Raw genomic sequence first — 115,343 nt, forward strand, 5'->3', positions numbered from 1 at the left:
GGGTGGGCGGCCTTGGCGCCGGTTTCCTTGGCGATTTGCGGCGTCCAGTCCTTGCCTTGCCAGTCGATCAGGTGCGCCGGCAATGCCTTGCCGGGGGCGTCCTGCTCCATGCCTTCCCACCAGACGTCACCGTCGTCTGTCAGGCCGACGTTGGTGAAGATCACGTTTTTGTCCAGGCTGCGCAGGCAGTTGGGGTTGGTCAGCATGTTGGTGCCCGGCGCCACGCCGAAGTAGCCGGCTTCCGGGTTGATGGCGTAAAGGCGGCCGTCCGCACCCGGCTTGATCCACGCGATGTCGTCGCCGATGGTGGTGACCTTCCAGCCTTCAAAGCCTGCCGGCGGCACCAGCATCGAAAAATTGGTCTTGCCGCAGGCCGAGGGGAAGGCCGCCGCGACGTGGTATTTCTTGCCTTCAGGTGAGGTCACGCCCAGGATCAGCATGTGCTCGGCCAGCCAGCCCGGGTTGCCGGAGCCGTCTTGCGAAGCGGCGCGGCCCATGTTGGAAGCGATGCGCAGCGCAAAACACTTCTTGCCCAGCAAGGCGTTGCCGCCATAGCCGGAGCCGTAAGACCAGATCTCGCGCGTCTCGGGGTAATGGACGATGTACTTGGTTTTGTTGCAAGGCCACTTCACATCTTGCTGGCCTTCGGCCAGCGGTGCGCCCACGGTGTGCACGCAGGGGACAAACTCGCCGTCGAGGCCGAGTACGTCAAACACGGCCTTGCCCATGCGCGTCATGATCTTCATGTTGACGGCCACGTAAGGGCTGTCGGACAGTTCAATGCCGATGTGCGCGATGGGCGAGCCGAGCGGGCCCATGCTGAAAGGCACCACGTACATGGTGCGGCCCTTCATGCAGCCGTTAAACAGGGGCTGCAGTGTGGTGCGCATTTCGGCGGGCGCCATCCAGTTGTTGGTCGGGCCGGCGTCTTCCTTTTTGGCTGAGCAGATGAAGGTGCGGTCTTCCACGCGCGCTACGTCAGTCGGGTCGGAGCAGGCCAGGAAGCTGTTTGGGCGCTTGGCTTCGTTGAGTTTTTTGAAGGTGCCGGCGTCGACCAGTTGCTGGCACAGGCGCTGGTATTCGGCGTCGCTGCCGTCGCACCAGTAAATGTTGTCGGGCTTGCACAAGGCCACCATGTCGGCAACCCATGCAATCAGTTTGGCATTCTTGACGTAGGGGGGCGTGTTGAGGTTAAGCCCTTGCATCGCGGGGTGGTTCATCGAAAAAACTCCAAAGTTAAAAAGCGTTATTTCGGGAAACGTCGCGCGGCAACCTCGACGGTTGCGCTGCTCAGACGTCTGCCGGAATAAGGCTTGGAAGCTTCCCTTTGCACAACAAACAGGTCCCGGTCGGCGGGCGGTGCGCAAGCTTCAAAAGTGCTGCGGCGCAATGACAAAAAGCGGCAGCGTGAGGCTGCTTTTCATCTTCCACGGATCGGCCAGTCAATTCATTTTAAGAAGATCGGCGCGAGTTACCTGTAAGTTACAGGCAAAAGTTATGCATAACCGGCATGAGGTTATGCATAGACTGCACCGGGGTTCCTGCAGTCATGACATCGGGGTGAAGAATGGCTGGACGGCCGTTTCGGCCCGCAGTTTCAGGCCGGTTCCTCGGTGAACAGGCTGAGGGGGCCGGGAAGTGGGCCGGGAAGAGAGTGGAGAAGAGGGCGCGGAGCCCCGGAAACAAAAAAGTCCGCAAGATGCGGACTTTCGGGGTGAGAGCGGGGGCTTTCAGGCCATGTAGATGGCGATAAACGCCAGCAGGAACATCAGCACGCCGCCCACCACGGGCAGAACAATGGGGATCAACGGAACGATCGCGTCGACGGCGTCCTGCTCCTGGGCGGGAGTGGCGCTGTCGTGGGCTGCATTGGTGGTGTGGCTGGCTGGACTGGACATGGGGGTGATTCCTGAAATGCTTGAGACTCTTCGCAGATTTTACCCGCATGAAGATGGTTACACGAAGATGCGGGCGACAAAGATGCCCGGCGCCTGGCTTGCGGTAACCTTTGCCATGCTTATTTGTGGAAGGAATGCATGAAATCCCCAGCCCATTTCGCGCCTCAGCGGCGGTTCCGTTTTTTTCCGGCCGGCGCTGCCTTGTCTGCCCTGGCCTTGCTGTCGGCGTGTGCTTCCAGCGGTCCCAACAGCGCCTCGGCAAAGCCCGTGCTCTATCCCAACGCCACCCTCAACCGGGTGGGCGACGCGCAAGGCCAGGCCGAGGCCAGCGCCTGCATGTCACGGGCCTCGGCCGCGGGGCTCAGCCCGTCGCAAAGCACCAACGAAGTCGGCCGGCGCGCCGGTGAAGGCGCAGCCGTCGGGGGTGTAGCTTCGGCGGTGGGGGCGCTGATCACCGGGCGCGGCGGCGAAGGCGTACTGCGTTCCGGCGCCGCGGGCGCCGCCGTGGGCGGCTCTGCGGGTGCGGTGTCGGGCGCGTTTCACAACGACAAACCCAACAGCACCTACCGCAGCTTTGTGCAGCGCTGCCTGAGTGAAAAGGGCTTTGAGGTGATTGGCTGGAATTAGGGCCTTAGCTTAGTGCTGCTCTGACGCCTCGAAGCCGGCCGCATTCAGCGCCGCCAGTACTTGCTGGATGTGGTCGCGCCCGCGGGTCTGGATCACCAGCTCGATCTCCACGTTCTGGGCCGACAGCATGGTGAAGGCGCGCTGGTGATGCACCTCATCGATATTGGCCCCCGCGTCGGCCACGGTGGCGGTGATCTTGGCTAAGGAGCCGGGAATGTCGCGCACGCTGACCTTGATGCGGGCCAGGCGCCCGGCGCGCACCATGCCGCGCTCAATGATGGCTGCCAGCAGCAGCGGGTCGATGTTGCCGCCGCACAGCACCAGGCCGATCTTTTTACCCGCAAAACGCTCCGGGTACTTCAGCAGCGCCGCCAGCCCGGCTGCTCCCGCGCCTTCCACCAGGGTTTTCTCAATTTCGAGCAGCATGACCATGGCTTGCTCGATATCTCCTTCTTCTACCAGCACCAGGTCGTCGACCAGTTTCGCGATGATGGCTTGTGGAATGACGCCCGGCGTTCCCACCGCAATGCCTTCGGCAATGGTGCTGGTGCCTTGCGGGTGTTGGGTGCCCTTGATGGCATTGACCATGCCGGGAAATCGTGAGGTCTGCACGCCGATGACTTCAATGCCGGGTTTGAGGGCTTTGGCCGCTGTGGCCATGCCGGCAATCAGGCCGCCGCCCCCTACGGCGATCACCAGCGTTTCCAGGTCGGGTACCGCGTGCAGCATCTCCAGCCCCACCGTGCCCTGGCCTGCGACGATGGCTTCGTCGTCGTAAGGGTGCACGAAGACCAGGCCCTCCCGCTCGGCCAGCGTCAGCGCGTGGGTACGGGATTCGTCCAGCGTGTCGCCGTGCAGCACTACTTCGGCGCCAAACCCCCGGGTGCGTTCGATCTTGACGCCCGGCGTGAAGCGCGGCATCACGATCACCGCCCGTATGCCCAGGCGCTGTGCGTGGTACGCGACGCCCTGGGCGTGGTTACCAGCGCTCATCGCGATCACGCCGCGGCGCCGTTCGTCGGCTGAGAGCTGGGCCAACTTGTTACAGGCGCCGCGCTCCTTGAAGGACGCCGTGTACTGCAGGTTTTCGAACTTCAGGTAGATCTGCGCGCCCGTCAGCTGCGAAAGCGTCTTGGACTCCACGCAGGGCGTATCGAGCAGGTGGCCCTGCAGGCGCTGGGCGGCTGTTTCTATATCTTTGAGACTGAGCATGGGAATTCCTCTGCGGGGCAATGCTGGGATTGTGCGGGATCATCTTTGCGCATCTTCGCAGGAGTTTCTGTGGTGCATTTCACACGTGGGGGTACAAGTAGCGTCTTCCATGATGCTTCAAGCTGCGTTATGGTGGAGTCTCATTGAACCAGGTCGCATCTGCGGTGCTCATAGCCAATGAGGCGACGGTCTCGAAGCAGGGTATCTCACAGGCATGTCTACCAACCGTGTAGTTGCAAAGGGAGGTTTGTCCATGAGCAAGCGTTCCGTTAGCGAGCAGCAGTGGCTGCTGTCCCCCGGGCTGAAAGAAGCGCCGGTGCTGGACCTGATGTGCTCGCATTTCGTGCTGACGCTGGCGGCAAGGCAAGGAGCCAAGTTCAATGTGCGCCGCGACCTCAACAGCCTGCTCTCGCTTTCGGGCCGGCATCTCGTGTGGCCGCTTCCGGCGGTGCAGCGGTTGCGCGAGTTTCTCGGCCGCCGCTGCAAGGACAACGAGTTCTGGCGCGGCCATGAAAGCCTGACCGACGCCGAGTTCATGGCGCGCCACGGCGCCTGGCGGGGCCCCTATGAAGAAGGCACGCTGTTCTTCTACCTCGACGAGCATGCGAAGGACCAACCAAAGGACTTGCTCTCCGTGCTGGCCGCCACCGGCGAATGGCTGACCCAGGCGCTCAAGAAACAATCCACGCTGGTCGAGAAAAACATCGATGCATTGGCAAACCTGCTGCAGCTCAACCGGGCCGAGCGTGCGCTGCTGCTCTACGGCACCCTGGCACGCTACCAGCGCGACCTGCGCTCCCTGCTGGTGGAGTTCAAGGTTAACAATGCGCCCGAGGCCTACGCCGCCATTGCCGACGTGGCGGGGGTGAAGGCGCCCGAGGTTGCCGAAGCCCTGCGCGCCGGCTCGCGGCTGGAACGCATCGGCATGGTCGAGAACCTGATTTCCGAGCACAACATCACCGACCTTGCGGACCTGATGAAGGTGAGTGAAAAACTGCCGCCGGTGCTGATGCGCGAATACCGCGACCAGAACGAGTTGATGGCGGTCTTCACACGGCCGGCCGCGCACAGCAGCCTGGGCCTGGCGGACTTCGCTTTTGTGCACGACGATGCCCAGGTGCTGGTGTCGCTGTTGCGCAATGCGGTGGCCGGCAAGGAGCAGGGCGTGAATGTGCTGCTTTACGGCCCGCCCGGCACCGGCAAGACAGAGCTGGCCAAGGTGGTGGCACAGGCCGCCGGCCTGGACCTGTTCGAAGTCGAATATGCCGACCGTGACGGCAACTCGCTCAGTGGCCGCGACCGCTACCGTTCGCTGCAAATCGCCCAGGTCTTCCTGAAGGGCAGCACGCACTCCGCCTTGCTGTTTGACGAAGTCGAAGATGTGTTTCCGCCGATTTCCAGCGAAGCCGCGCAGCTGATGGCGCGCTCCGAACAATTGCCCGTACCTGCCAGCGGATCGGTCAGCGGCAAGGCCTGGGTCAACCAGATCCTGGAATCCAACACCGTGCCCACCCTGTGGGTCACCAACCGCATCGAGCAGATCGACCCTGCTTTTCGCCGGCGCTTTGCCTACCACCTGGAACTCAGGTCGCCGCCGCCGGGTGCCCGTGAAGGCCTGGTACGCAAGACACTGGAAGGTGTTCAGGTCAGTGATGCCTTTGTGGCCAAGCTGACGGCCCGCAAGGGCCTGACGCCCGCGCAAATACGCACGGCTGTCCGGTTTGCGCGGCTGGCCAGCGCGCCTGAAGACGCGGTGGATGTGCAGGTGGACGCAGAAGGCATGCAGGCCATCCTGTCCGGCGGGCGGCCGCTGTTGATGGAGTCGCTGATCGAGCGCCAGCTCAAGAATGCCGATGTCGCGTTGGGCAACCGGGCGGAAACTTCCGGCCGGCGCAATGCGACCACCTACGACCTTTCCATGCTCAATGTCGAATCCCGGTTCGAGGTGCCGCGTATCGTCGAGGCACTGAAAAGCCGAAGCCACGGCAGCCTGTGCTTTTACGGCCCGCCGGGCACGGGAAAGACGGCATTGGCCGAACACATCGCCAAAGCACTGGATTTGCCGCTCATCATCAAGCAGGCCAGCGACCTGATGAGCAAGTATGTTGGTGAAACCGAGCAGAACATGGCAGCGATGTTCCGCGAAGCCGAAGCAGAAAAAGCCGTACTACTGCTGGATGAAGCGGACAGTTTCCTGCAGGACAGGCGCGGCGCCCAGCGCACCTACGAAGTGACCGAGGTCAACGAAATGCTGCAGGGCATGGAGCGCCATGCGGGCATCTTCATCTGCACCACCAACCTGCTCGAAAGCCTGGACCAGGCAGCGCTGCGGCGTTTCACCTTCAAGATCAGGTTCATGCCGCTGACCCATGCGCAGCGTGAGCAGATGTTTGTCACCGAAGCACTTGGAGGCGATGCCGACCGGCTTGCGGCCCCGCTGCGGGAGAGGCTCGGCAAACTGGTGCAGCTGTGCCCGGGTGATTTCGCGGCCGTGAAGCGGCAGGTGGATATTCTTGCGGCAGAGTTTTCCAGCGAGGAGTTTTTGGCCCAGCTGGAGGCAGAGCACCGCATCAAGCCCGAGGTACGCGAAGGGCGGGCCATGGGGTTCATGCAATAGGAACAGGCGCTGTTACAGACGCTCCGTCAGTGCCGGATTGCTATCAAAAGAATAGCTGCTTGCGCCCGTCAGTATTGGTCTGAGGCCTCATTTCTATACGCAAGCCAGGTTGGCTTCGTTTTTACGCCGCACATCCTCGCTGACCTTCAGCTGCGCCTGCCGCACGATACGGCCGCCCTCAATCCACAGCAATTGCCCGGGCTGCAGCTGCTGCCAGTTTTCATTGAGCGTCAGCGGTTGGGTAGCGACGACACACAACCGGTCTTCCTGGGCATTGGTCTGGGCAAAGTCGATGCTCAGGTCGGCGTCAACGAGCTTGGCGTGTGAAAACGGCCATTCCCGCACCAGGTAATACAGCCGCGTGGAGCAGTGCGCGAACAGCGCCTGGCCGTTGGAGAGCAGGTAGTTGAATACGCCGTATTCGCCCGTGCCTTCGCTCATGTTGCACAGGGTGTCAAACACGGTGTCCAGCGAGCAGGGCTCACGCGGGCTGATGGCCTTGAGTTTTTCCATCAGGGCGCAAAAGGCGCGTTCGCTGTCGGTGGTGCCGACGGACTGGTAGTTGCCGCCCAGGGCCGGAAAGTAGTTGATCAGGTCGCCGTTGTGGGCAAACAGCCAGTGGCGGCCCCAGAGCTCACGGGTGAACGGATGGCAGTTTTCCAGGCGCTGCGGATCGCCCTGCGTCGCCTTGCGGATATGGGACACGACATTGCAGGACTTGATGGCATAGCTCTTGAGCAGCTCGGCCACGGGTGAAGTGGCGGCAGGCTGGCTGTCCATAAAAATGCGGCAGGCCTTGTCTTCAAAAAAGCCGATGCCGAAGCCGTCGCCATGATGGTCCGTCAAGCCGCCGCGTGCGGCAAAACCCGTGAATGAAAAACGAAGGTCCGCGGGTTTGGCAGCATTCATTCCGAGGAGTTGGCACATCCTTCTAGTGTCCCAGAATCTTGGAGAGGAAATCCTTCGCCCGGTCGGTCTGCGGGTGGTTGAAGAAGTCCGTAGGCGTGTTCTGTTCAACAATCTGGCCCTGGTCCATGAAGATCACGCGGTCGGCTGCCGCCTTGGCAAAGCCCATTTCATGCGTCACGCAGAGCATGGTCATTCCCTGCTCGGCCAGCGAGATCATCACGTCCAGCACTTCCTTGATCATTTCAGGATCGAGCGCGGATGTCGGCTCGTCAAACAGCATGATTTTCGGCGTGAGGCACAGCGCACGCGCAATGGCTACCCGCTGCTGCTGGCCGCCCGACAGCTGCAGGGGATACTTTTGTGCCTGCTCCGCGATGCGCACGCGTTCGAGCTGATGCATGGCCCGCTCGGTCGCTTCCTTTTTGGACAGGCCCGCCACCCAGGTGGGCGACAGGGTCAGGTTTTCAAGCACGGTCAGGTGCGGGAACAGGTTGAACTGCTGGAACACCATGCCGACCTGCCGGCGCACGGCATCAATGGCCTTGATGTCGTCGCCGAGGACGGAGCCGGCCACGGTGAGCTTGCCTTCCTGGTAGTCCTCCAGGGCATTGATGCAGCGGATCATCGTGGATTTGCCCGAGCCGGACGGCCCGCAAATCACCAGGCGCTCGCCCTGCTGCACGTCCAGCTGCAAGTCGCGCAGCACATGGAAATTGTTGCCATACCATTTGTTGACTTTGTCAAAGCAGATGATGGGATCACTCATGTTGGTCCTTGTTTTTGTCAGCGGGCCTTGCCCACAGCCAGCCGCCGCTCTATCCAGAGGCTGTAGCGGGACATGGCGAAGCAGCAGGTAAAGTAAATCGCGGCGATAAAGATGTAAGCCTCAATCTTGAACGGCCGCCAGTTCGGATCGGAGCCGACCGCCAGCGACAGGGCCCCGGTGAGTTCATACAGCGACACGATGGTCACGAGGGAGGTGTCCTTGAACAGCGAAATGAAGTTGTTCATGATGCTGGGCACCACAGCGCCGAGGGCTTGCGGCAAAACGATCTTGATCTGCGTCTGCCAATAGCCCAGGCCCAGGCTGGCGGCTGCTTCGGTCTGGCCTTTCGAGAGGGACTGCAAACCACCCCGGACAATCTCCGCCATATAGGCCGCGGCAAACAGCGTGATGCCGACGATCACCCGGATCAGCACGTCGGGCGATTTGCCGATGGGCATGAACAGCGGAAACATGAAGCTGGCCATGAACAGCACGGAGATCAGCGGTACGCCACGAATCAGCTCGACGTAAATGACGCACAGGGTCTTGATGGCGGGCATGTTGGAGCGCCGCCCCAGCGCTACCGCCACCGCAATCGGGAAGGCAATCGTCATGGAGATCACCGTCAGCATCACGGTCAGCGGCAGGCCGCCCCACTGGTCGGTGGACACTTTGGATAGCCCGAACATGCCGCCGCTCATGAGCGTGAAGAACGCCGTCAGGACCACGACCCAGATCAATCCCAGCCAGGGTTTCCAGAACCAGCGGCTGCAGCTTGCGACCACCAGGCCCAGCAGCAAAAAGGTTGCCAGCTCCGGCCGCCAGTGCTCCGTCAGGGGGTAGCGGCCCAACAGGATGATGCGGGCTTTTTCGTTGATCACGCCCCAGCATGCGCCTATGCCGCGTGCGGCCTGGCAGGCATCCGCGTCGGCGGCGGTGACGGCGTTGAACACCGCCCAGCGAAGGGCCGACGATGTGGCCCACAGCAACAGGGCGATGACCCCGACCGACACCAGCGCATTGCCGACGCTGGAAAACAGGTTGTTGCGCAGCCAGGGGCCCGGGCCCTCCATCTTGATGGGGGCCGGGCGGGGCGCGACGGGAACAAAGGTCTGGTTCATGTCAGCGCTCCTTGATGGCGGCCCGGCTGTTGAACCAGTTCATCAGCGCCGAGGTGGCCAGCGATGTGGTGAGGTAGATCAGCATGATGATGGCAATGCACTCGACGGCGCGGCCGGTCTGGTTGAGCGAGGTGTTGGCAATCGACACAAGGTCGGGGTAGCCCACGGCAACGGCCAGCGACGAATTTTTGGTGAGATTCAGGTACTGGTTGGTCAGCGGCGGGATGATGACCCTCAGTGCCTGAGGCAACACCACCAGGCGCATGGAGTGGCCGCGCGAGAGCCCCAGCGATGCGCTGGCCTCGTGCTGGCCCAGTGAGACCGAGGCAATGCCGGCGCGGACCACCTCCGCCACAAAGGCCGAGGTGTAAAGCACCAGCCCGAGCAGCACCGCCAGGTATTCAGGCGACAGCGCGCCACCGCCCTCCACCTGGGTTTCCGTCAGTTTCGGCAGGTTCCATTCGGAAGGCGCACCACCGGCCAGCCAGCCCAGGAGCGCACCGGCCGCGACCAGCCCCAGCACCACCCACAACACGGGACGCGCATGGCCGGTCTGGTCAAAGTGGCGGCGTGCCCGGCGCGCGTAAACAAACCCCGCCACACCACCGGCCGCCATGCCGACGAGGGCCAGCGTCTGCCCGAGATGCCACACCGGAAAGGGGTAAGACAGGCCGTTCTTGCTGATATACACCAGGCTGCCGATATGCAGGGCCTGGTCAATGGCCGGCAGGTATTCCGTGAACAGCAGGTACCACATCAGCAACTGCAGCAGCACCGGGATATTGCGGAACATCTCGATATAGCCGTAGCACAGGCCGCGGATCAGGGCGTTTCGCGAAAAGCGCCCCACGCCCAGCAGGGTTCCCAGCACGGACGTGAGCACAATGCCCACCACGGCCACGCGCAGCGTGTTCACCAGCCCCACGAGAAAGGCTTTCCAGTAGGGGTCGATCGAGTCGTAATTCAGCCAGCCTTCCCCGATGTCAAAGCCGGCGGGCTGAAACAGAAAATCAAAGCCGCTCTGGATGCCGCGCGTCTTCATGTTGCTCATGGTGTTGCTCACGAGCAGCCACACGAGGAAGACGATCAGGCTGACGGCCAGGATCTGGTAGACAACGGCACGCGCCTGCTTGCTGCGCCAGGAAAAAACTCTGCGCCGCAGCGCCGGCGCCGGCCGCGCGGGAATCAGGGAATGCTCGGACATAAGGCGGTTACCCAAGTAAAACGGGCCGCTCGTCAACGGATGGTTGCGAGCGGCCCGTTGCGTTCAGCGCATCGGAAGGAGTCGTTCAGCGCACCGGCATGGCGTACATCTGGCCGCCCTTGTTCCATTGGTTGTTTTGGCCGCGTGGCAGTGCCAGGGGCGTTTTGGGGCCGACGTTGCGCTCGAAGATTTCGCCATAGTTGCCGACGGCCTTGACAGCGCGAACCAGCCATTCCTTGTCCAGGCCCAGCAGCTTGCCGGTGTCCTCGCCGCTACCGGTCAGGCGCATGACCACCGGGTCCTTGCTTTCCTTGGTCATGGCATCGACATTGGCCTGGGTCACGCCATATTCTTCCGCTTCGATCATGCCGTAGATCACCCATTTGACAATGGCGAACCATTCGTCGTCACCGCGGCGCACCATGGGGCCCAGTGGCTCCTTGGAGATCAGCTCCGGCAGGATCAGGTGGTCGGCCGGTACTTTGGCCTCCTTGTTGCGCACCGAGGCCAGGCCGGATGCATCCGTGGTGTAGGCCTGGCAACGGCCGGAGAAGTAGGCGGCGTTGACGGCTTCCTGCTTTTCAAACACGACAGGTTTCATGTTGAGGTTGTTGGCCTTGGAGAAGTCTGTCAGGTTTTTTTCCGTGGTGGTTCCGGACTGCACGCAGACGGTGGCGTTTTTCAGCTGCTTGGCGCTTTTGATCTTGCTTTTCACCGGGACCATGAAGCCCTGGCCGTCGTAGTAGGTGACGGCGGTCATGTGCAGGCCCAGAGAGGCGTCGCGCGTCAGCGAGAACGTGGTGTTGCGCGACAGGACATCAACCTCGCCGGACTGCAGGGCGGTAAAGCGCTGCTGGGCGTTCAGGGGAACCCACTTGATCTTGCTGGCGTCGCCCAGCACGCTGGCGGCGACGGCTTTGCAGACGTCCACGTCGAGCCCGGTCCAGGCGCCGTTGCTGTCGGCAGAGGAAAACCCCGCCAGCCCGACGTTCACGCCGCAGATGACCTGACCCCGTGCCTTGATGGCGTCCAGTGTCTTGCCGGCATGGGCAGGTGCCATGGCCGCAACAGTGAGGCCGGCCGCTGCAAGGGCGACAAGTCCATGTTTCTTTACGAGTTTGATCACAGGGATTCTCCAGTCAATAAGTAGGCGAACATCAGCACAAACCATGCCAATGGCGGATGCTAGCGTAAGTATTGCGGGCCTCTCTCAGGGCAAGCCCTTAGGGGGTCAGGACAGACCACAGCGAAAGACGCATAGCCTTATGCGGGAATTCGGCTGACAGGGAAACCCAATCATCCCCGGCACAATGGCCTTCTGACAGCTTGCCTGCACCGGTGATACCGCAGCCAGGCAAGTTCCGGGTGAGTCCATTGGTACGAATCTTGCGCCGCATTTCCGCAAGGCTGAATTTTTCTGCTCTGGCTTTTGTCGGGTTCTGATGGACTTTGCCGCGGACTTCTTCCCCCAATTCCGAGCGGCCTCCGTTGGAGTCTGCGGCCGGGCGAGGGGTTTCACGTCTTGATGCATGTTACGAAAGCTTAATAAACAATGGCTTTTCTTGAAGACTTGCGTGTGGCGCAGGAAGGCGCCTTGTCCCTGGGCTTCTGGGCGCTGCAGGTATACCGGCTGGGGCACCTGCGCTACCGCTTTCAGTCCAGGCTGGTGCGTTATCCGCTAGGCGCTGTGCACCTGGTGCTGGCCAAGCTGGCTGAAATGTTCTGCGGCGTCACGATCGGCGTCTCGGCCCAGATCGGGAGGCGCCTCGTCATAGAACATTCCGGCGCGATTGTGGTGCACGGCAAGGCCGTGATCGGGGACGACTGCATCATCCGCCAGGGCGTCACCATCGGCAACCAGCGTATCGACAGGCCGCTGGAGGCGCCGCACATCGGCAACCGCGTCAATATCGGCGCCGGCGCGAAGATCCTGGGGGCTGTACGGATCGGGGACGACGTCGACATTGGCGCCAACGCTGTGGTGATCACGGACGTTCCCGCCGGAGCCCTTGCCGTGGGTGTGCCGGCCCGCATTATTTTGAGGAGCCGTGACGATGCTTCCTGAAGCCAGCGAAACGCCTTGTACGGTCAGCATCGTCATCAAGGCCCTGAATGAAGAAAAGCGCATCGTGGCTGCGGTAGAAAGTGCGCTGGCGGCCGTCCAGATGGTCGGTGGCGAGGTGGTGTTGGCCGATTCCTGTTCCAGCGACCGCACCGTGGCGCTGGCGTCTGCCTATCCCATCCGTATCGTGCAGCTGGCACGTGCCGATGAACGCTGCTGCGGCATCGGCCCGCAGCTGGGGTACCAGCATTCACAGGGCGAATTTGTGTACATCCTGGACGGCGATATGGAAATGCTGCCAGCGTTTTTGCCGCAGGCGCTGGCCTTCATGCAGGCGCACCCCGACGTGGCCGGCGTGGGCGGGCAGGTCGTTGAAATGAATACCAGCAGCCTGGAATATGTCGCCCGGGTGGAGCGGGGTCTGGGCCACATGCAGGCGGGCATGGTGGACCGGCTGGACATGGGTGGCCTGTACCGCAGGGCTGCGGTGGAGCAGGCCGGGTATTTTTCAGACCGCAACCTGCACAGCTATGAAGAGTTTGACCTGGCGATGCGCCTGCATGCCCGGGGCTGGAAACTGTGGCGCCTGGGCACCGATTCCGTGCGACACCATGGCCACGATGCGCCTCCCTATCAGTTGCTGGTGCGGCGCTGGCGCAGCCGCTACATCTGCGGCCTGGGTGAAGTGCTGCGCGCGGCCTGGGGCGAGTCGCACCTGGGGCTGGTGCTGACGCGGGTGCGCGAATTGCGGCTGTATGTCGCCGTGCTGGCGTGGTGGGCAGTGTTGCTCGCCGTTCTGGTGGTTCCCATGCCGTGGACAGCGCGCATCGGGGCTTTCTCCTGTATTGCGGCGGTACCCGTCCTGCTGATGACATGGCGAAAGCGCAGCGCCACCAAGGCCGTGTTTTCGGTCGTGTCGTGGTGCTTTAACGCCGCCGGCCTGGTACGCGGGCTGTTGACACCGCAGCGCCCTGCGCGGGCCGCCATAGACAGCGTCGAAATCCGCGATACGTCTGGCGCAACTTAAGCGGCCAGGCGGACGGCACCGCACGGGAATCGGCCATCGGCTTGCGAGGGCCTAATCCGCCCCGGCGCAGACGCGCAGCACCTCGGCCCCGTAGGCCTCGAGTTTTTTGACGCCGATACCGCTGATGCCTTCGAGATCGGCAATGCCTTGCGGCGCGCGTTCCGCAATGGCTCGCAAGGTTGCGTCATGAAAGATCACGAAGGCCGGCAGGTTGTGTTCGCGGGCGACTTCGGCGCGCCAGGCTTTCAGGCGGGCCAGGCGCTCCAGCGCACCTGCGTTGAGCGATGCTTCGGCCATGCCTTTGGCGGAAGTCTTGGTACCTTTTTTGGCGCTGCCTTTGCGCCGCTCGCCAGTCCCGGCCGACTGCTCGCGCAGCATCACGCTGACTTCGCCTTTGAGCACCTGGCGTGCATCAGGCAACAGCTGCAGCGTGTTGAACGCATCGGGGTCGACCCGCACCATGCCCTTGGCGATCAATTGGCGTAACACGCCACGCCACTGCACTTCGGACAGGTCGGCGCCAATGCCGAAGGTGCTGAGCTTGTCGTGGCCGTACTGCAGCACTTTTTCAGTGGCTTTGCCGCGCAGGATGTCCATCAGGTGGCCGGCGCCGAAGCTGATGCCGCTGGCCTGCTGCACGCGGTAAATGCAGCTGAGCATCTTGCGTGCGGCTTCTGTCGCGTCCCATACCACCGGCGGCTGCAGGCAGTTGTCACAGTTACCGCAAGGCTGGCTGTCTTCGCCGAAGTAATGCAGCAGGCTGACACGCCGACAACGCGTGTCTTCAGCCAGCGTCAACAAGGCATCGAGCTTGCCGCGCATGACCTGCTTGAACTCTTCGCTGGCGGCTTCGCTGGTGTCTATCATGCGGCGCTGGTTCACCACATCCTGCAGGCCGTAAGTCATCCAGGCGTTGGCGGGCAAGCCGTCGCGGCCGGCGCGCCCTGTTTCCTGGTAATAGCCTTCGATGTTTTTCGGCATGTCCAGGTGGGCTACAAAACGCACGTCAGGTTTGTCGATGCCCATGCCGAAGGCAATCGTCGCGACCATCACCGTGCCTTCCTCGCGCAGGAAGCGGTCTTGCCGCTGCTGGCGCAGGGCACTGTCCAGGCCCGCGTGGTAGGCCATGGCCTTGAGGCCGGCGTCCTGCAAGGCCTCGGCAATTTCCTCCACGCGTTTGCGCGACTGGCAATACACAATGCCGGCTTCTCCGGCGTGTTCACTTTCAATGAAACGCAATAGCTGGCGCGTGGCGTCGGTTTTTTCGACGATGGTGTAGCGGATGTTCGGCCGGTCAAAGCTGCTGACGAATGCCCGCGCGTCTTCCAGCTTGAGCCGCTCAATCATGTCCTGCCGCGTCAGTGCATCCGCGGTTGCCGTCAGTGCAATACGCGGCACGTTCGGGAAGGTTTCGTGCAGCAGGCTCAAGGATCGGTATTCGGGCCGGAAGTCATGACCCCACTGGCTCACGCAATGCGCTTCGTCAATCGCAAACAGGCTGAGCAGGCCGCGTTCATGCAGCGAGCCGAGCAGTCCCTTCATGCGCGGCGTGTTGATGCGCTCGGGCGCGGCATAAAGCAGCGTCAGTTCATTGCGCAGCAATTGCTTTTCAAGCTGGCTGCTTTCTTCAAAGCTTTGTGTCGAGTTTAAAAATGCAGCGGACACCCCGGCCTCATGCAGGGCGCCCACCTGGTCATGCATCAGCGCAATCAGCGGCGAGATCACCACCGTGACCCCGTGACCGGCGTTTTGCCGCACGATGGCCGGGATCTGGTAGCACAGTGATTTGCCTCCGCCAGTGGGCATCAGCACCAGGGCATCGCCGCCGCGAACCACATGGTCCACGATGGCCTCCTGCGGCCCGCGGAAGCTGTCATAGCCAAAAACCCGGCTGAGCACGTCCAGTGGTGTCGATGAGGGCTGGGAAATGGGCAGTGAAGACAAGGTGTTAAGCCGGAAAGTCGAAACGATGAAGAGAAAATGCTATAAAAATAGTAGCTGCTTGCGCCGGTGAAATAAGGGCTGCAGGCCTGTTTAGTGCATGAATGATGGACAAAAAAACTACATCTGCTCCCAGGGCAAGCCATCAAACCGCCAACCGGAGAGCGTGGAACGTTGGAACTGTTCGTCGAGCTCACCTTCAAAGCCGTGCACCACATGCTGCACATCGGAAAAGCCGGCCGCTTCCAGTGCCTTGCCGGCGTCCAGCGTGCGCTTGCCGGATCGGCAAATCAGCAGCACCGGCTGCGCCTTGCCGGCAGCTTCGCGCGCCACCGCATCGGCAAACTTTTGCGGGTCCGGCTGCAGGTCGGGGTATTCGTACCACGGTACGTTGACCACGCCTGGCGGGCGGCCGACGTACAGCGACTCGATCTCCATGCGCACGTCCACAAACAGCGCGTCAGGGTGTGCCTGCAACCAGGTCCAGGCTTCTTTGGGTTGAAAGTTTTTCATAGTCGGGGCTGATAGTCTAAGCCCCCACGGTCGCTCACTTCGTGTAGCTCCCGAGGCCTTGCAGGCCGCGGCTCGCGAGACGCTTCGCCTCTGTCGCCCGTCCAAGCCTGCGCAGGCAGGCTTGGAGACGCGGGCTCCAGCCCCCTCGGGGGCCGCCCGCCTGTGGCCCGGCAAAGCCGGTTCCACGGCTTATGCTGGCTTGGAGCCTTATCCGACGCAGAATGCCCGGCTGAAAACAGGGGCGCTATCCGCGGGTCCGCTGGAAATGACGCAGCGCCTTAAAATCGGGGCATGAAGCCAATCATCTACACCCGCGGGCAGCAACTGCCGGCCATCCTGGAACAACGCATCGCCATTCTTGACGGTGCGATGGGCACCATGATCCAGCGCTTCAAGCTCAACGAGGCCCAGTACCGCGGCGAACGCTTCAAGGACTTCCACAAAGACGTGAAGGGCAACAACGAGTTGTTGAGCCTGACACGCCCCGACGTGATCCAGGACATCCATGAGGGCTACCTGGCTGCGGGCGCCGACATGATTGAAACCAATACCTTCGGCGCGACGACCGTGGCGCAGGCCGACTACGACATGGCCGGCCTGGCCGTCGAGATGAATTACGAGTCGGCCCGCATCGCCCGTGCCGCTTGCGACAAGTTTTCAACGCCCGACAAGCCGCGTTTTGTCGTCGGCGCCCTTGGACCTACGCCAAAGACGGCCAGCATCAGCCCCGACGTGAACGACCCGGGCGCGCGCAACACCAGTTTCGAGGAGTTGCGCAAGGCCTATTACGAACAGACGGAGGCACTGGTCAAGGGCGGCAGCGACGTGCTGCTGGTCGAAACCATCTTCGACACGCTCAACGCCAAGGCGGCGCTGTTTGCCATCGATGAGTACTTTGACAACTCCGGCGAGCGCCTGCCCCTGATCATCAGCGGCACCGTGACCGACGCTTCGGGCCGCATCCTGAGCGGGCAGACCGTGACGGCCTTCTGGCACAGCGTGCGCCATGCCGCACCACTGGCGGTCGGCCTCAACTGCGCACTGGGCGCCACCCTGATGCGCCCTTACATCCAGGAGCTGGCTCGCGTGGCGGGCGATACCTTCATCAGCTGCTACCCCAATGCCGGCCTGCCCAACCCCATGAGCGATACCGGCTTTGACGAAACGCCCGACGTGACGTCTCGCCTGCTGCGCGAGTTTGCCGAAGAAGGCCTTGTCAACATCGTGGGCGGTTGCTGCGGCACCACGCCGGATCACATAGGTGCCATCGCCCACGCGGTTGCGCCGGTTGCCAGCCGCTCCTTGCAGCGCGGCGCCTTCTACAAAGAGGCCGCCTGAGGGCAGCGCTGCCCCGCATCATTTCCGGGTGATGCCGGTCGGGTGGCTGAAAAAAGCCGCTTTCCCGACCCCAACGTATGTGTAATTAATAAGTATGCATACGAGATGGCGTGTCCGGTCATATCCCGAAAAGTCATATTTCGCGGCTATAGTCAGGCCCCTTTGCCGAACCCTGTTTTCATTCTCCGGCGCTGCGCCTTGCAGCGTTGATGGTTCGGCAAAACAACGCAACACAACACAACCAAGGAAATCATGAAGGTGGGTTTATTCATCAAGGCCGCAGCGGCATTCATATTGGCGATGACGGCTTTCGCAGGCCATGCGCAACTGTCGCCCCAAAAACCGGTGACGATCGTCGTGCCCTATCCAGCCGGCGGCCCGCTGGACAACGCTGCGCGCATCCTGGCCGAGAAGCTGCGTCCCCTGCTCAAAACCGAAGTCACGGTTGACAACCGGCCGGGGTCCGGCGGAAACGTGGGTGCGGCCCTCGTCGCCAAGGCGCCTGCAGACGGCCATACGCTGGTGATGGGGGCGGTGGCCACCCATGCCATCAACCCATGGCTCTACCCGAACATGCCCTACGACGCATTGAAGGACTTCACGCCCATCACGTTGGTGGCGCGGGTGCCGAACGTGCTGGTCATGAATGCCGAAACGGCCAGGCGGCTGAAAATCAAGGACACCAAGGACCTGATTGCCTACGCACGCAAGAATCCCGGCCGGCTGAACTATGCCTCCGGCGGCAATGGAAGCGCCGGCCACCTCGCGGGCGAGCTGTTTAAAAGCCTGGCCAAGATCAGCGTGGTGCACCTGCCTTCCAGCGGCTCGGCCCAGGCGCAGGCTGGCCTGCTGTCCGGCCAGACCGACCTGATGTTCGACAACCTGGCCTCTGCCAGCGCCAACATCAAGTCGGGCAAGCTGGTCGCTTTTGGCGTGACCACCATCAACCGCTCCAGCAGCTTCACGGAAATTCCGACCATCAATGACGTGTTGCCCGGCTTTCACATCAGCACCTGGTTCGGCATCTTTGGCCCGGCCAACCTTCCCAAAGCCACGGCAGACCAGCTTCAGCGGGCATTCGCCGACGCGCTCAACACGCCCGATACCGCGGAAAAGTTTGCACGCATGAGCGCTACCCCCAGCCCCATGAGCTCTGCCGACTTTGCCTACATGGTGATGAAAGAGCACGCCGACTATGGACGCCTGATCAAGGTCGCCAAAATCAAGCTCGACTAAATCGAAAGGGCGGCCAGCCTGCCGCCATCCCCGCTTTTCTGCCAGACGGAAATCAGCCCGGCATCAGCCGGTCGATTTCCTGCTGCATGGCTTGTACCAGCTGGCTGTACATCTTGAGTTTTTCGCTGGTGTCGCGCAGCCGTTCGGCGATGCGCAGCGAAACGGCAAACATCAGTTTGGCCGCAGTCACCGGTTGCTCTTCCCCCATTTTTTCAAGCGCTGCGCGCGACAGCACGGCGCAGCTCACGTCGCTGCTGGCAGTGCATGATGCCAGCCGCGCCTGGCCGTCGACCAGGCCCATTTCGCCGATCAGGCTGCCGGGGCCCAGCACCGTGATGGTGACCGGCGTGCGGCGGCTGACCACAATGCTTTCGACGGTGACTTCGCCTTCGAGCAGCAGCACCATATAACCGGTATCGCTCTTGTCGCCTTCGCGGATGAAGGTCGTTCCCTCGGAAATCCTGCGCGGCGTCATGTAGCTGACGACAGTGAAAGCCTCTTCGGGCGTGAGCTGCATCAGGGCGGTTGGTGCAATCAGCAGCCTGGCGGCAAGCTCGGCCGTGCTGGAGCCCTCAATGGCCCGCATGCGGTCTTTGGGACGCATGGACTCGGGCGCATCGGGCGTTCCCTTCTGTTTTCTGCCGAACAGGTTTTCAAACATGGTGGCTCCGGCTATCCCCTGGACTTTTGTTGGTATCTCTTGCCATTGGCGCAAGGATATGGCGCGGGCGGCGTTCAGCCCTTAAAATGATGGTAACCCAAGGAGCGTTGCAGCGAACACAAGCGTTCGTCAGGCTTGGGTTACAGGCGGCGGCTTCCGGCGGCCCCTGCGGCAACGACGCTCACCTTTGCCTCAAGGTGAGTCCGTGTCTGAAACTGAATCTTTACCCAATGTTCCCCCCATGAAGCTGTCCGGCCTGGAGCCGGTCGCCATCGGTGCGGGCACGCTGTTTGTCAATATTGGCGAGCGCACCAACGTCACCGGCTCCAAGGCCTTCGCCCGCATGATCCTCAACGGTGAATACGAGCAGGCGCTGGCCGTGGCCCGTCAGCAGGTCGAAAACGGCGCCCAGATCATCGATATCAACATGGACGAGGCCATGCTGGACAGCCAGGCCGCCATGGTGCGCTTCCTGAACCTGATCGCCAGCGAGCCCGACATCGCCCGCGTGCCCATCATGATCGACAGCTCCAAGTGGAGCGTCATCGAAGCCGGCCTGCGCTGCATCCAGGGCAAGGGCATCGTCAACTCGATCTCGATGAAAGAGGGCCTGGAGCCCTTCAGGCAGCAGGCCAAACTGCTCAAGCGCTATGGCGCGGCGGCGGTGGTGATGGCTTTTGATGAAAAAGGCCAGGCCGACACCTATGAGCGCAAAGTCGAAATCTGCGAGCGCGCCTACCGCGTGCTGGTCGATGAGCTGGACTTTCCGCCCGAAGACATCATCTTCGATCCGAACATTTTTGCGATCGCCACCGGCATCGAAGAGCACAACAACTACGCGGTCGATTTCATCAACGCCACGCGTTGGATCAAGCAGAACCTCCCGGGCGCCAAGGTTTCTGGCGGCGTGTCCAACGTGTCCTTCAGCTTTCGCGGCAACGACCCGGTGCGTGAAGCCATCCACACCGTGTTCCTGTACCACGCGATCCAGGCCGGCATGGACATGGGCATCGTTAACGCCGGCATGGTCGGCGTGTATGACGACCTCGATCCGGTGCTGCGCGAGCGCGTCGAAGACGTGGTGCTCAACCGCACACCGGTCTATAAGCCAGGCGAGCCCGAACTCACTCCCAGTGAACGCCTGATCGAAGTGGCGGAAACCGCCAAAAGCGGCGCCAAGGACGACAGCAAGAAAAACGAGTGGCGTGCCCTGCCGGTGCGCCAGCGCCTGTCGCACGCGCTGGTCCACGGCATGAACGAGCACATCGTGACCGACACCGAAGAGGTCTACCAGGAGATCCTTGCAGAGGGCGGCCGGCCGCTGCATGTGATTGAAGGACCGTTGATGGACGGCATGAACATCGTCGGTGACCTGTTCGGTCAGGGCAAGATGTTTTTACCCCAGGTCGTCAAAAGCGCCCGTGTGATGAAGCAGGCCGTGGCGCATTTGCTGCCCTACATCGAAGCCGAAAAGCTGCTGCTCGAAGCCGCCGGCGGTGACGTCAAGACCAAAGGCAAGATCATCATCGCCACGGTCAAGGGTGATGTGCACGACATTGGCAAGAACATCGTGACGGTGGTCTTGCAGTGCAACAACTTCGAGGTCGTCAACATGGGCGTGATGGTGCCCTGCCATGAGATCCTCGCGCGCGCCAAGGTCGAGGGCGCCGACATCGTCGGCCTGTCGGGCCTCATCACGCCCAGCCTGGAAGAAATGCAATATGTGGCGGCCGAGATGCAGAAGGACGACCATTTCCGCATCAAAAAGATCCCGCTGCTTATTGGCGGCGCCACCACCAGCCGCGTGCACACGGCCGTCAAGATCTCCCCGCATTACGAAGGCCCGGTGGTGTATGTGCCTGATGCGTCCCGAAGCGTGAGCGTGGCGCAAAGCCTGCTCTCCGACCAGGCTGCTAAATACATCGAAGAGCTCTACACCGACTACGACAAGGTGCGCACCCAGCACGCCAACAAAAAGCAGGTGCCGATGTGGCCGCTGGCCAAAGCACGCGCCAATGCCACGTCGATGGACTGGGCCAACTACACACCGCCCGTGCCCAAGTTCATTGGCCGTCGCGTGTTCAAGAACTTCGACCTGTCGGAGCTGGCCCAGTACATCGACTGGGGACCTTTCTTCCAGACCTGGGATCTGGCGGGTGCGTTTCCGGCCATTTTGAAAGACGAGGTGGTAGGCACCGAGGCTGTGCGCGTGTACGCCGATGCGCAGCGCATGCTCAAGCGCCTGATCGAAGGCCGCTGGCTCACCGCCAACGGCGTGATGGCGCTGTACCCCGCCAACAGCGTGGGCGACGACATCGAGATCTACACCGACGAGTCGCGCAGCGAAGTGGCCATGACTTGGTACGGCCTGCGCCAGCAGACCGAGAAAACCGCGATTGACGGTGTGATGCGCCCCAGCCGTTGCCTGGCTGACTTTGTTGCACCCAAGGTACCTGCTACTGAATTGATAGCTGCTCGCGCCGGATATTCGGGCGCTGCGGGCCAAAATACCTCAGAAATTCCGGACTACATCGGTCTTTTTGCCGTCACGGCAGGCATAGGTGCCGAGAAAAAGGAAAAGTACTTCCTCGACGACCATGACGACTACTCATCCATCATGCTCAAGGCGCTGGCCGACCGACTGGCCGAGGCGTTTGCCGAATGCCTGCACCAAAGAGTGCGCAAGGATTTGTGGGGCTATGCGCCCGCCGAGTCCCTGGACAGCGGGGCGCTGATCGCCGAAAAATACCAGGGCATACGTCCCGCACCCGGCTACCCGGCTTGTCCGGACCACAGCGTCAAGAAAGAGATGTTCGAGTTGCTCAAAGCCGAAGAAATCGGCATGGCCCTGACTGAAAGCCTGGCCATGACGCCGGCCGCCAGCGTCAGCGGCTTTTACCTGAGCAACCCTGAGAGCACCTATTTCAATGTGGGCAAGATCGGCGACGACCAGCTGCAGGACTTGGCCAAGCGGCGCGGCCTCAAGGCCGAAGCGTTGCAGCGCCTGCTGGCGCCCAATCTCTGAAAGCCGGTTTATGGCCGGGCGCAGGCCGTGAACGGTTCAGGGCCACCGTTGCAATTCGCGTTTACGGTGACTTTGCCGGAAAATAACCTGCGTTTACATAAATACACAGCCGCCTGCCAAAGCGTGTTTACCTTTGCGGCATGGGAAACGTTGAACAACGACAGATGGAACCCCGTTGCGGGGACCGATTGATTTCACAGAGGGAATTGCCATGAACACATCCACCGAAACACTCCAGCCGGGCCAGCAGGCTTCGTCAGCCAGCAAGCCCTTGTGGGCCGCTGTCGGCATACTGGGAGTGGCCGTCCTGGCCATGGGCGGCACCATGATTTACCAGATGCGCAACCCGGTTACAGCGACCCCGGTGGCACTCGCAGTACCGCAAGCCGTGCCTCAGGTGGCGCCGCCCATGGCTGCGGCCAGCAATGCGGCGGACGACATGGCTGAAAAGCCGGTTGCCGCACCCGCCAAGCCCGCCCCCGTGCCGGCCAAAAAGGTGGTCAAGCCGACACCAAAACCGGCACCCGCCCCGAGTTACGCGGGCATTTCACCCGCGCCGGCCCCTTACCCTGCACCGGTCGCCGTGGCGCCGGCGCCTGTGTGCCATGTGTGCGGTGCGGTGGAATCGGTGACGCCGGTTGAGCGCTCCACCAAGCCGGCCGGTCCTGGCGTAGGTGCTGTGGCGGGTGGCGTGCTGGGCGCCGTGCTGGGTAACCAGGTCGGCCATGGCGGTGGGCGTACGGCAGCCACCATCCTGGGCGCGGTGGGTGGCGGTTTCGCCGGCAACGCCATTGAAGGGCATGTTCGCAAGGAAACGGTTTACCAGGTCGGCGTGCGCATGGAAGACGGTTCGCAACGCATGGTAGAAGTAGCCCGCGCTCCCAGCGTTGGCAGCCGCGTGACAGTGGAAGGGTCGACCTTGCGGACCCAGGATGGCGCCAGTTACGGTCCCAAGCCGCCGCCGGCCCCTGTGGTCACGCAGCAGCAGTCTCCCGACTACAGCAACCGCTGATCTAGTCAAAGACCGGAAGGCGCGCAGGCTTCAGCGCGCCTGCTGGTGTGGGCTTTGGTGAGGCTTACCCTATGCCGCGCGAAGGGATCCTTCCGCGCGGCCCGTTCCCTTTTATGCTTCGACGGTGCGATGCTTGGCGCTATGATGGCCCCGCCATCACAAGGAGGATCGCATGCGTCGTTTTTTCGTGGCAGTGCTGGTACTTGCCGGAAGTCTGCACGCCTTTGCGGCAGGACCCAAACCCGGATTGAACAATCTGGAATTTGCCGGTGCGCACGACCAGAACACGCCCGTACTGCTGAGCGCCGCCTCGCGCCCCGTGCCTTTTCGCGGCGCTGATGGGCGTGTGCACATCGACTACGAGCTGCAGGTTACCAATGCGCGGGCCGTGCCGGTCAAGCTGGTATCGCTGGAGGTATTGGATGCTGCTTCCGGCAAGGTGCTGACCACCGTCGCCGGGGCGGATGTTGCCGGCACTTTTTCGTTGCTGGACGGCGCGGGTGGTGACAGCATCGGCGCAGCACAGGCCGGTTTATTCTGGATTGACGTGGTGCTGGAGGCCGGCCAGGCCATTCCGAAAGTCCTGTCGCACCGCGTGGTCACCGCCGGGCCCGAAATCAAACTCACGGCAGCCGTCAAAACTGCCGGTGAGAGCAGCGTTCAGACCACGCAGACCGGTGGCAATGTTTCCGTCAGCACCCGGCCGGCTCCGCTGATCGGCCCGCCGCTTGAGGGGACCGGCTGGGTTGCATTCAACGGCTGCTGCAGGGAGGCCCCGCACCGGCGTGCCGGCATCCCGGTGAACGGCGTTCTCTACGTCAGCCAGCGGTTTGCAATCGACTGGATCAAGATTGACGCGAACTCTCAGCAAAGCAACGGCGACAGCAACAAGAACGAAAACTGGCCGACCTATGGGCAAAAAGCGATTGCCGTGGCGGATGCCAAAGTGGTTTCCGTGCTCGACGGGCTGCCTGAGCGGGTGCCCAACGCCTTGCCGCCCGACACGACGATGCAAAACGTGACGGGCAACCATGTGATCCTGGACCTGGGACGTGGCTACTACGCGTTTTATGCACATCTGCAGCCGGGCTCGCTGAAGGTGAGTGTCGGCGACCGCGTCAAGCGCGGCCAGGTGCTGGCGCTGCTGGGCAACTCCGGCAACACCACGGCACCGCACCTGCATTTCCATGTGTCGGACGGCATCGGCCCCTTGTCATCGCAAGGGATGCCCTACGTGATCGACGCGTTTACGGCCAGGGGTGTTGCTACGGACGTGACCGATCAGGGCAAAGTGGTGTGGACGGCGTTGCCGCAGCAGCAGGCCATTCAGCGCGCCACCCTGCCCATGAATGGCTACGTGGTTGATTTCCCCTCTTTGAAGTGAAGCTTGGTCGCTGCGAGCTACGCGCTCCCCTGACGCGTGGCACTGCCCCGGCGGCCACCGTACCAACATGTTCAGACTTGCACTAACCCTTTTTGGCGGCGATGCGCTCGTGAAGCGCTGGAAGATCTTTCTGGTGGCGGGCCTGCTCGCGGTGTTGCTGGGTGTCGTGGTGCTGATAGACCTGGTTGACGGTGTGACCGACATGGCGGGCTGGGTGTTCGGCGCCGTGTTGCTGTTGCAAGGCCTGGCGGAACTGGTGATAGGCACCACACACACGCGTGCGCGGCGGCGCTTTGAAATGTTGCGCGGCGCGGCCATGGTGGTGTTTGCCTGTCTGCTGCTGGATTTCCCCTGGGACAATTCGATTGCTGCAGGCGTTCTTTTCGCCGCCGCATTTACCTTCAATGGACTGGTCCGCATTGCGTCAAGTCTTTTGATCCGGTATCCGAACTGGCGCATCTCCAACATCATCGGTTGGGGTTATCTGGTCATGGCGATATTGCTGGTGACCGACTGGCCCCTGCCTTCCGCGATGAACGTGTCTTTTTGCACCGGCCTTGCACTGATGGCGGGCGGCTACGTTGTGATGCGCGGCGCCTGGCGCCTGCAACGCTTGCCGCCGGGATCGCGGCTTGCAGCCATTGAGCTCTATAAAAGAAAAAGGGAGATGGGCACCAGTACACCGCCGTCCGTCTCGCCCTCGGGTGCCAGCACGCTCGGCGAACAGATGGTGGTTCACATCTGGACCGCCGTGGATCAAAGCGAAGAGCGCATCCGGCTTCCGCTGGTAGACCGGTACATCGCGGCCCTCTCCCGCAAAGGCAGCGTGACTACCGGCCATGTTGCGCTGGAGTGCGGGCCTCAGCTGTATATCAGCCACCATCCACGTGTGCGCCTGACCATCACGCAGCGCAATCTTGTCGACCAGGTGCGCGCCACACAAAGCAACGACCATCCGGGGATGTGGCTTCCTTCTTATGAGCAGGAAGCCGGTGCGACGCGCCCTTCAACCTTTCGCATCCGCTTTCGCCTGTTTAACCGCAGCCACCTGCAGTCGTTCTGGGAAGCGTACCGTCAGGACGACACCTATAACCTGACGCATCGCAACTGCTCGGTGGTCGTGACCGAGGCTATCGACGCCGCGATGGAAGGTGTATTTGCCGACAAACCTTTCTGGCGAACCCTGCTGCGCCTGGCCTTTCACCCCGACATGTGGCTGGCCGGAAGCGTTCGGGTGCGTGCCGAATCGATCGCATGGACACCCGGGTTGGCGCTGGATTATGCCGGCGCGATCCGGCGCATCACCCACCCGCATCAGGACTTGAGGGTGCACCTTGCGCGCTGGTGGAAGACGCGCCGGCCCCAACGTCAGCGCGCAAAAAAAATCCCTTGAAAGCTCAGCGAGAAGGTTGACCTGCGCTGTGTGAAGGTCGGACTCCAGAAGTCCGGATTTAGTGGCCGTTCCAGGGTCTGGCGGCCCCCATCCAAAAGGAAAAAAGCATCAGGGCTGACGAACCTCAAAGGCGCAGCCCTGCCGCAGGCAACCTGTCTGCGTTCGACAGCCGGTGCATGTACGGCGCGTGTCGCACGGGTGTGATTGGCCATTCCCGCTTGCGGGAGCTGCATGGGCCGTAGATGCCGCCCCTCTGTCCGTTGTGAGGGATTCCGTTCACAAAAGACGCAGTCATGCCTGGCTCAACAGCGATTTCTTCGGGTATTTCCGCCTGCTGCCAAAAATGTCCACTTGGTTTGCATCGGCACAACGAAAAATTACATAAGGAAACATATACAGCTAATAGGGTTGTTAAAAAGTTCCAATTTTGTCCCTTCAAACTAACAAAGTAGTAAATTTAGTACTAGAAAAACTGCAACATAGTTAATCTTCGCACTGTTTGTTACCAGTATGTTGTCTGACATGAGACATGCCGAGTGAACCCTGTGCGTCCTCTGCCAGCGTTGACTCGGGTGCTCCTGCGGACTGCTTGCCGGCACGGTTCCCAAGCATTCAAAGAGTCGAACTGCCTATGTTGTCCTCGAAATTTCTGGCGAAAGCCGTTGCCGGCTCCTTGCTTCGTGCTTCGGCTCTCGGATTGGCGATCGGATTGATGCCCGTTGCGGCCCAAGCCTTGACGGCTTCGGTGACCGCGATCATTCCGGCACAGGGGATGTATCCCGGCGAGACGGCAACCTTGCGAATTACCCTGTCCAACAGCGATCCGGTGCCCATCACCAACGTGGACTTCAGCAACAGCTTGCCGGGCCTTCTGCCGAATGGCCTCAGCGTTGCGTCTGCGGCCACAAATGGTTGCGGCGGCGCCTTTACCGCCACCCCCGGAACGCAGGCACTTGCCCTGGCTGGCGGCACCATACCCGCTGCCGTCGGCGGGATTGACGGCCAGTGCGTCATCGACATTCCGGTCACGGTCGGCACCTCGACGGGTAACGCAACCTCCTACGCGTATCAAATCCTCAACGGTGCGGTGACCAGCAGCGGCGGCAGCAATGTAGGAGATGTCTCCCAGACCTTCGTGGTCAGGGCATTGCAGCAGCCGCAAATTTCAAAGGCATTCACCAGCTCGACGCTGGTACTGGGAGGCGCTTCGACACCTCTGACCATCACGCTGGTCAACCCGAACCCGGTGGCAATTTCCGGGTTCAGCATCACCGATAACTTTCCCCAGCTCGGTGGCAGCGCCCTCATGAAGGTCGCGGCAGCGCCCGGCGCGAATGCAACGTGCACCAGCGGTCCGGTACCGGCCTTCAATCCCGCACCGGCAGCGGGCGCAACCAGTGTGACCGGCACCGGAGATCTGCCGGCAAACGGGAGTTGCACCTTCGTTGTGAATGTGGAGGCGAACCAGACCAACGGCCAGTTCTCGACCGGTGCCCAGAACAACATCATCAACCGGAGCACCGACTTCACCAATGTGCTTGGGCTGCCCGCCCAGGCCAATGCGCAGGCCAGCGTGACGGTCCGGTCTCCGCTCGGTATGTCCAAGGGCTTTACGCCCAGCACCTCCCTTTCAAGCGGTGCCTCGGGATTTCTCACCCTCACCTTGAGCAATAGCGGCAATACGCCACTGACTGTCACCACCTTTGATGACACGCCGATCGACGGGATTGGTGGCGTCGACCCGACAAAAGGGTTGAACGTCACATCGGCGGTGACCAGCTGTGCGGGTGGCGCCGCTGCCGCGATCAACAGCAACAAAGGCGTCAGGCTGACCGGCGGGACCATTCCCGCCAATGGCAGCTGCACGGTGACAGTGAATTTCACCGCGGCTGTTCAGGCGAACGGCGTGCCGGTGACTTACACCAACAGCATTCCCCAAGGCGCCGTGGATGTGGGCGACCCCGCCATCAAGAGCCAGGCGGTATCGGCCACCATCCTGGTTGCCGACGACCTCCGTGTTCTCAAATCGGTACAACCCACGACACCCGTGGCGCCGGGCAACCCGATCCAGTACCAGATCACCGTGCAAAACTTCGGCGCTGGCGCGATCAACACCGTATCGGTGACGGACAACTTCACCAACGGCCAGACATTCCTCACCGGCACGATCAACGGCTTCAACTACACGCCGACTGTCAGCGCGGGCTGCGGCAACGTCAACTCTGCGAGCCCACTGGGCAGCAATGCGCCGGTCTTTACCATCGACACCGTCCCGGCTCGCACCAGTGTCAGCGTACCGGGTGCCTGCACCATCACCATGTGGGCAATGGCGTCCACTGTTGCGGTGGCCACCTCGAACAACGTCATCGCTGCTGGCGGCGTCTGTTACAACGGCGGCGCCACTTGCAACGGGGGTGCTTCCAATTCCACCAGCGTAGGCACCAACCCGCCCGTGCTCGCAGCAACGAAGGCGTTTGCCCAGTCCTCTCCCGGCGCCAGCACGTTTGCCGAGGGAACCATTGTCCGCATGACCATCACGCTGACGAACAAGTCGGCGAACCCACTGACCAACGTTGCGGTTTCGGATACTCTGCAATTGGCAACCAGCGGTGGGGGGCAGCTTCGCATCGCCAGTCCGGCCAACGCGGCAAGCACCTGCGGCGCCCCTGCCATCACGGCGGTTGCCGGCTCCACTTCGATCGGCATCACTGGCGGCACCGTTCCGGCTCGCGCCAACAACGGCATGGGTGCGGACGGCAGCTGTACCTTGCAGGTGGATGTCGTAGGGCCGGCCGGCGTCTATAACAACACCGCGACGGTCGACGGCACCGAAACCTACGGGAACGGCACGACACACACACTGGGTACGGTATCAACCAATACCCCCCAGCTGACTTACACCTCCGCGCTGACCGCGAACAAGAGCTTCAATCCATCCGGCGTGTCCTCCGGCGGCAAATCAACGGTCACGGTTCAGCTCCTGAATTCGAGCGCGCTCGCGCTGACAAACGTCAGTGTGACCGATCCGCTCCCGGCGGGCATGGTGCTGGCCACCCCGCCCAATGCGCAGACGACCTGCGCGGGAAGCACGTCCATCACGGCTGTTGCAGGAGCAGGCAGCGCAACGTTGACCGGTGCCAATGTGGCGGGCGGCGGGAATTGCGCTTTCCTGTTTGATGTGGTGGCAACAGGTGCCGCGAACTGGGTCAACAGCATCCCTCCCAACGGCATCCTCGCGGACGGCGGCGTGCGTAATGTCACCGCCGTTGTCGGCACGCTGCTTTTCAATGCCCCCACCGGCCTGGCCATCAGCAAAACGACTTCCATCAGTTCCCTGGCCTTCCCCGGCCAGGTGAGCCGGCTGACGATCAACATATCCAACGGGTCCCAGGCGGTTACCAATCTGGATATCACCGACTACTTCACGGTCGGCGGTGTTGCAGGCGGTACCAACAATGGGTGGGTGGTGACACCTACCCCGGCAACCGCAACGACGTGCCCGGGCGGGGTTGTGACCGCTGCGGCGGGCGCGCGATCGGTCCGTCTGTCAGGGGCAAACCTGGCTGCAAATGCGACCTGCCAGGTATCGGTCAACGTGACGTCTGCCGTGACCGGTGGCAACACGAACACCATTCCGCCCGGCGCCATCATCACCGACCAGAACCTGACCAATGCCAACCCGGCAACGACCAGCCTGGCGATCAGCACGAACATTGGCATCGTCAAGCAGTTCACGCCTAACGTGGTGGCGCCGGGTACCCGGTCCCGCTTGCGCATCACTTTCTATAACCCGCTTTCACAGCCTGTCAGCGACCTGGCGGTCACCGACACCTTGCCGGCCGGCGTGACTGTTCCCAGTGGCGCGAATCCGACGACGACATGTCAGGGTGCGACGGTCTCTTCGACGGCCAACACGGTGCAGCTTTCGGGCGGCATCATCGTCGCCGCGGCCGGAAATGTGCCAGCAACCTGCCAGGTGGAAATCGACGTCTTTGTGGCGGCGCAAGGCGACTATGTCAACACCATTCCAGCCAACGCGCTGACCGCCACCGCTGGCGGTAACGCCCTGGCGAACACCCAGCCTACGAGCGACACGTTGCGTGCACGGTCACCGATCGTGGTGCATAAGGCCTTCAGCGCCCGTACCCTGGACGCGGGCAGTCCTGTTGGGTTCACGACCGGGTCCGACACCAAGGCGCCTGGCGCGGTATCGGTGATGACGATTCGTTTCGACAATCCCAACAACACACAGCTCAACGGCATGACCGTGACGGACGCATTGCCCGCCGGACTTGTCGTCGCGCCTACGCCGGCTGCGGCCACGACCTGTGCAGGCGGCACTGTTGTTGCAGCAGCGTCCGCCACCAGCGTTCGCCTGACCGGGGCCGCACTCGCAGCCAATGGGTTCTGCACCGTCACGGTGAATGTTCTGAGCAACATTTCGGGCGTGTACACCAACACCATCCCGACCGGGAGCATTACAACCACCGAGGGCGTCACCAACCAGGAGCCCACCAGCGCACAGCTGATTACCTCCACCCCGCCAACCGTCGGCAAGCAGTTCGCCCCTGCGGTGATCCCACCGAGCGGCGTATCGCGCCTGAGCATCGTCATCGGCAACACGAATGCCGCAGCAATGACCTTGAGCGCGGATTTTGACGACATCCTGCCGACGGCTCCCGGCCAGATCCGTCTGACGGCAACCCCCAACATGACAACGACTTGCGGCGGAACGGTAGTGGCCGCAGCCAACGCCACCAGTGTGAGGCTGAACAGCGGCGGTACCATCCCTGCGGGCGGTTGCACGATTGATGTCAATGTCACAGGGCTGACGGCGGGGGTGCACACCAACAATATTCCGGCTGGTGCCCTGCAGACCAATCTGGGCAACAACCAGGCGCCTGCCAATGCGACGCTGACGATCAGCACCCTTGGCTACATCTCTGGCAAGGTTTTCAGAGACAACAACGTCACGCCCAACGGCACCTTTCAGAACGGCACCGACACGGGGATCGCTGGGGTCGGTATTGAACTGCGCAGCGGCGCAAACTGCAGCGGCGCGCTGCTGACGACAGGAACCACCGATGCGCTCGGCAACTACCTGTTCTCCTCACTGGCTGCCGGCAGCTACTCCGTTTGCCAGCCGGCGCAGCCCGCGGGAACCACCAATGGCATCACGACCGCCGGCCCCATCAGTGGCATCAATGGCAGCACGGGTTCAGCCGGTGCGGCATCCAACCCCACGGCTACCACCAGCCAGATCACCAACGTGGTTCTCAATGGTGACGGCGGAGCCGCCGAAACTTCGGGCTCCGCCAACAACAACTTTGCCGAGGTCGTTCCTTCGACCATTTCGGGCAAGGTATTCAAGGACCTGAACAACAACGGCGCGCAGGACGGCGCAGACGATCCGCTCGCAGGCGTCACCATCGAGCTCAGGGACGCAGGCAATGCACTGATCGCGACCACGGTCACCGACGCGACGGGCAACTATTCGTTCGGCAATCTTTTGCCTGGAACTTACACCGTGGTGGAGCCCGCACAACCCGCCGGCACCTCCAACGGCATTACCACCGCGGGTGCTGTTCCGAATGGCGGAACACCCGGAACGGCGACCACACCGGCCGTCACACCGAGCCGGATCAGCAGCATCGTGCTGCCGCCCAATACGGTTTCGAGCGGCAACAACTTCGCCGAGGTGTCCAATGGCGGCACGATTTCCGGCAAGGTCTTCCTGGACTATGACAACAGCGGCCTGATGAATGGAAGCGATCACGGCATCGGCGGACAGACGATCAATCTGACGGGCACCGACATCAATGGGCTAGCTGTCTCCAGGTCAACAGTCACGCTGGCCGACGGTACCTATAGCTTTACGGGGCTGGCGCAGGGGACGTATACCGTGACGCAGCCCCTGCCCCAGGCCACCGGTACGACCAATGGCCAGACTATCGCGGGCAGTACCGGCGGAACGGCGACCTTGCCAGCCAACCCGGTGTCCTCGATCTCGACGATTCCACTCGCCAGCGCGAATGCCGTGTCGGCTGACAACAATTTCGCTGAAATCCCGGGCAATGCGCCTGACCTGGCGATCGCCAAAACGCACGCGCCGGTCAGCTTCGCCCAAGGGTCCAGCACAGGCTTCTATACCATCGCCGTGTCCAACGTCGGTGCAGCGGCGACGTCCGCCACCGTGACGGTGGTCGACACCCTGCCTGTGGGCATGACGGTGGCTGCCGTCAATGGCGGCGCAACGTGGTCCTGCTCCAACACCGCAACCATCGTCACCTGCAACACTAACAGCGTGATCGCCTCCGGCGCGACGGCGCCTGTCATCACGGTGCGTGTTGCGGTGGCTGCCGGTTTGTCCGGGCAGGTCCTGGTGAACACGGCGGTGGTTTCCGGCGGCAATGAGCCCAGCGGCTTTTCCGGCAACAACACAGCAACCGACCCCACGGCGATCTCCGATGTGGCGGCGGTACAGGGCAGCGTGTGGCGCGACCTCAACCATGACCGCATCAAGGACCCAGGTGAACCATTGGTCCCGGGCTGGATCGTTGAGCTGACACTCGGCGGCGTGGTGGTGGGCACCACAACCTCCGATGCAAACGGCGCTTACAGCTTTCCCAGCGTAGCGCCGGGCTCGGGTTACCAGATCCGCTTTCGGGAGCCCACAAGCGGGCGCATCTATGGACGCCCAGTGCCCAATGAGACCGGATTGCCCTATACGAATGGACAGGTAAATTCGACCTCCAACCCGGCCGGTGCGAACAATACCGACGGAACGTTAAGAGGCCTCACGCTAACCGCTGGCACCACGACCCTGGCCCAGAGCCTGCCGCTGGATCCGAGCGGGGTGATTTATGACGCGGTCAGCCGTCAGCCTGTACCCAACGCCATCGTCACACTCTCGGCCCCAGGCCTCACCGCAGCCGACGTGATTGGCGGCAGTCTGACGCAGACGACAGGCGCCGATGGTTCTTACCAGTTCCTGTTGCTGGGTGGCGCTCCGGCAGGCGCGACCTTGTACACGCTGACGGTGACGTCGCCACCGGGCTACCTGCCCGGTCCGTCGGCGATTATTCCAGCCTGTACCGCGACCCTGGGCGTGGGCCTGGCGCCTCCGAGCCCAGACCCGGCATTGGTGCAGAACAGCAACTTCGCACCCACAGCGGGCGTGCCGTTGCACAACCCCGCAGCTTGCCCCAGCAACACCCTGGCCCTTGCGGGCGGTGCGGCCACGACCCAGTACTTCTACACGTTCACCTTTGCCGCAGTACCAGGTTCGGCTAACGTGTTGAACAACCATATCCCGCTGGACCCGGTGTTGGGCGGCGCGATTGTGATGACAAAGAGCACGCCGCTGGTCAATGTGGTTCGCGGCGACCTGGTGCCGTACAACATCACGGCGACCAACACGCTGAATGCGGTGCTCGGCAACATCAATATCGTGGATGTGATTCCGGCGGGCTTCAGGTATCGCACCGGCTCGGCATCACTCAACGGCGTGGCACTTGAGCCCACGGTGAGCGGACGCAACCTCACCTGGGCCGGCCAGACGTTTACCGCAGGTGAGCGCAAAACACTGCGCATGCTGCTGGTGGTCGGCAGCGGTGTGTCGGAAGGCACTTACGTGAATCAGGTCGCAGCCCGCAATGCGCTGGTCAACGCCCAGGTGTCCAACACCGCCACAGCGACGGTACGTGTGGTCCCAGATCCCACCTTCGATTGCTCCGACATCATCGGGAAGGTCTTTGACGACAAGAACGCCAATGGCTACCAGGACGAGGGGGAGCCGGGCATCGCGAATGTCCGCATTGCAACTGCGCGCGGGTTGCTGGTCACCAGCGACCATGATGGACGCTTCCACGTGGCTTGCGCGGCAATCCCGAACGCTGACCGCGGTTCCAACTTCGTGATGAAGGTGGACGAAAGAACCCTGCCTTCGGGTTATCGGTTGACAACCGAAAACCCGCGTGATGTCCGGGTGACACGCGGCAAGATGGTGAAACTCAATTTCGGCGCGACGGTCCATCGCGTGGTCCGGCTGGAACTCTCCGGCGCTGCATTCCTGAACGACGGCACGGAGTTGCAGCCTGCGTACCTCGCGACGCTGGAAAAGCTGCCTTCGCAACTGGCGGCACGTCCATCCATCCTGCGCATTGCCTATCGCCGAGGCGCCGAGGCGGCAGGGCTTGCGGAAAAACGCGTGTCGACGATCAGCGACCGGATACAGGCCTTGTGGAAGGAAAGGCGAAAGAAGGAGCGCGCGGAAACAGACAGTGAACCCCTCCATCCCTTGATGATTGAAACCGAGCTGGAGTCGGCGAAATGAATTTCCGTACACACACCATTGCAGTAGCCGTCAGCGTCCTTTGTGCAGGGTCTTCTGTATGGGCCGCCACCGAAGTCAGTGGCAAGCGAATTGACAATGGCCGTATCGACATGTTCTCAGTGCCGCCGCCTGCGGAGGTACAACCGGCCATCAACTACCCGTTGCCTTCGGGCGTTACGCGGGAAGAGGCGGCAGGCATGCGCAGCCGCGCCGCGCAGGTGCCGCAGAGCGTCGCCTCCGTCAACAAGGCGCTGGAAGAAGCCAGTGGCCTGAGCCTTTTTGTATCGGGCAAGGCCGAGTTGCTGCCTGCCGCCAAAGCGTCCATCGAAGCGCTGGCTGCAGAGATACGCGCCAAAGGCGCGTCGTCTCCAGGCATGCGCATTGCTGTTGTGGGGCACACGGACAACCAGAGGCTGTCGCCGGAAACCAAGCGAATCTTCAGGGACAACCAGGGGCTTTCCGAGGCGCGCGCCCTGGCGGTTGCGGCCTATCTGAAGCAGCAGCTGAACAATCCCGCCGTCACCTATTCGATCGAGGGTGCAGGTGAGAACAAACCGTTGGCATCGAACGCGACACCCGAAGGAATGGCCCGCAATCGCCGTGTCGAGCTACGCGTATGGTTCGAAGCCGCCGCGCCGGCCGCCGCGCCTGTTCCGCTGGCGGTCGCCAAGCCTTGCACACCGCAGTCTGTCGGGCAGTCCACGGTGCCGTTTCGCATCACGATTGATGGCGAGCCCATCAATGCATCCGAGATTCCCAATGAGGCAGATGGTCAGCGGTGCGCTGACGTCGCGCTCGAGAAGGCTGACATCCAGGTGCGTTACGACAGCCTGGCCATTGCGCCGGTGATGAATGCCTGGGTTACACCCAATGCCGTCGTCAAGGGCGAGATGGTGGAGTTTCGGGCCTGGTCGAACTACATTCCCTGGATCAAAAAAGCCGAACTGCGGCTTTTCCGTGCAGGGCAGAAGACACAGGAGCAACCTTTTGAGGTTGTGCCCATCACATGGTCAGGCGCGCTCAACTGGACGGTTCCGGCCAACAACACGGCCGGCGACCAGGTGTTCTACCTCCTGCGTGTTTATGACGCCCAGGGGCGTTTCGACGAGACCAGTCTGAAATCCCTGAACCTTCTGGCGCGCGCCATGCCGGTCAATGAAGATGCGGAGAAGCTCGAGCGCGAGCGGTTGACAGGCTATGGCGAAAACAGCCTGGCTTTGCGCAATATTCCGGTTACCGGGGGCACGGTCACGGTCAACGGCACCAATCTCAAGCCGGGCCAGCGCATCGAAGCGCTGGGGCTGGAACTGCCGATCGATGCGCAGGGCAAGTTCGCCATGAAGCAAATCATGCCGGCGGGCCCGCAGTCTGTAGAGGTGACGCTGAAAGAATCAGACGGACGCGCAAGCACGTTCCGCCGCAACCTCAACATCGCCGCGGATGACTGGTTTTACCTGGCTCTGGGGGATTTGACGGTCGGGAAAAACAATGTCTCCGGGCCCGCGAAACTGGTGACCGGAGACCTGAACCACTACGAAGACAAGGTGTATGTTGATGGCCGTGCCGCCTTTTACCTCAAGGGGAAAATCAAGGGCGAATGGCTGCTGACGGCTTCGGCCGATACCCGCGAAGGCCCTATCGAAGACCTGTTTTCCAACTTCTCCAGCAAGGATCCCAAATACCTTCTGCGCAGCATTGACCCCAACCTCTACTACCCCGTCTACGGCGATGACAGCACGACGGTGGACGATGCGCCGACGCAAGGCAAGTTTTTTGTCAAGCTTCAAAAAGGCGATTCGCACGTGATGTGGGGTAACTTCCAGACCTCGTGGAGCGGAACGGAGCTGATGCAGTACTCGCGGGGCCTCTATGGCGCGCAGGTGCGCTACCGCTCTGAAGATGCCACGACCTATGGCGAAAAACAGACCCAGATTGATGCTTTTGCCGCCGATCCGGGAACGCTGGCTTCGCGCGAGGAATTTCGCGGCACGGGAGGCTCGCTGTACTACCTGCGCCACCTCGACATCACACAGGGCTCGGAGCGCGTCTGGATCGAGGTCCGCGACAAGGACTCCGGCATGGTGATCGAGCGCCGCGAACTCGCACCTACGCAGGACTACGAGATCAACTACCTTCAAGGCCGTATCCTGTTGCAGTCGCCTCTGTCCGCGACCGGCGCCGGCGCCGGCCTGATCATGGCGTCTGCGGTAGGCGGCCAGCCGGTCTACCTCGTGACGACATACGAGTTTGCGCCCGGCGTCACGGCCATTAACAACCTGTCGACCGGCATTCGCGCGAGCCAATGGCTGAACGACCATGTGCAGCTGGGCGCCAGCAGCTACCACCAGGGCGAAACAGGATCCAGCCAGACGCTCAAGGGAATCGACGGGACGCTGCGCTACAAGCCTGGCACCTGGCTGAAGTTTGAGGCGGCACGTTCAAAGGGGCCGGGCAATGGCGCCCAAACCTCTCTTGATGGCGGCTTTGGATTTAACACGCTGAACAACGGCGGCATCCAGTCGGCCGGCGCAGAACGTCTGGAAGGCTCGGTGGATCTCGCCGAAGTCACCGACAGCATGAAGGGGAAGATCACCTCTTATGTCCAGAACCGTGACCGCGGTTATTCGGCCCCGGGGCAGATTGGCATAGGCGGCGAGGCGGTCCGGCAGGCCGGTGCCGCCGCCGATGTGGAGCTTGCTCCGGGCACGCGCGTGCTGGTCAAGGCAGACAAGCGCGACGGCGATCTGCAGAATAGCCAGAACGCCGAGCTTGCGGTGCGGCAGACGCTGAACAGCGAATGGGAAGTCGCTGTCGGGGTCCGTGCGGACGATCGTTCCAATGTCACGCCAAATGCCAGCCCCTTGCTGTCCCAGACCGGATCGCGCACGGATGCGCAGGTGAGGGCGGATTACCGGCCTGATCGTGCGGGTGGAAAACCCGGCGAAAAAGAAAGCTGGGAAGCTTATGGTTACGTTCAGGGCACGCTGGAGCGTGACGATACGCGCGACCCCAACAACCGCGTCGGCCTGGGTGGCGCATTGCAAGTCAGCGAACGCGTGAAGCTCAGTGGCGAAGCGTCCGGCGGCAGCATGGGCGCCGGCGGCAAGCTGGGCGCCGACTACCGCATCTCCGACCGGAGCAATGCCTATCTGGCGTACACGATGGAAACAGAAAGCCCGGATGTCGCGTGGCGCGGCCGCCAAGGGACGCTGGTCTCTGGTGCAAGCACCCGCGTATCGGATCAACTGCGGGTGTTCGGCGAGGCACGTGCAGTCAATGGGGCCGGCCCGCAAAGCTTGACGCAAGCCTTTGGCATGGACTGGTCGCCCAATGACCGCTGGAACTGGGGCGCCAAGGTCGAGTTCGGAACCGTGTCCGACCCATTGGCCGGTGATCTCAGGCGCCGTGCGCTCGGTGGCTCTGTCGGCTACAAAAAGGACAGCCTGAAATACGGCGGTAATCTTGAGTGGCGCAACGACCGGAGCAATGTTTCCGGTGAACGTACCACCTGGTTGATGCGCAACACGGTGGGCCTGCAGGTGGATCCTGCCTGGCGCGTGCTGGGCAAGCTCAATGTCTCGCGCTCAAGCAACAGCCAAGGGGCCTTTGTCGACGGCAACTACCATGAGTTTGTGCTGGGCAGCGCCTACCGGCCGGTTGACAACGACCGCTGGAACACCCTGTTCAAGTACACCAACCTGCACAACGTACCGACCGCGGGCCAGCTGACCCCTTCGGGCCAGGCGGCCGACTACGCGCAGCGCAGCCAGGTGTTTTCCGTCGACACGATTTACGACGTGAAGCCGTGGCTTTCCGTCGGCGCCAAATACGCGTTCCGCATCGGCGAGCTGAAAATGCCGGTTGCCGGCGGGGAGTGGTTCTCCAGCCGTGCTGATCTTCTGATCTTCCGGGCGGATCTTCATTTGGTTAAAGAATGGGACGCCCTGATTGAATGGCGCAACCTGCGCGCCACGGAGGCGCAGGATGCAAAAGCCGGCATGCTCCTCGGTGTCTATCGCCACCTTGGCAAGGGGGTGAAGGTTGGGGTGGGATACAACTTCACCAAGTATTCCGATGACCTGACCGACCTGTCTTATCGCAGCCGGGGCTGGTTCCTGAATGTGCTTGCCACCTATTGAGCGTTTGAAATTAACAGGCCTTCGAGCAGTTGTGCGGCGGCGGTCAATGGGCTGCCTTGAGCGCCCGGCGGTACTGCACGGCTTCCGCGACGTGGACGACCTGGACGGCCTGCGCGCTTGCGAGGTCGGCAATTGTCCTGGCCACTTTCAGGCAGCGATGGATGCTGCGGCCTGACCACCCTAACCGCGCTGCTGCGGTGTTCAGGAATTTCGCGGCCGCGTCATCGAGCTGGCACTGTGCATCAATGGCCTGGCCTTCCAGTGCCTGGTTGGTGGTGCCCTGCCGGGCAATAGCGCGATCACGTGCCGTGGCAACCCGGACCCTGATAATGGCGGTGGCCTCGCCCGGCGGCGCGTTGACCAGTTCATCGGCTGCGAGCGCACCCACCTCAACATGCAGGTCGATGCGGTCCAGCAGCGGGCCACTGAGCTTGCCCTGGTAACGCGACACCTGTTCGGGCGAACAACGGCAAGCCCGCAAGCTCGAGCCGAGGTAACCGCAGGGGCAAGGGTTCATCGCTGCGACCAGTTGAAAGCGCGCCGGAAACTCGGCGCGCTGGGCGGCTCGCGAAATGGTGATGGTGCCGGACTCCAGCGGTTCACGCAGTGCTTCCAGGGCTGCCCGCGGAAACTCCGGGAGTTCATCCAGAAACAGGATGCCGCGATGCGCCAGGGAAATTTCACCAGGTGGGCATCACCGAAGTTAGGCTAACTAATCACCAAAGTTAGGCTCTAACTTTGGTGATCCGGTTCCACGGTTCGGACCGTACCTCTGCAGGAGGCCGAACTCGAGGTGTATGAGCATTTCTGTCCAAAATCGGTCGATTGCGGACAGTCAATCTAGTCCCAGGAACCAGCGCCCATCAGTGGATAACGTCTGGAGGTTGATTCCGAGGGCGATAGCGACTCGCGTTCGGGTGGCTTTTGCCCAGTCCTTTAGAGATGCCTCTAATTGGTTGCGGTTTCGGCAGAAGTCATAGGCTGAGACATATGCGGACACACGCGAATTCAGAGAATTTCCAAAGCGACCTACATCAAGTTGGCGTTGTCGTAATTCCGTCAGTGAGCCCAGGTCGTAAATCGTGCTCTTGATCGCATCAAGCTGCTTTTGCCCCAGCCGAACTTCATATTCATCGTGAATGTTTAACGCAAGTTCGACACCCAAAAATTCAGCAGCTTCATCGGGAGCATAAATCTGTGTTTTGGTGTTCTCAGTCAGTTGTGGAATTACTAGTTTAATTTTGCCTAGTTCAGTTGCACAGAAGGCCTCGAACGAGGCGACTTCCGCTTGAGAGCTTCCGAAGAAGATAAGGTCATCTGCATACCGTAAAACGCTCAACTTTTTCGCGACACATGTTTTGTCGAAGTCTGCGAGAAATAGGTTTGCAAAGAAGGGAGAGAGAGGCATTCCCTGGCGAACACCTTGACCAACATGAATCCCCATTTTTTTGATGCGCGTTTCCTGGCTTGGGTGCTTGATCAATATCTCGCACTTCATGGCATCTAGGATTAGGGGGTGTAGCGATGCTTGTCTAACCTGCTGCTTAACTTTGGAGCTTAATAACTGTCGGTCTACACAGTCAAAGAACTTGGTGATATCGGTTTTGAATACCCACGGCTTAGCCTTCCGATACTCGACTGCCTTCATGGCGGCAAGCTCTACGCCTCTGTCTGAAACGAAGCCGTAGCTAACCGGGTTCTTCATCCACGTCTGCCGGCTACTTATCACGTCAAGAATCGAGCGCTGTACTACGCGGTCGGCAATAGTTGGGGCGCAAATTACGCGGGGTCGTCCATCTGGTTTCGGGACAAAGTGAGGATCAAGGGGGGAGAATTTATATCTCCCTTGTCTCAGTCGTCCTGAGAGCCCTGCGATCTCATCGTCCAGCCGCAATGCAAATGACTGTAGGGAGTGCCCATCAGAGCCTTGCCGATGGGCGCTAGATTTGTTGAGTTTGCCTCGCGCGACTTTGGTCCATGCGGCTTTCAGTGCGGACGGCTTAATGGCATCTTCTAAGCACGTCATATCTTCAGCTTGCGAGTCACTATCAAGTCCCTAGACTGCATGCGTGGACGGGGTTCGCCAAAGGCCCTGACTGCGTCGAAGCGCACATCAAGATTGCCCTTGATCGACCATATGCTCGCCGCCGGTAGGCACGTGGCACATTGTGGCCGAGGTTCGCCGTTCTGCAAGCGCCACGGGAACACCATTGTGACCGCAATCGCCATACAGACCGTAATGATTCTCATTCGCACCATATTCACTCCTTTTCGAGCTTCCACGGGCGGAATTCGTCTCAAAACCTCAGCCAATGCATCCGCGCTCTCTGCACGTGGCTGCATCTTTGTTCCGCCGACCGCATCCCCGCCTTGGCGACCCACATCACAGCTTCTATCGGCCCGCCTAGTATTCTTAGGGACGGTGGGCCGCACCTCATTGCCGCCAAAGGCCCTGACTGCGTCGAAGCGCACATCAAGATTGCCCTTGATCGACCATATGCTCGCCGCCGGTAGGCACGTGGCACATTCGGGCCGAGGTTCGCCGTTCTGCAAGCGCCACGGGAACACCATGGAAGCCGAACGAAGCGATATTAACGCTAATCCTTCAAAAACACTAGCTATAGGGGGTTGGGATTGGTAAAAACACTACCTGTAGTGTTTTGGTTGAGCTATAAAATGCCCTATCGATTAAAATATCTCGGCAATTGAAGCGTGCTGCTCCAATCTGACTGGCGTGAAGGATCGGGCATGGGTAAGGTGCTTGCCTCCTGCATTGCAGCACCAGATGTACAGCCTCAACTGCGGCTCTCATCTACTGAGCTCTTAGATTTGCGCAGAACTGCAAGTCCTCTTCGCCTGCGTGGTTTCCGCTTGAATTACGGGCTTCTTGAGTAGGGCGAAATATGTTGATCTATCTTGGTCTGACCTCATCTATTTATAGGGGGCGGACCAGTCATACGCGGCTTTGGCCCTTCTGTCGGCTCGCGTAAACATTTTGTTAATATGCGGCACAATCGGCAACCAAGCTCCCTTGCTTACTAAGGATTCGGTCGAATGCACGGAGACTCCCGGTCACCAGTCAAATTTGAAAAACCTCCAATCGTGGAGGTCGCATGCAGCGTAAGTTTTTCATTGCCCAAGCCGTTAAAGACCGCTCACATTGGTTCTTTCTGGGCCTTAGTTCGGAAGGACTTTCCCCTTACCGACGACGTAGCGCCTCTTCCAACAATTTTGGAAAATACGGAGCCATTGCCGCAGACCATTGGTATTGAGTTTCTGGACCTCCCGCCGTTGAGGCGCACTTGGTTGACGGCTCAGGATGGGAAACACCTCATTCAATTGCAGGAGGATCGGTTTGTATTTAACTGGAAGCGTGTGAGCGAGGGCGAGGAGTACCCAAGCTACGAAAAAGTGATTGCCGGGTTCAATCTTCAGCTAGGCAGGTTTATAGATTTCGTTAAATCTGCGGGGTTGGGCGATCTCGCATTCACCCAGCTTGAGCTCGTGTATACCAATTTGGTTAAGCCGACGAACGGGATGAATGAGAGCGCACCTTGGTTAGTGCTGTCTGATCACATTCCAAAACAGGATTCCGCTCGATTTTTGCCAGCGCCAGAGTCATTCAACTGGGGCACAACCTATAAGTTGCCTGACGCTGCGGGTCGGCTGCACATTCTGGCTCAGGTAGCAAGGCACGTTAAGACAGGTGAGCGTGTAGTCAGGCTCGACATAACTGCACGTGGATTGCCAAAAGACACCTCGGAAGTCGGGAGATCTCAGTGGTTTGATCTCGCCCACCACTGGATTACACAAGGTTTTGCAGACGTGACATCGCAAGACGTTCAAAAACAAGTATGGGAAAGGACCGCCTGATGTACATCGATACCGCAACTTATTGGGGTTCCGAATGGTCATTTCCCTCAAATCGTCCAAAGCCATCACCAGGCAGATGGCAGTCTCCGCGGGATGAGCGCTACTCCGGTATACATGACTTAGCGTCAACCCCCGGTGAAGCTGCTACACCCGACGTCATCGAGAACGAGCAAGCTCGGCAGCGTTTGATCGCTGCTTTGGCCCTGTTTCGTTCGCACGGCTATTCTCAGGGTGAGAATGAGAGGGGCACGATATCTGAGGCGTCTCAGCAGCTATCAGTAGCATTGCTGAACGCACTTCCTCGACATGCTGCTCTGCCTAAGATCGCACCAGATGGAGACAGCGGGGTCGTCATGGTCTGGGAGGTCAACGATACGCAACTATTGTTAACTGTTGATGAGCAGGGGTTGCATTGTGTTCAGAACGCCGGGACGCCTGCGGCTGTCTATCACGACGACCTCTATTACGACGGCTCAGCACTACCTGAGCAACTAGCACACGTCCTTGCCTTTTAGGTGTTCCCTTGGTGGAGCAAATAGAAGAGATTCCAGACGCCGATGCAGTTAGCAGGCAGCTTGACAGCCCGCTAATGTATGACGAGTTTAAAGGGGTCATTTGGTCCACGGCGTTTATGTTTTCTGAGCCAGTTGAGTCGCTGGTATGGCGAAAATATAAGGTCGCGATTAATGAGGTGCATGACTTGGGCTGCGGACGGCAAGCGAATGTTCGGCAGCGAAAGCCTCTTTGGACATACATCGGTGCGATTACGACAACCGCCGGGCAGATTCGTGCCATCCGTACAGCGAGGGGCCATGGTTTAGCAGTGGCGCACCGGCCCGAAGAAGACCAGGGAACCTACCACGCGGAGGTAGAACTTTTACCCCTCGAGGGGCAAAAGATAAGGTCAAATGATCGTGCGGAGTTGAGGCTCATGCTTGAGAAAGTATTTGGCCCGATAGAAGGGCACACCTGCCCCTAATCAGCCTACATTTCTACAATCTGAATTGTGGAGGGGCTATGGGGCGAGTTCTAAAAAAAGGATCAGGTAGCTTAGGGGCGAGTGGCCCAAGTGGCCATAGCTTTGATCGCTGGTGCAATATTGCTGCCCAGCTGTCTCAGGTACTTTTACTTGGCCTTGGCGTTTTTGGCTATTTTTATACCGTGCTTCCTGTTTACCAGAAAGCGGTTCTAGATGAAGATATTGCCCAGAAGACGCTGGAAGTACGCCAGCAAGAGCGCCGCATTGGTGAGCTAAACAAGCAAATCGCAAGTCGAGAGGATGCACTTTCGGCTAAAAACAGCGAACTGGCCGCGAAAGATCGAGACCTTTCGGAGGTCCGAACCCAAGCAACAGCGGCGAAGACCGAGGCCCGAACAAATTACACGAGACTTCGTTCTGAATACATCGGAAGCGCAATGGCCGCGCTACGAAACTGCCCGTCACCATTTTTCAAACGGGAACCAGATGGGACTGAGTTGCTGAAATGTCCAGAGTACGTGTCTCGTCGAGTTGGGCCTTTGCTCGCGCAACTACGGCGGGAAGATAGCCAACTCCTGACGGCGTTACTTGGAAAATACGCAGCCGAGAGTGATGCTGAATACCAGAAGCTAGTTAGCAAATATCGAACGGATGTGGAGCGAGTTAAGTCCGAAATTGATCGACTCCAACGGGAAATGGACGAAAGCAAGGCTACAGGCGAGAAGGCCAAAAATGAAGGTAAGCCATTTCCTCCTGGATACTTCACTGGCTCCGCCGGCTTGTTCTCAGCATGGTCAAAGGCCTTTCTTGGTGAAAACGAAGTCAGAGCTAATGCTGATAGCAGCTATCGAAAGATTCTTGATGATGTGGGCGGGAAGGTGCTCGCAACGTTCTTCGAGAAAGCGTTACCTTAAGGGGCTGATCAAATTGCCCACGACCAGTAATGCTATGTATCTGTTGAGTTCCGTCGAAATCTGATCCACTTAGCGCAGTAATTTCCATCCAAAACTGACCCACGTAGGCACTACCCTGCTTGTTTTAAAAGCAGGGGAAATTAGGAGTGATAGACGTGGCGATATTGAATGGCATCAGACGTTGGGCATTGCGGGATCAGATGTCCATCCGCGAGATCTCAAGGCGTACAGGCCTGGCTCGCAATGCAGTGAAGACGCACCTGCGATCGGAAGAGAGCGAGCCCAGCTACACTTGCCGTACATCTAAGAAGCCATTCAAATGGGCACCATCGACGCATCTAACTCGACGACTCAAAACACTGACGCGAAACCCGTGGCAACTACCGAACAGGCTGATGCGCTGGGAGCGTTTGGTGTCGCGCTGACGAGGTATCACGTCGGCGACGCATTGGAAGTCGTAGGATTTTTCATAGCGATTGCGACGCTCTTTGTCGCAAGGTCGGCCCGAAGTGCTGCGCGAGCTGCTCTGGCACGACGAGATGCGCTGGAACTGGCTTCCTTGCTCTCAGATATGGCCGCAAACCTTCACCAAGTTCGTTGGGTACTTGAGCTCGATGATTGGAGCGGTTTATCCGAAAGAATTAACAATGCTGTGCACGTGATTAACCGGGTCGCGTCGTCCAGCATTACAGCAGATGAGCTAGAACTCATGGATCAGATGAGGGGGCAGTTGAGGGAACTCCAGAACAGAACGTCAGGGGTTAAAGATGCAGTCAAGCACCAGAAACTCCGCCAAGCCCAAGGTGCGATCCTCATTACATTAATTGACGCCGTTGATAAGGCAAAACTGAAGAGGGTGAAAAATGACGACCTCCCTTACTAAGCTCGCTAACTTAGTCGATAAGCTGGCGAAGAAGACCGAGGAAGATGCGCTTGAATGGTCTGAACCTTACCAGGACGTATTCCAAACGGTTGTAGGGGACACGTCTATCCGCGTTTCAGTGGCCTATTCCGAATTTGATCCAGATGCCGACCCCGACTACACGGTAACGCTTTCGGGCCAGGGACGAGTGCTCGACTCTGTGTCCGATGGTGATCTCTCCAAATACTTGAGCTCTTCTTATAAAACCATGCGCCGGTTGTATTCAGGCGCACGTCGTGCCGCAAGGGGAGTGGCGGACCTTGCTGACCAACTTAGAGAAGCTCTGGATAAGGACGATTTGTGAGAGCAACACGCTTCTTGAGCGCACTCGCGGTATGCGTATCTTGGGCTACGTGACCTTGAGAGTCCTGACCGGTACCTTGTGTTGGTACACTGGCAACCCTCTCTGATGATAAAAAACCCAATCAAAACAACGGGCTAGCGAAGTCAAAGGCGTGTCGGTGGTTCGATTCCATGGGACTACCACTAGGCGATTACCTAGTTACGCATAAAAACCTTAACATCTCGCGTTGACTCACTCGGCAAGCCGGACATTAGAGAACTCGACGGTCCAAGCGTCTTGTCCACTGCCGTCAGCGTGCAGTGACCAATGACTCCCGTCTCAGACCTCTCCAGTGCATCTTCCGGATCGTCATGTTTCCGTCACGGATTGATTTTTGGTTTCTGTACCAAAGCCCATCCCTAAAATAATGCCTGGCGTTGCATTCTTTGCAGTCGTACCATCCCTCGCGGGACGGAGAATGTAACTTGGCATCAAACCAAGGTGTCAACTTTTCCATGGCAATTACTTTCTGGTAGATGAAATCCGTAGCTGGACCTGACCCGTCGCGATCATGAGCGGATCACGCTAGCTATCGATAAGTACATATTCTCGATACCTGGCCGGTGAGTGCCGGGGGGAAGGATGGTCTGGAGCACGTGTTCCTATATGAGATAGACCAATTTAGTCCTTCAATTTTGGGTGCGACCGGCTCTATTCGTTCTTTGAAAAAACTTGTCTAGCCCTTTCTCGCCCTGCCATCCTAGGCTTCGCCGTAGCTCGATCTTTGTCGGGTTCCGCCCAAGCTCCCTCCGGAGCTGCTCCACCTTCGCTTTGAGTACAGCGGGAGTTACCAAGCGGTTCTGTTTGACAAGTGCCGTGTTAATGACCTCGGACATCCACTCGGGATGTAAGCCATATGCCCCGTCAAAATGCGCCTTGGATATCCCTGTTTGGTTCGCAAACTCGATAAAGGCCGTGGGCCAGTTCAGTAGCATTTCAATCGAAGCGTCCAGAAGCAATGCGCGATCATCAACGCACAGATGCTCCACCGATTGAGCGATTTTTGCTTTCTCTGAAAGCTTTCCGCAAATGACTGACCAGACTGTCGAACTCTTTTCAATTCGCACCCTTGATCTGTTTCGCAGAAAGAGTTGGCAGATGGCGCGCATTGCACCAAAAGCCTCGTAGGAAGGAACTAGTCGTTCCCCCACCTTTACCTCTCGCTCGCGGAGCCATTTGGCGGCAGTGAATGCCGGGGAAGCCGGTGATTGCTCGACATTCCGGCAAAGGTCAGCACCGCAGTGCCAGCAGTAGCGAAGACTCTGGAACAGAGGGTGGACCTGGGTCTTCCTGCCGCAGCCCGAAGGCCAAGGCGCACTGCCGCACGCTGAGCAATGATCAAGTAGCTGTTTGTCATGGACCGAACACGAGGCAAGAAATCCCAATCGCCATGCCAGGCGGAAATAGGGAGTGGCATCTTCGTCTAAGCAGCTGGGGCAGAACATCGGACCAAAGTTCGGAGTTGGGCATCCATAACGAGCCCTGAGCCACCATCGAGGCTGCGAACGTGACGTCAGCCGTGTGATGAAGATTCCGAGAAACCGTCGTAGGGTCATAGCGGAAACTGCGTCTTCAGTAGCACTATGTAGCGTGGCCACCCATTTCAAGTCATCCTCGTTCTCTCCAACATCCGGGTCTGCGCGGCGAGTGCGCTCGGCCGCCACCGGGAAAAGGCGATAGCCGTTAGCCCAGCCGACCCTTTGCCGCCATGAGGAAAGCGACTCACCTTCGATGGCGATGGGGCGTAGCAAGAGGGCAGACCCTTGCGATTTCATTTCGCTCTCAATGCCTTGGAGCGCCAGCAAACGAAATCTGCAAGCGCGACCGAAATTTGATCCAACCGTGTCGGATGCCTGTCGAGAAAATGGGTCGCAATCTCACGATTAAGCACGGCCCTGACAAATGGTTCCACCAGTGCAGGGTGGGGTTCACTTAGTCTAAGAATTGCGGCCTCAAGTAGGATGCCCGCACCTTCCGACGAGGGAGCGAACTTCGCCGCGGCCAACAACTTCGTAGTCAGCTGAAATACTTCCTCCGGAACAAGGCGCTTGTCCCAGTCAGCCTTCCCGTATGGAAGTCCTTGCAACATCCCGCACCTTACGAGATCCCGCAGCCGGCCTACTTTCATACCGACTGTGTTTGCCATCTCCTGGGCTGAAGCGGTCGATCTTATAAGCTGGATGGCTTTTGACGCGGCCTCGCTGGTAATGAGGTACTGCATAAAATCCTGGCGCGAATGGGCAATTTGAACGTTACCCAACCAGCCTTTAGATAACCATTGCCCAACAATGTGGGCGGAGCAACCAGTCGCACGCATCACGAAGCGCTTGTTGACAAATTCAGTGGAGTTGAGAGTAGCCGTCTCGAGTCCAACTTCCATCCTTGGCCGCGGGGCTGTACGTCCGTTGAGAACGTTTTCGCTTAACGCTTCGACAACCCTGGGAAATCGCCACCGATCGACATTGCCCATGTTAAAGATCATGTTCTTAACGGAATAGCGCGATTCGGCCTGAATCTGAACCTCAAAGGCACGTTTGACAAAGGATCTCGGCCACTCATCAAACCAGTGAGCAATCTTACGAACTTCGTCAAGTGAGACATAAGCTTGCAACTTCCGGGCGTTAGTCTTCTTTCCGTAAAGACCAGCGTCTAGCCGAGCAAGCCACTGCAACAAGGTCTGTGCAGCGAGGTCCTGTCTTCCAGAGCAGCCAAAGGTTGGGGACGGCTTGACGTGATCCAAGCCCAATTGCAGCAAGTCAAGCATGCCGAAGAGAAATGCCTCGGGACGCCGTGGACGGGTATGCGAAAGCCTGAATCCACAGTTACAACGGGCCACATGCTCGCGAAGATAGGTGAGCGGGCTTCCGCAAGCATGGCAGGTTTCAGTGAGCAAGACCCTGTGTTTGCGGCATTCAAAAGCAAATGCGCGATCCCAATCTGCCTTTAGGTGGGGAATGTCCATTACCGGCAGGCACATCGTGCACACCTTCGAGTTAAGCGGCCGTCCCGATGAAAAGAGAGAAGGGGACCACGGAAATGCAACCGGCAAAGGTTGTGCGGCGTCCACGGGAGCTTCAATCTGAAGCACGGAAAGGATCTCCTCTGGAGGAGAGGTAAACAATCCGTACACCGTTTTACCCAATCCTCTGGCCAACTTTGCCGCACCGTCAAGGCTATTCGTCTCTGCCAGTCTCAAGAGGTAGCCTGGCCAAGATTCCCCGGAGATCGGTCTAGGTCTTAGGAGAAGTTTCACTCATACTCCCGCATCATTTCGTATGGATCGTTGACCCCAATCAATCGCCGTTTGATGAAGTCAGGGTGAAACGGATTGGCCGTGTCAATTTGGGGACCATGAACAAGCACATATGCCTCTTCAAGATCCTTCAGACACATCGTTTCTCGATTGGCTTGCACAGCGATGTACCAACCGGAGTCCACCAGTTGGACTATGCGTTCAAATACGCCTTCGGTTGCAAGGTACATGAGCGCTGCAGTGCCGGGCTCCACTAAGCACGATGTCTGGGTCAACGGCAGCCACTTGTCCAGGGATCGCAAGAGCATTAGGAATGTTTTGGCATCTTCACCCACAATGCTGAAATATCTAAGCCTTGCGCGATAGCTGATTCTCTTGACTAGCTGAGCATCGCCGTTAACAACATTCAGCGCTTCGCTGGTGCCCAGAAACACCCATAGCGCGCTTGAATGATCAATTAGTTCACGCAGTCTTGCGCCAACAAGCTCGATTCCTCGCTTGCCTCGACGAGCGGGAATATCTTGGAAGTTGTCCAACAGGACCAGCCTGACCTCGCACTCCCGTAAAAATCTCTCAGCGGCCTCAATGGTGTCGGCTCTGTGTTTCCTGCCTCGTGGATCTGGATCCCCCAAGGCCTTGAGAATGGAGATTGAAAACTCAAACGGGGTGCAGGGATCTGGAACAGCGAATTGAATGACCGGGCAAATCGTCTTCTCTTCATGGGCCCGACCATAGAGAGTTACTGCAAGATCCTTCATGCGGCTAGCGAGGGTTGTTTTGCCCGAGCCGGTCGGCCCAATGATGAGCATGGCTTGATATCGTCTGGAGCGCTCACAGTGCGCAAGCTTATGAAGAAAATCTCCAATGATCTTTTTGGTGCCGAGGTAATTTATGTAAAGGTGCTCCGTCCATTTTTGCCGGACCTCAACACTTTTGTTTAGCCAAAACGTTTTGTCGGGTGGTGACGGATGCGTGATTGTGATCATTGCTGTCCTTGCCTTGTGGGGTGAGAAGCTCTATCCACCACGTTGCACGATTCGGGTAATGTTGAGATCAGAAAGGGCCAGTGCAGTCGAGTGCCCAAATTCATTGGGACTCCCAGCTGTCGTCGTCGAGTTCAAGCGCTACTTCTTCCAGGCGAATGATGTTCCATTCCAAGTCAGTGATGACTTGCGAAACTAATTTGACAGCCGGCGCAGTGAATCCGCCTTCTGCCCCTTGCGGATCGACCCGGATGTCACCGGTCTGTTTCGCAAAACGTCGCTGTGACATCTTCATCGACTTGCGCTCTTTCGAAACCATTTCGCGGAGCTCTTCTCTAGCCACCACCATTTGATGAAGGTCTGGATTTTTATGACCGCGCAGGCGCGCCATTTTTAAGATGAGCTTCTGTTGCTGTTCCGTCAGTCCATCTGCGTACCTAAAGTCCGTCGTACAGGGGACATGAATCAGGCTTCGCGTCTCGGGATTCGTTACCTTGATGTAGCCGAGGTCGGAGCGATCTATGTGAACTACCATTTGCGCCAGGTACCCATATCGCTCGCGCAGAATGATGAGCTCGTCGCTGTTGTAGGTCAGATTGAGGCGTTTAATCCCACCGCTTGCCCTGAACTTCAAGAGGTGGGGCCTTAAACGGAACAAAGAGATTTCTTCGGGAGTCCAGCGAACTGACGGCGAGTGATTCTTGAAGTGGTTGAACCACCGCTGTTTGGGGGTTAAGCCGTCAATGCCATGCTTGTTCAGGTAGACACCCGTTACCCATCGTACATACAGGCTTTTGAACGCGGAAACGGTGAGCGCAGCGGTCTCCGTTCCCCTATTGGACCCCTTCGGATCCTCTTTATCTCCGCACCATCCTGGCAGCGCCTTGCAAAAATCAGCCTCGACCATGGAGTTAAAGTGTTCGATCGAACACTTTTCGGTCGGTCCAAAAGGTCTGGCGCCAGCCAACGCCAGTTTCATTTGGTCTGTGCGTAGTCCTATTGACCTGGACAGGTTGTAGCTGGCGTTGTCTATTAGCATCAAGCCCTGATTTCCGTACCCTATCCAGGGGAATGAACATCTCTCAAATTCCTGGCGCCGGGTGTCTTTAGGCAAAAGCGAGTCAAGAATGGCGCCCATTGCGCTGTCGTAGCTTCTTGACTCGTGGCTGATATCGAAGCCCAAGGGAACGTCGGTGTTTTGGCAGACGCCGTGGGTGATGTAGGCGCGCCCAAACGGGAGAAGGTTTTTATCGTCGATTAAGAACACGCCTGCATTCAAATCGTCGTATTCGCTGATTAGCAGCGGGTACTGGGCGCGGTCGCGGGGGAACGAATTCTCCCGATAGTGGTCCTTGGTGACATTGCTCCCTCGATTTCGCAAAGAGATTTCGCGCGCTTCAAATGCCTGGTGAACGCAGCGGGACACAGTGCTGTATCCGGGGACCGGTATAGGGTTGTGGGCATTGCCGATGTTGTGGATGTCGAGTTGGTCGCGAACGTTACCGGATATTGTTTGGATGTTTATCCTTTCATCCCTATTTGCCCTGAGGAAGTCGATCTGGGCTTGAATTGCACTTTGGGCTTGTGGATGAATCCTCTGCTCGCCGGCGCCGCCCCTGCCCGAGTACTGGGGGACCAGCTGGCTCCAGTCGCCGCCTGCCTTTGCGAGCTCTCTGACGGTGTTGGCCAGCGTGGTGATCGCAAATCGACGCACTCCCTTTAATTTACCGTTGGCCAGGTGATCGATCGCTGTTCTTACCCAGATTTCATCGACGATTTTGTCAATCCCCCTCCTACGCAATCCGTCAATCCATGCTCGCTTGTCAAGCATCTGCTGGACTGCGACGGGAGACTCCTGTCGGGCGTTTACCCTCGATAGCTCCGCGCCGGTGAGTGCGCAGGGACCCGCCTGCAGGGCATTCCTGCAACCAGGCTGTGTGAGTTGCCCCTCGAAAATGGCGTTGATCAGTTCCCTGTCTGTCGCCCTTCTGGTTTCATTGGTTGCTACATTGCGTACGGTCCATACGTCGTCGTCCAATGCGTCAAGCCGCAAGCGTGTCCCAGAAGCTTCGAGGTACTGGCCGACCGCTAAAGAGACATTCGTACCTTTGCCTGGGAAAATGATGGAGGATGGGACTGTTTTCATGGATTTTCTCGGTGACGTTTAAGAAGAAGGCGCCGTGGGTTGCTGCTGCGATGGCCTCATCCCAACCAAAAAGGTCGAGCAGTTCGCCCAAAGCGGTGGCTTGGCGTGCATGGGTCTGGATCTCGGCCAGCCGAGCGTGGGTCATCGGGTTCTGAAACCCGCGGTCAAGCAGACGGACGCTTTGCGATGTTGGGCTGGAAAGCTTGTCGCGGTCTGTCCAGCTGTGAAACTTGAACCCGCGCATTTCAAGAAATACCTGCTCCTCCAGGTATTTCTCCAGAACCTCTGGCGATACAAACCGCTTGGCTTTGCATTGCACGACGTGTAGTGACGGCTCGCTGTCGAGTTCGATCAGCAGATCCGGGACACGATCTCTGGGACCATCTATTTCACCAAGCTCGAACGCCTGCGCTTTGAATCTGCGGACCAATCCATGCTGGTGGAGGTGTTTGCATAGGAGAAGCGCAGTTGCTTCATGGCCTCCCTCGGCGTACATGACCGTGCCGAGCAGAGGAACGTCCACCGGTACGCGAGTGGTTGTTTTGCTGAGCTTGCGGATGTCGCGCCGTGGTGGGCTCTGGAAGATCTCGGCCAACCAGGCTTCGGACGGCCCTGTCTGGGTTTTTCGCATACCAATCCCCTTTTCCGCCAGGCGAGCAGGGTCCCCGCTCGCCTAAATGACGTTCGTTAGAAATTTTGAAAACAGGGGATTGACGAGGCCATACAAGGCCCCTAAACTTCAGGTGTAGTAAGAAGTTTGGGGAATCCCCCTATGAAACGGCGACGGTCTTGTACACCGGTCGCCGTTTTTATTTGTTCATGGATTTCCTTTCATGAATACCGCCGGTCAATGTCCTTGACCCGCGGTCACTGCTTCAGACGTCACATTTGCCAGGCGATTGGTGAGGCTTTTAAGTCCAAGCGCAACTGCAATGCGATGGCTTTCTCCTCGGCTTGCGCGGCTCTTGCCTTTAAGAACCGAGTACACCAAGGGCAGCGAGAAGTTTCGTTGCCTGGCCCACTCTGCCACGCTGACGCCATCCTCGACAAAGTATTGCCGTAACTCCAAAAGTCGGGCATCATTGAACAAATTCGCGCTCATGTGAACTATTTTGAACAATATCTAAACAAATTACAACCATAATGTGAGCATGATTCAGATCCAAAAAAAGGGTTTCGGGAAAAGACTGAAAAGTGAGCGAGAGCGCCTGAACCTGTCGGTTCCGGACTTCGCCTCGCTCGGTGCGGTCAATCGCGTGACCCAGGTGCGCTACGAATCCGAGGTCTACTTTCCAACGGTTGAGTACCTTCATGAAATCGGAAAGCATGGCGTGGACATGCTGTATCTGACAACCGGTGAGCGCAACGCGCCGCTGGACCCCCTCAGGGATCCAGCCGGATTCATGCAAGCCGTGAGCCTCGTTGAGCAGATCGCAAAGCAACACAAATTTGAAATGCCACCGGAATTTCAGGTGCGCGCTGTTCTGCGAACGTACGAGCAGATCCTTAAGTTCGGACCGAAGAAAGTAAAGCCGACCATCCAGCAATTAGTAGCGGGCGCGGTCGAGCTCAAATAGCTTCACTCAGCTGCCGTGGCTACCGATCAGAGTGAAGCAGAAGCGCAGACAGTGTTAGGCCTTGCCCGACTGCATGCTCAGTTCGAGATAGACCGGGAAAACGGTTTGAGCCGTGATGAAAGTCTTGCGAAGCGGAAAGCGGTCCAGAGAATTGAAGCGCTTCGTAAAGAGCTGATCGGGATCACACTGCCGTGGTGGCTTTACATGCGCAATCCGTATTGGGTCGGGCGTTTTGAAGTGCAGCGAATCAGATTGAGACGTGCCTCGACGTCAATGGGCACCACTGACCTTGACGCACTGGACGGGCTTCTTGCCCGGGCCGAATTTATTCGGCCTTTGCCGTCGCCTACGTTGGAAGACCTTCGGGAAAGGATTCGATCAAAGGCGCTCACGCGATGGCGTGCGATTTCGATACTTAACTCTTATGGTTGCCGTGCCACCGCGGATGGAGCTGTGACACCTGCGTGTGTGGGGAAGACTGGACTAATAACCGGCGGATCGCTGGCGGCATTGCTAGCTGCCATGTTCGTCATGGTGGCCGCATCTGCGATTCAAGAGCTGGCCAACCTATGTGCCCGGCCGTGCGTCCTGATTGGCGTTTCTGAAGTGATGGTTCTGATTGCAGGCGCTTTGCTCACTACCAGGTCATTGACCTGGGGAAGAGCGCATAAAGCCAGGCAGCTTGTTGAAATGTTTGCTTATGAACAAGATCACCGATGACTTGATCACTGCAGCGATTCGGGAGTTGGGCATGCCAGGTGTCCAGCGATGTCAGCAAGAGCTGTTGGAAGGGATGCGCAATGGAAGTCCTGGCGGGTACGCTACGCTCCGTAGATTTCTCAGACACCTTGAGAAGGACTCAAACGTGACCTGTGATCCAGCTGCGGCCAGCATTCAAGCGTGCCTTTGGGAGAACCTTCGCGTCATCAAAGCGGCTTATGACGTATCGGGGGGTGATCTGCAAAAAACACTGCGTTGGTTTCAGACGGAGCAGCTTCAACCATTCGGTCAAAAAACCGCGGAGCAACTGGTTGCTGTCGGCCAGGGGGATGACGTTATCCGTCTGATCGATTCTTTGCAGGCCGGCGCCGCGGGCTAGCTATCTGTAATCTCGCAAGGAGAACTCGATGCAAATTAAAGGCGTCGCGATGCCGAGCGTAGTTGATCGTATCGTGTGCGACCGCTGCGGCAAAGAGGGCCATCGCACTGAGCCTGATTTCGAACAAATCTCGTCCATCGGCTTCAATGCGGGCCGCGGCTCGATTTTTGGCTATGAAAGTCGAGTCGAGATCGATTTGTGCGAAACGTGCTTGCGCGCAACGTTGGGGACCTGGCTTCGAGTTCGGACGCCATGGGAAATCGGGAAAATGCCTCAGCGCGACCCGACTTTATCCGTAGCTCAGCCTCAAGCCTCAAGTGATCAAGACCGCGGGCGCTTTGCGCACACGTACCGTGTTCTTGCAGTTGAGGAAATCGCGGAGCGTCTGAAATGCTCGACTGACGAGGTGCGTGAGCGGGAAGCTGCTGGCGAGATTTTCGCTGCGCGTGCAGCGGCCCGAGAGGGAGGGCCGCTTTTCCCAGCCTTTCAGCTCGACGAACGCCTTAACAAAGCGCTGCTTCGGCAACTCATCCAGGAATACCGTAAGTGGGGTGCCTCAACGACTTTGATGTGGAGCTTCCTGAGGTCGCCGCAGAAGATATTTGGTGGGTTGACCCCGGTGGAAATGCTGCTGGGTGGATCAATGCCTGGCTATGACGAGTTGACTCCTGATGAATGGGTAGAGGCATTCCTTGAGGTGGTATCCGAAGAGCTTTCTCGTGTCACGCAATGACCGATCGCAGCAGTATTTCATCTTATGCATGAATTTGCCGAGATCGGTTTGGCTGTCCGCACTCGCCGTTCCGACATGGGCCTAACCCAGGCTTTCGTGGCCGACCTGTGCGGCCTGTCGCCCTTCACGGTGGAGCAGCTGGAAAACGGTTCTATCGGCGCTCTCAATTGGGCGGACGCAGTACGCTTGCTTTCGGTGCTAGGGCTGAATGTCCACGTTTCCAATCCGAGATCAACAAAGCGCCAGCGAGACGGAAGAACGCCTGCGCTGGAGGTGGCCGCGCGCTCTGCGAGCACGAGCTATAAGGAGAGCCTCCCTGCAGAAGACTTGGGCAAAGCTCTTCTAACTGCAACCTACCCGAAGAATTTCGCTCCTCATGTGCGTACATTCCTCGATGAAGCGCATGTTTCCCAAATTGCAGACGTGGTTGAGCAGCTGCATCACGAAACCGGGGTCCAGCGCTTGGAGATATGGCAGTGCATGCGCGACATGGCCAGAGCCGGGCATATAAATCGGGACTTTTGGTTGTGAAGACCCGCGAAATCGAGCAGATCCACGCGGAGATCCTACTGTTGCTGAGGTTGCGGCAGCGGAGGGAGGCCATTTTGGACGGGGAGTTCCGGCACCGAGATGGCGCATGGAGCATCGGGTGAATGAGTCGCTTCGCCTGTTTGAGTGTTGAATTCCGCTGAAGTCTGACCCGAGTGGATCAGATTTCGACGGAATTCAACACTGTCTCCTTTGGACGGTATTTTTGTTTTAAGGGCGACTCAACCACCAATCAGCAAACTCAGCAAGATTGGCATGTGTGGAACTGACTGACTGTATGTCGACCCCGCAGTTAGGACTGCCATTCGGTTCTCGCAGGATCAATGCGGTGTGAATACCCCGATCCACTCCGAGCAGGTATGGCAAATAATCATCCACAAATGCGGCCGGCCTTAATTGGTCAAGAATGTCCGCCTTCGGACTTCGTATCCCCAAGGTGTTTGAGGTGGCGAACACTTTCTCTATTGGAAATCCATGATCGCGTAGATTTCGGAGTCGAGCGTCGGCCAAAGCTTCTTGCAGCGCGGTAACGCAGACAAGGTCGTAACCCTGCTCATGCAGACGGTGACAAGCCTCGACAGCCGATTCCAGTGGTGGGATGGTGCTCCAGAAGCCGATATCAAAGCAGGCGCGGAACCGCTCCAGACCTTCTCCACTAAGTCTTTCGACATCCCATCGATCTACTGCCCAGTAAGCTTTGACGTCTCGTTCCGCGGGATACCTTCCTGTCGCCTTCTCCCAGGCCTTGGCATAGGCCAAGTTGTAGTCAAGCAGAACGCCGTCACCGTCCAACGCAATTAGAGGTTTCGGTCTCATGTGTTAAGTGCTCTCAGAGTTGAATATTCTGGGCAAAATACATGCCCCGTTCAAGAGACTGTCAGCGAGAAGTTCAATATCCTCGCGCATGGCCAATCGCTCCAGCCACGCGGAGGGAATCGAGCGAATGCCGTAATAAGCACCAGCTATTTGCCCGCAGATAGCCGCCGTCGTATCAGCGTCGTCACCCAGATTCGCCGCCTCAAGCACGGCCTCTTCAAACGACGCAGTATGAATAAAGCACCAAAGGGCAGCTTCCAAAGCCTCCACGCAATAACCTGAGCCCTTGATGGCTTCCCGTGGTTTTCTGACGAATTCCGCCGCGGCTATTGTGGCGACCTTTGCGGACAGCGGCTCTGGTACCGTAGTTGCAAGAATCGTCTCTTTGGTAGCGCCCATCAATGCAGCGCGAAGCTGCAGGCCAAATAAACGTGAACACTCGATAGCTTCTTGTGCGCCATGCGTTGTACGCGTGCTTTCGCCAGCAAAGCGAAAGGTGTCGGCTTCGCTTCCGCGAAAGAACATGGGAATAGGCGCCAAGCGCATTAAAGCGCCGTTTCCGGCGGTTTTCGGATCCGGATCACCTGCGAAAGGGTCTTGAGTCAGAAGATAGCGATTGAGTGCTGTAGCCACCGTGATGCCGATGTCGAAGCATTCGCCGTTGCTGCTCATGTACCCCACGCTGCGCCAGTTGCAGTACCGGTTCATCTGGTCCACGGGGTTGAAGCCCTGGCAGTGCACAAGGCTGGCCGCCAGGCACAAAGCCATCGACGTGTCGTCAGTCCACTCACCAGGCCGCAAGTCGAACGGACCACCACCCCTCATGTCCGTGACTGGCTCGAAGCTGCCTCGCGACATAAACTCCACGCTGGTCCCCACGGCATCGCCACATGCCAGTCCTAGCAAGCAGCCTCGATAGCGCTCCAGATCTTCCATTAGCGATATTCCCGAAAGTAGTCACCGTTCTGGGTAAAAGGAAATCCAGCATATCCGGGTATTCGTCCCGAACCTGTTGCCATCGCTAAGTAGTTTTTCATGGGCTTGATTTTTTCTGGTTAGGTTGTATTATGCAACCATATGAGTTGTTTAAAGCAACTTATATGTCACGCCATAACAAAAAGAGGGAAACACATGACTTCACAACAACTCACCAGCGCCAGCAAATTCCTGAGCTTGGTACTGCGACACAAGCCAGCAACCATAGGCCTGTCACTGGATGCCGCTGGCTGGGCCAACGTCGACGAATTGCTTGCCAAGGCTGCTTCAGCAAATCACGCCCTTTCGCGCGCCGTGCTCGAAGAGGTCGTTGAAACCAGCGATAAGAAACGTTTCGCATTCAGCGAAGACGGACTACGCATTCGTGCCAACCAGGGCCATTCTGTGGACGTTGAGCTTGGCTTGCCGCCTTTGACGCCGCCGGCGAGGCTTTATCACGGCACGGCATCGCGCTTTCTCGACGCCATCCTGGTCGAAGGCTTGACCAAGCGTCAGCGCCATCATGTCCATCTGAGTGAAAGCAGCAAAACGGCTACCGCGGTGGGCCAACGTTATGGTCAACCGGTTCTGCTTGCTGTTGACGCCCAGCGCATGTCGACAGAAGGTTATTTGTTCTTCCGATCGGAAAACAACGTCTGGCTGACCGACCATGTGCCGCCAGCCTACCTCTGCGTCGCCGAGAGCGGAGAGATTTGAATGAGGCTGCCAGTCGCTCCCCACGTACAGCAGCGCCGCTCATGGCCTGCGGAAGGAAGACATGTGTTGGCTCACTACGACGCGGAGACCATCGTCGTTTATCAGGCCTATCGGGCCAGCACGGCCGCATACGCCATTCAGCACGGCCAGCTGGGTGGCCCTGACTTCAGCTTCAATCGCATGAGCTGGATCAAGCCCAACTTTTTGTGGATGATGTACCGGTCGGGCTGGGGTACCAAAGAAGGGCAGGAAGGCGTGCTGGGCTTGAGGCTGAGGCGCACATTCTTCGACTCGCTGCTGGCCGCCGCGGTGCCTTCCACTTTCGACAGCGAGGTTTATGCGAGCCCGCAAGCATGGCAAACCGCCGTTTCGACTTCAAATGTCAGGCGACAGTGGGATCCAGACCACGCTCCATCGGGCGCGAACCTAGCCCGCCGGGCCATCCAGCTAGGCTTGCGTGGAGAGGCCTTGCGCGCCATGGCCACGGACGAGCTGCTGGAGGTGATTGACATGAGCAGCTTCGTCGCTACGCAACGCCTGCAGGCCCGGGACGACGATCCGAACCTGCAAGTCCCGGTCGAGACTGTTTACATCGGGCGGGCAGCCGCATAAGCAGCCTCCTAGCTGCGAGGACTGAAAGTTCTCGGGAAATACATCACAGCGCTCCTGTCCTTCAGGCGATAGCCCATGGCGGGTCGCGGTGACCCAACGTCCAGGAACCCATCATCCTTCAGGAAATCCGCCGCCAGGGCACGAGTGCGGAAACCGCTCTTGTCGATGGGGCGCCCCAATACCACCTCATACATCTTCTGCAATTGCGGAAGCGTGAAGGGCTCAGGCAAGAGGAAGGCCGGCAGCGAGGTGTACTCTACCTTGCTTCGCAGGCGCTCCAGCGCAGCCTGCAGTATGTCGCCGTGGTCAAACGCCAGCCGCTTGCGGGGCGACTGTTCATCGACGGGGTGCCATTTGGCCGGCTTGGCCTCGTCTTGCACCAGTTTCACGGAGTCAGCGGACAACAGCGCAAAGTATGCATGCGTCGCCGACCAGCCGCGTGGATCACGCGTTTTGCCGCCCCAACTGCCTAGCTGCTCGAGGTAAGGACTTTTGACCCCCGTCTTGTCGAGGAGCTTGCGCCTGGCGCAGGCCTCCAGCGAATCGTCTTTTTTCACATCCACGAAGCCACCCGGCAAGGCCCAAGCGCTCGGGTAGGGCTCTTCCGGTCCCTCCGGCCGCTTGACCAGAAGGACCTGTAACTGCTCTTCCAGTACGGTGAAGATCACGACGTCCACGGTGGTCAGCGGTCGTTCAAAGCTCAGATTGCTTGTTTTGGTCGCCATGTTTTGCGTTCCTGTTTGACAAACTTGAATTAAGTTGTATTATGCAACTTATAGATAGGTTGTTTAATACAACCTATCGGGTAATTAACCACAAGGAGAAAGCACCATGTTAGGCATCCGGTTCATCAAGTCACAGCCCACGGTTCACCTGATCCAGTTCAAAAGGGGAAAAGTGGTTCGGGAAGGCGCAGGCCAGTCGTTCTATTACTACGCCCCCACCTCTACCGTGGTGGCGGTGCCGGTTGCCAGCGCCCATCACCCCTTCATGCTGACTCTGGTGACTTCTGACTTCCAGAACGTCACGGTGCAGGGGCAGGTTACCTACCAGGTCAAAACCCCTCAGCTGACGGCCCGCCTGATGGACTTCTCGCTCAAGGCCAATGGCCAGGGTTATGCCTCCGACGATCCGCTCAAGTTGGGCGACCGCGTCGGGATGCAGGTCCAGGTCATCATCCAGCAGAAAGTCCAGGCGCTGGCGCTCAAGGAAGCTTTGCTGTCCTCTGCCGAAATAGCCCGGCATGCGGAAGCCAGCCTGGGCGCGCAGCCCGAAATTGCCGCCCTGGGCCTGCAGGTCCTGGGTGTGTCCATCCTTGCCATCAAGCCAACCCCCGATATCGCACGCGCGCTGGAAGCCGAATCCCGAGAGGCCAACCTGAAGGCCGCGGACGACGCGATCTACCTGCGCCGCATGGCAGCGGTCCAGAATGAGCGCTCCATCCGTGAGAACGAGCTGGACACCGAAGTGGCCGTGGAAGACAAGCGCAGCCAGATCGAAGACGCCAAGATGGCCGCCAAAGCCTCGGTGATGCGCAAGGAAAACGCCTTGCGCACCGAGCAGATGGATTCGGACGTCGCCCTGGAAGAAAAGCGCAAGCTTTACGTGAACGGCCAGGCTGCCAACTCGCGCACCCTTGCCGAGGCGGAAGCCGCCCGCCTGGACGCCATCATGAAGACCTTCCAGGCGGTAGACCCCCGCATCATCCAGGCACTGGCCTCCGCCGGCATGGACCCGGCCCAGCTGATCGCCCAGGCTTTTGGCGGCATTGCCGACAAGGCCGAAAAGATAGGCCAGTTGAACATGTCGCCCGAACTGCTGAACTCGCTGCTGGCTGGTGCGAACGCCGGCGGCCGGCCTGTGCAAGCAGCCGCGCCCCGGAAATAAGCGAAAACAGGAAAGGACAGCGTCATGTCTGCAGCCGAGAATCGCAAGGTGGTATTGGTTACACGCCAGACCCGGCTCGAAGAGCTGGTGGCGCGCTACCAGACCCTGGGCCAGGCCCAGTTCTACCTGGAGCACCTGGGCGCCGACTTCACCGACTACCTGCGCGAGAACGAGGCTTATGCCTCCAGCCTGCGGGTGGTCGCCGAAGCGCTGCAGGCCTGGGGCCGCTACCAGATCATTGACCGGGCGCACCTGACCAACTACATCTTCGCAGCCGACGACATCGTGGTGACACTGGGACAGGACGGCATGGTGGCCAACACCCTCAAGTACCTGAACGGCCAGCCGCTGGTCGGCGTCAACCCGGAGCCCAAACGCTGGGATGGCGTGCTGCTTCCTTTCGAGCCCTCACAGCTCGCTTCGGTGCTGCCCGGGGTCGCCAGAGACCGCCGCGCCACCTCGCTGGTCACGATGGCGGAGGCCAGGCTGTCCGACGGGCAAGTGCTGCGGGGCGTCAACGACCTGTTCATAGGCCCGAAAACCCACACCTCGGCGCTTTATGACATCGAGTTCCGCGGCACGAAAGAGGCGCAGTCGTCTTCGGGCCTGATTGTTTCGACCGGGCTGGGCTCCACGGCCTGGCTGAGAAGCATCGTCACCGGCTCCATCGGCATTGCCAATGCCGTGGGCCATGGGCAAGGCGAGGGCTACGAGCCCATGCCGCGCGATACCGACCACCTGGTCTTCGCGGTGCGGGAGCCCTTTGCCAGCCGGGCCACCCAGACTTCGCTGCTCTACGGAGAGATCGAGGAGACGGAGGTGCTGACGCTGCGCTCACGCATGCCGGACAACGGGGTGATCTTCTCGGACGGCATGGAATCGGATTTTCTGCGGTTTACGGCTGGCATGGAGGCCCGCATCGGTGTTTGCGCCACCAAGGGAGTCTTAGTGGAATAGCGGCCAGCGGTACTGCGAGAATCGGCGGCATTGCACCTAATCAATATCAACGGAGGACCATATGAAGAAAAACATCCAGCTTTTGATCATCGACCCGCAAAACGACTTTTGCGACCTGCCGGCCGACTGGCTGCCCGTCGACCCGGTGACGGGGCAAGCCACGTCGCCAGCCTTGCCTGTGGCGGGCGCCCATGCCGACATGCTGCGCCTGGCCGCGCTGATCCGTGAAGGCGCGTCCGGCATCTCCGCCATCGGCGTGACCCTGGATTCTCACCACAGGTTTGACATCGCCCACCCGACTTTCTGGAAAACCGGCGCGGGTGCGGCCGTGGGGCCGTTCACACCGATTACAGCCGCCCAAGTGCGCAAAGGCGACTACCTGCCCAAGGACGCGGCCATGCTGCCGCGAGCCCTGGCCTACATTGACGAGTTGGAGCAGCGGGGCCGCTACACCCTGATGGTCTGGCCGGTGCATTGTGAAATCGGCAGCTGGGGCCACAATGTGCACCCCGCCGTGAAAACCGCCTACAACCGCTGGGAAGACAGCCGCCTGGCGATGGTGCAAAAGATCGGCAAAGGCAGCAACCCCTGGACGGAACACTACAGCGCCATGCAGGCCGAGGTGCCGGACGAAGAAGACCCCGCAACGCAGCTCAATACGGCCCTGATCGCATCGCTGGACCAGGCCGACCTGCTCATCATCGCCGGCGAGGCCAGCAGCCACTGCGTAAAAGCGACCACCGAGCACATCGTTGAAAACCTTCCGTCCGGCAAGACCGGCAAGGTAGTGCTGCTCACCGATTGCATGAGCCCGGTCGGCGGCTTTGAGGCGCGGCACCAGGCCTTCCTGGATGACATGGTCGGCCGCGGCGTCGTGCTATCGACCAGCACAGCCCTGTTGAGCACCTTGCAAGCCAACGCCTGATCAACATCCCGTTCCATCACAAAGCCATCTATGCAACCCATCATTCAAAGCCTGCTGGATACCGATCTCTACAAGTTCACGATGTGGCAAACCATGCTGCATAGGCATCCGCAGACCGAGGCTGAATACAGCTTCGTTTGCCGCAATCAGCCGGGCTACCCTTTGAGTGAACTGCTGGGAGAAGTCAATGCGCAGCTGGACCATCTCTGCACTTTGCGCTTCCAGGCCGAGGAGCTGGCCTACCTGCGTGGCCTTCGCTTCATCAAAAGCGACTTTGTGGACTTCCTGCGTATCTTTGAGTTCCAGCGGGAATTCATCAAGGCCACGGTCGACGGTCCCACGCTGGTGATCAAGGCCGTGGGCCCGCAAGTGCACACCATGGCCTTCGAGATCTTCGTACTCGCGATCGTCAACGAGCTCTACTTTCGTCGCTCTGACCAGGCCGCCGCTAGGGTAGAGGGGCGAAAACGCCTACAGGACAAGATAGACATCTTGCGTGCTTTCGAAAAAGAGCCGTCGCTGCGCAACCCCTTTGAGTTTTTTGATTTCGGCGTGCGGCGCCGCTTCTCGCGCGACTGGCAGACCGAAGTCGTCACCACGCTCAAGCGCGAAATCCCGCAGTACTTCAAGGGCACCTCCAATGTGCTGCTGGCCAAGGAGCTCAACCTGGTGCCCATCGGAACCATGGCCCACGAATACCTGCAGACCTACCAGGCGCTCGGCATGACCCTGCGCGACTTCCAGCGCGCCGCGCTTGAAGACTGGGTGCAGGAATACCGTGGCGACCTGGGTGTGGCGCTGACGGATGTGGTCGGTATGGACGCCTTCCTGGCGGACTTCGATCTCTACTTCGCCAAGTTGTTCGATGGTCTGCGTCATGATTCCGGCGACCCGTTTGTCTGGGGCGAGAAGGCCCTGGCTCACTACGCCAAGCTGCGCGTTGACCCGCAGAACAAGCGGCTGGTGTTCTCGGACGGGCTGGATGTGCCGACTGCACTCAAGCTTTACCGCGCATTCGCCGCCCGGACCCAGACAGGCTTTGGCATCGGCACCAATCTCACCAATGACGTCGGGCTGACGCCGCTGAACATCGTGATGAAACTGACCGGCGCCAATGCCCGGCCTGTGGCCAAGTTGTCGGACAGCCCGGGCAAGACGCTGTGCAACGACCAGACCTTCCTGGCCTATCTGCGGCAGGTGTTCCGTTTCCCCGCTTCAGTTTGAGGACAGCATGCTCAAAATCACCGCTGCCCAACTGAACTTCACGATAGGCGACCTCTCCGGCAACGTGGCCAAGATGGTCACGGCCGCCAGCAAGGCCTGGACTGACCAATCCGACATTGTTGTTTTCTCCGAGATGTCGCTCACGGCCTACTACCCCGGCGACATGCTGGAAGAAGAGGGTTTCATGGAGCGCGTGGATGCGGCCCTCCACGAACTGTTGCTGGCTTCCCGCCAGATCCCGAATCTTTACTGGGTGATAGGCCTGCCCGCGCGGCGCGAAGCGCCGGGTAAGAAGCTGCGCAACTCGCTGTGCGTGATCAAGGGTGGCGAGGTGCTGCTCGAATACGCCAAGCAGTTGCTGCCCACGTACAACATCTTCGACGAACGCCGGCATTTCGAGCCCGGCCAGGACGTCGCCAAGGTCTTGCGCATTCGCGACGCCAAGGTGGGTGTGCTGATCTGCGAGGACGGCTGGAATGATGAAGGACTGGACTACGCGATCAATCCGTTTGACCGCATGCGAGACGCTGCACCTGACCTGGTGATTTCCATCAACGCCAGCCCGTCCAATATCGGCAAGCGCGAGCAGCGCCACCAGATCTTCGGCGCCGCCAGCAAGCGCAACCAGTTACCCATCCTCTACGTCAATCAGGTGGGCGGCCATGACCAACTCGTCTATGACGGCGCCTCCTTTGCGGTGGAGCCCCGAGCCGGCGTAGTGTTTGAGGCCGAACGCTTCGCCGAAGACGTGACAACTCTGCGCTTTGAAAACGGGCGGTTTCTGACGCTGGCCGGGGATGAGCCCGCCGCCGTTCCCGTGGAAGGACTGCCGACCATGGAGTTCTATCGCCGCCAGATCGTGCTCGGCCTGCAGGACTACGCGCGGCGCTGCGGCTTCACCCGGACGGTGATCGGCTCGTCGGGCGGCATTGATTCGGCGCTGACGCTAGCGTTGGCCGCCGAAGCACTGGGCCCCACCAACGTGACCGCCATCACCATGCCGTCGCGCTTCTCATCAGCCGGCTCGGTCGATGATTCTGAAATCCTGTGCCGCAACCTCGGCGTGGAACTGCTTCACCATCCGATCGCCGACATCGTGAACGAATTTTCAGGCGGCTTTGAGACCGCCTTCGGTCAGCCGCTGCAAGGCATCGCGCTGGAGAACCTGCAGGCGCGTGCGCGCGGCACCATCCTAATGGAATACTCGAACAGCTTCGGGCACCTGCTGCTGACCACCGGCAACAAGTCCGAGATCTCGGTGGGCTACTGCACGCTGTACGGCGACACCAACGGCGGCCTGGGCCTGATCGGCGACCTCTACAAAACCGAGGTGTTCGCCTTGTCGAGCTACCTCAACGAAGTCACCGGAAGGGAAATCATTCCCCAAGCCATCATCGACAAAGCGCCCTCGGCGGAGCTGGCACCCGACCAGAAGGACGTGGACAGTCTGCCTCCCTATCCGGTTCTCGACGAGGTGCTCAAGCTCCTGATCGAAGGCAGACGACTAGCCGGATGGGAATACGAGAAAGCTTCTGCCTTCGTCGCACAGTTGCGTCGACAGCCCGAGAGTCTCGCGATGATCGAGCGTATCAAAGGCATGATCGCCCGCAACGAATACAAGCGCCGGCAGGCGCCCCCCATCATCCGTCTGCGCGCGCGTGCCTTCGGCTCCGGTCGCCAGATGCCGATTGCCGCCAAATTCCAATAGGTCCTCATGACATCCACCCCCAAAAAACACGACGTCTCGGTCTATATCGGAAGGTTCCAGATCTTCCATAACGGGCAGCTTGCGCTGCTACGCCGGGCTTTGGAAGCAGCGCCGCAGTGCATCGTCGTGCTCGGCTCAGCCTACCAAGCCCGCACACCCAAGAATCCGTTCACCTGGCAAGAGCGTGCGGAAATGATCCGCCTGGCTTTACCGGAGGTCGACCGGGACAGAGTCCGCTTTCTGCCTGTGCGTGACTACTATGACCAGGAGCGCTGGGTGTCGGCGATCAAGCACGGCGTGGCGGAACTGGTCGGCGAGAAGGCTGAGGTATCCTTCGTGCTCGTCGGGCATTTCAAGGATGCGACCAGCGAGTATTTGAAGAATTTCCCCGGCTGGACGCTCGATGCCGCCGAATCGCAGGGCCGGATCGACGCCAGCGCTTTGCGTGACGCCTACTTTGGCAATGCCGGCGCAGCGCTAGAGCCGGCGCTTTCCGCCCTGGTGAGTCAAGCGCCGGCCAGCACCGTCGCGTTTCTTCGCACCTGGGCGGCCTTGCCTTACTTCCGTGAACTCGCGCAGGAGTGGGAGAGCCTTCGGCAGGAAAAGGCAAAGTGGGTGGGTTCTCCTTATGCGCCGGTTTTTGTGACGGTGGATGCGGTCGTGAAATGCGGCAATCGAGTACTGCTGATCCAGCGCGGACGCTCCCCGGGAAAGGGCTTATTTGCCGTACCGGGCGGATTTATTGAGCAGCGGGAAACGGTGTATCAATCCGCATTGCGCGAGCTGGAAGAAGAAACCCAGATGCGCTTGCTCGAAGGTGACATGAAAAACGCCTTGAAGGCAGTCCATGTGTTTGACCACCCAGACCGTAGCTTGCGCGGCCGTGTGATCACGCATGCCCACTTCTTTGATCTGGGTTCGCGCCACTTGCCTGAAGTGCAGGCCGCCGACGACGCCGCGGCGGCGGAGTGGATTCCGATCGAGAACCTGGCCGCTATGGAAGATCGCTTTCATGACGATCACTTCCACATGCTGGACTTCTTTTTCTCGTTGACGGTGCGGACTTGATCCGGGCAAAGAATTGCCGGACCCCTTGAGCTCCGGTGATTGTGCATGGCTGATTTATAGCGATATCACCTCAACCTGTTGTATACCAATAAAGCAGAACAAACTCGTTGCAGTTTTCGCAAACGAAGCATTCTTCTTCTGCCATCAGGTTTGGTTGAAGGAAGAATCGTTTCTGCAGGTCGCGCGGTGGCTCAAAGCCCAGTACTTCAGCTGTCGGAAAGCACAGCATGTTTTCAGGTGTCAGGGTGAAGTCGTATGCGACTTGCCATGGTTCTGCTGTTAGGGGAATAACACTCAGGCTTCGTATTTCGGCGTTTTCATCGTCGAGTTCTCGTGCTATTGGTCTTAACGAGGAAGCGACAAATTCCGTGAGATCTGAGAATTTGTCGCGGTAGCCGTGCACAAAAAAACTTTGGCATTCATGAACTCGTGCGCTAGCGATGCAGATTACTGGCGGCAACGAGGCCTCGTTTCGTAAGCGATTCAACACATCAGCTGAGTTCATGGATTTATTTTTACTCATGGTCTAGTCTAGAACTCGTGCGCGTGGCAGCCGCAATGTTCGATTTAGATAGCCCTCTAATGATTCGCCACGGTCTTGGCTCAAAAACCAACACTTGAGAGCTCTCCCAAGTAACAGTTCTTACATTTCGCCGCTTCAAATTTAAACTCTAGGTAACACCAGGCACAAGGCTTGGCAAGAACAACAAAACGGAATCAGGGAGAGCGTGATTGGCCAAGCCACACGATGACTTGGGTGTATCACTCGGGGCGGTGCCAGCATGCACCCCAAAATCTGCAAAACCAACAGCCAGCCTGCGCAAACTGTGCGTCGGCCTTGCCACGGCTGTCATAGTTTGTAACGTTTTTGCCCAGCCCGCGCCGCAAAGCAGCGCCGAGCAGGAGCAGCGCCGTGCCCAGGAGCGCGACCGGCTGATGCGAGAGCAGCAGGAACGTACGCCGGATGTGCGGCTGCCCAAGGCTCCTGAGGCAGAGGCTGCCAGGCTGCCCACGGCCGAATCGCCGTGCTTTCCGGTCCACACCCTGAAGCTGCGCACCGCTGCCGGCGAATCAGCCGCGCTGGCGACCCAATTTGCCTGGGCGCTCGATGCCGCAACCGGGCCGGACGCGAGCGATTCGCCAACAGGCCGCTGCCTGGGCACAAGCAGCATCGGCATCGTGATCAAGCGCGTGCAAAACGCCGTGATTGCCCGCGGCTACGTCACCACGCGTGTGCTCGCCGAGCCGCAAGACCTCAAAACCGGCATCCTCGCGCTCACGCTGATCCCCGGCCGCATCCGTGCCGTCCGGTTTTCGGAAGGCAGTGACGCACGCGGCAATGCCTGGACGGCCCTGCCTGCCAGGCCGGGTGACATCCTGAACCTGCGCGACATCGAGCAGGCTTTGGAAAACCTCAAGCGTGTGCCCACGGCCGAAGCCGACATCCAGATCGAGGAAGCCAAGGGCGCGGAGGTCCAGCCGGGCCAGAGCGATCTGGTCATCAGCTACAAGCAGGCCTTTCCGTTTCGCCTCTCGGTGTTTGCCGACGACAGCGGATCCAAAGCGACCGGCAAATACCAGGGTGGCATTACCCTCTCTTATGACAACTGGTTGACGCTGAACGATCTGTTCTATGTGTCGCTCAATACCGACCTGGGCGGCGGTGAACCGGGTGGCCGCGGCACGCGCGGCAGCACCGTGCATTACTCGCTGCCTCTGGGCTACTGGACGCTGGGCGCCACCGTCAGCGACAACCGCTACTTTCAGAGCGTTGCCGGCCTCAACCAGGATTACGTTTACCGCGGCACCAGCAGCAACGCCGAACTCAAGCTCTCGCGCCTCGTCTACCGCGACGCCAGCCGCAAAACTACCGTCAGCGCCAAGGCCTTCCAGCGCCGCTCCAACAACTTCATCGACGACACCGAAGTCGAGGTGCAGCGCCGCGTCGTCGGCGGCTGGGAGCTCGGCGCCGGCCACAAGGAGTTCATCGGGCAGGCCACGCTGGAAGGCAATGTGGCCTACAAGCGCGGCACCGGTGCCTTCGGCTCCTTGCCCGCACCCGAAGAGAGCTTTGGTGAAGGCACTTCGCATTTCGCTGTGGTCAATATGGACGCCAACCTCAATGTGCCGTTCAAGCTGGCCGAACAAAGCATTCGCTACAACGCAAGCTGGCGCCTGCAACACGACCGCACGCCCCTGACCCCGCAAGACCGCTTCGCCATCGGCGGGCGCTACACCGTGCGCGGCTTCGACGGCGAATCGTCGCTGAGCGCCGAGCGCGGCTGGCTGCTGCGTAATGAACTCAGCACCGCGCTGGGCGAGAGCGGCCAGGAGGTTTACATCGGCCTGGACCACGGCGAGGTGGCCGGGCCCAGCAGCGAGTTCCTGGCGGGCAAGCGGCTGACTGGCGCCGTGATCGGTTTGCGCGGCAGCTTCAAAAAACTGCAATACGACTTCTTCATCGGCGCCCCCGTCAAAAAGCCCGAATTCTTTCGCACCGCCAACAGCACAGTGGGCGTCAGCCTCAGCGCGTCGTTCTGACGCTTCCCATTTTTTTGTGCTCCCAGCCGACCCTTCGCCATGAACAAAAACCTGCACCGCATCATCTTCAATTCAAAGCGCGGCCAGCGCATGGTGGTGGCCGAGACCGCCAGCAGCCAGGGCAAGGCGGCAGGTGGCGAAACGTCGGGTGTGGCCGCTTCCGGGGATCTTCTGGCGTGCCTACGTCCATTGCGCTTCGCCGTGCTGAGCGCGCTGGGCGCGGTGCTGTGGCTGCAGCCCGCCGTACAGGCACAGGTCATCGCAGACCCATCCGCTCCAGCCAACCAGCGTCCCACCATCCTGCAAACCGCCAATGGCCTGCCGCAGGTCAATATCCAGTCACCCAGTGCCGGCGGTGTCAGCCGCAACACGTATATCCAGTTTGATGTGCCGCAAGGCGGCGTCATCCTCAATAACAGCCGCGGCAACGTGCAGACCCAGCTCGGCGGCTTCGTGCCGGGCAACCCCTGGCTGGCCACAGGCGCAGCGCGCGTCATCCTCAACGAGGTGAATTCGTCCAACCCCAGCCAGATCAGGGGCTATGTCGAAGTCGCCGGCCAGCGTGCCGAGGTCATCATCGCCAACCCGGCGGGTATCAACGTCAACGGTGGCGGCTTTCTCAATGCCAGCCGCGTCACCCTCACCACCGGCAGCCCGGTGCTCAACAGCGGGGCGCTTGACGGTTTTCGCGTGCAGGGCGGCAGCATCACGGTGAACGGCGCAGGCCTGGACACCAGCACAGCCGACTACACCGGTATCCTCGCCCGCGCCGTGCAGCTCAACGCGGGCATCTGGGCCAAAGAACTCCGCGTGACGACCGGTGCCAACCAGATTGATGCGACACAGACCAGCGCCACACCGATAGCCGGCACCGGCCCTGCACCGACCTATGCGATTGACGTGGCCCAGGTCGGCGGCATGTATGCCGGCAAGATTTTCCTGATCGGCACCGAAACAGGCCTGGGTGTGCGCAACGCCGGTGTGATTGCCGCCACTGGTGGCGATCTGGTATTGCAGCCAAACGGCTGGCTCACCAATACAGGCACCCTGCAGGCTGCGGGAAATTTGCAAGCCAGCGCGCAGGGCGCTATTGCCAATAGCGGTACGGTGTACGCAGGCGGCAGCACCACCTTGGCCGCGCAAGGCGGCATCAGCAATAGTGGCAACGGCCTCATTGCCGCGCTCGGTAACACCAGCTTGCAGACCACCGGTGCCGGTGCTGCGATTAACTCCGCGGCTAGCTCTGTCGTCGCGGCAGGACTCAACTTCGACGGCACACTCACGCCCGGCGGCAGCTTAAGCGTAGGCGCTGCCGGCACTGTCAACCTGAACGGCCAGACCGCAGCAGGCGGCAATTCCAGCATCTCGGGCACGCAGGTCAATTTAGCCGACGGCAAACTCAGCGGACAGAACATCTCCGTGGCCGCCAGCACCGGCAACATCGACGCCAGCCGCTCCACCATCAATGCGCAGGGCACGCTAAGCGCCAATGCAGCGCAAACGCTGCGCACCGACGGCGCTGTGGTTTCCGCCAACCAGCTCAACCTGGCGGCTCAAGATATTTCCAACGCCGGCGGCGAGATTGTCCAGACTGGCACAGGCAACACCACGATTGCGCTCACATCGCCGACCGGCACGCTCAACAACAGCGCGGGCCGCATTGCCACCAACAGCCAGAACCTCACGCTCTCCGCGCCCACCTTCGTCAATACCGATGGCAAGATAGAGCATGCCGGGAGCGGCACGCTGGCCATCAACACCACCACGTTCAGCGGCGACCGGGGCACCATCGCCAGTACTGGCGCAGTCAGCCTGTCGGCCGCTACCGTCGACCACAACAACGCCACGCTGTCTGCGGGCGGCGTCAGCATCACGGCGGGCACGCTGAACAACCGCGGCGGCACCATCAACCAGTCCGGCCTGGGAGTCGCCAGTGTCACGGCCACGGGCGCCATCGACAACAGCGCGGGCAAAATCCTCAGCAACGGCAACACCACCGTCAGCGCGCAAAGTCTCAACAACCAGGGCGGCCTGGTCCAGGCCGCGGGCGCCTCGATCCTGGGTCTGACCACCACCGCTGCACTCGATAACACGGCCAATGGCCAAATCGCTGCTGGCGGCGCGGCCACGCTGAACACCGGCACACTGGACAACAGCCTGGGCAAGATCACGGCAGGCACAAGCCTGACCGCCGCCACCACGGGCGCCTTGACCAATGTCCAGGGCCTGCTCGCATCGAACGGCGCAGCCACCCTCACGGCTGCCAGCATCGACAACAGCCGGGGCGCAATCGCCTCCGTACAGAACAACACCAGCATCACCACGACGGGCGCCACCGTCAATGACAGCGGCCGCATTGAAGCCGCCGACGACGTCACCCTCGTCAATGCGGGCCTATCCAACGCCAAGGCTGCAGGCCAAGTCACAGCCGGCAGCATCACCGGCCGTAACATCGCCGTCAACACCGGCGGGCAAAGCCTGAACAACGCCTTCGGCACCATTGCCGCCGCGCAAGGCGCCACGCTGCACACCGGCGCACTCAACAACAGCGCCGGCCTTATCCAGGCAGGCGCGGCGCTGGGCATCAACACCAACGGCCAGACGCTGACCAACACCAATGCAGCCTCCTACGCCACCGGCACAGGCGGCATCACCTCTCAGGGTGTGATGACACTCGCCACAGGCGATATCAACAACGCAGCCGGCTTCGTGGGTGCCAAAGCCGCGCTCAACGCTACCACTGCCGCTGTCAACAATACGGCGGCGGGCCAGATCGTGGGCGAATCAGCCATCAGCTTCACCAGCACGGGTTTTGACAACCGAGGCGGGCAGGTTCAGGGCGTGGGTGACGTAGGTATCAACGCCAGCACGGGCACCCTCAACAACGCTGGTGGTTTGGTGCGCAGCACCGCAACCACCACGCTAGCCGCAGGCAGCGTCATCAACAGCAACACGCTGGGCGTCAACCAGGGCATTGAGGGCAACAACGTCGCCATCACGGCCGGTACCATCAGCAACGACAGCGGCGCCATCCGTGCCGACAACAATGCCACGCTCACCAGCAGCGGCACGCTCAACAACAACGCCGGCCTCATCAGCGCCAGCAACGTGGTCACGGTGCAGGACAACGCCGCCACCCCAGCGGCCAGAACGCTAGCCATTACCAACAACGCCGGCACGCTGATCGCAGGCCAGAGCGCTGCCATCACAGCCGCCAGCGCTTCGGGCAACGGCCGGCTGCTGTCACGCGGGGCCTTCAGCATGGCGCTGAACACCGACTTCAACAACACCGGCGAGATAACCGCCAACGGCAATGCCAGCTTCAGCACCACCGGCAACATCACCAACAGCGGAAAGCTGCAGGCCGGCGGTACGCTGGACGTCTCTGCCACCAACATCGACAACACGGCCACCGGTGAAATGACCGGTGCCACCACTCGCGTCACCGCTACCGGCACGCTCACCAACCGCGGCCTCATCGACGGGCAAACCACCGAGATCAACGCCACCACGCTGAATAACATCGGCACTGGCCGGATCTACGGCAATACCCTCAGCATCGCCGCCACTACCGTCAACAACGACACCGAAACCGTAGGCGGCGTCACCCGCGCCGCCACCATCGCCGCGCGCCAGCAGCTCGACATAGGCGCGACGACGATCAACAACAGCAATGGTGCATTGATCTTCAGCGGAGGCGACATGGCCTTGGGTGGCACCCTGGATGCCAATCGCAAGGCAACGGGCATGGCGCAGGCGATCAACAACAACGGCGGAATCATCGAGGCATTGGGCAAGCTGGATGCGTCTGCGGTCCAGATCAACAACACCAACGCCGGCTTCGCCTACAACCTGCAGGCCACTACCGTAGCGGGCGCGCGGGAATACCTGACCTCCCAGGGCGCATTCAGCAGCGCAGATGGGGCCTGGACATTGGGCGGAGATGCATTGACGCCCGCTGGCCATGGCGGATACTTTACGGGCGGCGGTGCTGCGATCCAGGGCAGAGTGATTCCAGGAAGCAGTCCTTATTCCACGGTTTTTTACCGAAATCTCTACAGCAACGACGGTGCCATTGCACTCGTCAATACCGCCGACAACGGCCTCTCTATGAGAGTAATGCCTCCTGCAGACGCATCGTTGTGGGCTTTTTTTGGGCTGACTGTTCCTACTGTGAGCCCTCCCGCTGGAGACAGGCCCCCCTTCTATTTTTGCTTTGACTTCGAGGGGCTGGGAACATGCCCGCCGATAGGAGACACGCCAGAACAGCTGGCTTGGGATGCAGCGGCTGCACCGTGGCTCGAATTCAATCGCCGGCTAATGGCTGTCAAGGAAACGATCATTGCAAATGCGGTGTCCTACGACGGTTTTCGGGACTACAACAGCACGGCTTACACCGCTGCCATCACGCAAAGCGCCCCCGGCCGCATTCTGAGCGGCGGTGCCATGACGCTGAACGCCCGTGACGCCCTCGTCAACGATCAGAGCCAGATCATTGCCGGAGGCGCGCTCAACATCGCGGGCCGCGCCGTTGAGAACCGTGCCCGCGTGATCAATGTGACCGGGCAGCGCAGCGGCACAGCCTACTTCTGGAGTAATTACAACGAGGGCTGCGGCAGCTGGAGCGGCTGCGATTACAACTACGACGCCTACCGCGATACCCCCTATGTGCAGGATGTACCGCAGACCTTCACCCTCAACCTGGCCCGCAGCCAAAGCCTGACCTCTCCTGCCGCTCAAGGCCTTGCTTCAGGGATGCAGCTCGCGAACGCTGTGATCGCCAACACCGGGGTGAACACCAGTGCCGCTGGCGCCGCTCTCGCGGCTGCGCGCAGCGCCGGGATTGTGCAGGTCACGTCCAGCGTGGCGGCCGTGGGCGGCGTCAGCGGCACCATGCCCGTGGTGCGTACCAGTACACCGAACCTGGGTGTTCCCAATACCAGCCTGTTTCGCACCAACCCCAACCCGGCAGGCAGCTTCCTGATCGAAACCGACCCGCGCTTTGCCAATTACCGCAATTGGCTCAGTTCGGACTACATGTTGCAGGCGCTTTCGCTCGACCCGGCGGTCACACAAAAGCGGCTGGGCGATGGCTTCTACGAGCAGCGACTGATCCAGGAGCAAATCGCGTTGCTCACCGGCCAGCGTTTTGTCGGCAGCTACGTCAACAACGAAGACCAGTACAAAGGCCTGATGGATGCCGGCGTGACCTTCGCCCAGCAATGGAACCTGCGGCCCGGCATCGCGTTGACCGCAGAGCAGATGGCGCGGCTCACCAGCGACATCGTCTGGCTCGTCGAACAGGAAGTCACTTTGCCTGATGGCAGCAAAGCCAAAGTCCTGGTGCCCCAGGTCTATGTGCGCGTGCAGCCCGGCGACATCGACGGCGCTGGCACCCTGCTGGCCGGCCGCGAAATCAACATCAACCTCACGGGCGACCTGACCAACACCGGGACCGTGGCAGGCCGCACTGTGGTCAACCTGACCACTGAGAACGTGCAAAACCTCGGCGGCCGTATCACCGGCAATGCCGTAGCCATTGCCGCGCGCAACGACCTCAACAACATCGGCGGCACCATCAGCGCCGCCAACAGCCTGTCTGCCGTGGCCGGTCGCGACCTCAACATCGTCACCACCACCAGCAGCGCCAGCAACCAGACCAGCGGTACCAGTTCCAACAGCTTCAGCATGACCGGGATAGACCGACTGGCTGGCCTGTATGTCAGCAACCCGGGCGGCACCCTGGTGGCCAGCGCGGGGCGTGACGCCAACATCATTGCGGGTGTCATCGCGAATAACGGTGCCAATGGCAGCACCGTGATCAGCGCCGGTAACAACATCAACCTGGGTACCGTGGCCACCGGCAGCGACACCAGCCTGGTCCGCGGCGTAGGCTCCGATTACCTGGAAAGCCACCAAACCGCTGAGGTCGGCAGCCAGATCAAGACTGCGGGCAGCCTGAGCCTGAATGCCGGCAAGAACCTCAACGCCACCGCTGCCAGTGCTCAGGCTGGCGGGGACCTGACGGCCACGGCTGGCAACAATCTCAACATCACCGCGGGCCAGCAGACCAATACCTTTGGCTGGGGCCTGACCACTGCCGAGAGCGACCTCTTCGGTTCCAGCAGCACCACGGAACGCCGCTCAGCAGAACAGGCCAACGCAGTGGGCTCCAGTTTTGGCGGCAACACGGTGACCGTGGTGGCCGGCAAAGACATCAACGTCAAGGGCAGTGCCGTCATCAGCGACATCGCCACCACCCTGGCCGCTGGCAACAACATCAACATCGAGGCGGCGCAAAACACCAACAGTTCAACGTCCTTCTATGAAAAGAAGGAATCCGGCCTGCTCAGTGGCGGCGCGGGCATTACCCTCGGCACGCGGGAGCAGTCGACCGATCAAAAGAGTCAGGGCACCACCGCCGCCGCCAGCACCGTAGGCAGTATTGGCGGCAACGTCACCTTGCTGGCCAATGAGGTCTACAAGCAGGTCGGCAGTGACGTCATGGCTCCGGGCGGAGACGTCACCATCGTCGCCAAGAAAGTGGATATTGTCGAAACGCGGGAAGCCAACCGCAACGAAACCGAGCAGAAGTTCAAGCAAAGTGGCTTGTCGCTGGAGGTCACCTCTCCGTTCCTCAGTGCAGTGCAAACCATGAGTCAGATGAGCGAGGCCGCCGACAACACCAAAGACAGCCGGATGAAGGGTCTGGCCGCGGCTAATTCCGCCCTCGCAATTAACAACGTCGCCAATGCCGTTAAAGCCGGTCAAGGCACAAATATGAATGGCAAAGAAGGGCAAATTGCGACCGGTGGCCAGAACCCCGACGGCACACCCGCCAGCCGCGACTCAACCGACGCGGACAAAGCGGGCGGCGTTAACATCGCCCTCAGCATCGGCAGCTCCAGCAGCCAGAGCAACTCCCTCAGCCAAAGCGATACCGCCCGCGGCAGCACCATCTCCGCAGGCGGCACCGTCGTCATTGCCGCCACTGGTGCCGGACAGAGCAGCAACTTGACCATTCAAGGCAGTACGGTGGAGGCCCAGCGGGCCGTGCAGCTCCTGGCGGACAACCAGGTCAACCTGCTGGCCGCACAGAACACCTCCAGCGAGAAAAGCACCAACAGCAGCAGTTCCGGCAGCATAGGCATCAGCTATGGCACCGACGGCCTGCTGCTGAACCTGAGCGCCAGCGCCGGCAAGGGCCGGGGCGACGGCGCAGACACCGGGTACACCAACACCCAGGTCAAGGCCGGCCAGCAGGTCACGATCACCAGCGGCGGCGACACCACCTTGCAAGGCGCGGTCGTCAAGGCCGAACAGGTCAAGGCCGACGTGGGAGGCAATCTGCTGATCAAGAGCTTGCAAGACAGCAGTACCTATACCAGCAGTCAGCAAAACCTGGGCGGCAGTCTGAGCGTCGGCTTCGGCAAGATGAGCGGTAGCGTCAGCGCATCGAACAGCAACATCGACTCCAACTTCAACAGCGTCGGCCAGCAAAGCGGCATCAAGGCCGGAAGCGGCGGTTTCCAGGTCAGCGTGGCGGGCAACACCGCTTTGCTGGGCAGCGTCATCGCCAGCGACACCCAGGCTGTCAATGCCCAGAAGAACAGCTTCCGTACGGGCGGAACTCTGAGCATTGCGGATATCCATAACAGTGCCAGCTATACCGCCAAATCTGTCAGCGTCAGCGTGGGGACAAGCCAGCAGCCGACAGGGAAGCTTGGCATGAATGGCTTAGGCCTTGGCCTCGGTAGCGAAAATGGCGATGCGAGCAGCCTCAGTAGTGCGGGTATCAGCGGCATTGCGGGAAACATCAGCGTCAGAAGCACAGACGCAGAAACTGGATTGGAAAAAATCTTTGACGCCGCCAAGGTTCAGCGCGAGATCAATGCGCAGATGCAGATAACACAGGCATTTACGAGGGAAGCACCGAAGGCAGTCGCGAGTCTTGCTGGTAGCAAATACAAGGAGCTAAAAGACACTGACCCTGCCGAAGCCGCCAAATGGGATGAAGGAGGCATTTATCGGATCGCTCTTCATACGGTGGTGGGCGCTTTAGGTGGGGGCCTGGATGGCGCGGTAGGCGCAGCAGCCATTGCCGGTTCCGCCAAGCTGATGGACGCTTTGCAAGATGGAGTTGAGCAAGGCTTGGTGGCTGCAGGACTGGGCAATGGCGCTGCCAAAGCGCTGGCGCAGAGCGTGGCGACGTTGACCGCAGCGGGCATTGGTGCCGCAGTGGGTGGTGGGCAGGGGGCGGCTACTGCTGCGACTGTGGATGCCAATAACCGGCAGTTGCATCCAGATGAGCGCAAATGGGCAAAAGAGAATGCCGAGAAATACCGGAAGTATCTCGCCGATAAGACAGGTGAACAGGTTTCCACCGAGGAAGCCTATCAGCGGTTATTGTCGGCGGGATATGCTGTAGTTGATGCGGCCGCACAAAATACCGGAAAGAGCGACGAGATCGCCAAGCAATTTATCTCTAGCAATGCACTGGGGTCATTGTTTAATGCCACGGCTGCCGAACGGGCAAATCCGCTGCTTGGCGGAAAAGCTGATGGTTCTTATACTCCGGAACAGCAGGCGCGATGGGGTACCAAAACACCTGGTGAGGCGGCAAGCAAACTGGTCACCATCGCGTACGATTACGTCGACAAACCGTGTGGAAATAGTTGTGGCGCCAAGTTTGATTCCATTGTTAATGCGATTGGTGGGCTAGAGCAAGCAAAAGTTCTCTATCAAGACGACGCGGCAAGCGTAACTCTGATAGACAAACAGATCGAAATGCTACGTTCTGGAATTACGCAGAACGAAATCACATTTGGGGCCGCTCAATCGATAGCCAATACTGACAAGGCAATTGCTTTTGCGTTGTTGACTGGCTCACCACGATTGGTGATTGGGCGCGACACGGTCAATATCCTTGAGGCCGTCACTGCTAAGCAGTCCATTAAAGATATTCGAGCTGCATTGCCATCTGACGCTAAGCGGGGGGGGAACATGGCTGTGGCTGAAGTAGATATTTCAGGAGTACCTTCGGAGATTGCTGCTCACAACGGTATCCCTAAGCCCAACGGTTCCCAGAGCGCCTTGGGGCTTGTAGGAAAACTAGATAATCCTCAGTTTTCAACTACAACTGTTTTGACGGTAGATGGGAGATGGGTTCAAAGGGCCGGAGACTCAGAATCGATGATTTTTGAGAACATAGCAAGCCGATTGGGCAGTAACACCGCGGCTAAGGGCACCATCAATTTGGTGACAGAATTGCCAGCTTGTTCGAGCTGCCTGAGTGTTGCCGAGCAGTTCAGTAAAAAATATCCTGGTATCCAAGTAAATATCTTTGATAACGCCGGGGTTCGATTGACTCCTAAGATCACCGAGAGAAAACCATGACTGAATATGTTCGCGCTACCTACGACGAGATAAAGAGAGACGTCGCGTTGTACTACCTTCGTGGCTGCCGAGAAATGGGTGTTGCGCAAAATTACTCCCACCAAGATGTCATCTCCTTGGCCACAACGGAGTGGTCATATCGTCTGCCGGTTGAGATTTTCATGCTCGAGGTGACTGCTCTAATGTTGTTGGGCGGTTGGTATCCTGAGCAGGCGCAGTATCACCTTGGCGTAGTTAATAAGCTACTGGCAGAGCCTGGTCTTGATGTTGTGCTTAAAGATATTCCGAAAGAAGAAGTTGACGACTTACTTCATGAGATGCGGGTAATGAAGCTCCTTCCTACGGAAGGCAACTAATCGTTCAACTTCCCGCCGAGCACGACGAAAGCTGGTTGACTTGCTAGACCGGAACATCGAAGGCGCCCTCGGCGAGCATGGAACCCGGAGCTCAAAACGTGTTCATGTCGCTTTGGTGAACTCTAGTTCTCGCAGCAGCACACCGGTTGTAGGCGAGGCTATCCCCGCTATCAATGATCGTCCGAAAGGTGGACAGTGAATTCGATATCAAAACACTTGGCGGAAGTGAGATTACGCGCTGGCTCACTGAACCTAAATAACGTATTGGTCTTCTGCTTGTCCTGCATGGAGCGACAGAAATTCGCTTATGACAAGGCCGCGACAGTAGTCAGCGCCGAAGATTCCGCGTTAGCCAGAGAATTTCTTGATCGTATGTGGGCAGGTCAGTCCCCAAGTAGCCCTTTACCTCTTATCGAACCAAAGTTCGATGCGGAAATGGCCGTTGCAAACTTTGCCTATGCAACTTACACGCTCGTAGATCTAGATTTAGAGAATTCCATTAAATGCTGCGCAGAGATAGCCGAGTTTGGTTTGAATTTGGTTGATTCACTGGCGTATTCTTTGGCCAAAATTCCCGTCACCGGTGCTAATGACGAGTTGCTATTTCAAGGTGAAATTATTCAGACAGAGGTCAACCGTCAAAGAGATAATTTGTCGGTTCTCGAAAGAACTCCCCATCATCAGAATAGAGCTGAACTAAAACTCTCAGCCATGAAGGATATTACTCTTGGATATTGGTACAGCTTGTAAAAAACGCTAGCTTAGGGCGGGAGTGGCGCAAGCAACTTCAGGGCATTAGCCAACTTTCAATTTGGAATACTCTCCATGAGCAACGATTTTGCAAATGCAAGGCAAATGGTAGAGGCGTATCTCCGCACGCTTGAAGCTCAGCCGGGAGGGGTGCCGTACACCGTTCTTGATGAGCGCATCCGAGAGGATGAGGAAGGATGGTATTTCTCGTATCAATCCACAAGCTTTGTGATGACGGGAAATTTTAGTGACTCGCTTGTTGGAAATTGGCCGATATTTTTCCGCCGTAGCGACTCATACATTGGGCCACGTCGGCCAGGAATGCCGTTGCCGCCGTTGCAGGATCAAAGCTAGGCGTGGTCTTTGGAAAATAGATCATGTTGAAAGGAATCGCTGCAGGGAAGTTCCCAAGCGTAGTGTTTAAGCGTCTTGGCGATGCGAATCCCTCGCTTACAAATATTCAGCTAGCGGAATTGTTGGCAGAAGAATTTCCCGAGCTTGATAGCGTTGCTGGTCAATACCTTTGGCGTTGGAAGGGGCCGGGGAAGGACCAAGGACTTTCCGACGAAAATTTGGACAGACTCCTGCTGGAATTGCTTAGAGAAGCTAAGTATCTGTAGATTGCTGAGTTGCGCTGAGTTGCGCTGAGTTGCGCTGAGATCGCCGAAGGCCGGCAGACCAACAGCTATGACTGGCGCGCCATGGCCTTCGGCGGAGACGTCGCCATCGGCGCCAAGAACGTCAGCATCGCCGAGCTCGCAAACCCAATCGCGGCGAAACCGAGCAGAAGTCCAAGCAAACCGGTTTGACGCTGAAAGTATGAAAAATGGAGCACCGCATCAAATACCTAATACAGCTTCTCCTTGAGTTGCGAAGTATTTGCCGAAACGAGGGCGGAGAAGCCTTTATCGGAGGGATAAATTCGGTCATATCTTGGTTATCGCGTGATGATGAACCAGAAGAGGGATGGCGAAATGCACGGGCTGGCTATAGAACTATGACTGAAGCAAAATCCGGGCTCTCTGACTTTTATACTGAACGTGATACCTTCGAGGAAAGATTACTCGCCAATGCACGTCTTGATCAGATTCGCAAGGAACTCTGGACTAGCTTTGATCAATAATTTGTGTTCCTGACAAACGCGTGCGTTGATGTTGAGCTCTGGTGAGATGAATGCATGCATATCTGTTGAACGCCGTCAGAATCTGACAAAGATATGAACGCACCTACCCGCGCAGAAGGCCTTAGGAATATCCTAGATGCTGAGCAAACTAGGCTGCCTGAACTAATAGACTGGGTTTTGCATAAGCGGAAATCGGTACGCTTAGGAAGTGTTTTGATGTCAATCGCGAGCCGGTCCAAAACCAGGGGGATGGCCGAATACTTTTTGGAACAAAACCTGAGTGGTCTTAAGCAGAATTTTTACGTTGCCAGCAAGCTAACTTTAGCGGCCACAAATTTGGATGGCGGCCCAAGCTTCGAAGTCGGCAACGAAATCTTCTATGCACTTTTGTCTGATAGCCCGGAAGTCATCAATGAGATGGCCAGGGTCGAAACCCCGGAATTGCTAACCGACCGGCTCAATCCGTTGAGATCGCGTTTCAAGGTGCATATGTGGCAGTTGGCAATCCTAGGAGACTATGGCGCGTTGAAATTGAAAGTCGACAAACTTGCAAAGAATGGAAAAAATGAGGATCGACAGCTAGCATCCGCGGGGAAGGACTTCTTCACATTGTTGATGCAAGGCGACAAACAGGGGTTAGAAGACCTGGTTCAGAAACACGCACTGACAAGAAGCGGTGATCCACTGACTGAAGACTTTTTGTCATTTTTGGGAGTGCTAGAAGCCAAGCTCTGCTGGCTAAAAGGCATTCCAGTTCAGATCGACAGTCCTTTGGTACCGATGGCACTGATGCCTGTGTCTCCTCTGTCGCATTACGAGGATGTGTACGAATTTCTCCAGCCCGGCTGGACTCCGCCGCCGCAAGGACTAATGGGTAAAGTCTCTCGTTGGATTCATAAGTGATTCTTGAAGGTGAGATTCACTTTGATTGCTGAATTTCGTCGAATCTGGCCCACTTTAGTGGTTGATCCGGTCATCTTTACGTTAGCCGCAGGAGGCGCACGGTGCAATTCGAGGTCGAAGCAGTGGTTTCTGCGAGCGTAGTCGTGTTCGCGCGTCAGCTCTCGCCGGGCACCTTCTTGCTCGGAGCACGTCCGATGCTCGGTGGAGTGCCCATTCGGCCGGAAGTCGTAGTGCCCCGCGCGCTCGATGCCGCTGGTAATCCCCGGCACGACCTGTTTGTGTTTCGGCCCGAATCAGCAGCAGACCTGCCGAAGTTCGTGGTTGGTGAGAAAGTCGCGTTGGAGCAGGGCTATGCAGGCTAACTTTCGTTCGACACGGACACGCAGCGACATTGCGCGCCGGTTAACTGAACGTTAAAGCGCGCGCAACCGTGGCTGGATCCCTACCGTCTAAGCAAACCGAGGCGCTTCGTCTTGTCACAGAGCTTGAGGCACTCTTATGCGCCTATGGTGAGCGCAACTGGATCCGCGGCGTCCGTGGGCTGAAGAACACTCTTACTCATCCCGGCGCACTGAAGGAGGCGGCGGCTTCGTACAGGAATATGCTCGCTGGAAACGGGAGTTTCAGTGACTTCTACATACATGCGGATGACGTGGAGGAACGCCGGCGTCTGAACGAGCCGCTGGACCAACTGCGAGACCATCTTTGGAGGGCGCTCGAAGCATGAGGGCGCATCATTATTGGAGATGATATGCAAAAAAAGTGTGATCTGTATTTTTGTGACGCTGTGAAATCAGATCGACTCAGATTCATCGAATTGTTTGATAAGAGCGTTATCTATGACGGCGAAAAGTCGTATGTAGGTTTCTTGCATGCAAACGCGGATCGGCTTAAGTTGGTATCTGTGGTGTCGGACTTGAGGCATAACGGGATAGCCTGCTTTAATGTTCCGATTGCGTACAGGGATCATGAAACCATATCAATGGAGACTGCTCTTGATCTTGCTACTAAATATGCAGACACCTTTGGGGCATCTGTGGCGACCTCAATACGCCATCAAAAGGTTCCACCTGTATTTTGGGCTTTTGATCTCATACCGGGCAACGCAGAGGCAGAAAAATCGGGCGGCGTTGTCATGATTGATAGGTTAGACGGGCATGTATGGACTTACTCAGAATATGAAGAATATTTGTACGACTACAACAACGTGCTGTAAGTGTGTTGAAAGCCGTCGAAATCTGACCCGACGGGCCACATCGACGTTTCAACTTAACAAGCTACATCACGAAACCGGCGTTGGTCGTGGGCGCTCGCAGTTGATGGCAAAAGTCAGCGAGTGTGCCAGTGAGCCAGTTTGTGCCGACTTCAGTGAACTCGCCGCTAGCAAGAGCCTGCTCACGCGCGCGGTTCAATACCGCCGCCAAAGGGCCGAGTGAATCTGCGAGCGATGTGAAATCGACTACCTTACCGCCCCAGTATTGAGCTAGTTCTTCGGAAAGAAGTACGGATACCGGATCACTGACGCCGAGCATCTCAACTGAAAGATCAGCTGCACGGGATAGAACGTCTTCGATTGCGCCAGACGTTCCCCAGCAGATGGACTTCCCGAACGCGAACGCGGAACTCATTGCGGCCTAGCGTTCGATGCAAGGGCAGCTCGCGCCTTGACGCAAGATATCCCTTGGACCGATGGATTAAGCACCGCGCATCTCATGAAGCACCTGGCGAGCCAAATAGCCGAAGGATGGGCCTGTTCCGGGTCGTGCCTTGAGGGCCGGATACGACGATGTGGCATTGGTGAACTCCTCAACGTTAAGCATTTGCTGGTTGCCCCGAGAAACCATAACCTCAAATTCCCAGAACTCCAGCGAATCGGTAAGCCAGATTCCTGCATGGAGATCGCCTTCTTGCTCGGGCACCGTGCAATAGCGTACCAACAGACCGGCTTGTGACGGCAGGGCACGCTGTTGCAGTGCTGAGTGAAGCCACTGAGGCAGGGCGGCGCCAATGGACGCCGCTCGTTTGATCGTGGCTAGCGTCTCGGCCGCCTGCTGCTGGACGTTGCGTTGAATTGCCATGATGACCGACTTGCTAGCTCGGAGCATCGAAGGCACCGTCAGCCAGCAAAGAATCCAATTCGGTCCACAAGGGGTCACATAGCCCAGCTCGGTAGGCTGCGCCCTTGAATGTGGTGTGCTCACTCCGGTAAAGCTCCCAAAGCGCTTGCTTGTGGTCCTGAACGCAAGCCCGAACATTTGCCAAGCGATCCGCAGCCTTTACCAACAGAGCGAGTTCGGTGGGCCCGCTGACGACCGCCAACTTCGCGTACGTTTTGGCCTTTCGCTCTTTCCGATTAGCACCTGACTCATCGGTCAGGAGGCTAACGCAGGCTGCGACCTTTGACCCAAACCGGCTGTCAATTTCAGCAACGGTTGCGTCCGTGTCTTCGACCGTGTCGTGCAGATACGCCACCGTAACGGCTTCGGCGCCGTAGGGTGCGGCTATAGCTGCGACGGCATCAAGATGGAACGAATACGGATGGTCACCGTATTTCTGCTCACCGTGTGCGGCAACTGCGAAGGCGCGGGCTTCTTGAAGCATAGGAGTCGGCATAGGCAGCAGCATACTCAATTGCTGGCAGGGAAGCGATGAAACATGAAAAATTGCTCGTCTTGTTTCCAACCGCGCGCAGTGTAGACCTGCTGAGCCGAGACATTGGTACGCGCAACGTTCAGCGTCACGCGTGATGCGCCAAAGGACCAGGCGTACGACTCGACGGCGGCCAGTAGCTGCGAGGCAGCCTGCTGGCGACGCACAGCTTTCTGTACGAAGAGGTCATTGAGGATGAAGACCCGTGAGAGAGAGACCGACGAGTAGCTTGGATAGAGTTGAGCAAAGCCTACGGCAGTGCCACTGACCAGGGCGATGAAGACGACAGAATCACTATGAGTGAATCGTTCGGTGAGGAATGAACGACCCGCAGCGACATTGGTTGCCTGGCCTTGGAACTGGCGGTACTCGTCAAACAGAACAGCGAGTTCTTCGAGGTCTTCGACAACAGCTTGGCGAATGGAAATGGTGCTCATGATCGGAGTGGGAAACGGCGTGTCTCTGCTGCCCAACGTCGGACGTGGCCAGCGCATAGCGGTCGAACAATGCTCGCTGACAGTATGTCCGCTTCGATCGAACTGTTAGCCCGTATAGCACGCATAGACGATATCCGAGACCTTCCGTTCCTTCAAAGTTATCACGAGAACGTCCGCCCCTCCCCCATGGAAACGCCACTCTCCATCTGCCATCTGTCCCTTTCCTACTAGCTTAGCCAATTCGCTCGCCTTCGCACCTACACGGAGCGGCGCGCCAATATCCCAATCCGGACTTGAGATGTGAATGGTCCCCCACAGGGGAGGCGCTCCGCTGGAAAGCGTGACCAGGTCGATGGAGAGTCCTTTGAATAGTAGGCTGCGCGTCCTTGGAGCGAACCGATTCTCCCCTTCATAGACCTTTTCTGATACGAAGCCAGGCAAGTGCCGGAGCTTGCGGTAGTCCTTTGCGAGGCGCAGTGCATATGGCCCCTCATTGCATGCAAACCCGTTCAAGTGGCTTTGCCCGATGGGTGACTGTTCAGGCGAGCAAGCGCAACAGGCTAATAAGACTACTACAGCTGCAGCAGATTTGAAATGCATGTGGACTAACGTTTGACTTAGGCGGGCCCGCTTTGACGAAGGGTTAGGCCGCTGCCGCCCTGACAAGACTTCGGCCGCCATTTGCAAGCAGTGCTTTGTGATACTCAAGACTTCGCATGGCTGGACATGCAAGTACCCCCTGGATGAACTCCTCAGGCGGAAGATACCAGTGCGCTGCAATGTAGTGAACGACCGCTACGGGTGCGACGTAGACGCTACCCCCGTACGGCACAAAGACATTGCTGCTGAACACGGGCGCCTCAAACTGACACAGTTCGCACTCGTGCCGACCCGCGCTGACTACGGGTTGCCACGGCTCTGCGCAAAGCTCTTTGAGCTTCTGAAAAAATTCGTACGACACCCTGCCTCGGGCGTATTCGCTCTCACGCGAGAGCCAGCCGACAGCCCGAAGTGCGGCGCACTCCAGCGGCAAGTAGAGACACGGATCGAGGTCTTTGATAGCGGTCATGTGTGGGGCGGCTTAACGTTTGACTTAAGCGGCCCGCCGTAGGCGGGTCCGCTTGAAGGAAGGGTTGGGTGTCTTGCTCACCAAAGGCCCAAGGTTTTTCGGGATACGTCTTTCCTTGAGATTGCCACGACGTCTGTGACGCCTTTCTTGTCGAACCGCTTGGTTAGTTCATCGCTTCCCGAGCGCAACTTGAGATTCATCTCAGACTCGTAGAGCGGGACAGCTGCGTAGAAGGTGACCCGCTTATGGCCAGGAATGTCCAGCTGGTGAAATGGTTGCGGGGCGGTGATTGAAGGAAGAACGATGGCCCCGCAGAGGCTCGTATTGGACGCATATGGCTGCGGTGGATCGCCATTCGGTACAGTGTGCCCCCAGCCAAGCCAGGTTTGATACTTGTGAGGTAAGCGAGCAAGGCTCTTCAAGAGACGTATGGGCCAGTACCATGCCTCATCTTTGAACGATTCTTGATTGAGGAGCCAGTCAGCGGGGAGCGTGATTAGAAGTTCGACGTACTTCGGGATGTCTGGATTCTCAGGAGTCGTCATCGGAAGGTCGCTCATGCCCGAGGTGACCAGCCGAATGAACGGAAAGTCCTTTGTTGGCTTCACAAAGTGAACGTCGATGTGGACAGTGTCCGACACGATCTCGTGAAAGACTGTCTCGACTGGGCCAAGGTGCTTTTCAATGTGAGCGGATATCTGCTCTATGAATTCTTCGCCTTTAGGTGACTCCCAGGCACTCGCCTCACCGTGCCTGTAAATCGGGCTTCCGCTCATTGAAGTGAGCTGCGCGGATTTAGGCTGTTCATCGTTCACTGCTATCCCCCAAAAGGCGCCCAACGTCTGATGGCATTCTATGTCGCCACGTCTATCATTCTCAATTTCCCTCTCCTTTTAAAACAAGCAGGGTAGTGCCTGCATGGCTCAGATTTCGACAGTATTCAATACGACGTGGATTTAAACAACCCGATTTATGGCAGTACATGCCTAGCAATGTCGATCAATCGCGCAACCTCGCGCGCATCTTCTAAGGCCCCTAACCGTCTCCGAGATAGCGCCTTCGCGTTTTCCACGATATCGGCACACAATGCAATCGCTAGGTCTTTCCGCCAAGCGACGATTCCGGACTCATCTAAGGGAGGGTTTGCGTGCTGATGTGCATATATCTGGTTGCCAGGACTAGTCCGTTCCAGTACTGTGGTGGCGGTTATCGGATCGGCGGTAAATGATCCAGGATCATCGACATTCCCGTGCACGGTTGTCGTAAATGCTTCTACGTCGTACAGCCATTGTTCGAAGGCGTTATGGCCAGCGAAGAATTGGTTGGTCAATCCGCTACCCAGCGTGACTGGCCCAAGAGACTGATTTACTCGAAGCAGATCGGCTGCAGCGCTTTCGTTTAGGCTTCGTAGCTGCTTTGCAGACTTCCGGGGCGTGCTGGATCTAGGAGAGGAACAATCACTGTTTGATGCAACTGCGACCTGGTCATAAAAATCTCTCCCGTGGAGAAACCCGCCAGTTTCATCGTGGGGAGAAGGACTGCCACGGCCGCAAGCGCTGTTGGAGCTACACCAGTACCATACGTAGAACTGGAGTATGCCAAAGTGCGGATGTCCTCAACACATCGGACAATTCTTTTACGCATTTCGTCATTCAGTTTTCCTCCATTACTAAGAGGTGCGAGTATCGCAGCGAGGTTCAATAGCGCGCCCTTTAGCCTGCCTAAATACTCTGTCCGAAACGAGGCTAGCAATTCATCGCGGAAATCCACCCTCAATCGCTTTAGGTCTGCAATGATGACTTCGGTATTGTGAAGAATGGCGTCAAGTTTGTCGGAAACCTCATTTCTCCATCGGGTAAAAGTTCGTTTCTCCTCAATTTCCTTTGCGGCGCTGGCGACCTCCGCAATGATCTCGAATGCAACGGTTGCTGTTGTCGGTTCCATAGCTGATCTTCCTCTGTTTGTAAAACGTTGGTGGCGCGCGAATGTTAGTAAGAAATGCACTACCTCTATGTGGGCGCAATTGGAAGATGGTGTTTTTCCAATGATTTGGTCTTTGCGAGGGATCGGATGTAGTTGATCTCGCGCTCCACTTTCTCTGATTACTGACAGGCTTTAGCGCTAACCGCTAATCCACAAATCCATGGCTTGTAAGACACAGGCATAACAGCACCTGCGTAGTTGCTGGCTGCACAGGCTGCGAGCTGGGCCGGCGGTTGCAGATTGGAGAAGCCGGCATCGGTGGACAAAAAGCTCACGAGCCCAGTTAGGCGCCGTTGCCCACTGACTTTTTTGCCCTTTTGGCATTCGCAACCACCGTTTTCGTAACCTGCAAATACAGCGCCGCCAGAGTCGCCTGGGCAGACAGTGGTCTGACCTGCATTTTGCGAAGGATTCCAGGTGAATTTTCCAGTATTCACATCACCACTGCCGCTGCGATTCCAGCCAACCTGGAGATGAAAGAACTCCCAAAACGGCGGTGCAACTTTTCCAAATGCAACCAGAGTGGAGGTGCCTGCGCTGGAGGATGGCGTAAATACCGGGTAATCAATATCGGCACTGATGGGCCTGCTCAGCTGGATAAGCGCGATGTCTTTAGCGGGCATGCGTGGCGCATCTACATCTGCATTCTGGTCAACGTGGAAAACATCCTCAACATGAAGTTGCGTCCACGGGCAGACACCGGATGCCTGTTTGTCAAAACAAGCCCTGGGAAAGGTCGATAACGCCGCGCTCTGCCCCAAGAAAAGAACACGCTCGCCAGCCCATGGCGTGGGGAGTTCAGTATTGACCATTGCGCCTTTCTTCCAGACCCCGCCAGCAACAGCCTGATCCGCAACACAATGCAACGCCGTCAGGACCCACCGGGGCGACAGGGCGACAAAAGCGCATACGCCAGTCAGCTCGACCTCGCCCGGAGTGTTGGCGTTTGAAACGACTCGAATGATTCTTCCTACTTCAGGAAAATCAGAACCGAAGGCGCCGGACATCTGCGCCGCACCCGGTTTGACCTCGAACGGATCTGGGATAGGAGTCCAACAGGAATTGCCATTGACCGTGACGATGCGGGACGGTGTGCGGGGAATCACAACCCTACCGGCGGGTTTTCCTGGCAAAAACAAATCCGTATTGGCGTGTAGATTGATGCCCAGGTGCCTCAGCGTGACCTCTCGTAGACTGAGGACCTTTGCGCGGAACTCCGGAACTTCAAACTCGGTAGTGCTGACCATTGCCAAAGGTTTTCCCACCAGATCGGCAAGCTTTTTCTCTCCAAAAAAATGACGTACCTGCTGATAGGCCACTTTGCTTTCAGTGGTATCGGTGCTTGCACCCGCATTGAGTTTGCTTTCAGCTGATACCCGAGCCAAACTGACTAGGCTGGCCCATTGCGCGTTGCCCGCATTCTTTTCCGCTGCAAGCTGCTGGGCGCTGCACATGCTCTCTTGCGGCTTGCAATTACAGGCTGCTTGGGCCGCCATCGCGCCGGCAGCGCCTGCGCATGTAATGGCGAGTACCAGACTACGGACAGTCGAGCGCATCACGGCCCTATTTGACAGGACCCCCGGGCGGAGTCAAGGGAATTTTTATGTTGTCGGATGCCGGAGTCGGACTCAAGGCCGCTATGACGTTGATGGCACAGGACTTACCATCAGCGGTGGGTTTGACATCAAGGGCTACTGAGCGATAGCCGATAGCCACCGGCCTGTCAAAAATGCGCCTCATATTGATGGTAGAACTGCTGCCGTGTTCATATGCCAACGAGACACCTGGTACGGCGTTTCGCGCAGACAGAATTTGCACGATCCCTCCCGCGACGGACCCCATCTGCTGCAAAGTGGTCGAAGTTTGCGGGTTGCCCACGACTGCCGGATTAGTGACTACACCAGTCGGGGAAACCGATGGGAGTGTCGCGGCGGTTGCGTTCTGACGATCACGCGCAACACCTAACGCCATTGCATTTTTACTCTGGATGTTCACGTCAATCGCGCGCGTGTAGTAGACCTCAGTGACAAGGTGCATCTGGCCCGGGCGGGCGGGGCTGGTTGAGTTAGCAATCTGGCCTCCGATGATCGCTGCGGTGCAGAGCTGACTACGGCTGGCGGAACTGGCAATCGCATCCCAGGCCGCTGCTACCGGCACTCCGTAGGACTCTGCGACAGGGATCGAAATGGACGCCTCGGCCACATCTTCAAAGGACAGTCCAAGGGGTGTGAACATGCCCTGTATGGGAATGATCGCTCCCAGTGAGCCCTTGTCGATTTTTACACTCATGAAATCGGGAAAACCCACCAACCGCGTGCGATTGGCCTTGCCTTGAGTGAAAAGGGTGTCGGCCCCCGCGGTGACGTCTGTGGACTGACTCCCGGTGGCGATGGTCATTCCCGTGGCACTCATGGTCACAGTTCCCACGCTGGAAGTTGTTCTGGCGAAATCCGGGCGGTTGTTGTAGTGCGCCACTGCGAGTTTGGTGACATCCGGCAAGAAAGCCAGGTTCACCGACAATGGCATAAATTCGGCAGGTTTTAGGATTCCGTGTGCGCAATAGTTCTGTGCATCCGATTCGCCTGCTGTCTCAAGCCAATACACATCTCCTACCTGAAGATCCTCCCGCGGGGGAAACAGCGGACGGACCTGCATCTCGCGAATCTTGCAACTCCAGTCGCGGGCGAGCTTACCAGGCGCTGCATTATTTGCGCAGCCGACCAGTAGTACTGTGAAGAGCAAGGCAGCGATAACCGCAGCGAAACTTCGACACTGGTTCTTGATGTTCATGGCACCTCCCTTTATTGTTTTAGGAAGTTTCATTGAATCATCGCGCCAATGTTTTTCCCATCCTCTAAATAGGTGAGATGGGTTGGGGATGAGATGTGATTAAGTCACTTGTTTTTCTGCGAGGAACGTCGTGCGAAAATCCTGACGGTCGGGGGTACGGATAAATACTTGGACTGGTTTATGCCGTAAGTCCAAGGCTCTCTCGGTATTCGATGGGGCCAAGAGAGCCAAGAGAGAGCTTGATCCGCTTCTCGTTGTACCAGCGGATGTATGAGTCTAGTACCTGAATGAACTGCTAAATGTGGTTGTGGTCCTCCAGTCCCGATGGTAGAACAGTTCCGTTTTCAGCCGCCCGAAGAAGCCTTCGCATGCAGCGTTGTCATCTGATTCCCGCAATGTCCAACGACTGGTGACATTCGGTGTCCCCAGGTCTATCACTCCTATCCCCCTCTGCTTTTGAAACAAGCAGCGTAGTGCCTACGTGGGTTAGTGTTGATGGAAACTATTGCGCTAATTAGGTCCGATTTCGACCGAATTCAACAGAACTTGGTTCGTATAGAAGGCCTGTCGCAATCAACCGGCAATATGATCAACTTGCACGCGCTGCTGTTGGGAAAATCGACAGGGTTGCACTTCGATCCCTTCATTGGGAGGGATACCAGAATATCGTTCACGCAGTCTGAAATCAAGAAAGTTCAAACATGCTGGGTCGAAATTGGATTTTGTTGATGGTCACGTCGGCCAGCTTCGCAACGTCTCTTACCTTCAACAAAGTCATTGTTTTAGAAATCGGACCCTTTACCCTTGCGTTTTTGCGCACCGTATTGGCCTTGCCGCTGCTTCTAGCCATTTTGCCGCTCCTGGGAGCCAACAAGCAGCATACTTTGCAAGCGATCAGACCAGCCCTGTTGGCGGGATTGTTGTTGGTCGCAATCCCGTTCACCGCCATTTCCTACGGGCAGCAGACAATTGCCAGCGGGCTTGGGGGGATTCTCTACGCCTCCATGCCACTTTTTACAATCGTGTTTGCCAATTTCATGATTGAAGATGAACGGATTACCGCAATTAAGATCATAGGCATATTGGTTGGCATGGGTGGTGTCGCTATAGCCATCGGGCCAGGCATTCTGATTAACGGCATCGGCCATAACGTCAAAGGTGAGTTGGTCACACTGATCGCTCCACTCAGCTATGCGCTTGGGACCGTTTATTTGCGACGGCATCGCAACCTGCATCCCGTCGCATTGTTCAGCGCTATGTTCATCGTGGCGAGCTTGGTCATGCTGCCAGTTATTTTCCTTTTGGAAGAACCTCTCCTGATGCGTCCCAGCAATGGAAGTCTTGTGGCACTGGCCGGATTGGCCACAGTTGGCACCGCTCTTCCCGCCGTGCTGAATTACCTGCTGATTCAACGTGCCGGTGCAACAAATGCTTCGCTCAGTATGTTTTTCACACCGCTTTTTGCCATTGCTTACGGCGCTTTTTTGCTTGGCGAGCGGTTGCCGCCTCAGGCTTTGTGCGGATTGGTGTTGATCATCCTGGGAAGCGTCATTGTCACGCGGCTGAAGAATTGGCCCGGAAAATCGGGATAGATTGGATCTGCCTCAAAGTGCGCCGCTGTTTCCGCGATTCAGTGATTTACGATCACGCCGAAGCCGGCTAACTGGCGCTGAAGCCCAGACGCACCGCTTGAGCCAAAGAAAACCATTGCGTTGAGCCCTGCTTGTTTTGCAGCCTCGACGTTTTCAGCTCTATCGTCCAGGAATAGCACGGCGCTTGCATCGCAGCCAAGTTGTGCAACGACTTTCTCGAAGAAACCAGCCTTGGGCTTAGCTACGCCGACGACGCACGAATAGAACTCCGTGTCGAATAGAGCCCTGTAGTTCAGCGCTTCAGACATATGCTTTGCGCGAGAGGTCTGCTGATTGCTCGCGATGTGGCATCGAATGCCCGAGCGGCGAATGGATTGGACGGATTGCATGACATCTTGGTGAATTTCGATTGCATGAATTACGCTCAGTGCTTCGGAGAGAAAGCCTGATCGGCCCCACTTCGCTAGTACTGCATCGAGCCGCTCAGTGAAACCGCCTTCGCCTTCGAGCACTTCGGTTTCAGCTTCGAATACGTCAGCTAGGACAGCTTTGGCTTGCGTCTCGTCTTCGAGCTTGAGAACGGACTGAAGCGCAGGTTGCCAGTGTCTTGTTGCGTACTGGAGAACGCCATCAGCATCAAAGAGGATGTTTTCTATGGCCACGAAACACTCATAGGCTTTGGCTAGTAAGGAAGGACGCTCAACGAGCCTGCAGTAGAGGGTCCGCCTTGACTGACCTGTTAGAGCTCACCACCTGAGCTCATTGCACGAAACGCACCGAAGTTCTTTCGCCGGCGGAAAAATTGCACGGCCGACGAATAACAGCATAACCGCGAGCGTGATCGCGGGCCAACTCTTACGCCCTACAAACTGCTCCGACCCGCAGCGCACGCACTGCATGACCTCAGATGGATAGGACTCGGCTAAGGCAGCCTCAAGTTCTCCGCGATCGCGCAATGTCAGGATATCCCGCGCTTGCTCAACATGCTCGCGACGGACGAGCAAGCGAACGCCACCGAAAACCATAGACATGGGCCACCAAACCGCCACGATATGCTCGCTTCCAAGGAAGGCCGGAATGCCCTCAGATTCCAGAAGTGCCCGAGCGACGTGAGCTTCCCACGGGCTCGTATGAACCTCGACGACGATGAATGCTATGACTTGGTTCAAAAGTGAGCTCTAACGTTTGACATGAATGGCGGGCGACAGCAGGCGAAGTCTGGTGTTGCACGTCCGCTCGATAGAAGGGTTAGGCGCTTTGGATATAGCGATCGAACTCCATGACTCTTGGCGCTGTACTTGGAAAATTACGGTAGTAGTGAACTGCCGCTTCGTACTTCTCGAAGTCGCTCGACCGTCGGCCAAAGGCAATAAGAGAAACAACGGCAGCGCACTGATCCAGCCAATAGATGTCGTCTGAGTACTCATGGGCTCGGCTCATCCCAAGGTCCACGGCCTTGGAATGCAAGTCGGTAGCAAGCGTCATGGCTGACTGATGCCACGCGATGTCCCTATCGCCAGTACCGAACGAACCAACATCCTGGATAAAGAAAAGATAGCGATCGTAGAGTGACGAGTCGGCGTCAACGAAGCGCGAGCACTTCGGTGGAAGATTCGTTGCGGCCATGACCTGAAGCGCCTAACGTTTGACATGAAGGGCGGCCGCAAGCAAGCGAAGCTTGCTTTTGGACGTCCCCTCGATGGAAGGGTTAGGCGCTGCCGAGAACAACTCCATGCACTGGCTGTCGTTCAGCATGCTAGAGCACCCATCTCAACCTGATCGTCAGGCCGCAGCAGAAATGTCAGATCCTGTTTGGAGCATATCTCTTCGGACTCGCGAATGACATGGACGTCAACAATCCACTCTACTTCGCCATTGAGCTTCTGGAGTTCAAAGTACTTGACTTCAGTTTGTCCAGGAAGTGGCGCCGTGCATGGCCGAACTAGAACATTGAACTTACGGCCATACTCTTCTAATGCGGCGCCGAGAGTCGTTGCTTCCGAGCTCAGCGGAGGATCGACACGAATCGACTTGCCGTCGGAGAACGTGTATTTCGAGTTGTGAGGACCAGAAATGAGAGGCATAGCGGCGCCTAACGGTTGAGCTGAGCGGCGCGCGCTGCTGTATGGGCTCGGCACTTTATCCCTCACGCGTCCGCTCCAGCGATTTGTTAGATTTCCCTTCACTTCACCACTCATGTATTGATCGGAGCGGTCCGAGCCTTACCGCGACTAGAACGATGATGGCACACCAAAACAAGATGCCGAGCACTGCCGCTCCGGCGATCGGGAAAATATCCGCACCGCGAATACCGACTTGAGCAGAACCAAGAGCACGAGTGTACCGAGGCTTTCTGCGGCCCAGGCTAAGCAAGAACAGAAGCACCTCTCCAGTTGCTGTGAACGGCGCGTGTAATCGGAAGAGAAGGAGCAGGATCTCCACTAAACCCAGCAGGGCAGCGGCCGCTGAAGCAACGGTAAGTATTGTCACTACAGCGTGCATGGGCGAAGGAAATCTAACGTAAAGATGACCGGACCACCAACACGAGCGGCGAAGCCGCATCCTGCTGTTGTGGGTCCGTGTCGATTGACAAGTTAGATTGCTGCACGCACACGCTGCAACTACCCGCCGAAGAGCGCGACGCATGTGGCGGCGATGCAGAAGAATGCACCGAAAACTCCACCTGTAACGACCGCCCCAGGAGAAAGTGCCAATTCATCACGGCGTTTCGCAACTGCAATCGCCCCCGCCAAGGACATGAACGCAACATACGCGACGAAGGACAGCGGCAGCCATTTCGGAACATCAAACTTCGCCGTCCACCAGACGTAGAACGACGCGCCTGCCCAAACATACTCGAAGAATGAAAAGGCGATGGTAACCGCTGATGCCCGACCGGCAGCCGTGGAGAGGACGTACGCATCGACCACTTGCGCTGCGCCAACAAAGGTACAGAGAAGCACATAGAGCAGATCGGGTGTCAATTGCTGCAATCTAACGTTGGAAGTAACCGGACCGTAACCCCCGCGGCGGAGCCGCCTCCTGCAGTTGTGGGTCCGCGTTGACCGACATGTTAGCCTTCATCGCGCAGCCCCGGATCCTCGTAGCGACTCCACTCGCCGCCAACCTCAGTACGCCGCGCGGACCAACCCAAAGGCAGGTCAGCAAGCGACTCCAGGGAAGGATCGGCGTCGACAAGCGATTTCAGAGTAACTAACAGGGCAGCATCCATCGAGAAATGACCGCCATGAAGAAGCGCCCACCCACCGTCATCTGGGTAGTGCGATGCGAGAAGTACAGGTCTTTCACCGCGAATCACTTCCACCGCGGTGACCGTCAGCTCATTCGGTGCATTCAGGAAGGGCCAAGTCATGATGAATGTTCGCGAAGGCTAACGTAAAAATGACCGGACCACCAACATGAGCGGCGAAGCCGCAGCCTGCTGTTGTGAGTCCGTGTCGATTGACCAGTTAGCCCGGTTTGCAATCACGATAAGTCCAGGTTGTACACGGTGACGTGGCATTTTCGACAGACGAATCTGAAGACGGACGCATCGCCACCTGGAGCATAGTTGTCTCGCAGCCTTGGCCAGTGCTCTGGTTTCATGCCTGAGCGCGTCAAGAAGATCGAAAGAGCCTCGCCGCTCATGCCAAGTACTTCGGCTTCGGACGCATCTCCGTGAAACTCGCAGGCGTCATTGCAATGTGCCTGCCAGATCTGCTGCTGCCAGGAGTTGTACCCGGGAGTCCGCAGGCAGACTTCATCCACTACCGATTGGGGAACGCCAGCACGCTTCAAAGGGTAGTCGTCAAGAAACATCCCGTCGAATTTTTGCGCGGCACTTCCGTCCGCAATGCACCATGGGCAGACGCACTCCGGCGACTCCGAGGCGTACATCGTAGAGTTGTACTTGAAGCCGCGCGATTCTCCGCAGCACTCACACGCCTCGTCTGTCGGAACGACTGCGCCAGTAGCGACCGGATCAGGGTGATAGCGAAAAGTCGGGAGGTCCATCGTGAGGGCTAACGTTCAAAGTAACAGGCTGCCGGAACGTGCAGCGTGGAGGCAGTCCAGTTGACTGCAGGGTTAGCTCGGCGTTTCATTTTCAATTTCAGCTTCCCGCCAAGGCCAATCATGGTATGCCCGAATTAGGTTGGCGGTTGAGCCGGCAGTCCAATAGATGATAGTTCCGACCCGTTGTTTTTGCGCGTCCGTCAACGTGGCTTCTTTTACATAGTCTTCATAGGCGCCGATAAGCCCTCGCTTACCGAACTGAGATATGAAATAAAAGGGAACTTTCTTTTCACTCACATTCCAGTTCGACTTTGCGACTTCTTCCAGTAGCTCTTTGCAAGTTTGAGTCGTTTTCGGCTCGATCTCAACCAACAGACCCGCAGCGACGCCGCTCCCTGGCCCTCCAGAAATCGCTTGAGCAAAAAGAAACTCAAATAGCCCTGTTCTATCTGATTTGCCTAATGCAAGAGCCAAGTCACTGAACTCATCATATGTTTTTACGCGTTCAAGAATCTCTCTGGAAAGAATGAGGCTCATGGCGTGGCTAACGTTTGACGTGAGGGGCGGGCCAGAGGGCGCGAAGCGGCCTTTGGAACGTCCCCTCGATGAAAGGATTAGGCGCAGTACGAGGGGTGCAGCTTTTCGAATGGAGCGATGACATCGTGTTTGCTGTAGTACTGCTGACAGAGGACTGAGAACTTGTCATGGATAGAAGCGAGCCTCAATAGCTCGGCCTCTCCGTCAATCTGCAACTTGCGTACGACTTCATTCCGAGATGCCTCGGTGTCGATTTGCAATTCCCTTGCGTTGCTTGGTGCTTCCTGGCAGCGTTCAGGGTCTACGAGCGGCACCACTTTAAGGACCTGATTCTGCTCGCAGCGGACCCCAATGAAGGCCTTGCCGAGTCGTATGCCTACCAACTGGGAAATATAGAGACTGCTTGATGCCTTCGATTCGCCGTACTCGCGTTGATTACTCTGCTTCACTGCCAATGTCTCGTCGATGAGCCGCGCTGTATAGCGGAGCAGATTTCCGACGGCGAAGAACAAACCGTCAAAGTCGTCATTCAGGAACTTCGCCCACTTCTGGTACGGCGTTCCCAGCGAAGAGCTTTGGAGGAACGGCGCCCTTAGGTCCACGGTCAAGTAGTGCTCCAGGGCGTACCTGTATTGGTTGATGACGTCGCGCTGCATGAGAAAGACGCCCGCGGCAAGCGGCAATGTCCGCAACTGTTCACTCGCTTCATCGAAAGCGAAAACGGCGTCTTGAAAAGGGCGTTCGAGGTTCAGCATGTTTCGGCCTACGGCGTCTAACGTTTGACATGAGCGGCGGTTTCCAGCGGGTGCAGCCCGCTGGAACAGATCGACCAGCATAGACTGGAGTTCTTTGGCTCGGTACTCGCCCTGAAGACCCAACGAGACACCTTGAGGAGAATGCAGGCGTTCCTGAAGTTGAGCCATCGGAATTGCTCGAACACTTTCGGACAGTGCTCGCAACGCAGCGAGAGCTGTTGCCGATAGTGGACGAAGAGCTCTGACCTCAACCATTGCCGAAGTGGAGCGGGGCATTTCTGGAAACACACGAGCGACTATGGCTAGTTCTTCCCAGTCACAAGCTGGGCACCCAGTCATGACAAGGTCGCCAATCTCTGCGACTGTGACTATCGCGGAGCAGCGTGGACAAGTCTGTGGCATCGGCATGCGGCCTAATGTAAACGTAACCGGCGACCAATGCCAAGTGCGACCGAAGGAAGCGGATGCCATTGGGCGTCCGTGTTGACGGACAAGTTAGAACACATGCCCGGAACCGGCCATGGTTGCGACTTCGTCAGCCAAGGTAGGGGTGACGAAGGCGTTTTCGATCTGTCGCATAACCCGAATTGGAGGTTGCCCTTCAGCCTCAACTTCCATAAGGACTGCCACCTGTGCGCCGTTACTTGGTAGAGTGACGGGAACGCAAAGTAGAGCGCCAACGATTTCCTTCTCATCTCGGAGGTGCTGGAGATGGTTGACTAGACCATTCCGCGCCGATTCATCGTCGGGAAACTCACCCGATGTCTCCAATATTTGTATTTGTCCGCTACGCGGGTAGGCGAGGGCGAAGGGTGTGAACTTTCCTAGATCTCGGACGAAGGCTTCAACACCCTGGGTCGCAAACTCAAAGAGTTCGCGCTGTGTCTGCGATGGCAAATCTGGCTGAATCATCCTTGTATGTTCTAACGTTGGAGGTAAGGGGCTGCAGCGCACGAGCGATTGAGGAAACCAGCCACGCCGGTTCCGAGGTGCCTCTCGACCGAAGGGTTAGAGCTGGCCATGACTAACTAACCGACTTTCGCTCCAGGTTTTTAATTTCGACAGTCGCAACTCTAGTTTTTCGATTCACACGGGCCGAACTAATCATTATTGCGTCAGCCGGGCGCTCGGCTGCGACGTACAACTCAAATATTCGGTTGTCGCCATCAAAGAACGTACCGAGGGTCAGGTTCTTTTCCCATGCTTCGGAAATAGGCTCATAGTTCTTCAATTCTTCGCGTGTGGCAACCCGCGCAATTTCCTGAAGCTCATCCAGCTCTTTCGGTTTTTTAGGCATAACGGGCTTCGCTTTCTTCATGAGCTCTAACGTCGGAATTCAGCGGACCCGGAGGGTTCCGCTGGAATGACCAGTTAGAGATGCTGGGCGCGGGCACTGATCGTCCAACGACGGGTTCTCCTCGGAAAAATTCATCCTTGCGGATGTTGCGACTAGATCAATGCGAGGGATTTGCGCGGGGATCGGCGCAAATGGAGCTGCAGCATGCGCTGCGAGCACCACTGACTGATCTAGTTTTTCACTCCCGAATGACGTGGACACGAAGACATCCTTAAGCTTCCCAGAGCGCCAAACCTCCATGTAGATAGTTCCCTTCTGCGTGGCCTTGGGCAAGTTGGCCTTCGCATACTTCTGCTCATGTAGCGCGACGACTTTGCAGAATACTGCCTTAAGGTAGGGCTCCAGATCGCCGGAGTCATGCAATGGGAGGTATTTCCCCACCTTTCCAGGGCCAGCCTCCTTTTCGGCGCGCCGTTGAATTTCAGCTCGCAGGCGAGCCGCTTCAACTTGCTTTTCGCTTGGCGCAGCCGCAAGCGTGACTGACGGGCCCAGGAGTAACCCAAGAAGGCAAGAGAGGATTGCCACGTATTTCATCGAAGCTCTCTAACGTCGAAGACGGGCGTCCGCTTTGGACGAACAGTTATGCACGGGATTCAAAGGCGTCAACCAGTGCATAGAGGTCTTCCAATTCATTGCGCCTACTCGGCTCACCTTCGAGCACATCGATTTCATGACGGATGCGGTAGAACTCCGCCTCCGAGCGGATCTTCCCACGGGCAAGAACCTTTTTCAATCTCTCCTCCTCAAGATCAATGAACGCAGGATACTCCTGAGTCAGCGCATCATGGAATGCTCGTGATACAAAGGCGCGCCACTCGGGCGCAATTGCCTGTATCAATTGCGGTGTCTCTCTGAGACCTTGCTCCAGACCTGCTCCCACTTGTGAGGACGTTGTCTTCGGGTGGCGTGCCCGAACATCCGCGACGAATTCGCGGGCACCTGCAGAAGTCCGATAGAGGTCCTGTGCCCGCTTATCGGGGACGCCAGCGATCGCAGCGCCGAAGTGCTCGTACGCGGCCAAGAGCTTATCGGTCTTGGTCATGGCGCGGCGATTGGCACTGCATAACGTTGGAGTTAAGCGACGCCGTCAGTCGTCCGCTTGAACGACCTGTTAGACCGCGTGGCTCCGGAATCTAGATACCCCTGCTCCTCTGCCAAGCCCAGGAAATCGTCCTGTAGATAGACCCGAGATCCCCCGTATTCGAGATTGAATTCTTGATCCAAATCGCCAACAAATGCGCTTCCGTCGATCATTCCGAGGACAAGGGAAGCGGCATCGGAAAGAGGGACAGCCAGAAAAGCCAACAGGGCCTCTCGCGCTGGTGTATCCAGTTCCCTGAACGCACGCATGGCACCAGCGAACACTGGCAATGCCTTATCCGGATCGCCCGCCCCAAGGTAGCTGCGGTAGTCCGCCATCCGCTTAGCGAACAGCTCCTCCACAAGGGTAACTGCTATCCGGCGCTCGATGCGTTCTTGGGTTTCCATGCGGTCTAACGTCGGAGTTGACCGGCGCACAAGCCAGGTGCGACCGAAGGGAACAGACGCACTTGTGCGTCCGTGTCGAACAACCTGTTAGGCAGCACTATCGGCATCGTCGTCCTCCCTTTCAATGTCTCGGGCGATTTCGTCTGAGGTCTCAAGAATGTTCAAGAGTACCTGGGCAGAAATTATGTCCGCATTCCTAACTATCCGGGGAACTACGTGCAACCGGTCGAACTCGACCAACAGCTTACGAATTTCTGCGGCGCGCTCGTCATGCGCGTTCCCAAAAATCTTAGCCTCATAAACCGGTAGGCCGCGCGCCGCACTTCGACGAATGCGCTCGATGGATTCATGAGTGATTGAGCGCACGGCAGCAACTACCGGAAACGCAGGCTCGCCAACAGGTATGAACACGGAAACGAGCGACACGCCGTCTAACGTTGGAGGCCAGGCGCGGCCGAAGGCCGTCGCCACTGGGCCGACATGTTATGCCTCATAGGTGAAGATGCCGCCAGAAATGGTGAGACTAGAGACAAAAACTTCAAGCTTCACGTTGTACTCACTAAGCTGCTTCGCCATCTTTGCGAACCGTGGCTTGTAGGATGTATTCGGCCAGAACTGGCAAGACACCTGGAACTTGACCGGTAAGCTTCTGCACTCAGGAAAGGCTTTGAGTAGTTGCCCGCTTTCTACGAACTCGAGATAGGTTTCCGCCTTCTCCGCGATGTCTTCAAACTGGTAGTCCTGCCCGAGCAGCCCTGGACAGTACATGATGAGAAGTGCAGCACTCTCGTTGGAGCGGCCACACTTGTCTACCGTCTGATGATCAAGGACGCTCATGGTGAGGCATAACGTAAAAATGACCGGACTACCAACATGAGCGGCGAAGCCGCCTCCTGCCGTTGTGGGTCCGCGTCGATTGACCAGTTAGGCGTATTTCTCAGGATGCTCACAGAAATCCCATTTTCCATCCGAAAGTTCGCGCACGCGTTTGCTGCGGTCATTCTTCAACACCTCGTAGATTTCAGTCCGTAGGGGTTTGCGCATATAAACAATGTGGCCCGCTACGCGAAAGCGAACTTCCGCACGGGGATGGGCAGCCAATTCATGCCAGAGGTCCACCGAGCGCGGGTAGTCCTTCTCTAGCTTTAGCAACCACGTGCCTGCCGCGTCCCAGACGTCACGGCGGCCCTCAACAATCGCGCCCCTAATAACTTCCAGCACGGCTGGAAGTTCCACCTTGCCTTCCAGAAGGTCGTGCACGGCTTCCACGACGGCGACGACCGTGTCGGCCTCGCCAGGGCCGCCATGCCTCCGCAGTGCGACTGAAACCTCGTGCGAACGGCCGAATGTGAACACGTGCTTCACCTAACGTGAAGATGACCGGGCAACAACACCTTGCGGCGAAGCCGCCTTCTGCTGCTGTTGATCCGTGTCGATTGACATGTTATGCCTCACTCACGGGAGCAAACAGCGCCGTTGGTGGAAGACCTGCTGCGAGGAACGTGTTTTCGAAGTACTCGAGTGTGTCACTGGCATCGGGCACTTCTGCGGCGGCCGCATAGAGCACGCAGATTACAGCGCGAATTTTCAGAACTTCTGGCTCCTGATTCATGTCACGCCCACGAATGGAATCCCAAAGCGCAACGCGCAAAACCTCCTCCGCATCCCGATCGATGCCGCTACCTGCCCACTCGTGAGCTTGATGCACCGCAGTCTGTGCAATGGGAGGAAGAAGATGCCGCACATGGAGCAGAGCTCGGAGCATTGACTGTTGCGCCACTGCGTAGGGGGTGGAGGCGGGCGGGCGCGGTTTCATCGTAAGGCATAACGTAATGTATACCGCAAGGTCTGCGGTATAACATCGCGCCTGCGGTATAACCTGGCCGCCAAAAAACCAGCCAGGTGCTTGTTATTAAAAAACTTATTGTCCATTTTGAGTTTTGCTCAGGTCAATAAAAAGGGGACCAAACCCGCAAGCCGATTCTAGGCGGACAGTCTGGTTATTGCATCCCCAATATGGACGAGCGCGGGCCCTATCGCACGCAGATCAGTATCAGTCAAAAGAGCTGCCTTGTGCTGCCAATCCTAGAACCCGTCCAGAAAACGCCTCCGGCCAGCAAAAGCCCAGCCAAAAAGTCCGCAGCCAAAAAAAAGCAGCGCCCAAAATGCGCCGAGCTGCTTAATCGGGTTGCGCCGAATTCCTATCGTGACTTGAGTTCGGTGTCCTGCTTGGACATCAGTGATTTATTCCGCCGAAATTCCCAAGGTGGTGTGGGATCGGCATCGCGCCAGATCCCGATTTTCTGAAAGCGTGCAGCTTCCTCCGCACGGGCATAAGCGAGTCGATCTTCTGGCTGCTGCTCTTTTTCGTAGGCCTTGTAGTGCCAGGCCATTCCCGCCTTTATCTGCTCCAGGTTGGCATCAATGCCGTCCACGGTGATTTTTCCCACCAGGCGGCCGTAGCGATCAGATTTGTTGTATTCGACCTCGACCTCGCGATTAAAAATTCTGGCTGACAGGAGTTCTTTGGAGGCGTTGCCAAAGGGCTGATGTTTTTCCGGGGCGTCGATGCCGGCAAGTCTGATCTTGTGCTGCGCTTTCGCACTATCGAGCACGGTGACGGTATCGCCATCAGCTATGCCCACCACCACGCCGCTCAGCGTGGCACTCCACGCGACGGTGGAAGCCAAGCATAAAAAGCCGGCACTCAGAATTTTCTTTAGCGCGGTCATGGTGATCGAGTTTTGCATGTAAATGAAGGAGCCAGGTAACTCATGGGTCAAGGTCGGACAGCGGAGTGTCAGGTGCGTCATCATGTGCCGGGTCAAATCCATTGGTGCGGGCGGCATTGAGACGTGCCACGCTTCGCCTCAGTAGCTTTTCGGTATTCAGTACAGCCTTTGCGCCGGGTGTTTTGCAGAGCCATCTTTGAGTTGTCGACTCCACCTTGGCCCTGCTGGTCTTTCGCTCGCTCCAGGCGACGGTGCCTTCGATGGTCATGCCCAGGCTGTTCATGGCCACGATCCGGGCGTAACGCAAAGCCTGTAGCAGTTCCTTGTCGGTGCCGGGCTCCAGGAGCATCGCCACGAGATCGGTTTCGGAGCTGGTGACAAAGCGCTTTTTGATAATCAGCTCTCCGCGACAGGGCCCGGCCCGCAGGGCGTCCACCGGGTCGCCATGCTTTCCATTGAGTACATAAATATCAAAAATCACTGGATAAGCATACAGTGTTTCTGGTACTATTTCTGTATGGAAACGCTTTTACCTACCCAGTGGATTGCGCAATTTGCCGAACGCCTGCATGGGCGCTGGAAAACCATTGACCAGGCCGTGCTGGAGGAGGTTGCCATGGACCTTTGGAAGCGCACGGAGTACCGCGTCATTTCGCCCAGTGAGGCTGCCGACCTGTGGTTGAACCCGATAACACCCGTCACGCCCAGTGACCGGCAAGGTGCAGCGGGGCACTGAGCAAGCTTGACGTCGGCTGCGCGCTCCTCTAACTAGGCACCCCAAAGATACAGGGGGCGGCGCAGCGGAGTGCATTCGGCAATACTTCCAGCAGCGTGCTTGGGAGCCTGACACGGCCTGGCCAGCCGAATAGCTTGGGGCCTACTTTTCCATTCGTAGCCGTCCTACAAGGCGCAGGTGCGGGCAAGCTCTCCCAGAAGATAGACTGCCGCATGCCTGTCATGCGAAAACTGCTCACAGCACTGGCCATGGAAAAGACTGCTGAGATGCGGCCGCGCACCGGGAGCTATGCCGATCTTCTGCGGGTCATGGTGCAGAATTCCGAGGGGACGGGTCCCGCGCCCTCCGTTGAACAATTTCAAGAGTGGCGAGACGAGGTTGCACAGCGGCTGCTCAACACGGAGTCACCCGACGCTCCCTAGGCAACTGGCTACGGCCTCTCACTGGGCGCCTATGCAGCTATCGCGGCGCTCTTCGCGGCAATAGCTTCCTTCATCGGCGGAAGCCGGCACACCCAAGGCGCTTCACGTGAATCACGATCAAAGAACTCAAGAGATCGACACCGGCGAAACCAGCATCTTTGTGCAGTCGTCGGGATCTGGACCCCCGCTTCTCCTCTTGCACGGTTTTCCGGAAACGCATCTTATGTGGCGCGGCGTTCTACCGGCCCTTGCCCGGGTCTTTACCGTGGTCTGCCCCGACCTTCGGGGCTATGGGAACAGCGGCTGCCCTGCATCCGCGCCCGATCATGCAGCCTATGCCAAGCGTGCCTTGGCTCAGGACATGGTCACCGTGATGGAGCGACTGGGATTTTCGCGCTTCTCTGTCGCCGGTCACGACCGAGGAGGTCGCGTCGCCTACCGCATGGCCCTTGACCATGCCGAACGTGTCGAGAGGCTCGCCGCGCTGGACGTTCTTCCAACCGAAACCGCTTGGAGTCGAGCCGATGCGCGGCTCGCCATGTCATTCTGGCCGTGGTCTCTGCTGGCTCAACCTGCGCCACTGCCAGAACGCATTCTTATCGCGTCGCCGGACGCAATAGTCGACAACGCGTTGACGGAATGGGGCACTCCGGGAGCCGCATTTGCCGCGGAAGTGCGAGACGCCTACATCGAGGTTCTCAAGGATCCGAATCATGCGCATGGAATCTGTGAAGAGTATCGAGCCGCTGCAACCATCGACCGCGAACATGACAGGGCCGACCTCGCAATGGGGCGGCGAATTGCGTGCCCCTTGCTCGCACTATGGAGTGCCGAAGGCGGGCTCAATACGTGGTACGAAAAAGAAGGAGGACCTTTGGCACTTTGGCGCGAGTGGTGTGACGATGTTCGCGGTCATCCGATGCAAGGCGGCCATTTCTTCCCAGAGGAGCTTCCGGAACAAACGGCGGAAGAACTGGCCCGGTTTTTCGCGCCTGCTGGAGATGACTATCTCGGAGGATTTGCAGGAGCAAACTGAGCAGTGCTTGAAGTACAGGGAGGACACCGTTGCGATACTTGGATGGGATCAGCGAGCGCCGTACGCAAGAAGCGCGAGCAGCCAACCTGCAAGCGAAAGCAGCAAGCGGAGCCAGTTGAGTGATCGCCATTTTGCTGCGGTGTGCAGGGCTATCACAGTCGGCAAGGCATCGCCGCGCATGAGCCCTATTGCTTTGGGAATAAAAAAGGCGAATGTGAATATTCGCTCGACCAGCGTCACCGCACATGCGGCGAGCCAAAGGGTGCGAACGGGCCCTGTACTCACGAATGCAAAATAGCAATTGATGAGCGTCAAAATACTCAGGGGTCCGGTGCTGACAAAGCCCCAGAAACGGCGCCCGGAATCGTCGGCTCGCATCGCCTCTGGATGAAGATAGCGTGCGCCGTCGGGAGAAACTCCCATCCAGCGCGGAACAACGACTCGCTGCTCGTACAAACCGGCTCCAAAGGCAACGCCGTGAAAAATGACGAACATCACCAGCGCAAACGATGGAAAGTCAAAGGGCATGAAATGCTTCCGCGGGAGGATTTGTCGCTTAACGCCAAGATGATCGGACCAACATCATTCGCAGCGAAGCCACGTCCTGCTATTGTGGATTCATGTAGATTTTGACATGTTAAGTCTCAAGGGAAACTCGCTTAACGTCTCAGAGTACTTCTGCACAAAACGTGTGGATTTTCGTTCATCCTTAATCCAACTTTCCATCGAGCAGTGCAGCCGTCCAGGGTGACGTTGATGCTGAAGGTCAAGAGTCCCATGGTGTCCTCCGTTCGAGATACGCGACGAACCGCTCGCCGTCTAGCTCCAAGGACACGAGCTCAATTCGCGAGATGCTCACCCTATCGCCTAGCTGTGAGTACACGGTGCACTCTATTTAGAGAGGAGGCAGCAGCAATACCATTTCCGATAGCGAGTTATGGTCAACCTTATCAACAACCCATTCGTTGTAGAACAATTGATGCTGGTTTCAGATGGTAAAAATTCCCGAGACGAAGGCAAATTCGCCCAAGTATGCTTGTAAGAAGATTCAGAACGTCAATCTCTAACCGTGCGTAAAACAGCGATCCCTATTATTAGCGCGCTTACGGCAATTGCTGCTGCGCTCGTCTTCAGCACCGCACTTCTAGGCAGACCCGTCAGCCTGTGGGAGTTGATTCTCTGCGGAACAGGCGGGGTGATGCTCGCGCTCATTATCTTGAAGTTCCGACAGCGCCAGGAACGCAGGCATTTGGACTCCATCCGCGATTCAGCTCTCTGGTAATACAGTGCGGCTCACAGCCATACTCTTGCGAACCCTTCCAGCTGGAGGGCAGTTCTCCGCCGAGGTTTTCAGAAATGACCGATCAGCTCAACTCCGAAGGAGTGGAGTCAACCGGCGCCAAGACGACTCATGTGGACTGCGAATCTAAAAAATCTCGTCGTCGCTGGAGACGATGGGCCCAACAGAGAGTCTCTGCTGGATGAATAGCGAAACCCGTCGGCTTTCATCTGCAGGAGCTGCACTTCACCATAGCCCTTCTTCAGCCTCCATACGGACGAGAGTCGATCAATATTTTTCTTCCTGATGTGACAGGATTGCCGCGGACCCTACCTTCAGTTTTTGCCGCAGGTGTCCCATATAAATGCGCAAGGAGTGATTTTGTTCAGCACGCGATAGACCCAAACTTCGTGCAGCAGCTGATGGTGGAGCCTCTGGAGCGAGTAATGTTGCCCATGATAGACATTTGGTCCAGTTTGTATGCTGTTGCATACATTAGATGTTGAATTCGGTCCTCTAATTGGACGAGAGCTAGCGCAGGACTAACACGCCCAAAAAATCAGAATACCTAGAGTCAATTGCGGGCTTTTTGACGGCAGTCCAAAGGCCTCCCCCTAGAAGGTGCTTGCAATTAGGCTTGGTCGTGCAGCAATGATGTTTAACTATGAAAATTTAGAGAGCGTAACTTCGGAGACAGTACGCGTAAGTGGTTGATTTTGTTCAATCCGCAATGTCTGTATTTATGGTGATGCCCACCAGGCCGCGGCGGGGAACCACCACCGACAAGCGCAACGGCGCTGGCCGTGTGGTGCGGCGCGCAGGTGGGGCGTATCGCCCATTTGTCCAGCGTGAACCGGCCGCCCAATGACGCTACCGCTGCGCTTTCCAGTGCTTCTTCGGTGGTCATGGCCGGCAGAAGGCCCGCAAAGCGCTGTGCCAGCATGGATTTTCCGGAGCCTGGGGCGCCCATCATCAGTACGCTGTGCCCGCCGGTCGCGGCAATTTCCAGGGCGCGTCGGGCCGCCGCCTGGCCTTTGACGTCGGCCAGATCGGGATACGGGGACTGCCCCGAAGGCACGATCGGCTTGACGCGAGACCAGCCTTCCCCTGCTTCAGTCGGGGTGTCGCCCGGCAAAAATTGCCTCACCACATCTAGCAAATGGTGCGCCTGAAAGATTTCAGCGCCGGGGACCAACGCTGCTTCCTGGGCACTGGCCTCTGGCAGAACCAGCTTCGGCAATTTCTCGGCGGCAAGCCGTGCCGGGCGCGCCAGGGCGAGGCTCATGGCAAGCGCTCCCCGAATGGGTCGCAAGTCGCCGCCCAGGGACAACTCACCGGCGAACTCATAGCCTTCCAGCTTGCGGGCGTCGATCTGGCCGCTGGCCGCCAGGATACCGAGCGCGATGGGCAGGTCGAACCGACCGGAATCCTTGGGAAGGTCGGCGGGTGCCAGATTGACCGTAATGCGTTTATTGGCGGGAAATTCCAGTCCGGCGTTCTGGATGGCCGAGCGCACGCGTTCACGCGCTTCCTTGACTTCCGTTTCCGCAAGCCCGACCAGCGTAAAGCTGGGCAAACCGTTGGCAAGATGCACCTCCACCTGCACCGGCCTTGCTTCCAGGCCCAACAAGGCGCGGCTATGCACTAAAGACAAGCTCATTCGAAACTTCCTCCCTCAGAGGCGGCATCACAACTGAACCCGAGGCCATCCCGGGTTGCAGGCGCACCATACCTTCACGTAAGACGAGTATCGCCTAGCGAGAGAAGCCACCCGCCGGTTCACCAGAAAGGCGTGCCTCGCTGCATCCGATAGTGGCACTCACTTTCGTCCCATGCCCTTGCCTGGTTGTGTCAGTACCAGAATCCGCCATGGCATTCTCGCCGCCGATCTCCTGGTGCTGGCCGTCCCAGAAACGAACGTTGCAGAAGACGCCGTGCACTAAAGACAGGCTTGATGATGCCTTTTCAGATTTATGCGCCAAAATTGTGCGTTTGTGAGCACTTTGTTGGTGCATCCTGTCCAGTGCAATTTGCGGAGGTTCGCTCGAAGTTCAGGGGCAGGCCGGTCATCCATGCAAAGCGTCTTTGGCACGTTACCTGCTAAGAAGTCCACGCAAGTTGCCAACCTTTGGAGCTTCTACGGAGACTCCATCAGCAATGACTCGTACAAAAGCCTTAATCCGGCTGAGGTGGTGCTTGACGATGCTGCTTCCCTATTCATCCCTGGAGGAAACCTGAAAATGAAACTCGTAACGGCCATCATTAAACCGTTCAAGCTGGACGAAGTGCGTGAAGCGCTTTCCGGCATTGGCGTGCAAGGCATTACTGTGACTGAAGTCAAAGGCTTCGGCCGCCAGAAAGGCCATACCGAGCTGTACCGCGGTGCAGAGTATGTCGTCGATTTTCTGCCCAAGGTCAAGATCGAAGCAGCAGTCTCCGACGATCTGGTGGATCGCGTGATTGAAGCGGTTGAGGGCGCCGCCCGCACCGGCAAGATCGGCGACGGCAAGGTTTTTGTTTACAACCTCGAGCAGGTCGTGCGCATCCGTACCGGTGAAACCGGCAAGGAAGCGCTGTAAGGCTTACCCAAAAAACGAAGAGAACATAGACATGAAAAAACTACTTGCCTCCCTTGTATTGGGATTGAGCCTGCTGACGACCGGCGCCGTGATGGCGCAGGCCCCGGCAGCTGCACCTGCTGCTTCCGCTGCAGAAGCCAAACCGGCTGAAGCTGCTGCTTCTGCCGCCGCGCCTGCCGCAGCGACAGCACCCGCCGCTGCAGCTGCAGCCTCTGCACCGGCTGCCGCCGCGGCACCGGCGCCTGTTCCCAACAAAGGTGATACCGCCTGGATGATGGTTTCCACGCTGCTGGTCATCATGATGACCGTGCCCGGCCTGGCGCTGTTCTACGGCGGTCTGGTCCGCAGCAAGAACATGCTGTCCGTCCTGATGCAGGTCATGGTGACGTTCTCGATGATCGTCGTGCTGTGGTTTATCTATGGCTACAGCCTGGCCTTCACTGAAGGCAACGCCTTCTTCGGCGGCTTCGACCGGCTCTTCATGAAGGGCATCTGGGACAACGTCGCGGGCACCTTTGCCAATGGCGCCACCTTCAGCAAGGGTGTCGTGATCCCCGAGATCGTGTTCGCAGCCTTCCAGGCCACTTTTGCCGGCATCACCTGCGCGCTGATCGTTGGCGCCTTTGCCGAACGCATCAAGTTCTCCGCAGTGCTGCTGTTCATGGCGATCTGGTTCACCTTCAGCTATGCACCTATTGCCCACATGGTCTGGTTCTGGATGGGCCCTGACGCCTACACCGGCAAGGAAGTCGCCGACGCGATGAGCGCCAAGGGCGGTTATATCTGGCAAATGGGCGCCCTGGATTTTGCGGGCGGTACCGTGGTGCACATCAACGCCGCTGTCGCTGGCCTGGTAGGCGCCTTCTGCATCGGCAAGCGTATTGGCTACGGCAAGGAAGCCATGGCCCCTCACAGCCTCACGTTGACCATGGTTGGCGCCGCATTGCTGTGGGTGGGCTGGTTCGGCTTCAACGCCGGCTCCGCCCTGGAAGCCAACGGCTTCGCCGCCCTGGCCTTCATCAATACGCTGGGTGCTACCGCTGCCGCTGTGCTGGCATGGTGCGTCGGTGAAGCGCTGATGCGCGGCAAGGCTTCGATGCTGGGCGCAGCGTCCGGCGCTGTCGCCGGCCTGGTGGCCATCACGCCCGCAGCCGGCAACGTCGGCATCGGCGGCGGCCTGATCATCGGCCTGATCGCCGGCTTCGCCTGTCTCTGGGGTGTGAACGGCCTGAAGAAACTGCTGGGCGCTGACGACTCGCTCGACGTGTTCGGCGTGCATGGCGTGGGCGGTATTCTGGGCGCGTTGCTCACCGGCGTTTTCAACTCGCCAGCCCTGGGCGGCCCAAGCTTCGTGGGTGACTGGGTGACCGCCACGGCCGTGACGCCTGACGCTTACACGATCGCCGGCCAGGTCTGGATCCAGGCCAAGGCCGTGCTGATCACCATCGTCTGGTCCGGTGTGGTTTCCTTCATCGCCTACAAGGTGGTTGACCTCACGATCGGCCTGCGCGTCAGCGAAGAAGACGAACGCGAAGGCCTGGACATCACCTCGCACGGTGAGACCGCCTACAACCGTTAATTCATAGTCAGACGAATTCGGGCTGCCCCAGGCAGCCTCCTGATTGAGTATCTCCTTTGGATGTTCAGCCCGCTGGCGCAAGCCGGTGGGCTGTTTTTTTTGGCGCGTGCCTTGTGGGCGTTGCACGATCGCCAGGATGGGGTTGCGGTGGCCGTTTCCGGCGGTGGCCCTGCCGGTGCTAACCTTGGGTGCCTATCCACTTTTCAGCCTTTCAAGGAACGCCGCATGACATGGCAAACCGTTGTTGCACAACCCAGTGAACTGGGTGAATCGCCGTTCTGGCATCCCGACGAGCAAATGCTGTATTGGGTTGACATTCCAGGCCGGCAGATTCACCGTTGCAACGTCTTTATGGGGACGGTGCAAAGCTGGCCCATGCCGTCGGAGCCCGGCAGCATTGCGCCGGCCCGTACACAGGGGCAAGGCAGCGGGCTGGTGATCGCATTGCGCGACGGCATTTACCGCGCCCGCGAGTGGGGCGCCGAGCTCCAGCAGCTCATGCGGGCCGGCCATGACACCAACACGACGCGGTTCAACGACGGCAAGGCCGACCCCCGCGGCCGCTTCTGGGCCGGCACGATGTACGAACCACGGGACAAGTCCGTGGCCGAGCTTTTTTCCATCGACTGCCGCAACAGCCTCGTGCCCGTGGTGGAGCGCAAGGCAGGCGGCGCCATCATCGCCAATGGCTTGGCGTGGTCGCCGGACGCCGCAACTGTGTACTGGACGGATACCCCCACGCACACCACGCATGCCTGGGACTGGGATGCCGACAGCAACGCCATGGCAAACCGCCGCGTTTTCCACCAATGGCCGGGCAAACCTGCCGGCTGGCAGTTCGGCATGCCCGGCTATGGCGGGCGGCCCGACGGCGCTGCGGTGGATATCCAGGGCAACTACTGGGTGGCCATGTTTGAAGGTGCGCGCCTTATCAAGCTGTCGCCGGCAGGAGAGTTGCTGGCTGAAATTCCCGTGCCGGCGCAATGCCCGACCATGCCGTGTTTTGGCGGCGACGACCTGCAAACGCTTTACATCACCACGGCATGCTACAACCGGCCGGCAGCCGAGCTGCAGGCCTATCCCGAGTCTGGCGGCGTGTTTTCGATGCGGGTGGATGTGCCCGGCCTGCCGGTGAATTTTTTCGAGGATTGAGCCTCGCCCTCTGAAAAAACCGAACAGGCGGCATGCAAAAAGATCAACGCCCCAGGCGCGATACCCACGTACCATCCAGCCATGCCTTCAGACACCGATGATGTGATGGACTCCCTGACCGGGCGGATACGCGCCGCTGCTGCCGCCGGCACGCCGCTGCGTATTCGCGGTGGCGGCACCAAGGACTTCTACGGCCAATCCCTTCAAGGCGACATCCTCGACATGACGCCGTACGCGGGTGTCATCAGCTACGAAGCCAGTGAACTGGTCGTGACTGCGCGCGCCGGCACGCCGCTGGCCGAACTCGAGGCCTTGCTGGCGGCCCAGGGCCAGTGCCTCCCCTTCGAGCCGCCCCGTTTCGACGGTTCAGGGACAAAAGCCACTGTGGGCGGCATGGTTGCCAGCGGCCTGAGCGGGCCGGCACGCGCCAGTGTGGGTGCGGTGCGTGATTACATGCTCGGCCTCAAGCTCATCAATGGGCGCGGCCAGCTGCTCACGTTCGGCGGGCAGGTCATGAAAAATGTGGCGGGTTATGACGTCTCACGGCTCATGGTGGGTGCCTTGGGTACCTTGGGCGTGCTCACTGAAGTGAGCCTCAAGGTGCTGCCGGTGGCACCTGCCGAGGCCACGCTGCGTTTTGAATGCAGCCAGGCGCAGGCGCTTGACTGGCTGAACGCCTGGGGCGGCCGGCCCTTGCCGCTCAATGCGAGCTGTTGGTCCGAAGAGGCCGGTGTCGGTACGCTCTATCTGCGATTGCGCGGCGCTGTCGCCGCCGTCGAAGCCGCCTGCAAAGTGCTGGGCGGTGAGAAACAAGGCGGCACCGAAGCGGCCGGCTATTGGCAGGCCTGCCGCAACCAGCAGCACCCATGGTTCCAGGCACGCCAGGCCGACCAGGACTTGTGGCGGCTGTCATTGCCGCAAACGGCGCCTGTTTTGACCCTGCCCGATTCGCCGCTGGTGGAATGGCATGGCGCCCAGCGATGGGTGCGGGCAGGCGCGGGGCACGCGGAGGCACTGCGTGCGGCTGCCGCACAAGCCGGCGGGCATGCTACTCTTTTTATAGCTGCTGGCGCCCATCTATCGGGCGCTACAGCCCGATTTGATGCATTAAAACCACCGCTGGACCGGATCCACCGGGAACTCAAACGCGAGTTCGATCCCGCCGGAATCCTGAACCGCGGCCGCATGGCGGCGGGCTGGTAGCTCATGCGCCGCCTGCGCCATCTCACCGGGCAGCACCGCACGCCCACCATCAACCGCCTGCTCGGCGGCGTGCTTGCATTCAATGCCGGGGCTGTCAATGCCGGCGGCTTCCTGCTGGTCAGCATGTACACCTCCCACATGACGGGCTTTGTCTCCATCGTGGCGGACAACCTCATCCTCGGCAACCTGACACTGGTGCTGGGTGCGGTGGGTGCCTTGCTGGCCTTCACCCTGGGGGCGGCTGTGACGGCCGTGCTGGTCAATTGGGCGCGTCATCGCCACCTTCGCAGTGAATTCGCACTGCCGCTGTTGCTGGAGGCCGTTCTTTTGCTGGTCTTTGGCCTGCTTGGCGCAACGCTGAACCGGCAGACGCCGTTCGCCGTGCCCCTGACCGTGCTGGTGCTGGCCTTCACCATGGGCCTGCAAAACGCGCTGGTCAGCAAAATCTCGTCCTCGCAGATTCGCACCACGCATATGACCGGTGTCATCACCGACCTCGGCATTGAGCTGGGCAAGATGTTTTACTGGAACCGCAGCGCCAGCTCCATGGAGTCCCGTGTGCGCGCCAACCGTATCAAGGTGCGGCTCTTCGGCACCTTGCTGGCCATGTTCATCGCCGGCGGCCTGGTCGGTGCGGCCGGCTTCAAATACGTCGGTTTCATCTGGGTCGTGCCCCTGGCCCTCATGCTGTTGACCTTGTCCTTGCCGCCGCTGTATGCGGATTTCCGGCGCGCTGCACGGCGCAAGGCCCTCGCTCTGGCCCTGAAGGAAGGGCCCTGACACCATGCAAACCCATCTCGCCCCCGAATTCAAAAACACCGCTGACGGCCTGGAGGCCGAAGCCATCCTGCGCAAATGTGTGCATTGCGGTTTTTGCACGGCCACCTGCCCCACCTACCAATTGCTGGGCGATGAGCTGGACGGCCCGCGCGGACGCATCTACCTCATCAAGCAGGTGCTGGAGGGTGAAGCACCCACGCGCAAAACCCAGCTGCACCTGGACCGCTGCCTCACCTGCCGCAACTGCGAAAGCACCTGCCCCAGCGGTGTGGAATACGGCCATCTGGTGGACATTGGCCGCAAGCTGGTTGACGAGCGCGTGCCGCGCCCGGCCGGCGAAAAGGCCTTGCGCTGGGCGCTCAAGGAAGGCCTGCCGTCGCCGCTTTTTGCGCCTGCCATGAAAGCCGGGCAGGCCGTGCGCGGCCTCTTGCCCGCATCGCTCAAAAACAAGGTGCCGGCCAGGCAGGCCGCCGGCCCATGGCCCACGCGCCAGCACGCCCGCAAGATGCTTCTGCTCGAAGGCTGCGTGCAGCCCGCCATGATGCCCAACATCAATGCCGCCACGGCGCGCGTGCTCGACGCGGCCGGCATACAAACGGTGGTGGCGCAAAAAGCCGGATGCTGCGGCGCCGTCAAATTTCACCTGAACGACCAGGAGGGCGGCAAGGATGAAATGCGGCGCAACATCGACGCCTGGTGGCCGCACGTGGAAGCCGGCGAGGGCGCCGGTGTTGAGGCCATCGTCATGAATGCCTCGGGCTGCGGCGTCACCGTCAAGGAATACGGCCACCTCCTCAGGGACGATCCCGCCTACGCCGCCAAAGCCGCACGCATCAGCGGGTTGACGCGCGACCTCAGCGAGCTCATGCCGGAGCTGGTCGGTGAATTGCAGGGCAAGGTCACGGCGCAAGCCGGCACGCTGGCGTTTCATCCGCCCTGCACGCTGCAGCACGGCCAGCAGCTTCGCGGCGGTGTCGAGACGCTCATGGGCGCGTTGGGTTTTGACGTGAAGCTGGCTGCCGGCGAATCGCACCTGTGCTGTGGCTCGGCCGGCACCTACTCCGTGCTGCAGCCCGACATCGCGTATCAACTGCGCGATCGCAAGCTCGGCAACCTGCAAGCCACAGCACCCGAAACCATCATCTCAGCCAACATCGGCTGTATTACGCACCTGCAAAGCGGCACGGCAACGCCGGTGCGGCACTGGATTGAAGTGCTGGACGACGCGCTGACGTCTTGAAGGGAGCGAATATCCAGGCCAGCCGGGGCCGCGGAACCGGCTTTGCCGGGCCGCAGGCGCAGCGCCCCGTTGTGTGAGGAAAGGGGCAGCGCAACGCCGTAGGCTCACGAAGTGAAAAGCGTGGGGGCCAACATCCCTCCTGACACCACGTTGTCAGTAGCCCCCCGGCACCATCAAGGCTTCTT

99 protein-coding genes, 4 pseudogenes and 1 riboswitch (1 of these 104 only partly in view) are annotated in these 115,343 nt (G+C 58.7%); of the genes and pseudogenes, 49 read left to right on the plus strand and 54 right to left on the minus strand.

Annotated features, from left to right (window positions below; genetic code table 11):
• Both AC1D1J_RS16485 and AC1D1J_RS16490 read right to left on the minus strand, forming a co-directional pair.
• Window positions 1–1,220 carry the 5' portion of a phosphoenolpyruvate carboxykinase (GTP) gene (locus AC1D1J_RS16485; RefSeq protein WP_477687703.1) on the minus strand. 673 nt of this gene lie to the left of the window's left edge, so 1,220 of the gene's 1,893 nt are visible here — the first part of the coding sequence; it begins with the start codon at window positions 1,218–1,220; its stop codon lies beyond the left edge, outside the window.
• A gap of 510 nt (window positions 1,221–1,730) precedes the next feature.
• Window positions 1,731–1,898 (minus strand): hypothetical protein, encoded by a 168-nt coding sequence (locus AC1D1J_RS16490; RefSeq protein WP_164483721.1) that lies wholly within the window; start codon window positions 1,896–1,898, stop codon window positions 1,731–1,733.
• 138 nt (window positions 1,899–2,036) lie between these two features.
• On the opposite strand from AC1D1J_RS16490, the gene AC1D1J_RS16495 reads away from it, so the two are divergent.
• The gene (locus AC1D1J_RS16495) at window positions 2,037–2,525 is read left to right on the plus strand and encodes a glycine zipper family protein (RefSeq protein ID WP_477687704.1); all 489 of its coding nucleotides are present in this window, start codon (window positions 2,037–2,039) and stop codon (window positions 2,523–2,525) included.
• A 9-nt stretch (window positions 2,526–2,534) separates the two neighbouring features.
• On the opposite strand, the gene AC1D1J_RS16500 is transcribed toward AC1D1J_RS16495, so the two are convergent.
• Window positions 2,535–3,737, minus strand: coding sequence for a threonine ammonia-lyase (locus AC1D1J_RS16500; RefSeq protein ID WP_477687705.1), 1,203 nt, complete (start codon window positions 3,735–3,737; stop codon window positions 2,535–2,537).
• Window positions 3,738–3,990: 253 nt separating this feature from the next.
• Here AC1D1J_RS16500 and AC1D1J_RS16505 point away from each other — a divergent pair, with 253 nt between their 5' ends.
• Entirely contained in the window at window positions 3,991–6,354 is a 2,364-nt protein-coding gene (locus AC1D1J_RS16505; RefSeq protein WP_477687706.1) for an ATP-binding protein, read from the plus strand.
• 93 nt (window positions 6,355–6,447) lie between these two features.
• Here the strand turns inward: AC1D1J_RS16505 and AC1D1J_RS16510 are convergent, their stop codons facing one another.
• From AC1D1J_RS16510 to AC1D1J_RS16530, 5 genes are all read right to left on the minus strand, one after another.
• A complete protein-coding gene (locus AC1D1J_RS16510) occupies window positions 6,448–7,281 on the minus strand; it encodes a class II glutamine amidotransferase (RefSeq protein ID WP_477687707.1) in 834 nt (277 codons plus the stop codon).
• Between the two features lie 4 nt (window positions 7,282–7,285).
• Complete coding sequence (locus AC1D1J_RS16515; RefSeq protein WP_477695263.1) at window positions 7,286–8,029, minus strand: amino acid ABC transporter ATP-binding protein; 744 nt, start codon at window positions 8,027–8,029, stop codon at window positions 7,286–7,288.
• A gap of 17 nt (window positions 8,030–8,046) precedes the next feature.
• Entirely contained in the window at window positions 8,047–9,150 is a 1,104-nt protein-coding gene (locus AC1D1J_RS16520; RefSeq protein ID WP_477695264.1) for an amino acid ABC transporter permease, read from the minus strand.
• Window position 9,151: 1 nt separating this feature from the next.
• Window positions 9,152–10,354, minus strand: coding sequence for an amino acid ABC transporter permease (locus AC1D1J_RS16525; RefSeq protein ID WP_477670310.1), 1,203 nt, complete (start codon window positions 10,352–10,354; stop codon window positions 9,152–9,154).
• Window positions 10,355–10,439: 85 nt separating this feature from the next.
• A complete protein-coding gene (locus tag AC1D1J_RS16530; RefSeq protein WP_477687795.1) occupies window positions 10,440–11,414 on the minus strand; it encodes an amino acid ABC transporter substrate-binding protein in 975 nt (324 codons plus the stop codon).
• 492 nt (window positions 11,415–11,906) lie between these two features.
• Here AC1D1J_RS16530 and AC1D1J_RS16535 point away from each other — a divergent pair, with 492 nt between their 5' ends.
• Complete coding sequence (locus AC1D1J_RS16535; RefSeq protein WP_477695265.1) at window positions 11,907–12,419, plus strand: serine O-acetyltransferase; 513 nt, start codon at window positions 11,907–11,909, stop codon at window positions 12,417–12,419.
• Window positions 12,409–13,443, plus strand: a complete 1,035-nt coding sequence (locus tag AC1D1J_RS16540; protein WP_477695266.1) for a glycosyltransferase family 2 protein — start codon at window positions 12,409–12,411, stop codon at window positions 13,441–13,443. Before AC1D1J_RS16535 ends, AC1D1J_RS16540 begins: the two co-directional genes overlap by 11 nt.
• A gap of 51 nt (window positions 13,444–13,494) precedes the next feature.
• Here the strand turns inward: AC1D1J_RS16540 and recQ are convergent, their stop codons facing one another.
• Both recQ and AC1D1J_RS16550 read right to left on the minus strand, forming a co-directional pair.
• A complete protein-coding gene (recQ, locus tag AC1D1J_RS16545) occupies window positions 13,495–15,387 on the minus strand; it encodes a DNA helicase RecQ (RefSeq protein WP_477695267.1) in 1,893 nt (630 codons plus the stop codon).
• Window positions 15,388–15,504: 117 nt separating this feature from the next.
• Window positions 15,505–15,897: a rhodanese-like domain-containing protein gene (locus tag AC1D1J_RS16550; protein WP_457281761.1), complete on the minus strand. Its 393-nt coding sequence runs from the start codon at window positions 15,895–15,897 to the stop codon at window positions 15,505–15,507.
• Between the two features lie 291 nt (window positions 15,898–16,188).
• On the opposite strand from AC1D1J_RS16550, the gene AC1D1J_RS16555 reads away from it, so the two are divergent.
• Both AC1D1J_RS16555 and AC1D1J_RS16560 read left to right on the plus strand, forming a co-directional pair.
• Window positions 16,189–17,235, plus strand: a complete 1,047-nt coding sequence (locus AC1D1J_RS16555) for a homocysteine S-methyltransferase family protein (RefSeq protein ID WP_477687712.1) — start codon at window positions 16,189–16,191, stop codon at window positions 17,233–17,235.
• A gap of 252 nt (window positions 17,236–17,487) precedes the next feature.
• The gene (locus AC1D1J_RS16560; protein ID WP_477687713.1) at window positions 17,488–18,471 is read left to right on the plus strand and encodes a Bug family tripartite tricarboxylate transporter substrate binding protein; all 984 of its coding nucleotides are present in this window, start codon (window positions 17,488–17,490) and stop codon (window positions 18,469–18,471) included.
• Between the two features lie 52 nt (window positions 18,472–18,523).
• Here the strand turns inward: AC1D1J_RS16560 and AC1D1J_RS16565 are convergent, their stop codons facing one another.
• On the minus strand, window positions 18,524–19,132 hold the full coding sequence (locus AC1D1J_RS16565; RefSeq protein ID WP_477670305.1) for a Crp/Fnr family transcriptional regulator: 609 nt from the start codon (window positions 19,130–19,132) through the stop codon (window positions 18,524–18,526).
• A gap of 93 nt (window positions 19,133–19,225) precedes the next feature.
• Window positions 19,226–19,322: riboswitch (S-adenosyl-L-homocysteine riboswitch) on the plus strand.
• Between the two features lie 15 nt (window positions 19,323–19,337).
• On the opposite strand from AC1D1J_RS16565, the gene metH reads away from it, so the two are divergent.
• The 6 genes from metH to AC1D1J_RS16595 all read left to right on the plus strand — a co-directional run bounded on the left by metH (window position 19,338) and on the right by AC1D1J_RS16595 (window position 38,420).
• Window positions 19,338–22,157 carry a methionine synthase gene (metH, locus tag AC1D1J_RS16570; protein ID WP_477695268.1) on the plus strand — a complete coding sequence of 940 codons (2,820 nt, stop codon included), beginning with the start codon at window positions 19,338–19,340 and terminating at the stop codon, window positions 22,155–22,157.
• A 211-nt stretch (window positions 22,158–22,368) separates the two neighbouring features.
• On the plus strand, window positions 22,369–23,169 hold the full coding sequence (locus AC1D1J_RS16575; RefSeq protein ID WP_477687715.1) for a glycine zipper 2TM domain-containing protein: 801 nt from the start codon (window positions 22,369–22,371) through the stop codon (window positions 23,167–23,169).
• A gap of 172 nt (window positions 23,170–23,341) precedes the next feature.
• On the plus strand, window positions 23,342–24,553 hold the full coding sequence (locus tag AC1D1J_RS16580) for a M23 family metallopeptidase (protein ID WP_477695269.1): 1,212 nt from the start codon (window positions 23,342–23,344) through the stop codon (window positions 24,551–24,553).
• 67 nt (window positions 24,554–24,620) lie between these two features.
• Window positions 24,621–25,946 (plus strand): HdeD family acid-resistance protein, encoded by a 1,326-nt coding sequence (locus AC1D1J_RS16585; RefSeq protein ID WP_477687717.1) that lies wholly within the window; start codon window positions 24,621–24,623, stop codon window positions 25,944–25,946.
• Between the two features lie 631 nt (window positions 25,947–26,577).
• Window positions 26,578–34,281, plus strand: a complete 7,704-nt coding sequence (locus tag AC1D1J_RS16590) for a beta strand repeat-containing protein (RefSeq protein WP_477695270.1) — start codon at window positions 26,578–26,580, stop codon at window positions 34,279–34,281.
• Complete coding sequence (locus AC1D1J_RS16595) at window positions 34,278–38,420, plus strand: OmpA family protein (protein ID WP_477695271.1); 4,143 nt, start codon at window positions 34,278–34,280, stop codon at window positions 38,418–38,420. The genes AC1D1J_RS16590 and AC1D1J_RS16595 overlap by 4 nt, the downstream gene beginning before the upstream one ends.
• A gap of 43 nt (window positions 38,421–38,463) precedes the next feature.
• Here AC1D1J_RS16595 and AC1D1J_RS16600 read toward each other — a convergent pair.
• Window positions 38,464–39,108 (minus strand): annotated as a pseudogene (locus tag AC1D1J_RS16600) (ATP-binding protein); the annotation flags it as partial.
• 147 nt (window positions 39,109–39,255) lie between these two features.
• Window positions 39,256–40,446, minus strand: coding sequence for a reverse transcriptase domain-containing protein (locus tag AC1D1J_RS16605; RefSeq protein ID WP_477695272.1), 1,191 nt, complete (start codon window positions 40,444–40,446; stop codon window positions 39,256–39,258).
• A gap of 1,028 nt (window positions 40,447–41,474) precedes the next feature.
• On the opposite strand from AC1D1J_RS16605, the gene AC1D1J_RS16610 reads away from it, so the two are divergent.
• The 6 genes and pseudogenes from AC1D1J_RS16610 to AC1D1J_RS16635 all read left to right on the plus strand — a co-directional run bounded on the left by AC1D1J_RS16610 (window position 41,475) and on the right by AC1D1J_RS16635 (window position 45,412).
• Window positions 41,475–42,293, plus strand: coding sequence for a TIGR04255 family protein (locus tag AC1D1J_RS16610; RefSeq protein ID WP_477695273.1), 819 nt, complete (start codon window positions 41,475–41,477; stop codon window positions 42,291–42,293).
• Complete coding sequence (locus AC1D1J_RS16615) at window positions 42,293–42,808, plus strand: hypothetical protein (protein WP_477695274.1); 516 nt, start codon at window positions 42,293–42,295, stop codon at window positions 42,806–42,808. The genes AC1D1J_RS16610 and AC1D1J_RS16615 overlap by 1 nt, the downstream gene beginning before the upstream one ends.
• Window positions 42,809–43,310: 502 nt before the next feature.
• The gene (locus AC1D1J_RS16620) at window positions 43,311–44,186 is read left to right on the plus strand and encodes a hypothetical protein (protein WP_477695275.1); all 876 of its coding nucleotides are present in this window, start codon (window positions 43,311–43,313) and stop codon (window positions 44,184–44,186) included.
• Window positions 44,187–44,332: 146 nt separating this feature from the next.
• Window positions 44,333–44,491 (plus strand): annotated as a pseudogene (locus AC1D1J_RS16625) (IS21 family transposase); the annotation flags it as partial.
• A gap of 14 nt (window positions 44,492–44,505) precedes the next feature.
• Window positions 44,506–45,069, plus strand: coding sequence for a hypothetical protein (locus AC1D1J_RS16630; protein WP_477695372.1), 564 nt, complete (start codon window positions 44,506–44,508; stop codon window positions 45,067–45,069).
• On the plus strand, window positions 45,050–45,412 hold the full coding sequence (locus AC1D1J_RS16635; RefSeq protein WP_477695276.1) for a hypothetical protein: 363 nt from the start codon (window positions 45,050–45,052) through the stop codon (window positions 45,410–45,412). The genes AC1D1J_RS16630 and AC1D1J_RS16635 overlap by 20 nt, the downstream gene beginning before the upstream one ends.
• 668 nt (window positions 45,413–46,080) lie before the next feature.
• On the opposite strand, the gene AC1D1J_RS16640 is transcribed toward AC1D1J_RS16635, so the two are convergent.
• From AC1D1J_RS16640 to AC1D1J_RS16665, 6 genes are all read right to left on the minus strand, one after another.
• Window positions 46,081–47,226 carry a TniQ family protein gene (locus AC1D1J_RS16640; RefSeq protein WP_477695277.1) on the minus strand — a complete coding sequence of 382 codons (1,146 nt, stop codon included), beginning with the start codon at window positions 47,224–47,226 and terminating at the stop codon, window positions 46,081–46,083.
• A complete protein-coding gene (locus tag AC1D1J_RS16645) occupies window positions 47,223–48,428 on the minus strand; it encodes a hypothetical protein (RefSeq protein ID WP_477695278.1) in 1,206 nt (401 codons plus the stop codon). The genes AC1D1J_RS16640 and AC1D1J_RS16645 overlap by 4 nt, the downstream gene beginning before the upstream one ends.
• Window positions 48,429–48,700: 272 nt before the next feature.
• Window positions 48,701–49,690 carry a TniB family NTP-binding protein gene (locus tag AC1D1J_RS16650; protein ID WP_477695279.1) on the minus strand — a complete coding sequence of 330 codons (990 nt, stop codon included), beginning with the start codon at window positions 49,688–49,690 and terminating at the stop codon, window positions 48,701–48,703.
• A 100-nt stretch (window positions 49,691–49,790) separates the two neighbouring features.
• A complete protein-coding gene (locus AC1D1J_RS16655) occupies window positions 49,791–51,833 on the minus strand; it encodes a hypothetical protein (protein ID WP_477695280.1) in 2,043 nt (680 codons plus the stop codon).
• Entirely contained in the window at window positions 51,730–52,464 is a 735-nt protein-coding gene (locus AC1D1J_RS16660) for a hypothetical protein (RefSeq protein WP_477695281.1), read from the minus strand. Before AC1D1J_RS16660 ends, AC1D1J_RS16655 begins: the two co-directional genes overlap by 104 nt.
• Window positions 52,465–52,680: 216 nt before the next feature.
• Window positions 52,681–52,935 (minus strand): helix-turn-helix domain-containing protein, encoded by a 255-nt coding sequence (locus tag AC1D1J_RS16665; RefSeq protein WP_477695282.1) that lies wholly within the window; start codon window positions 52,933–52,935, stop codon window positions 52,681–52,683.
• A gap of 49 nt (window positions 52,936–52,984) precedes the next feature.
• On the opposite strand from AC1D1J_RS16665, the gene AC1D1J_RS16670 reads away from it, so the two are divergent.
• Genes AC1D1J_RS16670 through AC1D1J_RS16690 form a run of 5 tightly spaced genes read left to right on the plus strand, consistent with a single transcriptional unit; the run spans window position 52,985 to window position 55,773 of the window.
• On the plus strand, window positions 52,985–53,410 hold the full coding sequence (locus tag AC1D1J_RS16670; RefSeq protein WP_477695283.1) for a helix-turn-helix domain-containing protein: 426 nt from the start codon (window positions 52,985–52,987) through the stop codon (window positions 53,408–53,410).
• A gap of 15 nt (window positions 53,411–53,425) precedes the next feature.
• A complete protein-coding gene (locus AC1D1J_RS16675) occupies window positions 53,426–54,130 on the plus strand; it encodes a hypothetical protein (RefSeq protein ID WP_477695284.1) in 705 nt (234 codons plus the stop codon).
• Entirely contained in the window at window positions 54,111–54,509 is a 399-nt protein-coding gene (locus AC1D1J_RS16680) for a DUF2384 domain-containing protein (RefSeq protein ID WP_477695285.1), read from the plus strand. The genes AC1D1J_RS16675 and AC1D1J_RS16680 overlap by 20 nt, the downstream gene beginning before the upstream one ends.
• Before the next feature lie 28 nt (window positions 54,510–54,537).
• Window positions 54,538–55,242 carry a hypothetical protein gene (locus AC1D1J_RS16685; RefSeq protein WP_477695286.1) on the plus strand — a complete coding sequence of 235 codons (705 nt, stop codon included), beginning with the start codon at window positions 54,538–54,540 and terminating at the stop codon, window positions 55,240–55,242.
• A gap of 24 nt (window positions 55,243–55,266) precedes the next feature.
• Window positions 55,267–55,773 (plus strand): helix-turn-helix domain-containing protein, encoded by a 507-nt coding sequence (locus tag AC1D1J_RS16690; RefSeq protein ID WP_477695287.1) that lies wholly within the window; start codon window positions 55,267–55,269, stop codon window positions 55,771–55,773.
• 228 nt (window positions 55,774–56,001) lie between these two features.
• Here the strand turns inward: AC1D1J_RS16690 and AC1D1J_RS16695 are convergent, their stop codons facing one another.
• On the minus strand, window positions 56,002–56,607 hold the full coding sequence (locus AC1D1J_RS16695; RefSeq protein WP_477695288.1) for an HAD family hydrolase: 606 nt from the start codon (window positions 56,605–56,607) through the stop codon (window positions 56,002–56,004).
• Window positions 56,608–56,610: 3 nt separating this feature from the next.
• The gene (locus tag AC1D1J_RS16700) at window positions 56,611–57,543 is read right to left on the minus strand and encodes an ADP-ribosylglycohydrolase family protein (RefSeq protein ID WP_477695289.1); all 933 of its coding nucleotides are present in this window, start codon (window positions 57,541–57,543) and stop codon (window positions 56,611–56,613) included.
• 195 nt (window positions 57,544–57,738) lie between these two features.
• Here AC1D1J_RS16700 and AC1D1J_RS16705 point away from each other — a divergent pair, with 195 nt between their 5' ends.
• Together AC1D1J_RS16705 and AC1D1J_RS16710 are read left to right on the plus strand one after the other, a co-directional pair.
• Window positions 57,739–58,299: an RNA 2'-phosphotransferase gene (locus AC1D1J_RS16705; protein ID WP_477695290.1), complete on the plus strand. Its 561-nt coding sequence runs from the start codon at window positions 57,739–57,741 to the stop codon at window positions 58,297–58,299.
• A 63-nt stretch (window positions 58,300–58,362) separates the two neighbouring features.
• The gene (locus tag AC1D1J_RS16710; RefSeq protein ID WP_477695291.1) at window positions 58,363–58,911 is read left to right on the plus strand and encodes a DUF4291 domain-containing protein; all 549 of its coding nucleotides are present in this window, start codon (window positions 58,363–58,365) and stop codon (window positions 58,909–58,911) included.
• Between the two features lie 8 nt (window positions 58,912–58,919).
• Here the strand turns inward: AC1D1J_RS16710 and AC1D1J_RS16715 are convergent, their stop codons facing one another.
• A complete protein-coding gene (locus AC1D1J_RS16715; protein ID WP_477695292.1) occupies window positions 58,920–59,636 on the minus strand; it encodes an NUDIX hydrolase in 717 nt (238 codons plus the stop codon).
• A gap of 106 nt (window positions 59,637–59,742) precedes the next feature.
• Between AC1D1J_RS16715 and AC1D1J_RS16720 the strand changes: the two genes are divergently transcribed.
• The 6 genes from AC1D1J_RS16720 to AC1D1J_RS16745 all read left to right on the plus strand — a co-directional run bounded on the left by AC1D1J_RS16720 (window position 59,743) and on the right by AC1D1J_RS16745 (window position 66,680).
• Window positions 59,743–60,798, plus strand: coding sequence for an SPFH domain-containing protein (locus tag AC1D1J_RS16720; protein ID WP_477695293.1), 1,056 nt, complete (start codon window positions 59,743–59,745; stop codon window positions 60,796–60,798).
• Window positions 60,799–60,822: 24 nt separating this feature from the next.
• Window positions 60,823–61,755 (plus strand): diacylglycerol kinase catalytic domain-containing protein, encoded by a 933-nt coding sequence (locus AC1D1J_RS16725; RefSeq protein WP_477695294.1) that lies wholly within the window; start codon window positions 60,823–60,825, stop codon window positions 61,753–61,755.
• Window positions 61,756–61,816: 61 nt separating this feature from the next.
• A complete protein-coding gene (locus AC1D1J_RS16730; protein WP_477695295.1) occupies window positions 61,817–62,680 on the plus strand; it encodes a cysteine hydrolase family protein in 864 nt (287 codons plus the stop codon).
• Window positions 62,681–62,710: 30 nt separating this feature from the next.
• Window positions 62,711–63,904 (plus strand): nicotinate phosphoribosyltransferase, encoded by a 1,194-nt coding sequence (pncB, locus tag AC1D1J_RS16735; protein ID WP_477695296.1) that lies wholly within the window; start codon window positions 62,711–62,713, stop codon window positions 63,902–63,904.
• 7 nt (window positions 63,905–63,911) lie between these two features.
• Window positions 63,912–65,612 carry an NAD+ synthase gene (locus tag AC1D1J_RS16740; RefSeq protein ID WP_477695297.1) on the plus strand — a complete coding sequence of 567 codons (1,701 nt, stop codon included), beginning with the start codon at window positions 63,912–63,914 and terminating at the stop codon, window positions 65,610–65,612.
• Between the two features lie 6 nt (window positions 65,613–65,618).
• Window positions 65,619–66,680 (plus strand): NUDIX domain-containing protein, encoded by a 1,062-nt coding sequence (locus AC1D1J_RS16745; RefSeq protein WP_477695298.1) that lies wholly within the window; start codon window positions 65,619–65,621, stop codon window positions 66,678–66,680.
• Window positions 66,681–66,750: 70 nt separating this feature from the next.
• On the opposite strand, the gene AC1D1J_RS16750 is transcribed toward AC1D1J_RS16745, so the two are convergent.
• Window positions 66,751–67,203 (minus strand): hypothetical protein, encoded by a 453-nt coding sequence (locus tag AC1D1J_RS16750; RefSeq protein ID WP_477695299.1) that lies wholly within the window; start codon window positions 67,201–67,203, stop codon window positions 66,751–66,753.
• A gap of 413 nt (window positions 67,204–67,616) precedes the next feature.
• Between AC1D1J_RS16750 and AC1D1J_RS16755 the strand changes: the two genes are divergently transcribed.
• From AC1D1J_RS16755 to AC1D1J_RS16795, 9 genes are all read left to right on the plus strand, one after another.
• The gene (locus AC1D1J_RS16755) at window positions 67,617–69,221 is read left to right on the plus strand and encodes a ShlB/FhaC/HecB family hemolysin secretion/activation protein (RefSeq protein WP_477695300.1); all 1,605 of its coding nucleotides are present in this window, start codon (window positions 67,617–67,619) and stop codon (window positions 69,219–69,221) included.
• 39 nt (window positions 69,222–69,260) lie between these two features.
• A complete protein-coding gene (locus AC1D1J_RS16760) occupies window positions 69,261–78,617 on the plus strand; it encodes a two-partner secretion domain-containing protein (RefSeq protein ID WP_477695301.1) in 9,357 nt (3,118 codons plus the stop codon).
• Window positions 78,614–78,973: a hypothetical protein gene (locus AC1D1J_RS16765; RefSeq protein ID WP_477695302.1), complete on the plus strand. Its 360-nt coding sequence runs from the start codon at window positions 78,614–78,616 to the stop codon at window positions 78,971–78,973. Before AC1D1J_RS16760 ends, AC1D1J_RS16765 begins: the two co-directional genes overlap by 4 nt.
• A 285-nt stretch (window positions 78,974–79,258) precedes the next feature.
• On the plus strand, window positions 79,259–79,723 hold the full coding sequence (locus AC1D1J_RS16770; RefSeq protein WP_477695303.1) for a hypothetical protein: 465 nt from the start codon (window positions 79,259–79,261) through the stop codon (window positions 79,721–79,723).
• A 75-nt stretch (window positions 79,724–79,798) separates the two neighbouring features.
• On the plus strand, window positions 79,799–80,077 hold the full coding sequence (locus tag AC1D1J_RS16775; RefSeq protein ID WP_477695304.1) for a YrhB domain-containing protein: 279 nt from the start codon (window positions 79,799–79,801) through the stop codon (window positions 80,075–80,077).
• A 23-nt stretch (window positions 80,078–80,100) separates the two neighbouring features.
• Complete coding sequence (locus AC1D1J_RS16780; RefSeq protein WP_477695305.1) at window positions 80,101–80,343, plus strand: hypothetical protein; 243 nt, start codon at window positions 80,101–80,103, stop codon at window positions 80,341–80,343.
• Between the two features lie 719 nt (window positions 80,344–81,062).
• Window positions 81,063–81,749: an Imm49 family immunity protein gene (locus tag AC1D1J_RS16785; RefSeq protein WP_477695306.1), complete on the plus strand. Its 687-nt coding sequence runs from the start codon at window positions 81,063–81,065 to the stop codon at window positions 81,747–81,749.
• 101 nt (window positions 81,750–81,850) lie between these two features.
• Window positions 81,851–82,111, plus strand: a complete 261-nt coding sequence (locus AC1D1J_RS16790; protein ID WP_477695307.1) for a hypothetical protein — start codon at window positions 81,851–81,853, stop codon at window positions 82,109–82,111.
• A gap of 620 nt (window positions 82,112–82,731) precedes the next feature.
• The gene (locus AC1D1J_RS16795; RefSeq protein ID WP_477695308.1) at window positions 82,732–82,965 is read left to right on the plus strand and encodes a hypothetical protein; all 234 of its coding nucleotides are present in this window, start codon (window positions 82,732–82,734) and stop codon (window positions 82,963–82,965) included.
• Window positions 82,966–83,026: 61 nt separating this feature from the next.
• Here AC1D1J_RS16795 and AC1D1J_RS16800 read toward each other — a convergent pair whose 3' ends face one another.
• The 10 genes and pseudogenes from AC1D1J_RS16800 to AC1D1J_RS16845 form a co-directional block, all read right to left on the minus strand.
• Entirely contained in the window at window positions 83,027–83,377 is a 351-nt protein-coding gene (locus AC1D1J_RS16800) for a hypothetical protein (RefSeq protein WP_477695309.1), read from the minus strand.
• 66 nt (window positions 83,378–83,443) lie between these two features.
• Complete coding sequence (locus AC1D1J_RS16805) at window positions 83,444–83,827, minus strand: hypothetical protein (RefSeq protein WP_477695310.1); 384 nt, start codon at window positions 83,825–83,827, stop codon at window positions 83,444–83,446.
• 13 nt (window positions 83,828–83,840) lie between these two features.
• The gene (locus AC1D1J_RS16810; protein WP_477695311.1) at window positions 83,841–84,374 is read right to left on the minus strand and encodes an HD domain-containing protein; all 534 of its coding nucleotides are present in this window, start codon (window positions 84,372–84,374) and stop codon (window positions 83,841–83,843) included.
• Window positions 84,375–84,376: 2 nt separating this feature from the next.
• Window positions 84,377–84,835 (minus strand): N-acetyltransferase family protein, encoded by a 459-nt coding sequence (locus AC1D1J_RS16815; RefSeq protein WP_477695312.1) that lies wholly within the window; start codon window positions 84,833–84,835, stop codon window positions 84,377–84,379.
• Window positions 84,836–85,478: 643 nt separating this feature from the next.
• Window positions 85,479–85,904, minus strand: a complete 426-nt coding sequence (locus tag AC1D1J_RS16820) for a DUF7919 family protein (protein ID WP_477695313.1) — start codon at window positions 85,902–85,904, stop codon at window positions 85,479–85,481.
• Window positions 85,905–85,981: 77 nt separating this feature from the next.
• Window positions 85,982–86,719, minus strand: a complete 738-nt coding sequence (locus AC1D1J_RS16825) for a suppressor of fused domain protein (protein WP_477695314.1) — start codon at window positions 86,717–86,719, stop codon at window positions 85,982–85,984.
• Between the two features lie 583 nt (window positions 86,720–87,302).
• Window positions 87,303–87,848 carry a hypothetical protein gene (locus AC1D1J_RS16830; RefSeq protein WP_477695315.1) on the minus strand — a complete coding sequence of 182 codons (546 nt, stop codon included), beginning with the start codon at window positions 87,846–87,848 and terminating at the stop codon, window positions 87,303–87,305.
• A 158-nt stretch (window positions 87,849–88,006) separates the two neighbouring features.
• Entirely contained in the window at window positions 88,007–89,341 is a 1,335-nt protein-coding gene (locus AC1D1J_RS16835; protein WP_477695316.1) for a hypothetical protein, read from the minus strand.
• A gap of 109 nt (window positions 89,342–89,450) precedes the next feature.
• Window positions 89,451–90,677: a hypothetical protein gene (locus tag AC1D1J_RS16840; RefSeq protein ID WP_477695317.1), complete on the minus strand. Its 1,227-nt coding sequence runs from the start codon at window positions 90,675–90,677 to the stop codon at window positions 89,451–89,453.
• Window positions 90,678–90,855: 178 nt separating this feature from the next.
• Window positions 90,856–91,064, minus strand: a pseudogene (locus AC1D1J_RS16845) (IS3 family transposase); the annotation flags it as partial.
• Window positions 91,065–91,378: 314 nt separating this feature from the next.
• On the opposite strand from AC1D1J_RS16845, the gene AC1D1J_RS16850 reads away from it, so the two are divergent.
• Window positions 91,379–92,269, plus strand: a complete 891-nt coding sequence (locus tag AC1D1J_RS16850) for a DMT family transporter (protein WP_477695318.1) — start codon at window positions 91,379–91,381, stop codon at window positions 92,267–92,269.
• Window positions 92,270–92,307: 38 nt separating this feature from the next.
• Here AC1D1J_RS16850 and AC1D1J_RS16855 read toward each other — a convergent pair whose 3' ends face one another.
• From AC1D1J_RS16855 to AC1D1J_RS16945, 19 genes are all read right to left on the minus strand, one after another.
• Complete coding sequence (locus AC1D1J_RS16855; protein WP_477695319.1) at window positions 92,308–92,931, minus strand: HAD family hydrolase; 624 nt, start codon at window positions 92,929–92,931, stop codon at window positions 92,308–92,310.
• Window positions 92,932–93,015: 84 nt separating this feature from the next.
• The gene (locus tag AC1D1J_RS16860; RefSeq protein ID WP_477695320.1) at window positions 93,016–93,438 is read right to left on the minus strand and encodes a putative signal transducing protein; all 423 of its coding nucleotides are present in this window, start codon (window positions 93,436–93,438) and stop codon (window positions 93,016–93,018) included.
• A gap of 79 nt (window positions 93,439–93,517) precedes the next feature.
• Window positions 93,518–93,895 (minus strand): hypothetical protein, encoded by a 378-nt coding sequence (locus tag AC1D1J_RS16865; RefSeq protein ID WP_477695321.1) that lies wholly within the window; start codon window positions 93,893–93,895, stop codon window positions 93,518–93,520.
• 122 nt (window positions 93,896–94,017) lie between these two features.
• Entirely contained in the window at window positions 94,018–94,353 is a 336-nt protein-coding gene (locus tag AC1D1J_RS16870; protein WP_477695322.1) for a hypothetical protein, read from the minus strand.
• Between the two features lie 537 nt (window positions 94,354–94,890).
• Complete coding sequence (locus AC1D1J_RS16875) at window positions 94,891–95,253, minus strand: hypothetical protein (RefSeq protein ID WP_477695323.1); 363 nt, start codon at window positions 95,251–95,253, stop codon at window positions 94,891–94,893.
• Between the two features lie 89 nt (window positions 95,254–95,342).
• Window positions 95,343–95,642, minus strand: coding sequence for a hypothetical protein (locus AC1D1J_RS16880; protein WP_477695324.1), 300 nt, complete (start codon window positions 95,640–95,642; stop codon window positions 95,343–95,345).
• 113 nt (window positions 95,643–95,755) lie between these two features.
• Window positions 95,756–96,283 carry a CbrC family protein gene (locus AC1D1J_RS16885; RefSeq protein ID WP_477695325.1) on the minus strand — a complete coding sequence of 176 codons (528 nt, stop codon included), beginning with the start codon at window positions 96,281–96,283 and terminating at the stop codon, window positions 95,756–95,758.
• Window positions 96,284–96,355: 72 nt separating this feature from the next.
• Window positions 96,356–96,820: a hypothetical protein gene (locus AC1D1J_RS16890; protein ID WP_477695326.1), complete on the minus strand. Its 465-nt coding sequence runs from the start codon at window positions 96,818–96,820 to the stop codon at window positions 96,356–96,358.
• Window positions 96,821–96,897: 77 nt separating this feature from the next.
• Window positions 96,898–97,743 carry a hypothetical protein gene (locus tag AC1D1J_RS16895; protein ID WP_477695327.1) on the minus strand — a complete coding sequence of 282 codons (846 nt, stop codon included), beginning with the start codon at window positions 97,741–97,743 and terminating at the stop codon, window positions 96,898–96,900.
• A 327-nt stretch (window positions 97,744–98,070) separates the two neighbouring features.
• Entirely contained in the window at window positions 98,071–98,487 is a 417-nt protein-coding gene (locus tag AC1D1J_RS16900) for a hypothetical protein (protein WP_477695328.1), read from the minus strand.
• Between the two features lie 112 nt (window positions 98,488–98,599).
• Window positions 98,600–98,893: a hypothetical protein gene (locus AC1D1J_RS16905; protein ID WP_477695329.1), complete on the minus strand. Its 294-nt coding sequence runs from the start codon at window positions 98,891–98,893 to the stop codon at window positions 98,600–98,602.
• Window positions 98,894–98,911: 18 nt separating this feature from the next.
• Window positions 98,912–99,466 carry a hypothetical protein gene (locus AC1D1J_RS16910; protein ID WP_477695330.1) on the minus strand — a complete coding sequence of 185 codons (555 nt, stop codon included), beginning with the start codon at window positions 99,464–99,466 and terminating at the stop codon, window positions 98,912–98,914.
• Between the two features lie 46 nt (window positions 99,467–99,512).
• A complete protein-coding gene (locus AC1D1J_RS16915; RefSeq protein ID WP_477695331.1) occupies window positions 99,513–99,974 on the minus strand; it encodes a hypothetical protein in 462 nt (153 codons plus the stop codon).
• Window positions 99,975–100,006: 32 nt separating this feature from the next.
• Window positions 100,007–100,420 carry a hypothetical protein gene (locus AC1D1J_RS16920; protein WP_477695332.1) on the minus strand — a complete coding sequence of 138 codons (414 nt, stop codon included), beginning with the start codon at window positions 100,418–100,420 and terminating at the stop codon, window positions 100,007–100,009.
• Window positions 100,421–100,903: 483 nt separating this feature from the next.
• Window positions 100,904–101,257, minus strand: coding sequence for a DUF6572 domain-containing protein (locus tag AC1D1J_RS16925; protein WP_477695333.1), 354 nt, complete (start codon window positions 101,255–101,257; stop codon window positions 100,904–100,906).
• A gap of 87 nt (window positions 101,258–101,344) precedes the next feature.
• Window positions 101,345–101,776 (minus strand): hypothetical protein, encoded by a 432-nt coding sequence (locus AC1D1J_RS16930; protein WP_477695334.1) that lies wholly within the window; start codon window positions 101,774–101,776, stop codon window positions 101,345–101,347.
• 88 nt (window positions 101,777–101,864) lie between these two features.
• Entirely contained in the window at window positions 101,865–102,185 is a 321-nt protein-coding gene (locus AC1D1J_RS16935) for a hypothetical protein (protein WP_477695335.1), read from the minus strand.
• A 436-nt stretch (window positions 102,186–102,621) separates the two neighbouring features.
• Window positions 102,622–103,170 carry a thermonuclease family protein gene (locus AC1D1J_RS16940; protein ID WP_477695336.1) on the minus strand — a complete coding sequence of 183 codons (549 nt, stop codon included), beginning with the start codon at window positions 103,168–103,170 and terminating at the stop codon, window positions 102,622–102,624.
• A 22-nt stretch (window positions 103,171–103,192) separates the two neighbouring features.
• Window positions 103,193–103,633 (minus strand): hypothetical protein, encoded by a 441-nt coding sequence (locus AC1D1J_RS16945; RefSeq protein WP_477695337.1) that lies wholly within the window; start codon window positions 103,631–103,633, stop codon window positions 103,193–103,195.
• Between the two features lie 36 nt (window positions 103,634–103,669).
• On the opposite strand from AC1D1J_RS16945, the gene AC1D1J_RS16950 reads away from it, so the two are divergent.
• Both AC1D1J_RS16950 and AC1D1J_RS16955 read left to right on the plus strand, forming a co-directional pair.
• Complete coding sequence (locus tag AC1D1J_RS16950; RefSeq protein WP_477695338.1) at window positions 103,670–103,888, plus strand: hypothetical protein; 219 nt, start codon at window positions 103,670–103,672, stop codon at window positions 103,886–103,888.
• Between the two features lie 528 nt (window positions 103,889–104,416).
• On the plus strand, window positions 104,417–105,346 hold the full coding sequence (locus AC1D1J_RS16955; protein ID WP_477695339.1) for an alpha/beta fold hydrolase: 930 nt from the start codon (window positions 104,417–104,419) through the stop codon (window positions 105,344–105,346).
• Window positions 105,347–105,394: 48 nt separating this feature from the next.
• Here AC1D1J_RS16955 and AC1D1J_RS16960 read toward each other — a convergent pair whose 3' ends face one another.
• Together AC1D1J_RS16960 and AC1D1J_RS16965 are read right to left on the minus strand one after the other, a co-directional pair.
• A complete protein-coding gene (locus AC1D1J_RS16960; protein WP_477695340.1) occupies window positions 105,395–105,874 on the minus strand; it encodes a hypothetical protein in 480 nt (159 codons plus the stop codon).
• 1,496 nt (window positions 105,875–107,370) lie between these two features.
• Window positions 107,371–108,285, minus strand: a pseudogene (locus tag AC1D1J_RS16965) (YifB family Mg chelatase-like AAA ATPase); the annotation flags it as partial.
• A gap of 580 nt (window positions 108,286–108,865) precedes the next feature.
• Here AC1D1J_RS16965 and glnK point away from each other — a divergent pair.
• From glnK to glcF, 6 genes are all read left to right on the plus strand, one after another.
• Complete coding sequence (gene glnK, locus AC1D1J_RS16970; RefSeq protein WP_007873831.1) at window positions 108,866–109,204, plus strand: P-II family nitrogen regulator; 339 nt, start codon at window positions 108,866–108,868, stop codon at window positions 109,202–109,204.
• 31 nt (window positions 109,205–109,235) lie between these two features.
• On the plus strand, window positions 109,236–110,783 hold the full coding sequence (locus tag AC1D1J_RS16975) for an ammonium transporter (protein WP_477687721.1): 1,548 nt from the start codon (window positions 109,236–109,238) through the stop codon (window positions 110,781–110,783).
• Between the two features lie 225 nt (window positions 110,784–111,008).
• Entirely contained in the window at window positions 111,009–111,935 is a 927-nt protein-coding gene (locus AC1D1J_RS16980; protein WP_477695341.1) for an SMP-30/gluconolactonase/LRE family protein, read from the plus strand.
• Window positions 111,936–112,016: 81 nt separating this feature from the next.
• A complete protein-coding gene (gene glcE / locus AC1D1J_RS16985; protein WP_477695342.1) occupies window positions 112,017–113,138 on the plus strand; it encodes a glycolate oxidase subunit GlcE in 1,122 nt (373 codons plus the stop codon).
• Window positions 113,139–113,141: 3 nt separating this feature from the next.
• Window positions 113,142–113,918, plus strand: coding sequence for a YoaK family protein (locus AC1D1J_RS16990; RefSeq protein ID WP_477651301.1), 777 nt, complete (start codon window positions 113,142–113,144; stop codon window positions 113,916–113,918).
• Window positions 113,919–113,922: 4 nt separating this feature from the next.
• The gene (gene glcF, locus AC1D1J_RS16995; protein WP_477695343.1) at window positions 113,923–115,158 is read left to right on the plus strand and encodes a glycolate oxidase subunit GlcF; all 1,236 of its coding nucleotides are present in this window, start codon (window positions 113,923–113,925) and stop codon (window positions 115,156–115,158) included.
• Window positions 115,159–115,343 lie beyond the last annotated feature (185 nt).

The sequence above is a fragment of the Polaromonas sp. P1_F8 genome (assembly GCF_056405635.1).

What these genes read in the sequence shown, in the direction of transcription:
- AC1D1J_RS16490 (WP_164483721.1), bottom strand. Translation starts at nt 1,898, where the DNA reads ATGTCCAGTCCAGCCAGCCACACCACCAATGCAGCCCACGACAGCGCC.
- AC1D1J_RS16495 (WP_477687704.1), top strand. Translation starts at nt 2,037, where the DNA reads ATGAAATCCCCAGCCCATTTCGCGCCTCAGCGGCGGTTCCGTTTTTTT.
- AC1D1J_RS16500 (WP_477687705.1), bottom strand. Translation starts at nt 3,737, where the DNA reads ATGCTCAGTCTCAAAGATATAGAAACAGCCGCCCAGCGCCTGCAGGGC.
- AC1D1J_RS16505 (WP_477687706.1), top strand. Translation starts at nt 3,991, where the DNA reads ATGAGCAAGCGTTCCGTTAGCGAGCAGCAGTGGCTGCTGTCCCCCGGG.
- AC1D1J_RS16510 (WP_477687707.1), bottom strand. Translation starts at nt 7,281, where the DNA reads ATGTGCCAACTCCTCGGAATGAATGCTGCCAAACCCGCGGACCTTCGT.
- AC1D1J_RS16515 (WP_477695263.1), bottom strand. Translation starts at nt 8,029, where the DNA reads ATGAGTGATCCCATCATCTGCTTTGACAAAGTCAACAAATGGTATGGC.
- AC1D1J_RS16520 (WP_477695264.1), bottom strand. Translation starts at nt 9,150, where the DNA reads ATGAACCAGACCTTTGTTCCCGTCGCGCCCCGCCCGGCCCCCATCAAG.
- AC1D1J_RS16525 (WP_477670310.1), bottom strand. Translation starts at nt 10,354, where the DNA reads ATGTCCGAGCATTCCCTGATTCCCGCGCGGCCGGCGCCGGCGCTGCGG.
- AC1D1J_RS16530 (WP_477687795.1), bottom strand. Translation starts at nt 11,414, where the DNA reads ATGGCACCTGCCCATGCCGGCAAGACACTGGACGCCATCAAGGCACGG.
- AC1D1J_RS16535 (WP_477695265.1), top strand. Translation starts at nt 11,907, where the DNA reads ATGGCTTTTCTTGAAGACTTGCGTGTGGCGCAGGAAGGCGCCTTGTCC.
- AC1D1J_RS16540 (WP_477695266.1), top strand. Translation starts at nt 12,409, where the DNA reads ATGCTTCCTGAAGCCAGCGAAACGCCTTGTACGGTCAGCATCGTCATC.
- AC1D1J_RS16550 (WP_457281761.1), bottom strand. Translation starts at nt 15,897, where the DNA reads ATGAAAAACTTTCAACCCAAAGAAGCCTGGACCTGGTTGCAGGCACAC.
- AC1D1J_RS16555 (WP_477687712.1), top strand. Translation starts at nt 16,189, where the DNA reads ATGAAGCCAATCATCTACACCCGCGGGCAGCAACTGCCGGCCATCCTG.
- AC1D1J_RS16560 (WP_477687713.1), top strand. Translation starts at nt 17,488, where the DNA reads ATGAAGGTGGGTTTATTCATCAAGGCCGCAGCGGCATTCATATTGGCG.
- AC1D1J_RS16565 (WP_477670305.1), bottom strand. Translation starts at nt 19,132, where the DNA reads ATGTTTGAAAACCTGTTCGGCAGAAAACAGAAGGGAACGCCCGATGCG.
- AC1D1J_RS16575 (WP_477687715.1), top strand. Translation starts at nt 22,369, where the DNA reads ATGAACACATCCACCGAAACACTCCAGCCGGGCCAGCAGGCTTCGTCA.
- AC1D1J_RS16580 (WP_477695269.1), top strand. Translation starts at nt 23,342, where the DNA reads ATGCGTCGTTTTTTCGTGGCAGTGCTGGTACTTGCCGGAAGTCTGCAC.
- AC1D1J_RS16585 (WP_477687717.1), top strand. Translation starts at nt 24,621, where the DNA reads ATGTTCAGACTTGCACTAACCCTTTTTGGCGGCGATGCGCTCGTGAAG.
- AC1D1J_RS16590 (WP_477695270.1), top strand. Translation starts at nt 26,578, where the DNA reads ATGTTGTCCTCGAAATTTCTGGCGAAAGCCGTTGCCGGCTCCTTGCTT.
- AC1D1J_RS16595 (WP_477695271.1), top strand. Translation starts at nt 34,278, where the DNA reads ATGAATTTCCGTACACACACCATTGCAGTAGCCGTCAGCGTCCTTTGT.
- AC1D1J_RS16605 (WP_477695272.1), bottom strand. Translation starts at nt 40,446, where the DNA reads ATGACGTGCTTAGAAGATGCCATTAAGCCGTCCGCACTGAAAGCCGCA.
- AC1D1J_RS16610 (WP_477695273.1), top strand. Translation starts at nt 41,475, where the DNA reads ATGCACGGAGACTCCCGGTCACCAGTCAAATTTGAAAAACCTCCAATC.
- AC1D1J_RS16615 (WP_477695274.1), top strand. Translation starts at nt 42,293, where the DNA reads ATGTACATCGATACCGCAACTTATTGGGGTTCCGAATGGTCATTTCCC.
- AC1D1J_RS16620 (WP_477695275.1), top strand. Translation starts at nt 43,311, where the DNA reads ATGGGGCGAGTTCTAAAAAAAGGATCAGGTAGCTTAGGGGCGAGTGGC.
- AC1D1J_RS16630 (WP_477695372.1), top strand. Translation starts at nt 44,506, where the DNA reads ATGGGCACCATCGACGCATCTAACTCGACGACTCAAAACACTGACGCG.
- AC1D1J_RS16635 (WP_477695276.1), top strand. Translation starts at nt 45,050, where the DNA reads ATGACGACCTCCCTTACTAAGCTCGCTAACTTAGTCGATAAGCTGGCG.
- AC1D1J_RS16640 (WP_477695277.1), bottom strand. Translation starts at nt 47,226, where the DNA reads ATGAAATCGCAAGGGTCTGCCCTCTTGCTACGCCCCATCGCCATCGAA.
- AC1D1J_RS16645 (WP_477695278.1), bottom strand. Translation starts at nt 48,428, where the DNA reads ATGTGCCTGCCGGTAATGGACATTCCCCACCTAAAGGCAGATTGGGAT.
- AC1D1J_RS16650 (WP_477695279.1), bottom strand. Translation starts at nt 49,690, where the DNA reads ATGATCACAATCACGCATCCGTCACCACCCGACAAAACGTTTTGGCTA.
- AC1D1J_RS16655 (WP_477695280.1), bottom strand. Translation starts at nt 51,833, where the DNA reads ATGAAAACAGTCCCATCCTCCATCATTTTCCCAGGCAAAGGTACGAAT.
- AC1D1J_RS16660 (WP_477695281.1), bottom strand. Translation starts at nt 52,464, where the DNA reads ATGCGAAAAACCCAGACAGGGCCGTCCGAAGCCTGGTTGGCCGAGATC.
- AC1D1J_RS16665 (WP_477695282.1), bottom strand. Translation starts at nt 52,935, where the DNA reads ATGAGCGCGAATTTGTTCAATGATGCCCGACTTTTGGAGTTACGGCAA.
- AC1D1J_RS16670 (WP_477695283.1), top strand. Translation starts at nt 52,985, where the DNA reads ATGATTCAGATCCAAAAAAAGGGTTTCGGGAAAAGACTGAAAAGTGAG.
- AC1D1J_RS16680 (WP_477695285.1), top strand. Translation starts at nt 54,111, where the DNA reads ATGAACAAGATCACCGATGACTTGATCACTGCAGCGATTCGGGAGTTG.
- AC1D1J_RS16685 (WP_477695286.1), top strand. Translation starts at nt 54,538, where the DNA reads ATGCAAATTAAAGGCGTCGCGATGCCGAGCGTAGTTGATCGTATCGTG.
- AC1D1J_RS16690 (WP_477695287.1), top strand. Translation starts at nt 55,267, where the DNA reads ATGCATGAATTTGCCGAGATCGGTTTGGCTGTCCGCACTCGCCGTTCC.
- AC1D1J_RS16695 (WP_477695288.1), bottom strand. Translation starts at nt 56,607, where the DNA reads ATGAGACCGAAACCTCTAATTGCGTTGGACGGTGACGGCGTTCTGCTT.
- AC1D1J_RS16700 (WP_477695289.1), bottom strand. Translation starts at nt 57,543, where the DNA reads ATGGAAGATCTGGAGCGCTATCGAGGCTGCTTGCTAGGACTGGCATGT.
- AC1D1J_RS16705 (WP_477695290.1), top strand. Translation starts at nt 57,739, where the DNA reads ATGACTTCACAACAACTCACCAGCGCCAGCAAATTCCTGAGCTTGGTA.
- AC1D1J_RS16715 (WP_477695292.1), bottom strand. Translation starts at nt 59,636, where the DNA reads ATGGCGACCAAAACAAGCAATCTGAGCTTTGAACGACCGCTGACCACC.
- AC1D1J_RS16720 (WP_477695293.1), top strand. Translation starts at nt 59,743, where the DNA reads ATGTTAGGCATCCGGTTCATCAAGTCACAGCCCACGGTTCACCTGATC.
- AC1D1J_RS16725 (WP_477695294.1), top strand. Translation starts at nt 60,823, where the DNA reads ATGTCTGCAGCCGAGAATCGCAAGGTGGTATTGGTTACACGCCAGACC.
- AC1D1J_RS16730 (WP_477695295.1), top strand. Translation starts at nt 61,817, where the DNA reads ATGAAGAAAAACATCCAGCTTTTGATCATCGACCCGCAAAACGACTTT.
- pncB (WP_477695296.1), top strand. Translation starts at nt 62,711, where the DNA reads ATGCAACCCATCATTCAAAGCCTGCTGGATACCGATCTCTACAAGTTC.
- AC1D1J_RS16740 (WP_477695297.1), top strand. Translation starts at nt 63,912, where the DNA reads ATGCTCAAAATCACCGCTGCCCAACTGAACTTCACGATAGGCGACCTC.
- AC1D1J_RS16745 (WP_477695298.1), top strand. Translation starts at nt 65,619, where the DNA reads ATGACATCCACCCCCAAAAAACACGACGTCTCGGTCTATATCGGAAGG.
- AC1D1J_RS16750 (WP_477695299.1), bottom strand. Translation starts at nt 67,203, where the DNA reads ATGAGTAAAAATAAATCCATGAACTCAGCTGATGTGTTGAATCGCTTA.
- AC1D1J_RS16755 (WP_477695300.1), top strand. Translation starts at nt 67,617, where the DNA reads ATGCGAGAGCAGCAGGAACGTACGCCGGATGTGCGGCTGCCCAAGGCT.
- AC1D1J_RS16760 (WP_477695301.1), top strand. Translation starts at nt 69,261, where the DNA reads ATGAACAAAAACCTGCACCGCATCATCTTCAATTCAAAGCGCGGCCAG.
- AC1D1J_RS16765 (WP_477695302.1), top strand. Translation starts at nt 78,614, where the DNA reads ATGACTGAATATGTTCGCGCTACCTACGACGAGATAAAGAGAGACGTC.
- AC1D1J_RS16770 (WP_477695303.1), top strand. Translation starts at nt 79,259, where the DNA reads ATGGAGCGACAGAAATTCGCTTATGACAAGGCCGCGACAGTAGTCAGC.
- AC1D1J_RS16775 (WP_477695304.1), top strand. Translation starts at nt 79,799, where the DNA reads ATGAGCAACGATTTTGCAAATGCAAGGCAAATGGTAGAGGCGTATCTC.
- AC1D1J_RS16780 (WP_477695305.1), top strand. Translation starts at nt 80,101, where the DNA reads ATGTTGAAAGGAATCGCTGCAGGGAAGTTCCCAAGCGTAGTGTTTAAG.
- AC1D1J_RS16785 (WP_477695306.1), top strand. Translation starts at nt 81,063, where the DNA reads ATGTCAATCGCGAGCCGGTCCAAAACCAGGGGGATGGCCGAATACTTT.
- AC1D1J_RS16795 (WP_477695308.1), top strand. Translation starts at nt 82,732, where the DNA reads ATGGAGACTGCTCTTGATCTTGCTACTAAATATGCAGACACCTTTGGG.
- AC1D1J_RS16800 (WP_477695309.1), bottom strand. Translation starts at nt 83,377, where the DNA reads ATGAGTTCCGCGTTCGCGTTCGGGAAGTCCATCTGCTGGGGAACGTCT.
- AC1D1J_RS16805 (WP_477695310.1), bottom strand. Translation starts at nt 83,827, where the DNA reads ATGGCAATTCAACGCAACGTCCAGCAGCAGGCGGCCGAGACGCTAGCC.
- AC1D1J_RS16810 (WP_477695311.1), bottom strand. Translation starts at nt 84,374, where the DNA reads ATGCTGCTGCCTATGCCGACTCCTATGCTTCAAGAAGCCCGCGCCTTC.
- AC1D1J_RS16815 (WP_477695312.1), bottom strand. Translation starts at nt 84,835, where the DNA reads ATGAGCACCATTTCCATTCGCCAAGCTGTTGTCGAAGACCTCGAAGAA.
- AC1D1J_RS16820 (WP_477695313.1), bottom strand. Translation starts at nt 85,904, where the DNA reads ATGACCGCTATCAAAGACCTCGATCCGTGTCTCTACTTGCCGCTGGAG.
- AC1D1J_RS16830 (WP_477695315.1), bottom strand. Translation starts at nt 87,848, where the DNA reads ATGGAACCGACAACAGCAACCGTTGCATTCGAGATCATTGCGGAGGTC.
- AC1D1J_RS16835 (WP_477695316.1), bottom strand. Translation starts at nt 89,341, where the DNA reads ATGTGCAGCGCCCAGCAGCTTGCAGCGGAAAAGAATGCGGGCAACGCG.
- AC1D1J_RS16840 (WP_477695317.1), bottom strand. Translation starts at nt 90,677, where the DNA reads ATGAACATCAAGAACCAGTGTCGAAGTTTCGCTGCGGTTATCGCTGCC.
- AC1D1J_RS16850 (WP_477695318.1), top strand. Translation starts at nt 91,379, where the DNA reads ATGCTGGGTCGAAATTGGATTTTGTTGATGGTCACGTCGGCCAGCTTC.
- AC1D1J_RS16865 (WP_477695321.1), bottom strand. Translation starts at nt 93,895, where the DNA reads ATGGCCGCAACGAATCTTCCACCGAAGTGCTCGCGCTTCGTTGACGCC.
- AC1D1J_RS16870 (WP_477695322.1), bottom strand. Translation starts at nt 94,353, where the DNA reads ATGCCTCTCATTTCTGGTCCTCACAACTCGAAATACACGTTCTCCGAC.
- AC1D1J_RS16880 (WP_477695324.1), bottom strand. Translation starts at nt 95,642, where the DNA reads ATGACTTGGCCCTTCCTGAATGCACCGAATGAGCTGACGGTCACCGCG.
- AC1D1J_RS16885 (WP_477695325.1), bottom strand. Translation starts at nt 96,283, where the DNA reads ATGGACCTCCCGACTTTTCGCTATCACCCTGATCCGGTCGCTACTGGC.
- AC1D1J_RS16890 (WP_477695326.1), bottom strand. Translation starts at nt 96,820, where the DNA reads ATGAGCCTCATTCTTTCCAGAGAGATTCTTGAACGCGTAAAAACATAT.
- AC1D1J_RS16895 (WP_477695327.1), bottom strand. Translation starts at nt 97,743, where the DNA reads ATGGCTCAACTTCAGGAACGCCTGCATTCTCCTCAAGGTGTCTCGTTG.
- AC1D1J_RS16900 (WP_477695328.1), bottom strand. Translation starts at nt 98,487, where the DNA reads ATGATTCAGCCAGATTTGCCATCGCAGACACAGCGCGAACTCTTTGAG.
- AC1D1J_RS16905 (WP_477695329.1), bottom strand. Translation starts at nt 98,893, where the DNA reads ATGAAGAAAGCGAAGCCCGTTATGCCTAAAAAACCGAAAGAGCTGGAT.
- AC1D1J_RS16910 (WP_477695330.1), bottom strand. Translation starts at nt 99,466, where the DNA reads ATGAAATACGTGGCAATCCTCTCTTGCCTTCTTGGGTTACTCCTGGGC.
- AC1D1J_RS16915 (WP_477695331.1), bottom strand. Translation starts at nt 99,974, where the DNA reads ATGACCAAGACCGATAAGCTCTTGGCCGCGTACGAGCACTTCGGCGCT.
- AC1D1J_RS16920 (WP_477695332.1), bottom strand. Translation starts at nt 100,420, where the DNA reads ATGGAAACCCAAGAACGCATCGAGCGCCGGATAGCAGTTACCCTTGTG.
- AC1D1J_RS16925 (WP_477695333.1), bottom strand. Translation starts at nt 101,257, where the DNA reads ATGAGCGTCCTTGATCATCAGACGGTAGACAAGTGTGGCCGCTCCAAC.
- AC1D1J_RS16935 (WP_477695335.1), bottom strand. Translation starts at nt 102,185, where the DNA reads ATGCTCCGAGCTCTGCTCCATGTGCGGCATCTTCTTCCTCCCATTGCA.
- AC1D1J_RS16940 (WP_477695336.1), bottom strand. Translation starts at nt 103,170, where the DNA reads ATGCAAAACTCGATCACCATGACCGCGCTAAAGAAAATTCTGAGTGCC.
- AC1D1J_RS16950 (WP_477695338.1), top strand. Translation starts at nt 103,670, where the DNA reads ATGGAAACGCTTTTACCTACCCAGTGGATTGCGCAATTTGCCGAACGC.
- AC1D1J_RS16960 (WP_477695340.1), bottom strand. Translation starts at nt 105,874, where the DNA reads ATGCCCTTTGACTTTCCATCGTTTGCGCTGGTGATGTTCGTCATTTTT.
- glnK (WP_007873831.1), top strand. Translation starts at nt 108,866, where the DNA reads ATGAAACTCGTAACGGCCATCATTAAACCGTTCAAGCTGGACGAAGTG.
- AC1D1J_RS16975 (WP_477687721.1), top strand. Translation starts at nt 109,236, where the DNA reads ATGAAAAAACTACTTGCCTCCCTTGTATTGGGATTGAGCCTGCTGACG.
- AC1D1J_RS16980 (WP_477695341.1), top strand. Translation starts at nt 111,009, where the DNA reads ATGACATGGCAAACCGTTGTTGCACAACCCAGTGAACTGGGTGAATCG.
- glcE (WP_477695342.1), top strand. Translation starts at nt 112,017, where the DNA reads ATGCCTTCAGACACCGATGATGTGATGGACTCCCTGACCGGGCGGATA.
- AC1D1J_RS16990 (WP_477651301.1), top strand. Translation starts at nt 113,142, where the DNA reads ATGCGCCGCCTGCGCCATCTCACCGGGCAGCACCGCACGCCCACCATC.
- glcF (WP_477695343.1), top strand. Translation starts at nt 113,923, where the DNA reads ATGCAAACCCATCTCGCCCCCGAATTCAAAAACACCGCTGACGGCCTG.